Raw genomic sequence first — 114,387 nt, forward strand, 5'->3', positions numbered from 1 at the left:
GACTCATCCCTCGTCAGTACAGCCAAACCCGGACGGGTACCGGCCAGCGGCGCTACAGCGAACAGCATGTCGGCTGGTTGCAACTCATGGTTCGACTGCGTTGCACCGGCATGTCGATCAAACAGATGCGCGAGTACGCCGCGCTCGTCATCCAGGGACACGCCACGCTGAGGCGCCGGCAAGAACTCCTGGATGCCCACCGAGAGCGCGTGCGCCGGACCATCGCCGAGTGGACCGAGTCGCTCGAACTCCTCGACAGCAAGATCGACTTCGATGACCAGTGGCAGCGAACGGGCAAACGACCGTCACGCGACTTCGCGACGACGCCTGCCGCCAAGAGGAGACAGTCCTGATGAACAGCACGGAAAACAAACGCATGATGCAGGCGGCCTTCGTTGAGCTAGCCAAGGGCAACGGCCAACCCTTCGTCGAGACCCTGTCCGACGACATCGTCTGGACCATTGCCGGCCACTCTCCGTGGTCGCGCAGTTGGCGCGGCAAGCACGAAGTGATGAATGGATTGATTCGGCCCCTGTTCGCTCGCTTCGCGGAGACCTACACCAACGAGGCACTGCAGTTCATCGCCGAAGACGACCGCGTCGTCATCGAATGCCGCGGGAAGGTGCAGACGAAGAGCGGCCACCGCTACGACAACCACTACTGCTACGTGTGCCGGTTCGAGAACGGCAAGCTCTCCGAACTCACCGAGTACATGGACACGGAACTGGCGATGCAAGCGCTTGGCGCGCCTTGAGCCTCCGCGGTGCTCGCGTCCGCGATGGAGCCCCAACTTCAGTGCTCGGGGCAGCCTTCATTCGTCGCGAAACACGGGCTGACTCGACTCCTGGCGGCGCTCGAGTTCGTCATAGTCGACCTTGGCGCGACCGAACTCTGGATCTGGGTGGATGAGCCCCTCCATCAAGAGCGACTCCGGCGAGACCTTCGACGTCCCCGAAGGCTGCGTCCGCTCATAGATTGAACTTTCGGCAACGACACGCGAATGCACGGCCAGTTGCGGATTGTCGTAGACGCGGCAGGAAAGCTGGCGCGCGAAGATGAGGCCGCCATTGCCCTCGGCGCGCAGAAATTCAACCTCGATGTCGCCGAGCACGACCAGATTCCCGAGGCATCGAATCCCAGCTGCCTTGAGGTCTCCCGCCACGACGACCGTGCTCCCGTCGTTCACGCGAAGCCAACCCTCGACGGTCAGTGCGCCGCCGACAATCAAGAGCGGCGCCGCATCCAGTGGTTCATCGACAACAGCATTTCCCGACCAGAGGACCACTTCATAGGTCTCACACGCTTCCGCCGTCCGAGGCTCCGTCGAACCGTCGCGCAGCGCGAGCGCGATCCACTGAGGCCCACCCGGGGGACAGTCCTCTTCCAGGGCGGCGGCCAGGTCTTCCACGCCGTCCATCGCCTCGGCCACTTCGCCAGGCCAGGAGTGCGACCAGAGATGGGCAAACGGCGCGACGACCTCCCACGGGAACCCATCCACCGGCGAACCTGCTCGCGCGAGCGCGTCGAGTTCGTTCAAGCGGCGAAGGAGTTCCTCAGGGTCGATGGACATGCACTCCTGGCTACACGCCTTGGGGTCTTTCCCGCAAGCCGCTGGCTCGCCCCCTCCAGCGCACGAGGACGCCCCGCTTCTGAACTCACCTCGAATCGGCTCCCTCGGTTGCGAGCCTCTTGAGGTGGGACAGGACTGGGTGATCGTGAAGGGTCTCGATCAACCGTGGGCGCAGGAGATTCCTCACGCCCTTGTCCAGGTGCTTGATGGCCAGGAGTTCCTTCGTCGGCCCCGCGAACTTCATCCGCTGCTCATCGCCCTCGACCGAGATGACGGCGATCAGCCCTCTCGACAGTCGGGGGGGCGTGAATCCCCGAGTGGAGCCCGTCAGGTTGATCAGCGCGGACCTGAGCGCCCGGAACACACCGTCCACGTGCACGCCGTGACGCCGAGTCTTCACCGTGTTGGCGAACGACTCCACACGTCCACCGGATTCACCCCACTGGAGCGCACACCGCACGCGCAACCCATCCCAGGTGACATCGAAGACAAGCGGCTCGGGGTGCACCGGATGGAGCCCCGCGGACAGCTCGCTCGCCCATTGACCGAGCCCACCGGGATAACACAGCGACTCATCCCGGCCCGAGGGACGATGGATGAACCGAACGCGAGTCCCAGGAACGAGGACCGCCAGCTCATGGCATCGCCGGAACAATCGCTCCGCATCAAAGACAGTTGCCACGAGAATGGAAGCATCCGGAGTGAACGCCACGCGCAGGCCTCGCGGGTGCTCCACGGGCGCAGGAGTCCGCGCCTCCAGGATGACACCCGGCGGCGGCGCTTCCCCGTTCACGCTCCCGAGCCGCCATTGCGCCTCCTCCGTCCACAGGTCTACCAGGAACCTGGAAGAGAGCGCACAGACGATGGGCAACGCATGATTCCAGAAGCCCGCGGCGGACGATGGGGAGTGGCTGCCGGACGCGATGCGCGCGGACAGCCCGGCCGGCGACACACCTGCTTCGGTACAGAAGAAGGAGACGGACGAGCCATCCTCCCCCACCTCCAACACGACATCGCGATGCGCACCTCCGCGCGCCTCGTCGAAGAGCGCGTTCATCAGGAAGTACACGAGGTGATGCAGCCCGTATTCGCTGACGTCCCCCACGTACATCCCGGGACGATGGCGCACGGATTCGAGGAACGTGAGATTCGGCTTCAGGTTCATGAATGCCACTCCTCCAGTCCGCGTGACGGGCCCGCACCTCGCGAGCCCCCTGCCCTTCATCCACCTTGGGGAGAACTCGGAGCCGGGGCCACCGCAGCCCCACACTTCTCTTCGTAGGTGCGAAGCGTCTTCTGGAAGCGCTCGCGCTCTGGAAGCGGCCAGTCCACAGGCAGAGACTCGATGGCATGACGCTGCTCAATCAGCCCCTCACTGCAATTACCCAGTCCGAGCAGCGCCGCAGCGACGGTCTCATCCACATACGGATTGAATGCCATGCGAGCCTGGGCACGTCGCGCCAACGGCAGCGCTTCCGCGTAGCGGCCCTCTGACACATAGGACCAGGCCAACTCGTTCGCGGACCACCAATACTCAGGATAAAGCTCATTCATGTGTCGGACGACGTACAGATACTCGGGCACACTGGGATACTCCTTGGCGAGCGCCTCCGCCAGGTCCGACCACGCCACAGGACTTTGAGGGAACCGGACCGCCCGAGCCCGCCTCCACAGGAGCTCTTGCGCTGCCTGCAGCTTCCCATCGGTGGGATCCATGATGAAGCGAACCACGTGAGGCATTGAAATGGGATGCCCCGCCAACAACGACGGGGAATACTTCGACTCCGCGATGCCTCGGAGAATGACCTCGGTGGAGTCCAGGGGGCCCTTCTCCAGCACCTCGCACGGCCTCAATCGACCATCGACGCCCAGCTCACACTCGACGATGACCTGGGCCAGGGTGTCCGGCCGCCGCGAGTAGGCGCCGCGCTCCACTTGGATGGAGTCGACAGGCTTCGGCTTCTTGAAGTTGGCATGCAGGTAGTCACAGGCAGCCTTGAGGCGCGCGGAACAAGCTGCACGCAGGTCCATCCAAGCGATACGCACCTCCGCTTCACTCGGGGTTCCCTCCAGCGTGCGCCTCGCATCGGAGAACAGAGACGGAGCGCGGCCTGGCGCAGCTTCTGCTACCGGTGCGGCCCCAATATAGGCTCCCAGGCAACTGGTCCCCTCTTCCATATACTCATCCATGACGCTGGACAGGTGGCCATGGGTCGCCGGCAAGGTCGGCAACCTCGAATGCCCACACCCGACCAACCCACCCAAGAGCATCCCCACAGCGACCCATCGCCCCAACTTCATGTTTCTGTCCTCCGGTCCCGCCCTCATGGATGAAGCCCCATGCCCCTCTCTCATTGCTTCGGTGCAGCCGTTCCTGGCTGAGGAGATGCGGCGGGTGCACCACACTTTTCCTGGTAGCTCCGGAGAGTCGTCAGGAAGCGCTTGCGCTCTGGAAGCGGCCACTCGGAAGGCAATGCTCGCACTGCCCGCCGCTGCTCGTTCAGCGCCGCATCACACTGCCCCATTCCAGCCAGGGCCGCCGCCAGGGTCTCTCTGACATACGGGTTGCGGATTGCTCGGGGCATGGCGTGCCGAGCGAGCTGCAACGCAGCCTCGAAGCGCCCGTCCTGAATCAACTGCCAGGCTAGCTCATTGGACGCCCACCAATAGTCGGGCACCAAGTGATTCAGCTGGCGCAACGCATCCAGGTACTCAGGGGCTTCGGGATACTGTCCCGAAAGAAGTTCGGCCAAGTCAGCCCATGCCGCGAAGCTTCCGGGGAATCTGGCCGTGCGCTCCCGGAGCCACTGAAGCGTTTGAGCTGGCGTGAGGGGCTCGGAGCCAGGCATGAGCGTAAACTTAGTCACCAAGGACGTCTCGAACGGGTGCCCTGAGATCGTCGCGGGTAACGTTCGTACCTGCCCGGTAAAATCAAGTACTGCAGCCAAGGCAACTGTGCCGCCGTGCTCGATAACACTGCATTTCTTGAGGTGACCATCAAGGCCCACGCGACACACCACGACAGCCCAATACAGCATCCCCGCCTGAGCTGAGTCCAATTTGGGCGCCCACTTCTTCGCTCCATCGATAGAGCGTGGCCGCTGGAAATTGTCAGCAATGTATTCACATGCCGCATCGAGCTGAGCAAAGCATGCAGCCCGCAAGTCAGCCCAAGCCCCTTGAACCTGGTCGTCCGAGGGGCTTCCCTCCAGTGTACGTTTCGCCTCGATGAAGAGCGATTCGGCCTGTGCTGGCTCTACTTCGACGGGAGGATCACCTATCGCACTGCTGTGCGCGTCTTCGCGCCAGTGAACCGAATACTTCTCCATGGCCATGGACAACTGACCATGGGTCGCCGGCAGGCTCGGCAATCGCGAATGCCCACACCCGACCGCCCCACACACCAGTAGCAATCCAATCGCAGCACGTCCCATCGTCATGCGGCCGCTCCTACTTCGCCAGGACCAATGAACTCCAGAGACCCCGAGCACCACGCTCGCGCCCGCGCGCTATGCCTGCGACTCCATCGAGAGGAGCACCACCGGGTCCCCATCGTGGTTCACGGCACAGGCGTACTTCGCGAGCGCCAACGTCTCGTGAACTCTTTCGAGGGGCGAACCGAAGAACACGTCTGACTTCTGTTCGGGGTCGACGCGTCCCTTCGCGGCCAGAACGTAGCTCGCGAAGCTCCTCGCCATGCTCGGCGGCTCACGTAGCAGCACCACCGCGAACGCGTCTCTGCGCATGGCCCCACAGACCGCCGCAAAGCCCGATGCGTCCAACTCCGCACCGCGCAGCAGCTCTGTCTGGCGGAAGAGTCGCTCCTTCCGGACGAAGTCGAAGATCGCGATCGCCACGACCTGCTGTGCTGCCATGGCCTCGGACACCCACGTCCCGACCACGTTCCAACCGGACCTCCGGGATTCGGGGCCCACGGCCCACTCCTCGAAAGCGACCTCTCTCAGCGACATGGTTTCCCCCTCGGCGGCCGGCGAGGATTCCATGCCCTGACGCATAGTGCCAACTGGGCAACATCCGCAGGACTTGGGGACGGGGACGGGCAGGAGTGCCCTCGCCGCTCCGCCGGCAGGGGGCGGCGCCCTAGCTTGCCGCCCAACAGCGCGCAACGGATTTTCCCGACAGCGGCTTCCCAGTCGCGCTAGACCTCCGCGCGCAAGGGAGATGCATGGAGGCGGCAGGTGAAGGATGATGAGCGCATGAAGGACACACAGGGCACCGAGCCGGGCCCGTCGGAGGGCAGTAAGCCTCACGGACCGCCTCTGGGGGAAGTGCTCGAGTTCATGCGGTTGCTGTGGGCCGTCGATCACGGCCTCCAATCCACCTCCAAGCGAATGGAGTCCAAGCTGGGCCTCACCGGCCCGCAGCGACTCGTCATCCGCCTGGTCGGTCGGTTCCCGGGCATCACCGCGGGCTCGCTCGCACACATTCTTCACGTTCACCCGAGCACCCTCACCGGCGTCCTCAAGCGCCTGGAGCGCCGGGGACTGCTGGAGCGCAAGTCGGATCCGCTCGACGGCCGCAAGGCGCTCTTCTCCCTCACCGAAGAGGGTCGCCAGCACGACATCCCCTCCGAGGGCACCGTGGAGGCCGCCGCGCAGCGCGTGCTCGCTCGCATGCCGCGCAGCCACATCGTGTTCACCCAGGAGGTCCTCACCACGCTCGCGCAGGAGCTGGGCGGCGTTCCTCCTCCCGAGGAGAGCACCCCGCCCGCCGGCAGCCCCCAGCTCGCCGAGCCCTGACGTCTCGCGTCCTCCCCTCGCACCGACCCGCGAGGGGGGAGCCTGCTTCGCGAAGGCCCCGTTGCCTCTCGGACCCTCTCCCCCGCGTCTCCTTCCGACGCCCGACAGAGGGCCCACCCCGAGATGGCCCTCGCTCGGTCCCCACCCCACCTCGACAGCGGGACTGATAGACAGTCTGGAAATAGGCCGCCCGGGTAGGGGTTGCCTCGCGACGGAGCGGACGAGACCGCGTGAACCTCGACACCCCGCAGAGCCCAGGCCCCGAGCTGCCGCCCCCACCGCCGCCACCGGCCGCGCCGCCCGTGGCTCGCGCCGCGCGGCGCACGGAGGGGGTCTCGGCCCTGCTGGCCTCCGTGCGCGCCCGTCAGCACCGCGCCCTCTGGGCCCAAGGCGGGCTGCTCGGTGGCCTCGCCGCGCTCGCGCTCATCGTCGCGGGCGGCCTCCTCGGACAGGTCGCGCCGGGGCTCGCGCAGGGCGTCCTCTGGCTCGCGCTCCCCGTGGGCGCGGCCATCGCCTGCGCCCTGGGCATCTTCCACGCCCGACGTCAGGTGGGCGACGACGCGCGCACCGCCCGCCTGGTGGGGCAGCGCCGCCCCGAGCTGTCCCTGGACGTGCTGGCCGCCGTGGAGCTGGCGCACGGGCGCGGCACGACGGGCTCGTCAGACCTCACGGATGCCTTCCTGCGCCAGATGGACCTGCGCGCGCGCACCGTGGACGCGCGCGCCATCGTGGACATGCGGCCCGTGCGCCGCACGGCGATGGCCTCGGCGGCGGGCGTGCTCGTGCTGGCCCTGGTGCTGGGCTTCTTCGGAAGCGCGTGGGTCGCGGGGCTCGCGCGCATCCGCGCGGCCGCGCTCCAGCCCGCCACCGCCGCGCGCGCCGAGCCCATCACCGGTGACATCGAGCTGACGTACCGCTACCCCGCCTATACCGGCCTGTCGCCGCGCACCGTTCCCGGCACCAACGGCGAGGTGAGCACGCCGGCCGGCACCGAGGTCGTGCTGAAGACGCGCTCGGACCGCCCCGTGGAGCGCGCCGAGATCGTGGTCAACGACCAGACGCTCCCGCTTCGCGTCACCGGTGAGCGCGAGCTGGAAGGGTCGTTCGTCGCCCAGCAGTCCGGCCACTACCACTTCGTCTTCTACCGGAAGGGCGCGCGGCCCGAGGCCGTGGGCCCCGACATCCCGCTCAACGTGGAAGCGGACAAGGCGCCGCAGGTAACCCTGCTCACGCCCGCGTCCGAGGTGGAGGTCGACCCCGGCCAGAAGGTGACGCTCAAGTTCGAGGCCACGGATGACTATGGCCTGTCCTCGCTCGCGCTCGTGTTCCGCACGCCCGGCGCCGCGCAGGACACGCGCATCCCGCTGCCGCGCGAGGACGGGCGCCGCAGCCGAGGCACGTACGCGTGGGACCTGGGAACGCTGAAGGTCAACCCGGGCGACCGCGTCACCTACTACGTCGAGGCGCAGGACAACGACGCGGTGGAGGGCCCCAAGAAGGGCGTCAGCCGCACGCAGGCCCTGCGCATCTACAGCGCCGCCGAGCACCTGCGCGCCGCGCTGGAGAAGACCGAGGCCTTGTGGGGACGCCTGGTGGACCACCTCGCGGATCGCCTGGAGGGCCCGGACCGCGCGAAGCAGAAGGACGTGCAGGCCGTGGCCGCTGGGCAGGCGGTGGACACCCGGGGACAGCAGCTCGCCAACGACATGCGCATGCTCTCGCGAGACCTGTCCCGCGAGAAGGACGCGCCCAAGGAGCTGCTCACCGCGCTGTCCAACATCTCCGCCGAGCTGCAGCGCCACGTGGCCGGCACCATGGACTTCCGCCGCCTCTACCTGCGCACACAGCGCGCGCGCGGCGAGGACTGGGGCACCGGCGCCCGCCTCACCGGCATGGTGAACGAGGAGATCGACGCGCTGGAGCGCGACATCCTCTACCTGGAGTCCCTGCTGGACCGTCAGAAGATGGAGGCGTTGCAGGAGCTGGCCAAGCAGATGGCCAGCGAGCGGCGCGAGCTGTCGCGGCTCATCGAGCAGTTCAAGAGCAACCCGGACGAGGCCGCGCGCCAGCAGGTGATGCAGCAGATCCAACAGCTCAAGGGCCGCATCCAGGAGCTGATGCAGCGCATGGCCGAGCTGCGCAAGGGCATCCGCGACGAGCACCTCAACTCCGAGGCGCTCTCCGAGATGATGAAGGACGAGGACATGCAGGGGGCGCTCGACGACGTGGAGCGCCTCATGCGCGAGGGCAAGGCGGACGAGGCGCTCGCGAAGCTGCAGGAGTTGGGCATGAAGATGGACGAGATGCTCAACAACCTCGACGACGCGCAGAACGACTTCGGCGCGGAGCAGTACCCGGAGCTGGCCGAGAAGTTCAGCAAGTTCATGGAGGACCTGAAGGGCACCGCCGAGGAGCAGCAGAAGGTCGCCGAGCAGACCAAGGCCCTGCGCGACCAGGCCCGCTCGCAGAACCGCGACCGGCTCTCGGAGAAGGGCCAGGCGATGAAGGACGAGCTGCTGCACAAGGTGCAGCAGGCGCAGGAGAGCTACCAGAAGCTCCCGCCGGAGCGGCTCAACGGCCGCGCGGCGCGCCCGCTCGAAGAGGCCCAGTCCGAGCTGCGCAACGTGGAGAACGCGCTGAAGGTGAACGACTTCGACCTCGCGGCCGAGTCCGCCGCGCGCGCCGAGGACGCGGCCCGCCAGCTGTCCGCCATGGGTGAGCAGCAGCGCCAGTTGGACGAGATGTTCGGCAATCCCCCCGAGGTGCGGCAGCAGTCGTCGCAGCTCGCGGAGCGGTTGGACAAGGATGCGCGCAACGTGGAGGAGGTGAGCCGCAAGCTGCAGTCCCTCTTCCCGTCGCCGGGCTCGCAGCTCTCCCAGCAGGAGCGCCAGCAACTCCAGCAGCTCAGCCAGCGCCAACAGCAGTTGGAGCAGCGCGCGCAGGGCCTGCGCCAGCAGATGGAGGACATGGAGCAGACGGCGCCGCTGTTCGGCGAGGAGGCCGGCAAGCAGATGGAGGACGTGGGCCGGCGCATGGGTGAGGCCTCCGAGCGGATGGCGGGCAAGGACCCGGGCCGTGGCTACGGAGAGCAGCAGGCCGCCATGGAGGGCCTCAAGCGCTTCCAGCAGCAGATGCAGCAGAGCCAGCAGGGCAAGAAGGGCGGACGCGGGCTGCCGCTCCCCATGGGCATGGGCCGCCGCCAGGAGGGCAACGGCCGAGACCCGAAGGAGAAGGTCGAGCTGCCCGACGAGGATTCCTTCCAGGCGCCCAAGGAGTTCCGCAAGGACCTGCTGGACGCGATGAAGCAGGGCGCTCCGGAGAAGTATCGGGAGCAGGTGAAGCGCTACTACGAGGAGCTGGTGAAGTGAGCCGCCGCATGAACACCGGGGCGCTGCTGGGGCTGTTGGCCCTGGTGCTGGCTGGCACCTCCACCTTCGCCGCGCCGCCGGACGCCGCCTTGAAGGAAGAGGTGAAGACGCGGCTGGGCAAGGTGGAGAAGTCCCTGGAGGACTGGGACCTGGGCGGCGCCGAGCGCGAGCTGGCCGAGGTGGAGCAGATCGTCCCGCCCGAAATCGAGCCGCTCAAATACTTCCAGGGGCGCGTGGCATTCGAGGCCGGGCGCTACGACGACGCGGTGACGCAGTTGGAGGCCGCGAGCATCGAGGACAAGCCGGGCAGCTATCTGCGGCTGGCCAAGGACACGCGCGCCATCGTGAAGGACCACCAGCGCGCCGAGAGCGAGCACTTCATCTTCTTCTACCCGAAGGGGAAGGAAGAGGTGCTGGTGCCCTACGCGCTGGAGACGCTGGAGTCCATCCACCGCGCGCTGGCCGAGGACCTGGGCTGGACGCCGCCCGGCAAGGTGCGCGTGGAGGTGGTGAACAACGCGCGCGAGCTGTCGCGGGTCAGCACGCTGACCGAGAAGCAGATCAGCACCACGGGCACCATCGCCATCTGCAAGTTCAACAAGCTCATGGTGACGAGCCCCAAGGCCGTCGCGCGGGGCTACGACTGGCAGGACACGCTCGCGCACGAGTACGTGCACCTGGTGGTCAGCCAGCTCAGCCACAACACCGTGCCCATCTGGCTGCACGAAGGACTGGCCAAGTTCCTGGAGTCGCGCTGGCGCGGCAAGGGCGGGCTGGCGATGACGCCGTCCACGCAGGCGCTCCTGGGCAAGCGCGTGAAGGCGGACACGCTCATCCCCTTCGAGAAGATGCACCCGTCCATCGCCATGCTGCCCACCGCCGAGGACGCGGCCACGGCCTTCGCCGAGGTCTTCTATGCCATCGACTACATCCACGGCACCCGAGGCACCGCGGGGCTGCGCGCCATCATCCAGGAGCTGAAGGCCGGGCAGACGGACCGCAAGGCCGTGGAGGCTGCCATGGGGATGCCCTTCCCCGCCTTCGAGAAGGCCTGGCTCGCGCACATCAAGCAGCAGCCGTTCCCCTCGGAGCTGGTGCCGCGCGACGACCGCGTGGTGCTCAAGGACGACGCCAAGGGCAAGGGGAAGGACTCGGCCAAGAAGGGCCGCGAAATCTCCTTCGGAGACTTCCAGGAAGTGACGGAGGTGCTCGCGCGCCAGTCCGCGCACCTGGGCGAGCTCTTGCGCGAGCGCAACCACGTGAAGGCCGCCGCGGAGGAGTACGCCAAGGCGCACAAGGTCGTGGGCGACAAGTACGAGTCCGTCTCCAACAAGTACGCGCTGGCGCTGCTGGAGCTGAAGCAGCTCGACGAGGCGGAGGACGTGCTGCGCGGCTCGCTGCGCATGCACCCGGGCTCTCCGCTGACCAACGTGCACCTGGGCCGCATCCTGCTGTACCGCAAGGACTACCCCAAGGCGAAGACGGCGTACCTGGAGGCGCTCGCGTCGGATCCATTCGACCCGGAGATCCACCTGGCGCTCATGCGCATCCACGGCGCGCTGGGTGAGACGGCGCTGGCCACGCGCACGCGCACCGCGAGCGTGCTGCTCACCGGCCTCAAGCCAGAAGAAGTGGACCGCGCGGCCCAGCTCTTCCTGCGCGAAGAGGGCGAGCTGTCCGAGATGAACGTCCCCGGCGCACCCGCGCCCGCGGCGCCCGCACCGGCCCCCGCGCCGAAGCCGTAGTCCCCGCGCGGCTTCGTCCACTTCCGCACCTCGGGAGCGCGCCGTTCGTGTGCTGGTGCACGAATGCGCGAGTCCCGCGCTGCGTGCCCTCGACGCGCCGTCCAATGTGCGCCCCGTCCGTTTTTCCGAAAGGGGAAGCACGATGAAGCGCACCACGCAGGGAGTCGTCCTCGCCGTCACGCTGCTGGCGGGCGGTATCTCACTGGCGCAGGGCGGAGCCGCGTCCAAGGGCAAGAGCGCCGGAGGGATGACGGAGTACCGCGGGTTCTCGGCCCCCACCGATGAGAAGGCGCTCCTCGACCGGCTGCACGCCGTCAATCAGGGGGAAATCAAGGCAGGGAAGCTGGCCATGCAGAACAGCCAGAACCCGGACGTGAAGAGCTACGCGGAGCAGATGGTGCGGGACCACACCGCCATGGACCAGAAGGTCACCACCCTGGCGCAGGGCAAGGGCCTGAAGCTGGATGAATCTCCCAAGGCGCTGGACGACGCGGAGAAGCGCTCCATGGCCGCGGACAAGGCGACGACGGAGCAACTCCAGGCGCTCAAGGGCGCGCCGTTCGACTCCGTGTACATGTCCAATCAAGTGGGCGCCCATGACCTGGCCATTGGCCAGGTGCTCGCCGCGCGTCATGGCATGAGCGCCTCGGGCGAGCTGGCCACGATGCTCACCGACCTGTCCCAGAAGCTGCCGCAGCACCGCGACATGGCCTATCAGGTGCTCGGCAAGCTGAGCGGCGCCATGGGCGTGGGCGGCTCCGGCGAGTCCAAGGGCATGAAGCACGGGGACATGCAGCACGGCGACATGCAGCACGGCGACATGCAGCACGGCGACATGCCGTCCGGGGGGACGACGGGCAGCTCGCCCTCACCGCAGCCCTAGGCGCCCCTTTTCCTCGCCCGCGGTTCCGTGCGAGATGCACCCCATGTTCCGTCCCGTGACTGTCACCGTCCTCATCAGCCTCGCGAGCCTCCTCGGCGGATGCTCCAACAACGCCGACACCATCTGCGACCGCCGCAAGGAGTGCGTCAACGACAGGACGGACACGGGCGCGTGCTCGAACAACATCAGCGCGTGGCAGAAGGACAACAAGGACCGCGAGGAGCGCGCCGCCGAGTGTGCCGACTGCGTGAGCAGCCGCTCCTGCGCGGAGATCTTCTCGCACTGCATCGACGACTGCCTGGGCATCCCGTAAGCACCGAGGGCCGCGCGATACCCTGCGCGGCCCCCGGAGGAACTACCCGGCTACTTGCCGGTCCACTGGTCCAGCCAGCCCAGCACCTCGTCGTGCCACTGCACGCTGTTGGCGGGCTTCACCACCCAGTGGTTCTCGTCCGGGAAGTAGAGCAGCTTGGACGGGATGCCCTTGCGCTGGAGCACCGTGAAGGTGGACAGGCCCTGCGTGTCCACCACGCGGTAGTCCCGGCCGCCGTGCACCACCATCATCGGCGTCTTCCACTTCGCCACGTGGTCGATGGGGTTGTGCTTCGCGTAGGACTCCGGGTTCTCCCACGGCGTGCCCTGGTGCTCCCACTCGGGGAACCACAGCTCCTCGGTGTCGAAGTACGCCAGGCGCTCGTCCAGGTTGCCGTCGTGGTTCACCAGGCACTTGAACCCATCCGGCCAGTTGCCGGCGATCCAGTTGATCATGAACCCGCCGTAGCTCGCGCCCAGCGCGCACATGCGGTCCTTCGCGATGAACGGGTAGCGCTGCAGCGCCGCGGACAGGCCCTTCTGCAGGTCCTCGAGCGGCTTGCCGCCCCAGTCCCCGCGGATGGCGTCCGTGAAGCCCTGGCCGTAGCCCGTGGAGCCGTGGAAGTCGACCATCACCGCCACGTAGCCATGGCCCGCGTACACCTGCGGGTTCCATCGATAGTGGAAGTGGTTGCCGAAGCTGCCCTGCGGACCGCCGTGGATGAGGAAGGCCAGCGGGTACTGGCGCTTCGGGTCGAAGTTCGCCGGCTTCACGATGAAGGCGTGCACCTTCTCGCCGTTCCAGCCCGGGAAGTTGAACTGCTCGAAGGCGCCGAACTGGATGCGCGACATCGCGTCCGCGTTGACGTTCGTGAGCTGGCGCACGCCGGAGCCGTCCGCCTTCATGGCGAACAGGTCCGCGGGCGAGTCCAGGTCGTCATACGTGTAGACGACCTGCCCGCCCGCCGCGGGCTGAGCCTCGCCCGCGTTGCCGTCCTTCTGGAGCCCGCGCACCTTGCCGCTCGCCACGTCGATGGCGAACACGAGGTGCTGCCCCACGTCATCCGCGGTGGTGTAGAGCGTCGCGCCGTCGTTGCTCCACGCGAGGCCATTGGCGGAGCGGTCCCACGTCTCCGCGAGCACGCGCTCCTGCCCGCCCGGCCAGCTGCGCAGGACGATGTGCAGGCGGTCCGACTCGTAGCCCGGGCGCGACATGGCCAGGTACGCCATCGTCTTGCCATCCGGGCTGAAGACGGGGCTGGTGTCCGTGGCGCGGTTCTTCTCGGTGAGCTTGCGCGGCTTGGCCTTGCCGTCGATGGGGGCCTGGAACAGGTCCAGGTCGGTGGACCACGCTTCGGTGCGGCCCACGTCGCGCGCGGTGAACACCACGCTCTTGCCGTCCGGCGTGAAGGTGAACTCCTCCGGGCCACCGAAGGGCTTGGAGGGCGCGTCCGCGTCCATGCCCTTCATGATGTCCACGGGCGCGCCGCCGGTCACCGGCATCACGAACAGGTGCGAGCGCGTGCCGTCCTTCCACGTGTCCCAGTGCCGCGCGAAGAGCTTGTCGTAGCTGCGGCCCGTGGCCTTCTGCTTCGAGCGCTCGGTGGCCCGCTGCGCGTTGCAGTCGAGCGTGGCGCAGTCCGGGAACACGTCCATCGCCACGGCGAGCGACTGGCCATCGCGCGACAGGGCGAAGGCACCCACGTCCAACGGGAGCTTCGTCACCGGCAGGGGCTCGCCGCCGTCCACCGGCAGGCGCCACACCTGCGAGGAGCCGCCGCGCGAGGACAGGAAGAAGAGGCTCTTGCCGTCCGGCGACCAGACCGGCTGGTCATCGCTGTCCGGGTGCGAGGTGAGCTGGCGCAGGCCGCTCCCGTCGAGGTTGACGAGCCACAGGTCCGTGCGGCCGCGGTTGGCTTCCATGTCCGTGGTGCGGAGCACGAAGGCCACCTGCTTGCCGTCCGGCGACACGCGCGGGCCGCTCAGCCTGCGCATCATGACCTGGTCCTGGATGGTGAACGGCCGAGCACTCGCCGAAGGGGTGGCGTTGAGTGCCAGGGCCGCGAGAAGCGACAGGGGCAAGGGGTCCTCCCGAAAGTGCGCCCGGTCCCCTCCTCCGTGGAGGGAGACGGGGCGCTGCTGGGGGGTGGACGGTGCCCGCTCCTCCGGGCCCTGTCCACCCACGGACCGCACAACACCCGAGCGCGCCCGCCATGCCCGAGCATCAGTGGTGAGCGCCACGACGCGGTGTTACAGGACGCGCCATGAGCACGCCCGTGACGATTCGCGTCTGGTCCGACTTCGTGTGCCCCTGGTGCTACGTCGGCCTTTCCGAGGTGGAGAAGCTGCGCAAGGAGTACGACGTCCTGGTGGACTGGCGCCCCTTCTTCCTCCGCCCGGAGACCCCGCCCGAGGGCCTGCCCCTCCCCGAGTACGTGAAGGAGCGGATGAAGGACCCGAACAACCCGCTCAAGGTCCGCGCCGCCCAGGCCGGCCTGAAGATGGTGCACCGCGACATCATCCCCTCGACGCGCCGTGCCCATGAGGCCGCCGAGTTCGCGCGCGATGCGGGCAAGCTGGACCCGTTCCATGCCGCGGTGCTCCGTCGGTACTGGACGGAGGGACAGAACCTCTGGGAGTTCGAGACGCTCCGCGGCGCGGCCCAGGATGCCGGGCTGGACCCGGACGCACTGCAGCGCGCCCTGGAAGAAGGCCGCTACACGAAGCGCGTGGAGGAGTCCGTGCGCGAGGCCCAGGGGCTGGGCGTCAACGCGGTGCCCACCTTCGTCCTGGGAGAGCGCTTCGCGCTCCAGGGCGCTCAGGAGTACGACATCTTCCGTCAGGCGATGCAGCGACTGGGCGCCACCCCGCGCGCCCAGCAGCCCTGACTCACAGGCCCTTCAGCAGCACGAGCAGGCGCGCATACGTCTCGGCGCCGCCGTTCCCCGCGAGCCCTTGCGCGAAGTCGAGGAACTGCGGCGCCTGCTCCACGTGCTTGGCCACGAGTTGGAAGCACTCCACCGCGGCCGCGTCCAGCCACGCCACCTCGGACGCGGGCGCGTCACCCGACACCACAGCGGGGTGCCCCATGAGCGTCCAGCTCACCACCGAGGCTCGCAGCGCGAGGCGGAACACCGCGTCCAGAAGGCTCGGGGATTCGGTGAGCGGGTGGCGCAGCACGTGGTTGCGCGCGTGGTTCATGAAGTACTGGCGCAGGCGCTCGCCGTGCGTCGCCTCCAGGTGCTCGCGCCGCTCGCGATGCAGCCCCCAGGCCTCGTCCGGCGAGAACGCCTCGCCGCCATAGTGGGCCATCACCTGTTGCGCGAACGTGCGGAAGCGCGTGTTGGCGGTCGCGCTCGCGCGGGCCTTGAGCACCGCGGCGCAGATGCCCGCCCACGGGCCTCCTGGCAGCTCCAGTGCGCTCAACTCCGCGTGCAGCGCGGACAGCGTGTCGGGTGACTCGAACGCCTCCAGCACCGACTCCACGCGCGCGGGCTCGGGCTCTGGAGCGAGTTCATCCAACACGCTCGCCAGCCGACCGAGGACATGGAGCCGCGACGCCAACGGCAGCTCCCGCACCGCGAGGACGCGCAGCATCGCGGCGCGCACCGCGTCCGCATGACGGACCCACGCGCGGCTCGTGTCGTCGGGCAGGACCTGTCTCGCGGTCTCCGAGCGGGGAACGTGCGACTCGGGCACAGCCTCGTCCTCCAGCGCGTCCTCCGCGAGCAGGCACAGGCGCGCGGTCTCGGGACACGCGAGCGAACCCGCCATCTCCAACTGTTCTCCCCAGCGGGTGATGACGCGTGGGAAGACGGAGCAACCATCCGGCAGCACCGGCTCGCCGTGCCGACGCTGGAGCGAGCAGAGCTTGTCCGCATCGAGGAAGCCGCAGTGGCCGTCCTCGCGCTTGCCGAGCAGCCCCGCGTGCGGACCCGCGCTGCCCTCGGGGTTGGGCGTGATGAGCTCCTGGACGCGCGCGGCGTCCGGTGTGCCCGCGACGCGGTCGCGCAAGAGCTTCCAGCGGGACTCGCTGATGGGCACCGTCAGGCCCGAGCAGCAGGTGTCCTCGCACGCCTCCGCGATGCAGCGGAAGCGCGACATGTAACGCGGAGCCCTCGCGGCAGCCTCCATGGTCGACCTCTCCTCGGGACTGCGTGAGGGCTACTTGCCGCGCCCCAGCACCTTCTTGAGCTTGCCCCAGAAGTTGCCGGCGCGCTCCTTGAGGTCAGCGCCCCGGCGCGCCTCGGCGGCGGAGACCGCCTCCTTGCTGACCTGGAGCTGCTTCTGGAGTTCCTCGGGCGAGTAGCGCGTGGCGAGCGTCGCCTTCACTTCCTTGCGCGTGGAGTACTCGCGCGCCTCGACGTGGAGCACGCATTCCGAGTCGAGCTTGAGCGTCACCGCCACGCGCACGGAGCCCTTCGGCCCCCGAGGCAATCCCTCGATGCGCACGGTGCCCAGGTACTCGTTGGCGGAGATGTGATTGTCCTCGCCTTGGAACACGGACAGCTCGAGGAACTCCTCGTTGTCCTTGTTCGTGGTGATGGCGAAGGAGCGCTGCGAGGGCAGCGGGCTGTTGCGCTCGATGACGCGCTTGAACGCGCCGCCCGGCATCGCGAGGCCGATGGTCATGGGCAGCACGTCGATGAGCACCACGCTGCTCACCTTGTCCACCGAGCCCGAGTACAGCGCCGCGCCGAGGGCCACCGCCTCGTCCGCGTTGACGCTGGCCTGCGCGTTCTTGGAGAACAGCCCCTTGAGCTTGTCGCGGACGAGCGGCATGCGGCTCATGCCGCCCACCAGGATGATGTCGTCCACGTCCGCGGCCTTGAGCTTCGCGTCCAGCAGCACGTCCCGCACCACGTCCACGGTGCGGTTGAGCAGCGGATCGCAGATCTTCTCCAGCTCCTGCCGCGTGAGGATGACGCGCAGGTCCCGAGGCCGCCCCGCGTCGTCCATCATCAGCATGGGGATGTGGACCTCGAACGTGGTGCGCTCGGACAGCGCCATCTTCGCGCGCTCGGCCGCGTCGCTCACGCGCGACAGGGCGATGCCGTCGCCGCTGAAGGCGATGCCTTCCTTCTCCTGGAAGCGCTCCAGGAGGAAGTCGACGATGAGGTTGTCGAAGTCGATGCCCCCCAGGAAGATGTCGCCGCCGGTGCCGAGCACCTCGAAGACGTTCTTCTCGATGCGAAGAATCGTGGCGTCGAAGGTCCCGCCGCCCAGGTCGTAGACGAGGACCTTCTTGTTCAGCTCGCGGTTGAGGCCGTACGCGAGCGCCGCCGAGGTGGGCTCGTTGAGGATGCGCTCCACCTTGAGGCCGCACATCGCGCCGGACTTGCGCACCGCCTCGCGCTGCGGCTCCGAGTAGTACGCGGGGACCGTCACGACGGCGCGCTCGACCTTCTGGTTGAGGTGCGCCTCGGCCATCTCCTTGCACTCCTTCAGGATGATGGCCTGCACCTCTTCCAGGGACAGCACGTTGTCGCCCATGCGCACCGCGGCGCGGCCGGCGGCGTCGGGGACGATTTCGTAGTGGAAGCGCTCACGCACCTGCTTCACCACGGCGCTGTCGTAGGGACGGCCCACCAGGCGCTTCGCGCCGTAGATGGTCTGCGTGGGGCGCAGCACGAGCTGGTTCTTCGCGCGGTGGCTGACCAGCAGCTTGTTCTGCGCGTTGAGCGAGATGACCGAGGGGATGGTGTTGTAGCCCTCGCGCGAGCGCAGGACGATGGGGCGCCCGTTGGAGAGCAGCGCCACGCACGAGTTCGTCGTGCCCAGGTCGATGCCGATGACGGGCCCCGTCCCCGTGAGCGCGGGCGGCGGAGGCAGGAAGACGGTGCGCGGCTGGCCCTGCTCATTGAAGACCGCGGGCGGCGGAGCGGGCGCGGGAGGCGGCGCCGCGGGCCGCAGCACGGTGGGCGTCGCGGGAGCCGCGGGCGCGGGCGGGGCCTGACGCACGGTGGGCGGCAACACCGGCGTGGGCGGCGCGGGAGGAGGCACCGCGGGCGTGGGCCGGGCCGCCGGCGCACTGGGAGGCGCCGAGCGGAAGAGGTCCAGCGGCGTCTCCTCCGCCACGTCGAAGTCGAACTCGATGCCCCCCCCTGCCGCGGGCGCGGGAGGAGGACGCATCGCCGCGGCGGGAGGCGGAGGTGGAGCGCGCGGCGCCGCTACGGGCGGAGGGGGCGGCGCTTCTTCCACCGCATCGGAGAAGTCGAGGTCGAAGTCGAGGCTGCTCGCGGCGGGCTTCGGCGGAGCGACAGGGGCAACAGCCGCGGCGACTCGCGGAGGCGGCGGCGCCTCTTCCATCGCGTCGGAGAAGTCGAGGTCGAACTCGAGCGCACCGCCCGCGGGCTTCGGCGGAGCCGCAGGAGCACCAGCCGCAGCAACTCTCGGAGGAGGCGGCGCTTCTTCCACGACGTCCGAGAAGTCGAGGTCGAAGTCGAGCCCACCCCCCGCGGGCTTCGGCGGAGCCGCAGGAGCAGGAACAGCCGCGGCGACTCGCGGCGGAGGCGGCGCCGCTTCCACGACGTCCGAGAAGTCGAGATCGAAGTCGAGCCCACCGCCCGCGGGCTTCGGCGGAGCGGAGGAGACCTGGGACGCGGCGACTCTCGGAGGAGGCGGCGCTTCCTCCATCGCGTCCGACAGGTCCATGTCGAACTCGGCGGGCGCAGGCGAGGGACGCGTCCCCGCGGCAGGCGCGGAGGCATCGAGCGCCTCGGAGAGGTCCAGCTCGAACTCCATGCCACCCGAGCCGCGCGACGAAGCGGGGCCGTCGTCCGACGTCTCCACCTCCAGCGTGACGCCCACCTCGATGGGCGGCTCGTCGCCGGGGGCGCCGGCGGACTCCACCTCGAACTCCATCCCGGGCAGCGGCTCGTCCTCGGTGAGGACGCCCGTCACGGTGGGAGGCGGCGAGCCGGAGATCAGCTCGTCGAGCGGGATGTCCACGTCGTTGTCCGCGACGGGCGGAGGCAGCGAGAAGGAATCCTCCACCGGCGCGGCGGGGCCGTCCGCGGACTCCAGATCATCGAACAGCGAGGCGAGGCCCGCGCTCCCGGGCGTGACGGACACGGGCGTCGGCGGCACGGGGACGGGCGACACGCGGGCCACGGGAAGCACCACGGCACGGGCCGCCACAGGCGCGACCGCGGGGGCCACCGGCGCCACCACGGGCGCGATGGACGGCAGCGCGCTCGCGACCGGCGCGGACGTGGCCGGGCGAGTCTGGAGCATCAGGTCCACGAGCGCGCGGCTCGCGGTGTCCAGCTCCTCGAACTGGAGGCCCATGCCCGGCGGGCCCGCGGGATCATTCACCTCGCGCACCCACCGCACGGTGGCGGTGCCCTGGAGCACGCGCACGCCGCCGGCGATCTGCACCTCAAAGCGCACCGGAGTGTTCACCGGCTGAGGCGTTCGAGACCGGATGAACATGCCCCCCGGACTCAGATTGGTGGCGAACTCCTCGGCGAAGCTCCCCACGGACTCGTGCTTGAGCCTCACCAGCAGGCCGACCGCCTTGCGGTCCGTGGTGCGCCGACCTTGTTCCATGGGGCCCACTGTCGCGGCAGGCGGCGTCCGGCTCAAGTGGGATGTGAGCCCTGGGTCGGCTGACCGGTCACACCCGAGCAGCGGGTGCGCACCCACCCTACCTCCACCTTCCTGTACCATGCCCGGTCGCTCGCCCTTGGGCAGGAGGCCTCCATGGATGCGGTTGCGCTCGGCATGTCCGCCCGACGACGCGTGGGGTGGCTGGTGAGTCCCGGACATGACCTGGTCTGCACGCTGGGAGGCGTGGCCGCGAGCCTCGCGCTCGTCGCGTTGCATGTCGGGGCCGGCGTGAGCAGCGTGCTCTTGTGGTGGCTGTGGGTGCTGGCGCTCGATGGCCCGCATGTGTTCGCCACGCTGTCCCGCACCTACTTGGATGCGCGCGAGTGGCGCACGCGCGGGCGGCTGCTGTGGGGCAGCCTGGGGTGGTTTCTCGCGGGGCCGTTGGCGTTCGCGCTGTCGGGCGTGGTGGGCAATCGGGGGCCCTTCGTGGTGTTCCTCTCACTGGCCGCGCTGTGGGCGTACTGGCACGTGGTGCGGCAGCACTACGGCATCCTCGCGCTGTACCAGCGCAAGGGCGGCGAGACGGACGCGCGCGAGCGGCGGTGGGACAGCGTCACGCTCTATGTCGGACTGCTCGCGCCCTTCGTGGCGTTCCTGCTGACACACGCCGGGGCGCGGCGGAGACTGGGGTTGGCGGGAACCCCCACCTGGGAGGTCGGGGTGGCGTGGGGTTGTTACGCGGCGGTGCTCGCCGTGGTGCTCGCGCAGGCAGCCTGGCAGGTCTGGCGTTGGCGGACGGGGCGCGGCGTCCATGGCCCCAAGGTGTTGATGCTGGCGGCGGCGCTCGGGCTCACGGCGGTGGTGTTCTGGCCGTCCGTGTCTGCCCAGATGGATTTCGTGATGTTCGCGGTCGCTGTCACTGCATTCCACAACGTGCAGTATCACGGCATTGTCTGGTTCTATCACCGCAATCGCTATCACGCGCCCGGCGTGGCGCCCGCGACGTATGGGTTGGCGCCGCGCGTGAGCCAGCGATTCGTCCTCTACGCGGCCTGTGGCGTGGCGTTCACGCTGGTGTATCGCGGACTCGGCTGTGGGCTCGGCGTACACCCAGGCTGCGGGGGATTCGATGCACACCTTCCGTTGGTGGCAGGGCTGACCCTGCGTGACTTCATGGAGGGCGCCATCTGGGGCGTGGCGCTGCATCACTATTACCTGGACCAACGCATCTGGCGGGTGCGCCGGGATGAGGGGCTGAGCCGCGATTTGAAACTGGGCACTGAAACAGCGTGAGGCCACGCGCGAAGGCGGGGGCTCGGTATGCTCGGGCGTCGCGGGAGTCCGCTCGGGCGAAGTGCAAGGGGAGTCCATGGCTGTGGAAGACATGAAGGGCGTTCGGGGGGATACGGCGCGACCGGATGAAGTGGCCCAGGCCCTCGTCGATCGCGCCAACGAGCTGGGCGAGCAGGAGCGGTTCGAAGAGGCCCTGCCCTTCTATGACGAGGTGCTGCAGTGGTTCAGCGGAGCGGGCGGCCCCGTCGTGCGCTTCCACGTGGCGCGCGCGCACCTGAGCAAGTCCATGACGCTGGTGCAGCTCAACCGCTCACAAGAAGCGGTGGACGCGTGTGACGCCACCATCCAGTGGTTCGGCGGTGACGCGGGGCCGCTCCAGTCGTGGGTGGCGCAGACGCTGCTCTACAAGGCGGTGGCGCTGGTGCAGTTGGAGCGCCATGAGGAAGCGGCGGCGCTCTACGAGGACGTGTCGCGACGCCTGGACGGCACGGTGGAGCCGGAGCTGCGCGTGCTGGTGGCCGAGGCCCTGCTGCGGCGGGCCATCCTCCTCCGTCAGTTGGAGAAGGCCGAGGAGGCGCTGTCCGCGCACGACGAACTGGTGCACCGCTTCGGGGACGCGGAGGAGGAGGAGCTGCGCGAGCTGGTGGCCCGCGCGCTCGTGTTCAAGGCGTCCTTTCTGGGCAAGCTGAACCGGCGCGAGGAGGAGCTGGCCACGTTCGGCGAGGTGGGTCAGAGGTTCGGCTCCGCGCCGGAGCCCTCGCTGCGCATGGAGGCGGCGCGGGCGCTCATCTGCCGCGCTGAAATCCTGTTGCAGTTGCAGCGCGTGGACGAAGGGCTGGCGGGCTTCGACGAGGTCGTGGCGCGCTTCGGTGACGCCTCGGACATGCCCTTGCGCGAGCGGGTGACGAACGCCCTCAACACGGTGGGCTTCAAGCTGTTGTGCGAGGCCAAGCGCCTGTGGCCGGAGGACCGCGAGCGGGCCCTGGCGCTCTTGGAGAAGGCGCGCACGCGCATCGCCACCGCGCTCGAGCGGCGGCCGGGCTACCCCCTGGCGCTGGGGAACGCGGGCTACATCGCCTTCCTCCAGGGGCGGCGCGAGGAGGCCCGCACGCTCCTCCTGGAAGCGCTGCGCAGCGGCGGCGAGAAGACGCGCGAGACGGGGCTCAAGGACTCCACCATCCACTCCGTCCCCGAGGACGAGGAGTTCCGCGCGCTCGTGCGCGGCCTGTGACGGCCCGCCCGCGTGTCCGCCAACCCGCATTGGCTTCGCCCCCCGGTTCGCCCAGGAGCGGGTGACGCGCGCGGCTCGCCGAGGGGCCAGCCGACCAGCATGGTGCTCCCCCACCCACGGGTGTGCGCCACCGGAATAGGGGTGGGGCCCAACGGTTGCCAGCACACGCCCGGGCCCCCCCGGCGGTGGAAACCCTTGGTCCCCGTGGCGTACGCCGGATAAGAGAACCCCTCCATGGAAAGCGCCGCCTCCGCCCCCCACCCGCCGCCCGACGCATCCAGCGACGACCTGCGCGCCGTCGAGGAGCTCGCCCAGGCCCGGAACCAGATTGTCGCGCAGATTGAAAAGCGCGTCGTGGGCCAGCGGGACGTGGTGGAGCACCTGCTGATTTCGCTCTTCAGCCGCGGCCACTGCCTCTTCGTGGGCGTGCCGGGACTCGCCAAGACGCTGCTCATCTCCACGCTGGCGGACGTCCTCAACCTGTCCTTCAACCGCATCCAGTTCACGCCGGACCTGATGCCCTCGGACATCACCGGCACGGACATCCTGGAAGAGGACAAGGCCACCGGCCGCCGCGCCTTCCGCTTCATGCAGGGGCCGCTGTTCGCCAACATCATCCTGGCGGACGAGGTCAATCGCACCCCGCCCAAGACGCAGGCCGCCCTGCTCCAGGCCATGCAGGAGTACCGCGTCACCGCCGGTGGCCGCACGTACCCGCTGGACCTGCCCTTCCTCGTCTTCGCCACCCAGAACCCCATCGAGCAGGAGGGCACCTATCCGCTGCCCGAGGCCCAGCTCGACCGCTTCATGTTCCTGGTGGACGTGGGCTACCCCACGGCCGAGGAAGAGGTGCAGATCGTCAAGAGCACCACCGGCACCGCGCAGCCCAAGCTGGAGAAGATTCTCTCCCCCGAGCGCATCCTCGCCTTGCAGGAGCTGGTGCGGCGCGTGCCCGTGCCGGACCACGTGGTGCGCTACGCGGTGGAGCTGGTGCGCCACACGCGGCCCAAGGAGCCCGGCGTGCCGGACTTCGTGGCGAAGAACGTGTCATGGGGCGCGGGCCCTCGCGCCAGCCAGTACCTGGTGCTGGCGGCCAAGGCGCGCGCCATCCTGTCCGGGCGCTTCGTGGCCACGGTCGAGGACGTGCGGGCCCTGGCGCGTCCGGTGCTCCGGCACCGCGTGCTGCCCAACTTCACGGCCGAGAGCGAGGGCATCACCTCCGTGAAGCTCATCGACCAGCTCCTCACGGTGGTGAAGGGCTAGCGCGCCCGCCCCATGTCGCTGCTCGACGCCCAGACGCTGTCCCGGTTGCAGGGGGTGAAGCTGCGCGCCCGCGCGGTGATGGAGGGCGTGCTGTCCGGCCTCCACAAGAGCCCGCACCAGGGCCAGAGCGTGGAGTTCGCCGAGCACAAGGAATACGCGCCAGGCGACGAGCTGCGCCACCTCGACTGGAAGGCGTACGGCAAGTTCGACAAGTACTACGTCAAGCGCTTCGAGCACGAGACGAACCTGCGCGCGGTGATGGTGGTGGATGCGTCCGCGTCCATGGGCTACCGCAGCGGGGCGATGTCCAAGCTGGAGGTGGCCACCACGCTGGCTGGCGCGCTGAGCTATCTGCTCGTGCGGCAGCAGGACGCGGCCGGGCTCGCGCTGATGGTGGGCGGTGCCTTCCGAGACGTGCCGCCGCGCGCGTCCGCGGGACACCTCAACGTGCTGCTGGACGCGCTGGAGCACGCGAGCGCCGAGGGCCCCACGGACCTGGGCAGCGCGGCGGATCACCTGGCGGAAGTGCTCCCGCGCCGGTCCACCGTCATCGTGCTGTCGGACCTGCTGGATGAGCGGCAGGAGGCCCTGAAGCGCGTGCTCGCGCTGCGCCAGCGCAAGAACGACGTGGCGGTGTTCCACCTGGTGGATCCCGCGGAGCTGACGTTCCCCTTCGATGACCCCACCCTCTTCCTGGACATGGAAGGCGAGGGGCGCATCGAGGTGAACCCGCGCGAAATCAAGCAGAGCTACCTGGAGGAGTTCGGCGCGTTCCTCGCGGACGTGAAGGCCCGCTGCGCCGAGGCCGACGTGGACTACGAGCTGGTGCGCACCGACGAGCGGCTGGACGACGTGCTGCTGCGCTTCCTCTCGCGACGCGGGAGGCGCCGGTGACGTTCGGCAACCCGTGGTTCCTGCTCGGCGCGCTGGGCGCGTTCATCCCGCTGCTGGTCCACCTGTTCGACCGCCGCCGTCCCCGGCCGCATCCCTTCGGACCGATGGCCTTCGTGCTGCGCAGCCAGAAGCGCACCGCCAGCCGACTGAAGCTCAAGCGCCTGCTCCTGTACGCGCTGCGCACGCTCATCCTGTTGGCGATTCCCCTCGCGCTGGCGAAGCCGGAGTGGCGCAACGACGCGCAGGCCGCCACGGTGACGCATGGCCCGGCGGCCACCGCCATCATCCTGGACGCCTCGCTGTCCATGCGCTGGTCCGACGGCACCCCGCTCTTCGAGCAGGCCCGCGACGAGGCCCGCGACGCGCTGAAGGACCTGCTGCCCGAGGAGCCCGCCACGGTGCTCGTGTGCACGGACACGCCGGCGCCTCCGCCGACGCCGGGGTTCGACCGGGCTCGGCTGCGCGCGCTGGTGGACGAGGCTCGGCCCACCTACGCCGGAGCGGACCTGTCGCGGTGCTTGGAGCTGGCGGCTCGGACGCTGGAGGAGAGCCCGCTGGCGGGCAAGCGGCTCGTGGTCGTCTCGGACATGACGGCCACCGCCTTCCGTCTGGAGTCTCCGCCGCCCACGGTGAAGGGCCCCACGGGCACGCCCGTGAAGCCCGAGGTGGTGCTGCGCGACGTGGCCCGCTCACGCGAGTCGCTCGACAACCACGCGCTGGTGGACCTGAAGGTGGAGCCCGCGCTGCAAGCCGGCCCTCGCGCGTTCCAGTTCACCTTCACGGTGCGGAACTTCGGCGCGAAGCCAGTGAAGGACCTGGAGGCGCTCGTGCGCGTGGGCGAGACGACGCTCGCCAAGGGCTTCGTGGACGTGCCCGCGGGCGGCACCACGCAGAAGGCGCTGACGGTGCGCTTCCCCCAGGGCGGCACGGTGGCGGGCACGGTGACGCTGGCTCCGGACGCGCTCGGCGAGGATGACCGGCGCGCCTTCGTCCTGCCCGTGCCGCGCGCGCTCAAGGCCCTGGTCGTCAACGGCGCGCCCCACGCCACGCGCTACCGGGACGAGGCCTTCTTCGTGGACGCGGCCCTCACCTCGCCGGGCTCGCCCGTGGAGGCGGTGGTGCGCGACGCGGAGGTGGGGCTGCGCGAGGACTTCTCCGCCTATGACCTGGTGCTGCTGCTCAACGTGGCGGCGCCCACGGAGGACGAGGCGCAGAAGCTGACCGCGTTCGTCCAGGCGGGCGGCGGCCTCTTCATCAGCATGGGCGACCGGGTGGATCCGGAGGCCTACAATCAACGCTTGGGCACGCTGCTGCCCCGCGCGCTGCGGCTCGTGCGCACCAGCGCCGAGCGCGAGTCCCCCGACGCGGACACCAAGGCGACGCGGCTGGCGCAGGTGAAGCAGGAGCATCCCCTCTTCGCGCCCTTCACGGGCTCGGCGGAGGAGGGGCTCGTGGGCGCGCGCTTCTACCGGTACATGCTGCTGGAGGCGGACAACCCGGCGGCGGCGGGTGGCAGCCAGGTGCTGGCCACCTACGAGGACGGCGCCCCGGCCGTGGCGGTGGCGCGCAAGGGCAAGGGGCGCGTGGCGCTGTTCACCAGCACGGTGGATCGCGACTGGAGCGACTTCTCCATCCGCACCAGCTTCCTGCCGCTGATGCAGCGCTTCGCCGCGTACCTCACGGGCTCGCTGGATGAGCACGAGGCCGTGCACGCGCGCGTGGGAGAGAGCGTGACGCTGCGCCCCGACGGCGCGCAGAAGCTCACCGCGGTGCGCGCGCCGGACGGGAGCGAGCTGCCCTTGAAGGCGCAGCCGGACAGCTCGTTCGTCGCGGGGCCCGTGCGCGAGCCGGGCGTGTATCGGGTGCTCGGCGCGGAGGGCAAGCCGGTGCCCGCGCTGGACTTCGCGGCCACGCTGGACCCCGCCGAGAGCGACCTCACGCGCGTGCCCGCCGAGACGCTCACCGCGTACTTCGGAGAGGACACCGTGAAGGCCTCCACCGGGGACACCAACAAGCCCGCGGTGCCGCTGTGGACGTGGCTCATCCTCACCGCGTGCCTCGCCTTCTTCCTGGAGGGCACCCTGCTGCGCAAGTAGGCGCGCGCCCGGGGCCCTGACAAGCAGCCGACGTCCGCGGCCTCACCGCGCGCGTGGAGTCCCCCACCGAGGGCGCGGTCTGCCAGACTGCGGCGCCGTGAGCCCCTCCGCCCTCTACCGCGACTGCGCCCGCCTCTTCATGGTGGGCTTCCCTGGCACCCACGTCGACGCCGACCTGGCGGCGCTGATGGACGACGGCATCTCCGGCGCCATCCTCTTCAAGCGCAACGTGGGCTCCGCGAGCGAGACCGCCGCGCTGTGCCAGGCGCTCAAGACGCGCGCGGGCCGCCCCTTCATCCTCTCGGTGGACCAGGAGGGAGGCCGCGTGGCCCGGCTGCGCGGCGCGCCCTTCACCGCGCTGCCGCCCATGCGCGAGCTGGGACAGCGCGGCGACGAGGCCCTGGCGGAGCGCGTGGGCCGGCTGCTCGCGCACGAGCTGCGCGCGCTGGGCTTCGACTGGGACTTCGCGCCCGTGCTCGACGTGGACACCAACCCGGCCAACCCCGTCATCGGAGACCGCAGCTTCGGGCGCGAGCCGGAGGTGGTGGCGCGCCTGGGCGTGGCGCTCGCGCGCGGACTGGAAGCGGGCGGCGTCGCGTCGTGCGGCAAGCACTTCCCCGGACATGGCGACACCACCACGGACAGCCACCTCACCCTGCCCCGCCTGGCGCATGACCTGGAGCGGCTGCGGCGCGTGGAGCTGGTGCCCTTCCAGGCCTTCGCTCGGGCAGGGCTCGCCTCGCTGATGACGGCGCACGTGCTCTTCGACGCGCTGGAACCCGGCGTGCCCGCCACCATGAGCACGCGCGTGCTGGAGGGGTTGCTGCGGCGCGAGCTGGGCTTCGACGGCGTGCTCGTCAGCGATGACCTGGAGATGAAGGCCATCGCGGACCACTACTCCGTGGAGGAGGCCACGGTGCAGGGCACGCTCGCGGGCGTGGACCTGTTCCTCGTGTGCCACAAGGCCGACGTGCAGCGGCGGGCCATCGAGGCGCTCGTGAAGGCGGTGGAGTCTGGCCGCGTGCCGCGCTCGCGCATCGCCGAGGCGCATCGTCGGCTCGACGCGCTCGTCGCGCGCTTCGTGCGGCCCGCGGAGGACCGGCTCTCCCAGCTGGGCAGTGCGGAGCACCGCGCGCTCGCCGAGGGACTCGCCAGCGCCGTCACGGGACGCGACCCCACCGAGGTGATGCTGGCCACTCGGTGAGGCCGGAGCGCTCGCCCGCGGGAGCTTTCCGCGGGCGGGCGAGGGTTCAGCGGTTGCGCATGTAGATGGGCGTCACGGCCTCGTGCGCGGCGGTCTGCTCGTAGCCGCGCACCTGGGGCCGGAGGTCCGTCACGTACTGACCACCCGCGCCCATGGCGGTGGGCGAGTACTCGGCGCCGCCGAACTCCGCGTAGCGCGTGCGCATCATCCCGCCCGCGTCATCGAACTTGGAGTTGTTGGACTTGCCCTCGTTCTGCGGCGTGCGCGGATCGATGCTGGAGCCAATCTCCTTGATGGTCTGGTTGTAGCCGCGGTCCACGGTCAGCACGTGCGGCGGCAGCGTCGCGGCCGAGTGCCCCTGGTGCGCGGCCGCAGGGGACTCATGGCCCTGCTGCTCGGCGACGTTGTACAGGGCCTCGGGCTGCGTGCCGCGCTGCGCGAAGGCATTGCCCCGCGACTCGTCCGGCTGCCGTCCGCCGGTCTCCGGCAGGTCACCGCAGGCCGTGCCCAGCAGCATGCCCGCCACCAGGAACGCCGCACCACTCCAACGCCGAATGCCTCGCTCGTGCATCGTCATCTCTTCTCCACGTCTTGCGCAGTCCCCGAGGAAATGGTCACGCCCGACCGCTTCCGCCACCGAGCGAGCCATCGCTGGCTCGTCCGGGAAGGCCAACCCTCGTTCGGGGAGAGCGAGGGTTCGACCGCGCCCCAGGCATACACGGTCTTCGAAGTCCTGTCCCGCCAGGAGTGCGTCGCCATCAGGGCGGGACAAGGCCACCTATCAGCGGCCCGCGGGCTTCTTCTTCGCGGCCGGCTTCTTCGCGGCCGGGGCCTTCTTCGCCGCGGGCGCCTTCTTCGCGGCCGGGGCCTTCTTCGCCGCCGGAGCCTTCTCCGGAGTCTTCTTGGGGGCAGGCGCGGGCTTCGCCCCGGCGGACGCGCCGCCCTTGAGCGTGGCCAGCACCTCCGCCACGTGGCCGTTCACCTTCACCTTGGGCCACACGTGCTGGACCTTGCCGTCCGGGCCGATGAGGAAGGTGGCGCGGGTGATGCCCAGGAACTTGCGGCCGTAGAGGGACTTCTCGCCCCACACGCCGTACGCCTCGGACACCGCGTGGCCTGGGTCCACCAGCAGCGGGAAGGCGAGGTGGAACTTGGCGGCGAACTTCTGGTGGCTCTTCGCGTCGTCCGGCGACACGCCGAGCACCACCGCGCCCGCCTTCTGGAGCGCGGCGTGCTCGCTCTGGAAGTCACACGCCTCCGTCGTACAGCCGGGCGTGTTGTCCTTCGGATAGAAGTAGAGGACGACGTGCTTGCCTCGGAGCCGGGCCAGCGACACGGCATTGCCGCTCTGGTCGGACAGCTCGAAGCCGGGGGCCTGCTCACCTGCTTGGGGCATGGGCATGGGGCGGAGTTTCTACTCCAAACTCCGCCCGCCCACAGTTCTCGTCAGTGCGAGTCCTGGCCGTCCTCACCGGGCGGGTGGCTGTTCGCCTCCAGCTGCGTGAGGTCCGCGTGGCAGCGCTCCAGCGCGCGCCGGACGAGCTCGCGCGAAGCGTCCGTGCGCGACTCGCCCAGCTTCTTGGCCAAGGCCTCGCACGCGGCGCGCTTGGCATCCACGCCGCTGGAGCCGGGGCCAGTCGAGCCGGGCGTGGCCAGGGGCTGAGGAGGCAGCTCGCCACGGGCCGCGCGCAGCGCCGCGAGCCGCTTGTCCGCCTCGGCGCGGGCCTTGGAGTCCTGGGGCACGGCCTCGAAGGCGGCGACGACCTCGTCCCAGCGGGCGTCGCGCGCGGAGAGGCCGCGGGTGGTCAGTTCCTGGTACTTCGCTTCCGCCTTCTGCAACTGCTCGGGACCCTTGTCCGAGTCACAGCCCGGGAGGGCGAGCAGTCCCATCAGCAGCAGCGCGGTGGAGAGTCGGGTGCGGGAAATCATCATCGAGAAGAGGCTCCTCCTGCTGGCCCCCCGCGTTAAACCACGGCCGGAGTGCTCCGTCGTGGCTCCCGTCTCCTGCTCGCCTTCCTGCCTGGCCTGACGGACAACGGCTCGCACCGAGGGCGTTGGCCCCCGCGCTCAGCCGCGCTTGTCCAGGATGCCCAGCGACATCATCGCCACGAGGAAGCCGTAGACGACGTGGTCCGGCCGGTTCGCGTACGCGAGCAGCTCCGCCACGGTGCGGTTGCCGTCAATCTTCGGCAGCAGCTCCGCCTCCCACCGCTCCAGCTCCACCTCGTTGAACTGGTACGAGGGGGCGACGGCGGGGATGAGCCGGTCCTCGGGCTGGAGCAGACGGCGCAGGCGCTCGGGCTTGTAGAGCTTCTTGATGCCGCGAACGATGAGGTTGCCCGGGTGCACGTCCAGCTTGATGGACTCCGAGGAGGCCTTCTCCTTGAAGCTCATCACGTAGGTGCCGTCCTCCCAGGAGAACAGCGAGTAGATGATGGCCTTCACCTGCTGGCCCACGTAGTAGAGCCGCTCGGTGTCCTTCAGCAGGCCGCGCTCCACGAGCACGTCGCCGGTGCGCCGGTTGCTCTGCGCCGCCACGGCGGAGGCGTCCTGGAGCTGCTCGGGCTTTATCTTCCCCACGCGCACCAGGAACTGGCCGAAGCGGTCCGCGAGCAGGTTGGAGAGGGCGAACACTGGCGTGCCCTTCTCGAAATAGACGACCTTCTTCACCTTGCCGCGCTGGATGCCCAGCTCGCCCGTCTCGCGGGACAGGTAGAAGGCGGTGAGCAGCGAGGGAAGGTTGTCGCGCAGCTCGCCACGGCGGCTGCCCGGAGACCCGGAGCCCACGGGCAGCGGATCCGGCGGCCGGCCCGGCGTGGGCGGACGCACCTGGGTGGCCGAGACCTTCTGCATGGGGCTGGCGGTGAGGTTGGCGCCGCGAATCTCCGCGGTGATGTTGCCGCCGCCCGTCACCTTGATGCGGCCCGTCAGCTCCATGACGTCCTGCGGGCCCTCCTCCTCCACGTCGATGTCCAGCTCGACCTCGAAGGCGTCCTGGAGCGAGTTGCCCGCGGGGGCCTTCTTCTCCGCGGGGAGCACCCGCGCCACGGCCTCCAGGAGCTTCTGCGCCTCGAAGGGCTTCTCGAAGTAGCCGGCCGCCGCGTACTTCTGCCGCGCCTCCAGGGCGTGCTTGCCGCCCTTGAAGACGCCGGTGATGAAGAGCAGCGGGAGCTGGGGGTTGTCCTTCCGGAGCGCGTCCGCGAGGTGGTACCCCATCATGTCGGGCAAGAGGATATCCAGCACCGCGCAGCCTGGAGGCTGGGCGCGGGCGGCCTCGATGCCCTGCTTGCCTCGGCTGGCCCCCACCACCTCGTACCCCGCATCCTCGAACAACTGCGTGAGGAGGGAGAGGAGCTCCTGGTTGTCGTCCACGACAAGGATTCGGGGGGCCATCGCGGGCAATACCGTACCAGATGCGGGCAACCTGTCAGACAAGTGTTTCGGGACGGATGCGGGGAAGGATGCATCCGCCCCGCCAGGGGGGTAGGGTGCCCCCCTCGTGATGTCCAGCCCCCGCTCGCGTTCGTTCATTTTCGGCCTGCTCACCTGCATTGCCCTGCTGTCCACCTCGCTCGCGCATGCACAACCGGGTTCTCCTCCGGATGGAGGCGCGCCGGATGCCTCCACGGGTGGACCGGGCAAGGATGACCCGGGCGAGGAAGACGATGGCACCGGGCGGGTGAACACCAAGTGCCGCAGCAGCAGCGACTGCAACATGCGGTTCACCTGCCAGGCCGGAACGTGCAAGTACACGGGCGTCCGGCAAGCGGAGACGTCCGGGTGCCTCCTGGGGCCCGAGGCGGCGCTGGTGCTGGTGGGGCTGGCCGCGGTGGCCGTGCCTCGACGACGTCGGCACTGAGCGGGGGCGGACATGCGGCTGGGCATCAAGGCGGACAACCTGCTGGAGCGCGTGGCGGACTTCCTCAACCTCGCCCCCCAGCCCCTGGCCCATGCCTTCTTCGGGATGATGGCCTCGCGCACGCTGATGGCGGGCGCGCGGCTGGGCATCTACGCGGCGCTGGCGGACGGCCCGGCCACGCCGGATGCGCTGGCCACCCGACTGAAGCTCTCCACCGAGGGCACCCGCGCCCTGCTCGATGCGCTGGTCGCGTGCGAGGTGGTGGAGCGCGTGCGCGGTCGCTACAAGCTGGCGCCGCGCGCGAGCCGCTGGTTGGATCCGCGCTCGCCGCAGTCCATCACCGCCTTCCTCGAGTTCAACTACGCCCAGTGGGACTGGTGGGGTCAGCTCGAGGACGTGGTGCGGCGCGGCCAGTCGGTCAACATCCACGACTTCGCGCCAGATGACCCGCGCTGGCGCGACTACATCCACGCGATGTACCAGCTCGCGCGGCTGGCGGCCCCGGAGGTCGTCTCGGCCATTCCGCTGCCGCGCGGCGCGCGCCACGTGCTGGACCTGGGCGGCGCGCATGGCTGGTTCGCCGCCGAGCTGTGCCGCAAGCACAAAGGCCTGAAGGCCACCGTGGTGGACCTGGAGGGCAGCGCGCGCGTGGGGCGGGACATCATCGCCAACGCGGGGCTGGCCCACCTCGTCTCTCACCGCGAGGGCAACCTGCTCACCCACGACCTGGGCGGTCCGCATGACGGCGTGCTGCTGTTCCAGGTGGTGCACCACCTGACGCCCGAGCAGAACGTGGCCCTGCTGCGGCGGATCCGCACCGCGCTCTCACCCAAGGGGACGCTGGCGGTGCTGGAGTACCTGCGCGAGGACGCGGAGACGCCGCAGGGCTCCGCGCCCCTCATCGGCCTGCACTACTGCCTGACCTCGGGCGCGGCGGCCTACACCCCCGCCGAGGTGGAAGGCTTCTTGGACGACGCGGGTTTCGACATCCACCAGAGTCGGCCCATCCGCCACCTGCCCCTCCAGACGCTCCTCATCGCCCGTCCGGCCTGAGCGGCCCCTCCCCCTGCGGGCGATCCCCGCCGAGTGGGTAGGCCGTGCTCCGGCCCCACCTCTCGCGCTACCCTGCCCCTCCGCCCATGCTGCCCGAGGCCCCCCTTCCCCCATCCGAGGCCGTGCCGCTCGCCGTCGACCTGGACGGCACGCTGGTGCTCACGGACACGCTCCACGAGAACCTGCTGGTGCTGTTCAAGCGGGCGCCCTGGCTGCTGCTGCTCGCGCCGCTCTGGATGCTCCGGGGCAAGGCCTTCTTCAAGGCCGAGGTCGCTCGCCGGGCCGCGCTGGACGCCGCCGTGCTGCCGTACCACGAGCCCCTGCTGGCCTTCCTCCAGGAGGAGCGGGCGCACGGCCGGCGGCTCGTGCTGGCCACGGCGGCGGACCGTCGCATCGCCGACGCGGTGGCCGCGCACCTGGGCCTCTTCGACGAGGTGCACGCCAGCGACGGGCAAGTGAACCTGTCCGGTGAGCGCAAGCTGGCCCGGCTGAAGGAAGCGGTGGGCACGTTCGACTACGCGGGCAACGACGCGGTGGACCTGCCGCTGTGGCGCGAGTCCCGGCAGGTGGTGGTGGCGAACGCCTCCACGAATGTGCTGCGGCGCGCGCGGGAGTTGGGCCGCCCCGTGCACCGCGTCTTCGAGCGCCCCGCCACCCGCGCGCGCACCTGGGTGAAGGCGCTGCGCGTGCACCAGTGGGCGAAGAACGCGCTCGTGTTCGTCCCGCTCCTGGCCGCGCACAAGGCCCAGCACCCGCGCATGGTCCTGGAGTCGGTGCTGGCGTTCTTCGCCTTCAGCCTGTGCGCCTCCAGCGTGTACGTGCTCAATGACTTGCTGGACCTGGAGTCGGACCGACGACATCCGACCAAGAAGGCGCGGCCATTCGCGGCCGGCACGCTGTCCGTTCGCGCCGGGGCGATGATGGCGCCGGTGCTGCTCGCGGCGGGCGCGGCCCTGGCATTGGCGCTGCTGCCTCCCGCGTTCGCGGCGCTCCTGGGCGTGTACTACGGCCTGACGCTCGCGTACTCGGTGCGGCTCAAGCAGGTGGTGATGCTGGACGTGCTGGTGCTCGCGGGGCTCTACACGGTGCGCATCTTCGGCGGCTCGCTGGCGGTGGGCGTGCCCACGTCGAGCTGGCTGCTCATGTTCAGCACCTTCCTCTTCCTGTCGCTCGCGCTGGTGAAGCGGCTGAGCGAGGTGCGGCGGCTGCGGCTGGCCAACGAGTCCGCGGCGCACGGGCGCGGCTATCTGGCGCAGGACTACGAGCAGCTCGCGAGCCTGGGCGCGGCGGCGGGACAGGTGTCCGTGCTGGTGCTCGCGCTCTACATCACCAGCAAGGAAGTCACCGCGCTGTACACCCACCCCGAGCGCCTGTGGCTGCTCTGCCCGGTGATGCTGTACTGGGTGGGCCGGGTGTGGGTGCTCGCGCATCGCGGACAGGTGAACGAGGACCCGCTCCTCTTCGCCCTGCGCGACAAGGTGAGCTACGCCGTCGGAGTCGTCGCCGCGCTGGTGCTGTGGGCCGCCACATGAGGATGCAGGAGCGATGAAGTCACCGCAGTCCTGGGGGAGATTCCCCCGAGTCGCGCAAGAGACCCGTGCCCTCACGTGGGGCTCGGGCGCGCTGCCGTCCGCGCCGGGGCCGCTGCTGCCGCACGGGCTGGGCCGCAGCTACGGGGACTCGTGCCTCAACGCGGACGGCACGCTGCTGCTCACCTCCGCGCTGGACCGCCTCATCGACTTCGACCCGGCCACGGGCGTGCTGCGCTGCGAGGCGGGCGTCACGTTGGACACGGTGCTGCGGCTGGTGGCGCCGCGCGGCTGGTTCCTCCCGGTGACGCCGGGCACCAAGTACGTGACGGTGGGCGGGGCCATCGCCAACGACGTACATGGCAAGAACCACCATCGCGGCGGCACCTTCGGGCGGTACGTGCGGAGCTTCGAGCTCCTGCGTTCGGATGGCACCCGCCGCGTCTGCGCACCGGACGCGCATCCAGATTGGTACGGCGCCACCATCGGCGGGCTGGGGCTCACGGGCCTCATCACCTGGGCCGAGGTGCAGCTCGTGCCCATCCGGAACCCGTACATCCTCCAGGAGACGGTGCCCTGCGAGAACCTGGACGCGTTCCTCGACGTGGCCCGGGCCTCGGAAGCGGACTACGAGTTCACCATGGCGTGGGTGGACTGCCTGGCCCGAGGCCGCAAGCTGGGCCGGGGCCTCTTGTTCCGAGGCAACTTCGCGCCGCCGCAGTTCGACGGGCTGCCGCTCGCCAAGAGCCACCTGTCGCACGGCTCGGGGCTCGCGGTACCGGTGGACATGCCGGCGTTCTGCCTCAACCGGTTGTCCGTGTCCGCGTTCAACTGGCTCTACTACCGCCGCCAGCGCGGCCGTCCTCGGCAGCGGCTCACGCACTACGACCCGTTCTTCTATCCGCTGGATGCCATCTACGGCTGGAACCGCATCTACGGCGCGCGGGGCTTCCTCCAGTTCCAGTGCGTGGTGCCCTACTCCACCGCGCGCGACGCCTTGAGAGAGATTCTCGAGCGCAGCTCGCGCGGCGGCGTGCCCAGCTTCCTGTCCGTGCTCAAGACGTTCGGAGACATTCCGTCCCCGGGCTGGCTGTCCTTCCCTCGCCAGGGCGTGACGCTGGCCATGGACTTCGCCAACCGCGGCGAGAAGACGTGGCGGCTGGTGGAGGACCTGGACCGACTGACGCGCGAGGCGGGCGGCGCGGTGTATCCCGCGAAGGACGCGCGCATGAGCCCGGAGAGCTTCGCGGCGTACTTCCCTCGGCGCGAGCAGTTCCTGCCGTACATCGACCCTGCGTTCTCATCCTCCTTCTGGCGGCGGGTGAATCCTCCCGCCACGCCCTCCCTGCCCATGCTGGAAGGCAGGGCCGACGGCGCCACGCCGCCCGTGTCGCTGCTGGCCATCCGCTGATTCCCCGGGCACAACGTCACCTATGAAGAAAGTCCTCATCCTCGGCGCCACGAGCGCCATCGCCCAGGCCACGGTGCGGCTGCTCGCCGCGCGCGGAGCCTCGCTGTACCTGGTGGGCCGCAACGCCCAGAACCTGGAGGCCGTGGCGAAGGATGCGGCCACGCGCGGCGCGGCGAAGGTCGAGTCGCGGGCCTTGGACCTCGACGACTGTGGCGCGCACGAGGCGCTGGTGGAGCAGGCCATGCAGGCGTTGGGTGGACTCGACGGCGCGGTGATTGCGCACGGCGTGCTGGGGGACCAGGACGCGAGCCAGCGTTCGTGGGCGGCGGCCGAGGCCGTCCTGCGCACGAACTTCCTGAGCGCCGCGTCGCTGCTGACGTCACTGGCCAACCGCTTCGAGGCGCAGAAGGCCGGCACGCTGGTGGTGATTTCGTCGGTGGCGGGAGACCGCGGGCGGCAGAGCAACTACGTGTACGGCGCGTCGAAGGGCGCCCTGAGCGTGTTCCTCCAGGGCCTGCGCAATCGACTGGCGAAGTCCAACGTGGCGGTGGTGACGGTGAAGCCTGGCTTCGTGGACACGCCGATGACGGCGCACGTCCCGAAGAACAAGCTGTTCGCCTCGCCGGAGAAGGTGGCGCGCGGGCTGCTCGCCGCGGCGGATGGGCGCAAGAACGAGGTCTACGTCCCCGGCTTCTGGGCGCTCATCATGCTCATCATCCGCTCCATCCCCGAGCCCATCTTCAAGCGGCTGAAACTGTAGTCCGTCAGCGCGACGCAGTCTCCAGTGGGGGCACGTCGCGGCCTTCACCGAAGCCGAGCGTCCAGAACTCGGGGCGCTCGGGGTCGCGGGCCGCGAGTCGCCAGAGCAGGTGCTTGGCCTCATCCTGGCCGTCGAGCGCGAGCGCGAACGTGCCGTAGTGCATCGCGACGGACACCTGGGCGTGCAGCACATGGTGGGCCCGGAGCGCGTCCTCGGGCCCCATGTGCACCGCGTGCAGGACGCGCGGCCGGAACGCGCCGATGGGCAGCACCGCCAGCCGCATGGGGCCGAAGCGCGCGGAGATGTCCTCGAAGTGGGGACCGAAGCCGGTGTCGCCCGCGAAGAGCACGGGGCCTCCCGAGGTGCTCAGCACGTAGCCCGCCCACAGCGTGCCGCGCCCATCCGTGAGCCCGCGATTCGAGCGGTGCTGCGCGGGCACGGACGTCACCGTGAAGCCGGGGCCCACCGTGCTCGCTTGCCACCAGTCGAGTTCCTCCACGTGCGCGAAGCCCTCGGCGTCCAGCAGCGCCTTGTTGCCCAGGCCCACGATGAAGCGCGGGTGGTGCGCGGCCTCCAGTCTCCGCAGCGTGGGGAGGTCCAGGTGGTCATAGTGGTTGTGGCTCACCACGACCACGTCGATGGGCGGCAGGTCCTCGAAGCGGATGCCGGGCGGGCGGCGGCGCTTGGGGCCGAGCCACGACACGGGGCTCGGGCGCTCCGAGTAGATGGGGTCCGTCAGCACGTTGAGGCCGTCCGCCTGGAGCAGCATCGTCGCGTGGTTGATGAACGTCACGCGCAGCGCGCCCGAGCCCACGCGCGTCGGAGGCTTGGGGCCCGGAGGGAACTCCGTGGAGGGCTGCCACAGGCCACGCTTCTCCTTCAGCGCCGCCAGCACCAGGGCCACGGGATTCGGGCTCGAGGCATCACCGGGGTTGTGGAAGTGCGAGCCATCGAAGTGGTCCGTCACGGGCCCCTGGTGCACGGTCCCAGCGAAGCATCCCGACAGCAGCGCGAGGCCCAGCGTGAGAGTCCAGCGCATCACTTGATGATGATGGTCCAGGTGCATTCGAAGGGAACTCCATCCACGGTGGGCAGCTCGTAGCGAGAGGACTCGACGCTCGCGAGCGCCTGGGCCAGCAGGTCCGGGGGCAGCGTCGCCTCTTCCACCACGCATTGCCGAGGGGCGCCGCCGCGCACGAGCCGACAGGCCACGCGAACGTGGTGCTTGCGGCCCTCGCGCCAGCGGCGGAACGCGTCCTGGAAGACGGGGTCATCGGGAGGACCGCCGCGGACGCGCTGGGGCTCGCGCACGTGCTGCGAGAGGAAGGCACAGGCGTCCTTCACCTGTCCGTCACACGCCTTGGACATGAGCGACAGCGCGCGCAGCCGAGCGTCTTCGGAAGTTTCGGCCACCCACAGCGTGAGCGCGCGGTCGAAGCAGACGCGGGCCTTGGCGACGGTGCACTCCTCGGTCTGCACGGGCTCGAGGTTCGAGGCGAAGGCGCCGAGCGGGGCTGGCCGCATCGCGTCCACCGTGACTCGCGCCGGGTTGCTCCGCCGGGCCGCGCAGCCCAGTCCCAGACACAGACACACCACGAACAGCCACGACCGCGAAGACAGGCCCCAGTGCATGGCGCGCATCGTAGCCGGTCGGAGCCTCACGAACGCGCTCCGTCGCGCTCAGCCCACCACGGTGGCGAGGATGCGCTCGAACAACCAGGGGGCTCGGCCCAGGGCGCGCACCACGGGACGTCGGAGCCACGGCCGCCGCGCCAGGAGCAGCAACGCGCGCGTCGTCCAGGCGTACTTGCGAAACACCTGCTGGAAGCAGCGCGCATAGGGCTGCAGCGCGCCGCGCGTCGCACCATGCACCAGCGCATCCGGCAACACGTTGCCCAGCGACTCCGCACACGCGAACGCGATGGACAGCCCTTCGCCCGTCAACGCATCCACGTAGCCCGCCGCATCCCCCACCAGCGCGAAGCGGTCCGCCACCGGCGTGCGCGCCACCCGTGCCAATGGCCCTGCCCCACGCACCTTCGAGTCCGGCTCCACGCCCGACAAGCGCTCACTCAAGGTCGGGAAGCGCGCGAGCAACGCGTCGAAGCCCACCTTCCCATCCACTGCGCCGTCCTCCCAGAGGAACGCCAGCCCCACGCGCTCCGTACCCGCCGGCGTCACGTAGGCCTCCACACCCGAGGCGAAGTGCACCTCCACGTAGGCCGTCCACGGTCGGATGCGGAAGTGCCGCCTCAACCCGAAACGCCGCGAGCCCTCCGCGCTCAGCTCCAACCCCTCGGCCTTGCGCAGCGGCGAGCCCAGCCCATCCGCCGCCACCAGCACCCGCGCGTCCACCGGCCCCGCCGCCGTCTCCAACGACACGCCCTGCACCGTGCGCTGATACCCGAGCACCTGCGCGCGCTCGCGCAGCTCCACGCCCACCTCGCGCGCCCGCGTCACCAACGCCGACGCCAGCGCCACCCGCCGCACGCCCAGCCCTCCCGGCGCGGGCAGCAGCCCCTCCGCCGAGCTGCCATCCTCCTGCACGTAGCGGATGCCCATGAACGGCGCGCTCTCGCGCAGGTCCAGGTGCGTCAGCGCCCCCAATCGCTCCAGCGCCCCCAACCCCGAGGGCATGAGCCCCTCGCCACAGGCCTTGTCCGCGGGCACCGTCCCCCGCTCCAACACCACCGTGTTCAGCCCGCGCCGCGTGGCGGTGATGGCCACGGCGAGCCCCGCGGGCCCACCGCCCACCACGGCCACGTCGTAGGGCTTCACGGATCCTGCTCCGCCCGCACCATCGCCAGCGCGCTCTTCGCCATCTCCACCATCATCCCCACCGTCCCCATCCGCTTGGGCGCGGACAGCTCACCCGCGAGGAAGCGCCGCAGCGACTCGGCGCGCCGCAGCTTCCCGCTCGACGTGCGCGGCAGGGTCCCGGGCTCCAACATCCGCACCGTGTGCGGTCGCACGCCGGTGGCGGCCACCACGGCCGCGCGAATCTGCTCCTCCACGGCCTCGCTCGGCTCCGACCCCGCGCGCTCGGCCAGGATGAGCAGCGCCTCGTCCTCGCTGCCCTCGGGCGTGAAGCCCAGCGCCACCGCGCAGCCCGTGCGCACGCCGTCCACCGCGCTCAGCGGCTCCTCGAAGGCCTGGGGCGCGTGGTTCGCGCCTCGGATGATGACCACGTCCTTGGCTCGGCCCGTCAGGTACAGCTCGCCGTCCTCGAGGAAGCCCAGGTCTCCTGTGTCCAGCCAGCCGTCCGCCGTGAGCGTGCGCGCCGTCGCCGCCGCGTCCTCGAAGTAGCCCGCCATCACCGACGGCCCCCGCGCGAAGACCCGTCCCGCGCGCCCATCCGGCAGCACGCCGCCGTCACCGTCGCGGATCTCCACCTCGAAGCCCGCCACGGGACTCCCCACGCTGACGAGTCCTCGTGCGCCCGCCTCCACCCGCCCCTCTCGCGCCAGCACACCGGGGTCCACGTTCAGCACGCGCGGGCCCCGGCCCTCGGGCGGGAACGTGACGGCGAGCGACGCCTCGGACAGCCCATACACCGGCCGCATGGAGCGGGCCGAGAAGCCCCAGCGCTCGAAGCGCTCGGCGAAGCGGCGCAGCGTGTCCGCCGACACGGGCTCCGCGCCGTTGAGCGCGTGGCGCCAGCCCGAGAGGTCCATGCCCTCCATCTCCGCGTCCTTCACGCGCTTGAGACACAACCCATAGGCGAAGTTGGGCGCGGGAGAGATGAAGCCCCGGTGACGCGACAACGCGCGCAGCCACAGCGCGGGCCGCGCGAGGAACACCTCGGGCGGCAACAACACCAGGTTGCCCGGGTAGTACAGCGCCGACAGCAGACAGCCGATGAGCCCCATGTCGTGGTACAGCGGCAGCCAGCTCACCCCCACCGGAGGCGTCCCCGGCGGCAGGGGCATGGCCAACTCCAGCGCGGCCACCTGGGCCATGAGCGCGTGCTGCGTCAGCGCCACCGGCTTGGGGTCCACCGTCGAGCCCGACGAGAACTGGACGAGGCCCAGGGACTCGGGACGCACGGCCACCTCGCGCTCGTCCTCGCCCCGCAGCACCTCGTCCACCGTGAGGCACCCGCTCCGAGGCCGCGCCTTCTCCACGCTCGGCCCCAAGAGCAAACGCACCCGCGAGTCCGTCAGCACCAGGCACGCGCCCGTCACCTGGAGCATGCGCGAGGTGGCCCGGTGGTACTCCTCCAGCCGCCCCAGCCGCACCGGCGGATAGAGCGGCACCGGCACCGCGCCCGCGAGCAGGGAGCCGAAGTACGCATCCATGAAGGCCAGCGACGTCGGCAGCAGGAGCGCCACGCGCTCGCCCTCCTTCACCCCCAGCCGCCCCAACCCCGCGGCGACCCGGCGCGCGCGGCGGTACACCTCCGCCCAGGACACCCGGCTCTCGCGCTCGGCCGAGTCCACGAAGGTCAACCCCAGCGACGTCCTGGCCGCCGCGGCCAGCGCCGCGTTCACCGTGGGGAACCTCGGCTCGGGCAGCGCGGGGCCTTTCATGGACGGACCTCCGTCGTGCTTTGCGCGGCGCGCTCCGCCACCAACCGCATCAGGTCCTCCACCGTCTTCACGCCCTCCGCGTCCTCCTCCGACAGCCGCACGCGGAAGCGATTCTCCAAGCCCACCGCCAGCACCGTCAGGCCCAGGCTGTCCAACTGAAGGTCCATCAAGAGGTCATGCCGCGGCTCCACCTCGCCCTTCCACTCCAGCTCCTCGAGGGCGATGCGGCGTATCTCCGCCAGCACCTGCTGCGACACGGGCTCAACCACGACGAACCTCCGGAATGAAGCGGGGGCGCCGGGAGAATTCTCGCGCATACGCGGCGCCCAGCGCCTGCTCCTCCGCGCGGATGCGCACGAGGAGCAGCAACAGGTTGCCCAGGGAAAACACCAGGGCCGTGACCCAGGCCCCGTGAATCAACGGCACACACAACAACTCCAGCACCACCGCCACGTAGTTGGGATGGCGCAAGTAGCGGTACGGCCCACCCGTCACCGGCGGCAGGTCCGGCACCACGATGATGCGCGAGTTCCACCGCTCGCCCAGCGTGGCGATGGCCCAGTAGCGCAGCGCCTGCGCCGCCACCGCGCCCGCGAGCGCCACCACGCTCGCCCAGCCGAGGAAGGGCCGCTCCCCGAGCACCACCTCCACCGCGCACGCCACCAGGAAGCAGGTGTGGAAGGCCACCATCACCCGGTAGTGACCCTGGCCGGTCTCCACCCCGCCGCGCGCGAACGCCCGCGCCGCGTTGCGCTTCGAGAGCACCAGCTCCACGACGCGCTCCGCCACGAGCAGCGTCAGGAACCCCAGATAGAGCCAGGTCGTCGATATCACCATCGCAGCAGCACCATTTCCGAACAGAAGCCGGGCCCCATCGCCATCACCACGCCCCAGTCCCCGGGCCGCGCCCCAGCCGTGCGCAGCGTTTCATCCAGCACGAAGAGCACGGACGCACTGGACAGGTTGCCCACCTCTCGCAGCGACGCCCAGGAACGCTCCAGCGTCCCAGGCGCCAGCTCCAGCGACGTCTCGAACGCCTCCAACACCTTGGGCCCGCCCGTGTGCGCCACCCAGTGCCGCACGTCAGAGCGCTTCAGGCCGTGCGCCGCGAGGAAGTCATCCACGTTGCCCCGGATGCGGTCCTTCACGAGCTGCGGCACCTTGGCGGACAGCACCACCTTGAAGCCCGAGTCCACCACGTCCCAACCCATGACGCGCTCGGTGTCTGGGTAGAAGACGGAGCGCGAGGCCACCACGCGCGGCCCTGTCCTCCCCGCGCGCGCGCCCCGCAGCACCGCGCACGCGGCGCCGTCGCCAAACAATCCGGACGCGATGATGTTGGGGATGGACAGGTCCTCGCGCTGCAACGTCAGCGAGCACAACTCCGTGGCGACGACGAGCGCGGTGTGCTCTGGGAACGCGCGAAGGTAATCCGCCGCGCGCGCCAGGCCCGCCGCGCCCGCCACGCAGCCCAGGCCGAAGATGGGGGTGCGCTTGACGTCGCTGCGCAGCGGCAGCCGGTTGACCAGCCGCGCATCGATGCTCGGCGTGGCAATGCCCGTCACCGTGACGAAGAAGACGTGGTCCACCTCGGTGGGCTTCAAGCCGACGGCGTCCAGCGCGCGCCGCACCACCTCCTCGCTCAGGTCCGTGGCGACTCGAATCCACGCGTCGTTGCGCTGCTGAAAGGTGACGAGTGGCCGGTATTCCTCCAACGGCAGCGCCAGATGGCGGCCCCCCACCTGCACCGCGCGGTGCAGCTCCTCCAGCCGCTCGAGGTTGTAGTGGCGCGTGGCCCACACCTCGCGGAACGTGGCGATGAGCTGCTCCTGCGTGGCGTAGTGCGGAGGAAGTGCCCGCCCCACGGCATGGACGAAGGGCGCGGTGTCCTGGCCGGATGCACTGTGCATGAAGTTCCTGAATCCCCTTCGGCGGTCGTACCCTGACGCTTACCTGGCGAGAGCATCCGCGCGCGGGGCGTCTGGTGTCGATTGCTCGGACCCTGACGCCCGAGGGGGCCCAGTGTTGCACGGATGACGTACGAGTCCGCGCCCAAGTGCACCGCGCTCGGATGCGAGCCCCGGGTCCCCGTCTACCGGGCGGGACCGATGGGGCAGGGCCCCGGCGAGCGGAAGGACAGCGCCCACAGCTCGCGCCCCGACACGCCGTCATCCGCCGAGAAGTACAGCGCCCAGCCCGAGCGCACGAAGCCGCTCGGCGACGACGACGCGGGCCCCGGCGCCACGTCATCCAACGCCGTGGCCTGCGCCGTGCTCGCCTCGAACATCCACGCTTCGCGCCCGCGCCCCGTCGTGTCCGCGCTGAAGAACAGTCGCCCCGCATGGCCAGACAGGCTGTCCGGCGCGGAGCCCACGGGGCCGGGTTGGATGTCCTGCACGAGCACCGTGCCGTTGGGCGTGCCATCGGTGCGCCACAGCTCGCGGCCGTGCGCGCCGTCATCCGCGCTGAAGTAGAGCTTGCCGTCCAACGTGGCCAGCCCGCGCGGCGAGGCATCCTCCTTGCCCGGCAGGATGTCCTTCACGAGCACCGTGCCGCGCGAGGTGCCATCGCTCCGCCACAGCTCGTCGCCCGCGTAGCCCGCCTCGTAGGGGCCCACGCCCGAGGCGAAGTAGAGCTTCCCCGCGAAGGCGATGAGGTCATGCGGCTTGTCGGGGAACATCCGCAGGCCCCGCGTCCCCGCGGGTGAGCCGTTCGTGACGAAGAGGCTCCACTCCGACTCGTCGTTGTTATGCAGGAAGTAGAGCAGCTCCCCCACCGGCGTCATCGCTTCGATGGAGTTGTCCCCGACGACCTCCATCACCACGACGAGTCCGCCCGGCGTCCCGTCCAGCCGCGCCAGCCGCAGGGTGTCCCCGTTGTGGCCCGAGTAGCCATACTGCACGTAGAGGAAGCTGCCCGTCGCCGCGAGCTGAAGGCCATAGCACTCGCCGCCGTCGGGGATGAGGCCCGTCACGCGGGCGGTCCCCTCGCTGGAGCCATCGGTGCGCCACAGCTCGCGGCCAGCTCCCGCGGAGTCGGCGGTGAAGTACAGCCGGCCCTGGAACACCGTCAGCGCATCGGGGTCCGAGCCCAGCACGCCCGGGCGCAGGTCCACCACCGACTGGGTGCCCGCCGAGGAGCCATCGGTCTTCCACAGCTCGCGGCCATGCACGCCGTCATCCGCCACGAAGAAGACGGTGTCCCCCAGGCGCGTGAAGGACGTGGGGTCCGAGCCCGACTGGCCGCCTCGGATGTCGCGCAAGAGGCGCGTGTCTCGGCCCGTGCTGGACCAGGGCTCGCGGCCGTGCCGCCCGTCGTCCGAGGAGAACACGAGCCCCGCGGAGCCGTGCAGGAACCCCCGTGGATCCGAGCTGCCGCGGCCCGGGCGGATGTCCTTCGTCCGCTTCGCGACGATGCCGCAGGATGGCGGCACCTCGGTCGCCTCCTCCTCGCGCAGGGACGGCATCGGCCCCGCGAGCAGGCGGTCGTCGTCGGTCGCGCCCCCACAGGCTCCGAGCCACAGCATCGACACCAGGAGGCACGCCGCCCTTCGGCTCCTTGCACCCATGCCCTTCGCTCCTCCCGCGCGGGCCGGCACGCCGGGACCGCACCTGGACAGGGCAAGGTGCTCAGCACTCCGGGAGACTCCAAGCCGCGCGCGGGTCGGACACGAGCGTCCAGCCGCAACCGTCACCCGCGGCGGAGGGAGCGAGCGTCAGTCGAAGCGATAGTTCTTGGGCACCACGACGATGCCGTTGTCCGTGACGGTGAAGCCGCGCGCCCGGTCCTGCACGACGTCGAAGCCCACCTTCGTGTCGGGCGGCACACGCACGCCCTTGTCGATGATGGCGTTCTTCACCTGCGCGTGCCGGCCGATGTCCACCTCGTCGAAGATGACCGAGCGCTCCACGCTCGCGTAGCTGTTCACCCGCGCGCGGCGGAACAGGATGCTGTTGCGCACCACGCCGCCGGAGATGATGCAGCCACCGGCCACCATGGAGTTGAGCGCGCGGCCCACCCGGTCCCCGGACTCGTGCACGAACTTGGCGGGCGGGCTGTACTCGCTCGCGCTGCGCAGCGGCCAGTCCGGGTTGAAGATGTCGAACTCGGGGTTGACCGACACCAGGTCCATGGAGGCCTCGTGGTAGGCCTCCAGCGTCCCCACGTCGCGCCAGTAGGTGTTGGGCGCGGTCTGGCCGGGGATGGGGTTGCGGTGAAAGTCGTAGGTCTGGATGTGGTAGCCGTCGCGCAGCGCGCGCGGCAGCACGTCCTTGCCGAAGTCGTGCGCCGAGCCCTCCGAGCGCGCGTCCAGCTCCAGCAGCTCCGCGAGCACCTTCGCGCGGAAGATGTAGTTGCCCATGCTGGCCAGCGCCATGTCCGGGCGGCCGGGCATGGGGCGCGGGTCCTTGGGCTTCTCGTGGAACTCGGTGACGCGGCCGCGCTCGTCCACCTGCATGACGCCGAAGCGGTGCGCGTCCGCCAGCGGCGTGGGGTACGCCGCGATGGTGATGTCCGCGCGCTGGGACTCATGCAGCTCCAGCATGTGGGCCACATTCATCTTGTAGATGTGGTCCCCGGAGAAGATGGCCACGTGATCCGGCCGGTGATTCTCCAGCAAGTGCATGTTCTGGTAGATGGCGTCGGCCGTGCCTCGGTACCAGACGGGCCCCAGCTCCTCGAAGCGGTACATCTGCGCCGGCACCAGCGTGATGAAGTAGTCCGACAGCAGCACCGAGCCGAACCGCCATCCGCGCTGGATGTGCTCCGTGAGCGACTGCGCACGGAACTGCGTCAGCACGTAGATGGAGAAGATGCCCGAGTTGATGAAGTTGTTGAGGGCGAAGTCGATGATGCGGAACTTCGACCCGAAGGGAACCGCCGGCTTCGAGCGCTTGAGCGTCAGTGGCGCCAGCCGTGTTCCCTGCCCGCCCGCAAGAACCATCCCAAGGATGCGCATCCCCATACCGATGTCTCCCTCACCTGGAGCCAGTATAGGGCCCTCGCGCAGGGGCGCTCGTTTCCCGTCACGGCCCGGCGCCCCTGGCCGCGTGCGTCAGGCGCCCGGCCGCCACGGCTCGCCGGTGATGGCGAGGATGAAGGGCAGCTTCAAGAGCAGGCCCACCTGCGCGCTCGGTTGGAAGTTGCGCGTGTTCGCGTTGTAGGTGGAGATGTAGCTGACGTAGGCGGCCACGTAGCCCACCGTCAGCATGCCTCGGACCTGGAAGCCGCCGCCCACCCGCCCGTCGCGCAGCTCTCCGGTGAGCCCCAGGTCCACTCCCACCGGCCCCCACCCAATCTCCGGCCCGATGCTCATCCGCGTGGCCTGGTTCGGGAACGTGTGCGTCAGGTCCACGTAGCCGCCCACCCAGAAGAGGTTGCGCGACTCGAGCTGCACCACGCTCGCCTCCAGGCCGACCATCGGGTACAGGTCGCCCCGCAGGAAGCCCTCCTCCCCGTCGCCGGTGGGCAATCCCTCGTAGGCCAGGTTCAGTCCCAGGGACAGGTAGCGGCCGTCATACGGCGCCGTCGCGAGCTGCGGCCCGATGCCCCCGCCGCGGCTTCTTCCGGACGCATCGGCCTCCCGAGGCGCGAGGCCCAGGAGAAGTCCTACGACGAGCCATGCCCACGCGGCGCGCGGGGACCGAGTACACACCCAAGTCAAGGGAGAACCCATCCCGACATGATTGCGCTCGAAGCCCGCCGCGCGCCAGCGCGACGCATGGCGACCTGCCCTCAGCGCAGCCGGCGGCACGCGGCGGTCTTCACCGCCAGGTGCACCCGCATCCCCTTCGTCAGCCCGAGCTCGTCAACGGAGACCTGGGTAAGCCGCACCACCCAGCGGTGTCCCGCCACCTCCACCGAGGCCGCGCACCCGCCCGGCCCCGCGGGCTCCAGCGCCGCCACCACGCCCGCCATCACGTTGCGCGCGGAGACACCCACCAGGGGCCCCGTGGACAGGAGGATGTCCTCGGCGGGGACCGCATAGGCCGCGCGCGCGCCTGTCACCACCCCAGGCCCGTCCGGCACCCACAGCGCCAGCTCCGGCGTCACCCGCAGCCGGGGGCCGTGGCCGTCGGGGCGCTCGAGCACGCCCTCCAGGATGTTCTCCTCCGCGTCGCCCTCCGCCGCGAGCACGCCGCGCGCGGCCGAGCCCAGCACCGCGTCCGCCGGGCCCAGCGCGAGCGCCCGGCCGCCGTCCAGCAGCAGCGCCTCCCGCGCCAGCGCGCGCGCCTCGCCGAGCTGATGCGTGACGTAGAGCATGGGAACGCGCGCCTCATCGCGCACGCGCAGCAGGTACGGCAGCACGCGCTCCTTCAGCGCCACGTCCAGCGCGGCCAGGGGCTCATCCAGGAGCAAGAGGTCGGGCGCGCTCGCGAGCGCCCGCGCCAGGGCCACGCGCTGCTTCTCTCCTCCGGACAACGTGGCGGGATAGCGGCGCAGCAGCGGCTCCAGCTCCAGCAGGGCCAGCGCCTCGTCCACGCGCGCGCCCCGGCCACCGCGCGCGCCGAAGCGCACGTTCTGCTCCACGGAGAGGTGAGGGAAGAGCAGCGCGTCCTGCGGCACGTAGCCCATGCGCCGCGCCTCGGGGGGCAGGTCCACCCGCGCCGCGCTGTCCAGCAGCACCCGCCCACCCACCACCACCCGCCCCCGCGCGCCGCGACGCAGCCCGGCCAGCACCTCCAGCAGCGACGTCTTCCCCGAGCCCGAGCGCCCCATCACCGCCACCGACGCCGAGGCGAAGCGCGCATCGACCTCCAGCGGGAAGCGCGCCAGCGGCAGGCGGAACGACAGCGCCATCATGCGCGCACCCGCGCGCCGCGACGCCGCGACACGGCCTCGGCCACGTACATCGCGCCGAACGCGAGCAGCGCCGCCACGCCCGCCAACGTCAGCGCCTCGCCATCGCGCCCCATCTGCGTCCGCTGGAAGATGGCCAGCGACAACGTCTGCGTGCGCCCGGGGATGTTGCCCGCCACCAGCACCGTGGCGCCGAACTCACCGAGCGCGCGAGAGAACGCGAACAGCGTTCCGGTCAGCACGCCGCGCCAGGCGAGCGGCAGCGTGACGCGGAAGAACGCCCGCGCGCGCGTGTCCCCCAGCGTGCGCGCCACCGCCACCAACCGAGGGTCCACCTCCTCGAAGCCCGCGCGCGCCGAGCGCACCAGCAACGGGAACGCCATCACCGCGCCCGCCAGCACCACCGCCTTGGGCGTGAAGACGACGTCCACCCCCAGGCCATCCAGCAGTCTGCCCAACGGCGCATCGCGCGCGAGCACCTCCAAGAGCACCAGCCCCACGGCCGTGGGCGGCAACACGAGCGGCAAGGCCAGCACCGTCTCCACCACGCCCTTGCCTGGGCCCCGCCACCGCGCCAGCGCGTACGCCGCCGCCACGCCGGGCGGCAGGATGAGCACGGTCGCGAGCGCGGCCACCGTCAGCGTGAACAGCACGAGCCCGGGCAGGCCCTCCGTCACGGCGACGACTTCCTCGCGCCACCCAGCACGACGAAGCCCAGGCGCGCGAACACCCGACGCGCGGGCTCCGTCTGCAGGAAGCGCACGAACGCGAGCCCCGCCTCCGGGCCCTTGCCCCCCGTCAGCGCCGCCACCGGGTACACGATGGCAGGCGTGTCCGCTTCCGGGACCGCGAAGGCCACGCGCACCTTCTTGGAGAGCGACGCGTCCGTCGCGTACACCACGCCCGCGTCCACCCGGCCCGCCTCCACCGCGGCCAGCGCGGCGCGCACATCGAGCGCGGGGATGACGCGAGGCTCCACCGCCCGCCACGCCCCCACCTTCTCCAGCCACGCTTTCGCGTACACTCCGGCGGGCACGCTGGTGGGGTCCGCCAGCACCACCCGAGACAAGCCCGCCAGGTCGGCCGCCGAGCGAGGCGCCGCGGCCTTCGCGTCCGCCGGCACCACCACCACCAACCGATTGGAGAGCAGGTCCACGCGAGCCCCCGCCCGCACGAGCCCCGCCTTCTGCACGGACTCCAGCTTCGCCACGTCCGCGGAGAGGAAGGCATCCGCCGGAGCACCCGCCACAATCTGACGCGACAGGTCGCCCGACCCACCGAATGAGAAGGCGACCTCGTGCCCCGTCGCCCGAGTGAAGGCAGGGGCCAGCTCCTGGAGCGCGTCCTGCGTGCTGGCCGCGGCGAACACGAGCGCCCGCTCCGCTCGGGCGGGCAGCGTCACCAAGACCATCAGCGACACGAGCAGCAGGGCGCGCATGAGAAGCTCCTCATTCTTAGGATTCGAGCAGGCGTTCGGAGGAAATCCGGGCGCATTCTGCCCCCACTCACCAACTGGCGGACAACGGCGGGTTGACCCGCCCGGTGCCGGCCGCTAAGGCATACTCCGTGTCACGGAATACATACAAAGAGGAAGACGAGCCCGGCGGCGACATCCTGCGACTGCAGCAGCTGATGTTCTCGCTCGGCAGACGCCGCTCACTCCGTGACCCCATCGCCGCCACGTGCGAACAACTCCAGTTCACCGCGCCGCAGGTCCACGCGCTGCTGTGGCTGGGACTGGACGGCGCGCTGACCATGGGTGAGCTGGCTCGGCGGCTCGGCGTCACGGAGAAGACGGTGACGGGCGTGGTCGACCGGCTGGAGCGCGAGGGCCAGATGCAGCGCGAGCGCAGCGCCTCCGACCGCCGCATCGTGCTCTGCCGGCTGACGCAGCAGGGGCAGCAGACCTATCAGCGGCTCGACCGCTTCATCCACCAGGCCATGGGCATGTTCCTGGGCATGCTCGACATGAGCGACCGCAAGGCGCTCTTCCGCATCCTGGAGAAGGTGCTGCGCCGGCTGGACGCGCAGGCGCTCGGTCCGGTGGCCAGCTCGCGCTCGGCCAGCTAGTCGCGGGGTGACTCGGGCGCGCGCGCCAGCAACACACGCGGATGCAAGAGCAGCGCGATGGCCTCGCGCACGGTCCAGTACACGCGGTCCACCAGCGCCACGTTGCGCTCGGTGAGCAGCGCCGGGCTCGTGGCCACCTCCAGCCCCGCCAGCCGGAAGTACTGCCGCGCGCGCAGCAGGTGATACGGATCCGACACCACCACCACGCGCTTCGCGCCGAATGCCCGCAGCAACTCAGCGCTGTGGCGCGCGTTCTGCTCGGTGGAGTGGCTCTCCTCCTCCAGCGTGATGGCCTCGGAGGGCACGCCCATCCGCATGGCGAGCGCCGCCATCACCCGCGCCTCCGACGGCGGGTTCACCCCCACGCCCCCTGAGAAGACGAAGCGCGGCGCCACGCCTTGCCGGTACAGCTCCACGGCCTTCTCCACGCGGGCCTGGAGCGGCCCCGAGGCGACGCCGCCAGGCAGCACCCGCGCGCCCAGCACCACCAGCGCGTCCGCGGGCTCGGCGCGCTCGCGCTGGCCGAAGCGATCCACCCACCACGCCAGCCCGAAGACGCCGCACGTCAGCACGCCCACGAGGGCGAGCAACCAGCGCGGGACAGGGCCTGTCTTGGGACGCAGGGCAAGAGGACGCACCCGCCGCACGCTAGCGTCGCGCACGGCGGGCGGCGAGCCTCATCCCCGCATCACGGCGACAGCCCGACGATGAACAGGTCCCGCCAGCCGCCCAGCGGCGCCGGCAGCGAGCGCGACCCGAAGTTCACCGCGTTGAGCGTGGCGCCCATCGCGGTGACCTCGCCCGTGAGCGAGGTGGTCACGAAGAAGCGATCCATGTGGGTGTCCACGGTGGGCATCGCGTCCTGCGAGAAGCCCCGCACCCACTCCAGCCCGCCCTCCTCGCGGTCGTAGCGCGCGATGAAGATGTTGCGCTGGCTGCCAACCGCGCCCGGCATCGGGCCGGTGCCCAGGTCATCCCCGTTCTCGTAGCGCCCGATGATGACCGCGCCCTCGCCGGACGTCAGGTTGACGTCGAGCGCGGAGTAGCCCATCTGCCGCGACCAGCGCTCCTCGCCGTCGCGGTTGTAGGCCAGCAGGAAGCCGTCGCTGTGTCCCGAGCCCGGCACGTAGTGCTTGCCCGCGAACGTGTAGTCCTGCATCGCGTAGCCCGTCACCAGCACGCGGTTGCCACGCAAGGCCATGCCCGTGGTGACGGCATAGCGCGTGGGCAATTCGCGCTCCCACTCCAGGGTGCCATCCGGAGCGAGGCGCTGGAGGAAGGGCACGAAGTGCGTCTCCCCCGGCGCCGGCACCCGCAGGAAGCCGGAGAAATAGACCGTGCCATTGGCATCCACCGCAGCGCCCGTGCCGTCGCTCGGGCGAGACTCCACCCGGCTCCAGCGCGGCGCTCCATCCGAGGTGTAGCTCATCACCACCGCGACGCGCCCCTCGGAGGCCAGCGCGGGAGGCTGCCCCACCGCGGTCTCCAGCGTGCCGGCGATGGCCACGTTGCCCTGCCGGTCCGTGGAGATCCGCAGGCCCGTGAAGGCCCCGGGCGCCAGGGACTGGATGCTGCGCGCCCAGCGCGACTCGCCGTCCGCATCGAGCTTCATCAAGAAGTACCCGGACAGCTCCAGCCCCGGGGAGGCCGCGCCAGTGCCCGTGCCCCACGCCACCGCGTTGCCCTCCCAGTCCACGGAGAGCGCGGTGACCTTGCCCTCGAAGCGGCGCGACCACTGCCGCTCACCAGACTTCGAGTACTTCGTGATGAAGAAGCCACTGACCACCGGCTCGGAGATGACGCCCGAGGCATCCTCCAGCCCGCCATACGAGACGTTGGTGGCCACCAGCAGGTTGCCGCTCTTGTCATACGCCACGCCCGCGGCCTGCTCCTTCCCCGCGCCGCGCTGGACCTGAAGCCACAGCGGCTCCCCCGCGGGCATCGCCGGCGCGACCGCACCGCTCGCGCTTCCATCCTCGCCCACCCGCAGCGGCGCCACCTCCGACGCGGGCTCACCTCCCGGGGCGCCCTCTCCCGCCGCCACCGCCCCGCCACACCCCATCCCCACCAAAGCCAGACACGCACCCCAACCCCAACCCCTGCGAAACATCACCGCGAATCCCCCCATCTCGAGTCTGACTCGCATTTCATGCGAGCGACTCTGGCAACGCACGATGGAGACGGTCGCTCCCCTGGACGACGCGCCCGTGCGTCGCACCCAGCGGTTCACCGTCACACACGGCGTGGACAGCGAGCGGGCGACCAACCCACGCCGCCACGAGATTCGACCCGCCGACAGGTTCAGCGCAGAATGGCACCCCCGAAGCACCCGCACCCCGGAGTGGAGGCCCCCGGATGGAAGTCAAAGGCGTCGCGTTCCTGGCCCGGCAGATGATGGCCGTGCAGTCTTTCGGCGAGGAGTCCTGGCGCGCCTTCCTCGCGGACTGCGCGAAGCGAGACCCCGTCTTCACCCAGCCCGTCATGCCCGTGACGCGCCTGCCGGTGGACGCCTTCCTGCGCCTCAACGAGGCCCTCCTCCAGCGCTTCTACGGCGGCGACCCCAAGGCCTACTGGCAGTTCGGCGTGAAGTCCGCCGACTACGCGCTCAGCCAGGGCCAGCTCAAGACGATGTTCGGCCCGGGCGACTACCGCCGCTTCCTCCTCTTCACCCCTGGAATCTGGAAGGGCTACTTCACCGCAGGCGAGTTGCAGGTGCAACTGGGTGACGGCTACGCGGAGATCCAGATCACCCGCGTTCCCAAGCCCCACGTCTACTTCGAGCTGTCGGTGATGGGGTTCGCGGCCGGAGGGCTCTCGTTCCTCGGCGCGAAGACGACGCAGCACCAGGTCATCAAGGGCTTCACCCAGGGCGACTCGGACGTCGTCTATCGCTTCAGCGTGACCTGAGGCCGCGCGACAGAGGGCGGAACGCGGCCGTGCGCCACGGTCCGCCCCCTGGACCTGCTCAGCTCACTTCGCGGCGCGACGGCGACGCAGCCCCGCCAGCGCCAGCACGGCGCCCATCAGCGGCGCCGCGCCCGTGGCCGAGCAGCCACCGTCCTTCTCCTCGACCGGATCCGTGCCGCCCGTCACCTGCACGTCCAGCGTCGTGAGGGCGGAGGAGTCTCCGGTGGACGCGTTGTTGTCATTCGTCGAGTTGCCCGCGCCGAAGAGCCGCACGGTGCCGTTGGTGGACGGCGCCACCATCGTGAACTCGAAGCGCGCCACGCCATCCTTGAAGGCCAGCGGGGCCGTGTGGGTCACCTCGTCGCCCGCCTTCTTCACGCCCGCGCCCGCGGTGAGCGCCGCGCCCGCTACGTTGGTCGCCACGTTCATGCCCGCCTTCACCCCGGGCCCGCCGCGGACGATGAGCGCGTAGTTCCCCGTCTGCCCCGCCACGAGCGCCGAGGGGCCCTCCAACGTCACCGTGGGCACCTGTCCGCCCGTGTGGCACTCGACGCAGCTGGCGCCCTGCTTGCCACTGCGACCGGTGATGCCCGCCTTGTTCGCGTGCGCGACACCAGCCACCAGACTCAGCCCCAGCGCGCCCACCACTCCGAGTGACGGAAGAAACGACCGCATGCAGCCTCCTGAAGGATTCCCGGGAAATAGCGAAGAACAGCGCTCGCTTCATAGCCGGCGTCCCGGGCGCGCGCATGCTCGAACCCTCGGCGTGAGGGTTCACGCCCGAAGAAGGCGCCCGCGTCGCGGGGACGTGACGGGGTCTGCCACGTCCCGCCACCGGCCCGTGCCACCCGCGCGACGAACGCCCGCGGCCTCCCCGCCCCCGCCCCAGGTCCAGGCCGGGTCCGGGCGGAACCTGAGCGCCTGGGGCGGGGAATTCTCGTCGCCCCGGATTCCTTGTTCGTAGGTGCCCGGAATCTCAAGCCTGGGCCCCGCCGGGCGGGGTTCTCGGGGGCGACAGGCCGGGCGCCGTGGGCGTTGATTTCCGGGAGGGCCCGGCGTAGCAACGCCCCCTCTCAATTCCTTTCCAGAAGGTGCCGTCACATGGCCGAGAAGCTCACGCCCCGCGAGAAGGGCTTTTCCGAGTGGTACGTCGACCTGGTCCAGAAGGCGAAGCTGGCTGACTACTCGGACGTGAAGGGCTGCATGGTCATCCGGCCCAACGGCTACGCGCTGTGGGAGAACATGCAGCGGGTCCTGGACAAGATGTTCAAGGACCTGGGCCACCGCAACGCCTACTTCCCGCTGCTCATCCCCGAGAGCTACCTGAAGAAGGAAGCGGAGCACGTCGAGGGCTTCAACCCGCAGCTCGCCGTCGTCACGCACGCGGGCGGCCAGAAGCTGGAGGAGCCCTACGTCATCCGGCCCACGTCGGAGACCATCATCAACCGCAGCTTCTCCAAGTGGATCCAGAGCTACCGGGACCTGCCCCTGCTGATCAACCAGTGGGCCAACGTGATGCGCTGGGAGATGCGCACGCGCCTGTTCCTGCGCACCACCGAGTTCCTCTGGCAGGAAGGCCACACCTGTCACGAGACCGAAGCGGACGCGGAGAAGGAGACGCTCCAGATGCTGGAGGTCTACCGGACGTTCGCCGAGGACTACATGGCCATGCCGGTGATGCCGGGCCGCAAGTCGGAGTCGGAGAAGTTCGCCGGCGCGCTGCGCACCTACAGCATCGAGGCGATGATGCAGGACAAGAAGGCGCTCCAGGCCGGCACCAGCCACAACCTGGGCCAGAACTTCGCCAAGGCCTTCGACACGATGTTCCAGGGCCGCGACGGACAGCAGCACTACGTGTGGCAGACCTCGTGGGGTTCCTCCACGCGCCTCATCGGTGGCCTCATCCTCACGCACTCGGATGACGCGGGCCTCGTCGTGCCGCCCAAGCTGGCCGCCACGCACGCGGTCATCATCCCCATCGCCGGCAAGGCCAGCGACGCGGAGAAGGCCCAGGTCATGGAGAAGAGCCACGCGCTCGCCGCGGACCTGCGCAAGGCGGGCCTGGGCGTGCTGGTGGACGACGACGACACCAAGAGCCCGGGCTTCAAGTACAACGAGCACGAGCTGACGGGCGTGTGCCTGCGCATCGAGCTGGGCCCCAAGGACCTCGCCAAGAACTCGTGCGTGATGGTCCGCCGCGACCTGCGCCAGAAGGAGTTCGTCTCGCTGGACGAGGCGGTGGCCAAGGCGCAGGCCATGCTGGACCAGATGCAGAAGGACCTGTTCACCAAGGCGAAGGCCTTCCGCGACTCGCACACCTTCGAGGTCAACTCCTACGAGGAGATGAAGGAGAAGGCGGACGCGGGCTTCCTCCTGGCGCACTGGAACGGCGACCCGAAGGTGGAGGCGCGCATCAAGGAGGAGACGGGCCTGACCACGCGCTGCCGTCCCTTCAGCGTCAAGCAGGAGCCGGGCAAGTGCGTGTTCACCGGCGAGGACTCGCCGGGCCGCATCGTGTTCTCCAAGGCGTACTGAGCCGCGCGCGGCGGGAGAGGGGCGCGCTGAGTCCCCTCTCCGCCGTCAGTGGACGTGGAACGGCGTCTGCCGCTCGAACTCGCGGTTGGCCATGCCGATGACGGAATAGGCGGGGGACTGAAGCGGTGGCATGCGCCGGAGGATGCGGCGCTGGAACGTGTGGTAGCCACCGACGAACTTCCCCCCATTCCACACGCGCAGCAGGTTCGCGGTGAAGAGGCCGTTGAAGGTGCCGTCGCTGGAGAGCTGGTTGTCCTGGCATCCGGAGATGAGCAGCACGGTGGCCTTGAGGTTCGCGCGCGGATCCTCGCGAGGCAGCCGCTTCATGATGTCGTCGTACATCTGCTTGTTGTCGCGGTACGTGCGGTTCTCGATGCCCGACGGCATGTCCTTGAAGCGCCGCTGTGCGGCCTCCGTCGTCTGCACCGCGTCCGCGAGCAACTCCAGGCTCCCGCTGGTGCGCAGCGCCGCGTAGGCCACCCGGTTCACCGAGCCGCTGTGACAGCTGTCCGACAGCATGAACACGCGCACGCCCGTCTTCATCTTCCCCAGCGCGACGTAGAGCTCATCATCGATGACCTCGCCGTCGTAGAGACACCACGTCTCGTCCAGGCCATCCGGCTCGTCGCCGTTGGTGTCGGGCAGCTGGCCGCCGTGCCCCGAGTACGTCAGCAACAGCAGGTCCCCCGACTCCAGCACCTTCGAGGCCTCGTCCAGCTCACCGAGCACGCTCGCCCGCGTGGCGTCTTGCGAGAGGAACGTGCGCACGCGGTCGAACTGCTGCGTCTTCGCGATGCTCGCCATGTCCTGCGCGTCCGCCTCGCAGGCGGCGAGCTGCCCGTCCCAGCCGGCATAGTGCCGAGGGTCCACGCCGTTCAGCCCGATGTTCACCGAGTAGCCTTGAGCCATGATGGGCACTCCTCCCGCCCTCACGGTGGACACGCGCGCGCGGCGTCATCACGCGGGGCCAATGGAGCCCCTCCTGGCCCCCGCGCTCAGCTCGCCGCGCGAAGGGTGCGCTTGCGCGGCAGGAAGGTGGCCACGGGCTCGGGCTTGCCCGCCACGGGCAGCGGCTCGGCGGCCTCGAAGTCGAAGGCGGCGGCGCAGCGCTCCCGCGTGGCTCCGGAGACGAGCACCGCGGCGCCCACCTTCTTGGTCAGCCCCTCGATGCGGCTGGCCAGGTTCACCGCGTCTCCGATGACGGTGTACTCGCGGCGCTGCTCGCTGCCCACCGCGCCCACCACCACGCGGCCGGTGTGCACGCCCACGCCGATGCGCAGCGGCACCTCGCCGCGCGCCTGTCGCTCGGCGTTGAGCGTCTCCAGCGCGTCCAGCATGGCCAGCGCGCACGCCACCGCCGCCTCGGGGTGGCCGGGCAAATCCAGCGGCGCGCCGAAGTACGCGAGGATGCCGTCGCCGATGAACTTGTCGAGCGTGCCGCCGTGGCGGAACACCACCTCCACCATGCGCGACAGGTACTCGTTGAGCAGCGCCACCACCTCGGGGCTCTCCATCCGGTCCGCCAGCGCGGTGAAGCCTCGGATGTCGGAGAAGAGCAACGTCACCTCGCGGTGCTCACCGGCCTCGGCCTCGGGCCCGCGCTCGGAGATGCGCCGCGCGACCTCGGGCGAGAAGAAGCGCCCCAGTCGCTCGCGCTGAAGCTCCTCGTTGGCCACGTCCGTCACCAGCCCGAGCACCTGACGGCTGATGAACGACGCCACCGCCGCGGCCAGGCACAGCACCAACACCATGCCCGCGAGGAACAAGTGCGGCGGCAGTCCAGCGTGCAGCGCGAGCACGACCTCCAGACAGATGGCCAGGAACGTGGCGCCGACGACGCCCACGCGCGACAGCGTCACCATGGCCACCAGCACGACGAGCACCGCGTACACGCCCAGCGTCAACAGCGCGGTGGGGACGGTGTTGGCCGAGCCCTCCATGGACAAGAACTGGAGGATGAAGACAGCGGGCATGTCGACCAGCGCCGTGCCCAGCGCGGGTTGACGGCCGAGCGCCGGATAGCGCCGCGCGCCAGCCCACAGCACGACGGCCACGCCCAGATAGACGAGCAGGACCGGCGTGGACACCCGCCAGTGGTCGAGCGTGCCCACGATGAGCCAGGCCGCCGCGCCCGCGATGCGGATGCGATGGAGCCACTCGCCCACGTCCGCGCGCCACGCATCCAGGCGTCGCTGAAGGGTGCCCTCGACCTGCGCGCGGGTCGCCATGGAAGCCAGACGCTAGCGCAGCGACCGGCCCGCCTCCAGGAACGCGCCGGAGTCTCGCCGCGCGGTCTGGACTATCTTCCGCGCGCATATGGCAAGCATCGGTCACGTGGCGGTGGGGTTGGCCCTGGGGAGACATGAAGCAGGGTCGGCGGGTTGGCGGCGGCGAGTGACCTTGATGGGGTTCCTCTCCCTGCTCGCCCTGCTGCCGGACGCGGACGTCATCGCCTTCGCGCTGCGCATCCCCTACGCGGCGACGTGGGGACATCGCGGCGCGTCCCACTCGTTCGCCTTCGCCGCGCTGCTGTCACTCGCGGTGGCGATTGCAGCGCGAGGACTGGGCGAGTCCGCCACGCGCTGGGGCTTCGTGTCCTTCCTCGCCCTCGCCAGTCATGGGGTGTTGGACTCGCTCACGGATGGAGGACTGGGGCCCGCGCTGCTGTGGCCCTTCACGAATGCGCGCATGTTCGCGCCCGTGCGGCCCCTGCCCGTGGCGCCCATCGGCGTGGGGATGCTGTCGCCTCGGGGCCTGTATGTGGCGACGGTGGAGTTCCTCGTCTTCCTCCCGTGCTGGGCCTACGCGCTGTGGCCTCGCACCCGTCCATCGCGAGCGTGAGCCATGCGCCTGTTCACCGCCGTCACCCTGGGAGCGGACGTCGAGGCACGCGCCACCGAGGGCATGCGTGCGCTGCGCGACCGCGCTCCTCGCGCGCGCTTCGTCCAGCCCGAGGGCCTGCACCTGACGCTGCTGTTCCTGGGTGACGTGCCGGAGTCGCGCCTGGACTCGCTGCGCGAGGCGCTGGAGCCCGTGGGCGTGATGCACGCGCCCTTCACGCTGTCCGTGGGCGGCGGTGGCTTCTTCGGGCCGCCCGCGCACCCGCGCGTGCTCTGGGCGGACGTGCGCGGAGACGTGACGGCGCTGAAGGCGCTCCAGGCCGAGGTGGCCCAGGCGCTCGAGCCGCTCGGCTTCACCTCGGACCACGCGGAGTACACCGCGCACCTCACGCTCGCGCGCACCCGCGAGCCTCGGGGAGATCCTGCCCTGGCGGACTGCGCGAGGGCCCTGGTGGGCAGCGACTGGGGCCATGCTCGCGTGGACGGGTTCGTCCTGTTCGAGAGCCGCAATGGCCAGTACGTGCCGCGCCTGGAGGTTCCGCTCATCGCGTGAGCCGCTGGCATCGAGGCTGCAGTTCCCCCACCCGGCGCGACGGAACGCGCGAAAGGACGAGTGCATGCGTTGGGGAGGAGTCTGGGGAATGTGGCTGGTGGCCCACGTCGCGGTCGCGGCGCCACAGCCCTCGCTGGAGTCGAAGCTGGAGACCGGAGACCTCGTCTTCCAGACCTCTCGGTCGAGCCAGTCCGAGTCCATCCAGCGGGCCACGCACAGCCCGCTGTCCCACGTCGGGCTGGTGGAGGTCACCTCCTCGGGCGTCTTCGTGGTGGAGGCGGTCCAACCCGTGAAGCGCACCCCGTTCGCGGCGTGGCGAGCACGGGGGGCAGAGGGACACATCCTCGTGCTGCGGCCCCAGGCGCTGGACGCGGCCCACCGTCAACGCGCTGTGACAGAAGCGAAGCGGCACCTGGGCAAGCCCTATGACGCGCGCTTCGGCTGGGGCGATGACGCGATGTATTGCTCGGAGCTGGTGCGCAAGGCGTACGCACGGGGCGCGGGCGTCGAGTACGGCCAGATGGAGCGGCTGGACTCACTCGACCTCGCGGATGTGAAGGCCGCCCTGTCGCGTCGCTACCGGGGACGCGTTCCAGCGAATCTGGAACTGGTGACACCCGTGAGTCTCTCGAAAGATGAGCGGATGGCTCGGGTGTTCTCGGATTTCCCAAGCCTTCCCTGAGTCATGAATCACCGAGGTGCGTGAGCGCGCGAACGACACACGAGCGCGGCTAGGATGGCTGCATGCAACGCATCTGGTGGATGGTCCCCCTGCTCGCGCTCGCCGCGTGCAAGGACGCGGGCTCGACCCGCGCGGTGAGAGCCACGGTCACGTACACGGGCTTCCTGCCCGGCTGCATCCGCGTGCTCGCGCGAGACACGGCCACGGGCGAGGAGCGCTCGACCACCGTGGCGGGCAAGGGGACGCGCGAGGAAGGCGGCTCGGTGGTGGTGGCCATCTTCCCGCCCGAGAAGTGGGGCAACGCGCTGGAGGTGGAGGCGCGCGCCTTCGAGGTGTCCTGCGACGCGAAGGCCGTGGTGCAGCGCACGAACTCCGTGACGCTGACGAAGGAGAGCGTCCCGGAGAAGGTCACCCTGGCGCTGGCCGCGACCGACTCGGACCATGACGGCTTCGTCAGCGAGCTGACGGGCGGCTCGGATTGCTCGGACGTCGATGATGCCATCCACCCTGGCGCCGCCGAGCGGTGCAATGGCGTGGACGATGATTGCAATCAATTGAAGGACGACGACCTGCGGCTCGGTGAAACCTGCACGGGCGTGGGTGGCTGCGGCGGCGTGCGCGCTTGCGGCACCCATGGCGAGGTCTTCTGCAACAGCCCCGCGCCGCGCCTGGCGTATCCCGACAAGGACCACGACTCGCACGGCGAGAAGGGCGCGGCGGCGCAGCCGTTCTGTGACGCCATCCCGTCGGACTTCGTGTCCGCGGTGGGCCATGAGAACGACGACTGCGATGACACGCTCGCCAGCAGGTATCCCGGCGCGACCGAGCTGTGTGACGGCGTGGACAACGACTGCAGCGGAAAAGCCGATGAGGCCTTCGAACTCGACACGGCCTGCACGCCCCAGCGCGACTGCGATGGTTTGTGGAAATGCGACGCCAACAAGGTGGGGCGCACCTGTGTGGCCCAGCGGCCCATCCCCACGTGGTACCTGGACGACGACGACGACACCTACGGCGACGACGCCATCAAGCAGCAAGCCTGCTCACAGCCTCCGCACTACGTGGCGCGCGGCAACGACTGCAACGACGGCAACCCCTTCACGAACCCCGGCGCGACCGAGCTGTGCGACGGCGAGGACAACGACTGCAGCGGGCAGAATGAGCCGAGCAGCGCCACCTGCTCCGGAACCAACTGGGTCTCCACCGTCGTGGGCTCCAATTCGCGCACCTGGTATCAGATTTCGCTCTGGGGCGACCACGGTGTCTGGGTCGCGGGGACGAGCAGCGGGCGCGCGGTGAAGACACCGGGCTCGACCACGTTCACCGTCCTGCCGGGGTCATGCAGCTCGGACCTGTACGCCGTCTGGGCAGACGACTCTGGGACGGCGTACCTCGGCGGAACGAATGGCACGCTCGTCACCCAGACCGCCACCAGCACGAGCTGCACGCCCCAGCAACCCACCGGCGTCGGTAGTTATGTGTATGGCCTGACGGGTGTCCCCTCGGCGTCGGGGCTCATGCTCTATGGCGTGGGCGGCGAGCAGGAGACCATCGACAACGGGCACCTGTTCACCTGGTCTCCCGCTTCGGGCGCCGCGGTCGGCGAGGGCATCGAGGACCAGGTCATGTATGACATTCACGCGTCCTCGCCGGACACCATCACCGCGGTGGGCGGTGGCCTGACCACGCCCGTCATCCGCCGGTATGACCGCGCGGCGAACGTATGGCGCCCCCAGACCATCACCGGCAGCAATACGGGCAACCGGCTGTACGCCATCTCTGTCGTCAACGAGCGGCTCGCCTACGCAGGCGGAAACAACGGCATGCTCCTCCAGTCGAATGGCGCCGCGTGGACGCGGGTCTCCGGCACCCCCTTCGGCTCGGAGCGCATCTATGGCATCCAGGCCTTCGGCGCGGGCTCCATCTACGTGGCGACGGACGCGGGGAGGATCTACCGCTACAACGGCAGCACCTGGACGCGCCTGCTCGATACCTCGGGAGCGCTGAAGTACATCCGAGGCACCAGCCCCGAGGACCTCTGGGCCACGGGCGACGGCGGGCGCATCTTCCACTGGCCCAAGTGAGGTTCAGCTCACGCGCCGAGCCACCACGAAGCGGCGCGTGAAGCGGAACGGCGTCCCTCGCGGATAGGCGGGGTACGCCTCGCGCAGTCGGGGGCGCAGTGCATCCAGGAACGCGGGGGACTCCTCGGGCCCCAGCGCCGCGAGCACCGGCCGCAGCGTCGTCCCGAGCAACCACGCCAGCACTGCGTCCTCCCCCGGCAGCACGTGCAGGTACGTCGTCTCCCACGCCTCCACCGACAGGCCCAGGCCCGCGAGGAGCGTCTCGTACGTCTCCAGCGTCTCCACCGGCCGGCGGCGCACGGGCGCGACCTTGGACGCGAAGCGCGGCAGCGCGCGCACCTCGTCGACGAGCCGATGCGAGGGCGCCTCGAAGTTGGCGGGCACCTGAAACGCCAGCACGCCCTCGGGCGCCAGCGTGCCAGCGAGCCGCGTCAGCAAGGCCGCATGGTCCGGAACCCAGTGCAGCGCCGCGTTGGACACCAGCACGTCCAGGGGCCGAGGAGGGGCCCAGGTGGCGAGGTCCGCGACCTCGAAGCGCAGGTTCGCGGGCACCTCGCGCACCCGCGCCTCCGCGACCATGGCCTCGGAGGAGTCCACGCCCGTCACCCGTGCACCGGGCCAACGCTCGGCCAGCACGCGCGTGAGGTCACCCGTGCCACAACCCAGGTCCGCCACCTCCGCGGGCGTGGCCACCTCCACCCGGGAGAGCAATTCGAAGAAGGGGCGGCTCCGCTCGCCGCGAAAGTGCGAGTACTGCCTCGGGTCCCACATGGTGCCCTCCCGGCTCGCGAGCGAGCCCGCCCCGTTGTAACGCGCCGCCCGCGTCAGCGCCGCACGCGCAGCACCTGGAAGCCCTTCCCTCCCGAGCCGAAGCCCTGGACGTTCTGCGCGCGCACCAACAACTCACCTGAGGGCAGCTCGCCCCACACGTCCATCAGCGCGGGCTCCGCGTCACTCGCGCGCTCGAAGCTCAGCGCCTCGTGCCACGTCGTTCCGTCGCGACTGGTGAAGACGTGGACCCTTCCGTCCTCGGGTGGCTGGACATCGCCGCTGTCATCGCGGCTCGTGCTCAGCACCCAGCCGCCTCCTGGCAGCGGCTCCAGCGAGGACGCCGGGCCGGGCAGCGTGAGGAGCGCATCCACGCGCCCGTTGGCGAACAGGCGCAGCAGCTTGGGGTGCTCCGGCTCGAAGAGCGTGGCCTGTCCAAACAGGAGCGCGCCATTGTCCATCACCGCGCCCGCCGCGCCCGTGGCCGCATAGCCACTCAGCACGAGCGACCAGGTGCGCCCCCCATCCGTCGAGCGCATCACCGCCGAGTGCGCGCGGCTGTTTCCGAAGCTCGCCCACAGCACGTTGCGCGTGGGGTCCGCGAAGAGGGCCACGCCCATGCGCCGGTCCTCGAACGTCGCGCGCACGGTCCACGTGGCGCCCTGGTCCAGGCTGGCCCACAGCCGCACGGGGACGCTGGTGGGCGAGAACGTCTGGTACTCCAGGAAGAAGAGCGTGCTCCCCAGCACCGCGAAGGAATGCGGCGACGCGGCGTGGTACCGCCCCAAGGGCAGCACATCCGTCCACGTGCGCCCTCGGTCCGTGGAGCGCTGGAGCAGGTACGTGTCCGCCCGGCTCACCTGCGCCAGGAGCGTCCCGTCCTCCAGCGCCGTCATCACCCAGAACGCGGCCCCACCTCGGCCCTGGCCTCGCGCGGTGAACGTGCGCCCGCCATCCGTGCTGGCGAACAAGTGCGAGCGATTCTCGGAGAGGGACACCGCGTACACCGTGCCCTCGCCATCCACCCCGAGCGGCTCGTGCGCGACATCGGAGAAGACCGTCTCCAGATAGGGAATCGACGTGCCCCCATCCGTCCCGCCATCCGAGGACGTGCCCCCATCCGTGGACGTACCGCCATCCGAGCCCGTGCCGCCGTCCTCGCTCCCTGTCGAGGACACGGTGGGCATGGCCACCCGCCTCACGTTGCCAGCGACATCCGCGTCGGAGGCGTCGCCGAAGAAGCACGGCACCTCGGAGGACCCCGCGGGCAGCGACTCCACCGCGTTGAGATAGCCTTTGTAGCTGGTGCGGCCGTCGAGCACGATGGGCCCTGAGAACACGCCGTCGCGCAGCACCCGCGCGCGCAGCTGGTAGTTCGCATTGGGCACGAGCATGTGCGTGTAGAAGACATACAACACATCACCGATGCGAGTGATTGCCGGCTGGATGGCCCAGTTCGGCGTGTCTCCCAAGAGCGTGCGCGGACCGAAGGTGTTCCCATCGAAGTGCCGATAGAAGAGGCGCTCCGTCTCGTCTTTGTAGACCAGGTGCAGCCCCCCGTGGCCGTCCTCCACCGCGCTCAGCGCGGCGCCGTGGTAGATGCCCTCGGAGAACGCGTCCCGCTGGGGGCTCCATGCGTTCAGCGGCGCGTCGTCATCGCGAATGCGCAGGCGCGTGGGCTCGAAGCCGTCGTGCATGGCGAAGAAGAAGACGAGCTTCGTCCCCACGCTGAGCAGCCGTCCTCCGCCTCGCCGCCGCACGCGCCCCAGGTCCGACTGCCGCTGAAACGTGGCGCCATTGTCCGTGGAGACGGAGATGACCGCCGTGGAAGCACCGTCCGGCTCCAGCCGGAAGGCCTGCACCCACAGGCGGCCACGGGAGTCTCGCGCGAGCAGGGCGCGGAAGAAGCCTGTCGCGTCCGTCGTCGCATCAAAGACGCGCACCGCGGGCTCGGGCACCCACGTGTGGCCCGAGGACTGATAGCGCCACCATTGAAACCAGACATCATGGCGTGACGAGGGCACCAGCCGAGGCCCCTCATAGGAATAGATGAGGGCCACGTCGCGCCCCACCGCGACCATGTCTGTCCGGTCCGTGTGCGAGCCATCCGGTTGGATGGGCGCGAACCAGCGGAAGGTGCGTCCGCCGTCATCCGAACGGAACAACCCCAGGCCCTGGTTGCCGGAGTGGCCCTGCTGGACCGCCATCAACCAGGTGGGAGGACGCCCCTCGCCCGTGTCGATTCGCACCACGTGCCGCTGCGCCGGCAAGGTGAGCGCGTTGCCCTCGCTCACCGGCATCACGGGAGTACTGCCCACCAAGAGAACCACCGCCAACAGGGCGCTCGCCAATCCCGTCATCCCACCCTCCCCTGGCCTGCGAGGATGGGTTCACGACAGGGGGATGCAACCCACGTCGGTCCCGCGACGGACCACCAGCGGACAGGTGCGCAGGCGCCCTGTCCGCACGTGCACGCATCCCCCAAGGGAGCGTGCACGGCCAGCGTGGACTACTTGCCGCGACGACGGCGCGGGGTGCCCGCGTCGGGGACAGCGGCCGGCTGCTCGGCGGGAGCCGGGGTCGCCTCGACGGCGGCGCCCGCATCCACGCCCGCGTCCGCCGCGACCGAGCCCGCGCGAGGAATGGCGGGCGGCGGGTTGACGAGCTTCAGCGAGGTGAGGAACGCATCCGCGGCCGGCGCGCCGATGCTCGGGTTGAACAACACGAGCATCGTGTACAGGCGGGGGCCCACGAGGAAGTTGCGAGCCTTCACCTCGCCCACCGCGGAGGACACCGTGTAGGACTTGCCCGGGTAGCCCTCCAGCTCGATGGCCTGCTCATCCTTCAGCGTGCCCTTGAGCTGGTTGACCAGGCCGTCGCGCCCCTCGTTGAGGAAGGCCTCGGCCGGACGCGCCGCGATGACCTTCTCCGGGTAGTCCGCGATGCTGGCCGAGTAGGTGATGCCATCCTGCGTGGTGGTGGTGAACGAGGCCGTGGCCACGTTGCCCGCGGGAATCTTCACGGTCTGCCGCTGGATCTGCGGCTCACCCGGCAGGCTGACGGTGAAGCCTTCCGGCGCGGTGAACGGCGTCAGCGCCGGTCCGGCCGGAGCCTGCTCCGCGGCCTGCTCGCCGCCGCCCTCGTTGGGGACTTCCTCCACCGACGAGGAGGCCTCACGTCCATTGGTCTTCTGCTGGCTGACACACGCACCGGCAATGAGCGCGAGGGTGGTAATCGAAGCGAGAAGAAGGCGAGACAACGGGCGCATAGGCACGCTTCCTGGTCGGAAAGAGTGGGTGGAACAGAGAGTCTTCACGGACCCTAGACGAACTGCTCTGTAACTGACTAGCCGAGATTCGAAATGCAGCCAGTTTCCTGGCTGCGAACGCAATCACCGAACGTCAGGGGCAAGACACCGGCGTGGCCGGGTTGCCGGTGTTGCGTGCGTCGTGTTGCGGCCGAGGCCAGGGCGCGGTGCTGTCCAATCCCCGGCTGTCGACAATGAATGCGTACAGGGTGCCATTGGCGCCCGGCACATACAGGGTGCCCAGGGACTCCGGACGAGCGGCGCCCGTCGAAGTCCGCGCGCAGTCCAACGCGGGCGAGCCCGAGGGCGCGTCCGCGATGACTCGCCCCACCGAATCCGAGAGGCGCCACAGACGCGTCAGGCCGGCCGTGGACCACGCGGTCACCTCGCCCACGCCCGACTGCGCTCCCGTCGCCGAGGCGGTGTAGAGCACGCCGCCCTCGCCCAGCACCGGCGCGTTGGGGAACCTGCCGGCGTTCGGCGCCGAGCGCAGCTCGCGCAGGTCCGGCACGCTCACGGCGCTCAGCGCGCCAGTGTCGCTGTGGCTCCGCCCGAAGTACGCGACCCCCGCGTCCGCCTCGGAGCCCACCACCAGGCTTTGAATCTGGCTGGCCTCGGGCGTGGACGGATACGGCTGCACGCCACCGCCATCCGCCACCTGGAAGCGCGCGAGGGTGGCCTCCGTGGCCGGCGTGACGCGCGAGCCCGCGCTCACGAGTTGCGTGGCGTCCTTCCCCAGCGCGAGGCCCGTCATGGTGAAGCCGATGCTCGGGGACGCGAAGGACGGGGTGTTCGCCCAGCCCGTGCCCCCCAACCGGTAGGCCGCCACCGACACGGCCGTGCCAAGGTACAGGTCCGTGTCCAACGCCACGCTCGCCGTGCCCAGAGGGCTGGTGGCAACGGAGAGGGTCTTGATGCATTGGGCCGAGCCCGCCCCACTGGGCCGCACGGCAATCAGGGCGTCACCGTCCGCCAACCCCGCCACCGTCTCCAGAGGGCTGCTCTCCGCGCCGAGCTTCACTTGCATCCAGGCCAGGGCGCCACCGATGCGCCCGGTGGAATCCGCGCACTTCACGGCAGGCCCCGTCGCGCCACTGGCGGCGCTGTACGCGAAGAGCCCCCACTTGGCGTTCGTCAAAGTCTGGCTGGTATCGGCGCCCACGTACACCATCTCTCTGGCCCCGGTGCCCACGCCCACCAGCGGTCCACTCGTGATGTTGCCCAGCTCATGGGACCAGAGCACCGAACCCTCGGGCCGGACCGCGAAGAGGTTGCCCTTGTCGCGCGACGTGCCGAAGAAGACGACGCCGCCCGAGCCAATGGCGGGGCTGTTGCGGATCTCCGTCGTGCCCGCGGCGAAGGACCACCGCCAGCGCGTCACCGGGATGCTCGCCTCCGCGCCGCCCACGTTGCCCACGGTGTCCGCCACCGTCGCCGTGGCGGTGAACACGCCCCGGAAGTCCGCGAGCGGCGGCGCCCACAGCGGCACCGTCACGTCGCGGCAGAAGGCCGCCGCCGCGCACGGAGTGACCTGCGCCGCGTTGGGCGAGAACTCGGCGCCCGCGCCCACGCCGCGCACGGAGATGCGCAACGAGTCCGCCGCCACGTCCGTCGCCTCCGAGCGGATCCGCACCACGGCCGTCTCGTCGCGGCGGCGCGCGGTCGGCGCGCCCGGGTCCGCGTAGGTGAAGGCCGTGCCACCGTCCCCGAGGCTGGCGGCGCCAGGCAATAGCTCCACCGTCACGGTGGGCGCCACGGCGTTCACGCGCACCGTCACCGGAGTGGAACGCGGGCCGCCATCCGCGGGATAGGCCGCGGACAGGCGGTACTCCGCATCCTCGGCAGGCGGAGACCAGCGCGTGGTGTACGTGCCGGCGTCATCGCCCAGCACGGCCTCCACGGTGCCCACCGCGCCCGCGCCCACGCGCTCGACCAGGAACGCGAGCTGCTCGGGATATTGCTTGTATTGGTCCGCCACCAGCCGCGCGGCCAGCTCGGTCGTGCCGGCATCGAGCGTCGCGCCGCCCGCGGGCCGCAGCCACGCCAGCTCGCTGTAGCGGTCCTTGCAACCCGTGACGGTGCAGGCCTGATACGGCGCGCACGCGGGCGTGCAGGTGTCGGGCTTCTCCTCGGGAGGAGTCACGCCGTAGCAGAGGCCCACGTCGGTGTCGCACTTGAGCGCCGCCGAGGCACAGTCACTGTCCTGGGAGCAGGCATTCTGGGGCTTGCAGCCAGCCAGCGCCCCGAGCGCGAGCAGCACGCCAGCCCCGAGGAGATTGCGCAACATTCGTACCTCCCGACCACGGTCACGGCCCGGCCGTCGTGGATAGCACGGGCCCTGGGGAGGCGGAAGGCAACGCGCGAGGGAGCTACTCTCCCAGGTAGGCGCGCCGCACCTCGGCGCTGTCCAGCAATGCCTTGCCAGGACCGGCCATCACCACCTCGCCCGTCTCCAGCACGTAGCCGTAGTGCGCGGCGTTGAGCGCCAGATGCGCGTTCTGCTCCACCAGCAGCACGCTCACCCCCGCGGCGTTGACGTCGCGCAGGGTGCGGAAGATGGTCTCCGTCACCTGCGGCGCCAGCCCCAGCGAGGGCTCGTCGAGCAGCAGCAGCTTCGGGCGGCTGAGGAGCGCGCGCGCGATGGCCAGCATCTGCTGCTCGCCGCCGGACAGCGTCCCCGCCATCTGCCGCCGCCGCTCCTTGAGCACGGGGAAGAGCGTGAAGCCCTTCTCCATGTCCACCTGCACCTCGGCCGTGTCGGTGCGCAGGTAGGCGCCCAGCTCCAGGTTCTCCTGCACGGTGAGGTTGGGGAAGATGCCGCGGCCTTCCGGCGCGTGCGCCATGCCGAGCGGCACCATCTGGTGCGCCTTCAGGCCGGTGATGTCGCGGCTGCCCAGGGTGATGCGCCCCGCCGTGGGCTTGAGCATCCCGCTCACCGCGCGCAGCGTGCTCGTCTTGCCCGCGCCGTTCGCGCCAATGAGGGCGACGACCTCGCCCTGCCCCACCTGGAGCGACACGCCCCGCAGCGCCTGGATGGCGCCGTACTGCACCTTCAGCCCTTCCACCGTCAGCAGCCCGGGGAAGCTCCGGCGTTCGCCCAGCGTCTTCACCTGCTCGCTCACGCCGCCCCTCCGTGGGACTCCAGATAACTGTCGCCCAGGTACGCCTCGATGACCTTGCGGTCGTTGCGCACCTCGTCCGGCGCACCGCGAGCAATCATCTCGCCGTGGTCCAACACGGTGATGCGCTCGCAGATGCCCATCACCAGCTTCATGTCGTGCTCGATGACCAGCACGCCCAGGGAGAACTGGTCGCGCAGCTTGCGGATGAGCACCATGAGGTCCGCCTTCTCGCGCGTGTTCATGCCGGCGGCGGGCTCATCCAACAGCAACACCTTGGGCTGCGTGCCCAGCGCGCGCGCAATCTCCAGCCGGCGCTGCTCGCCATAGGGCAGGTTGCGCGCCTCCTCGTTGCGGCGGTGCGACAGCCCCATCACCTCCAAGAGCGCGTCCGCGCGCTCGGTGATGCGCTGCTCCTCGGCCTGGAACTTCGGGGTGAGGAACAGCGAGCGCCACCAGCCCTGCAGCACGAGCGCGCCCGCCTGCTCGATGAGCTGCTCGCCCAGGCGCTGTCCTCCGCGCACGCCCTTCTCTCCGCCGATGCGGCCCACGCCGCGCAGCGCCGCGAGGAACAGCGACGCGGGCAGCCAGTGCTCCTGGTGCGACAGCGTCTCCGCGCGGCACGCCACCTTGACGTTGTCCAACACGGACAGCGCGCGGAACAGGCGGATGTTCTGGAACGTGCGCGCCATCCCCAGATGGTTGATGCGATGGGGCATCCACCCATTCACCCGCTGGCCCGCCACGCGCACATCGCCACGCGTGGGACGGTACACGCCGGTGAGGGCGTTGAACGCGGTGGACTTGCCCGCGCCGTTGGGACCGATGAGTCCCTGGAGGTCACCCTGCCGGATGGTGAGGTTGAAGTCCGTGAGGGCCTTGAGCCCTCCGAACTGGATGCTCACGCCCGCGGCCTCCAGCATCGGGGCCTCCGAGGCCACTTGGACGGGCGCGCTCATGACGTCCCCTTCTTTCGCCGCGCCCACCACTTCGGCAGCACGTCCCAGATCTCCTTCGTCCCGAACAGGCCCTGCGGGCGAGACAGCATCAGCGCCACCAGCAGCAGGCCGTACACCGGCATGCGGATCTGATCGACCTTCTGCGCCAGGCTGCCCTCGGCGCCCAGCGTGGTGAACAGCGAGCGCAGGCCCTCGGGCAGCAGCGTGAGGAAGATGGCCGCGAGGATGGCGCCCGTCGTCGAGCCCAGGCCGCCCAGCACCACCATGACGACGATCTCCATCGACTTCACGAAGGTGAACGAGCCCGGATTGATGATGGGCACGAAGTGCGCGAACAGGCCGCCCGCGAGGCCCGCGAAGAACGACGAGATGACGAACGAGCGGACCTTGTAGCCCGTGGTGTCCACGCCCATCGCCTCGGCGGCCACCTCGTCCTCGCGGATGGCCCAGAGGCTGCGGCCATGGCTGGAGCCGGCGATGCGCCGCGCCACCAGCACCACCAGGAAGACCCCGAAGTACACCGCGCCCACGCCGGAGCTCTGCGGGATGCCAGACAGGCCCAGCGCGCGTCCGAAGGCATCCGTGTTCTGCACCACCACGCGGATGATTTCTCCGAAGCCCAGCGTCACGATGGCCAGGTAGTCACCGCGCAGCCGCAGCGAGGGCAGGCCCACGAGGAAGCCGCAGAGCGCGGCGCTCAACCCACCCACCAGCAGCGCCAGCAGGAAGAAGACCTGGTCGCTCAAGGCCTCGGGCAGGAACGAGATGGCCATGCCCTTGAGCATCAGCGACACGAAGCCGGCCAGGTACGCCCCCACGGCCATGAAGCCCGCGTGGCCGATGGAGAACTGGCCCGTCATCCCGTTCACGATGTTGAGGCTGACCGCGAGGATGATGTTCACCCCCATCACGGACAGCAGATACGTGGCGAACGGCGAGGCGCGCAGCAGCCACTCGAGCAGCCCGAGCACGGGCAGCGCGAGGAGCACGGGGAGGATGCCCTTGAGCCCGGCGGGAACGACGGTGCCGGCCTCGGGGACGGTCGTGGCGGAGCGTGCCGTCGTCATACCTTCTCCGCGGCCACGCGCCCGAAGAGCCCACCCGGCTTCACCAGCAGCACCAGGATGAGGAAGCCGAACGCGACCGCGTCACGCCACGTGCTCGCCGCGTAGCCCACCACGAACTCCTCCACCAACCCCAGCACCAGACCGCCCACCACGGCGCCCGGCACATTGCCGATGCCGCCGATGACGGCCGCCACGAAGGCCTTGAGGCCCACGTACAGGCCCATCAGCGGACTCACCGACGTGTCCTTGATGGCGTAGAGCAGGCCCGCGCCCGCGGCCAGGGCACTGCTGAGCATGAAGGTCAGGGCAATCACGCGGTCGGTGGGGATGCCCATCAGCGCGGCGACCCGGTGGTCCCAGGACACGGCCCGCATCGCCCGGCCAAAGCGCGTCTGGTACACGAGGTACTGGAGCACCAGCATCAGCCCCAGCGCGATGAGCAGGCTGATGACCTGCCAGTTCCAGATGACCACGTCCCGGTCCCCGATGATGAGCCACTCGGTCGGGCGGATGATCTCCGGGAAGGCGCGAGGCGAGGCCCCGGGCAGCGCGAGCGACAGCTCGTGGCCCCCGGGCAGCGGCAGCTTGAAGCCCAGGTCGAGCTGGAAGCCATACGACAGCGCGAACGAGATGCCGATGGCGGTGATGAGCGCGGTGAGGCGCGGCTTCTCGCGCAGCGGCCGGTATGCGAACCGCTCGATGAAGAAGCCGAGCAGCGCGCAGCCCAGCATGGCCGCGGCGAAGATGAGCGCCACGCCCCACAGGCTGCTCTGCGCCTGCCGCCCGAGCCCGAGCGCGGTGGCGTAGCCCATGTAGACGCCGACCATCATGACGTCGCCATGGGCGAAGTTGATGAGCTTGAGGACGCCGTACACCATCGTGTAGCCGAGCGCGACGAGCGCGTAGATGGTGCCAGCGGCGAGACCGTTGATGAGATGCTGGAGAAGCTGCGCCATGCCGGGGTGGCTCGTCCTACGGGGAGATGGTGGTGACGTACGTCGCCTTGCCGTCCACGACCTTCAGGACGACGGCGGACTTCACGGCGTTGCGCTTCTCGTCGAGCGACACGGTGCCCGCCACGCCCGGGAAGTCCTTGGTCTGCGCGATGGCCTCGCGCAGCGACGCGCTGCTCGTGTCCGGCGCCCGCTTCAGCGCCTCCACCGCCACGCGCGCGGCGTCATAGCCCAGCGCCGCCAGCGCGTCCGGCACGCCGCCATACGCGGCCTTGTAGTCCGCGATGAACTTCTGCACGCGGGGATCCGGGTTGTCCGGCGAGTAGTGGTTGGAGAAGTAGCTGCCCTCGATGGCGCTGCCGCCCAGCTCGAAGAGCTTCTCGGAGTCCCAGCCGTCGCCGCCCATCAGCGGCACCTTCAGCCCCAGCTCGCGCGCCTGGCGGGCAATGACACCCACCTCGCTGTAGTAGCCCGGCACGTAGATACCGTCCGGCTGCGTCTTCTTGATGGCCGTGAGCTGCGCGCGGTAGTCCGTGTCGCCCTGGCTGTAGCTCTCCGTGCCGGTCACCTTTCCGCCCATCTCCGTGAACTTGCGCGTGAAGACATCCGCGAGGCCGATGGAGTAGGCGCTCTTGTTGTCCTGCAGCACCGCCACCTTGTTCAACTTCAGGTTGTCGTGCGCGAACTTCGCCATCACGAACCCCTGGAACGGGTCGATGAAGCAGACGCGGAAGATGTTCTCGCCCTTCTCCGTCACGGCGGGGTTGGTGGAGGAGGGGGTAATCATGGGCACGTTGGCCGCCTGTGCCTTCTCCGCCATGGCCAGCGAGTTGGACGACGCCACGTCGCCCAGGATGAGCACCACCTTGTCCTGGGTGATGAGCCGCGTGACGGCGAGCGCCGCCTCTTCCGGCTTGCTCTGGTCGTCGTAGACGCGCACCGCGACCTTCTTGCCCTTCACGCCGCCCGCGGCGTTGGCCTCCTTGAGGGCCAGATCCACGCCGTTGCGGGTGGAGATGCCGAACGTGGCCTGTCCGCCCGTCAGCGCGCCCACTTCACCCAGCAGGATGGTGTCCGCACCCTCCGGCGCCGCGCTCCCCGCGGCCTGGCCCGCGGTCGCGGTTGGGGCGCCTGATTCCCCCGATGGAGCGGGCTGCGTCTTCTTCTCACAGCCAGCCGCGAGGGCGGCGAGTGCTGCGAGCAGCATCGGGACGAGTCGGCGCATGCGGGGCTTCCCTCCAAGGAAGATCACGGCAAAGCCCCGGTTTTCTAGGGGAGCCCTCCGCATGGGTCAAGCATGCTGCCGACCCCGGGCCCCGCCGCACGCGCTCGGCGTGCGCCCCTTCACCCCTCCAAGGGTGGGGCTTGCGCAGGGGCCCACGCGCCCGGACGTGGCGCCATCTCCCAGGGGTGCTCCCGTCCCGACGGCCCACGTCGGGGCCTGGGCAGCGCCGAGTCCTCGTCCTCCCGCGCCGAGACGACGGGGGACGTCTGGACCAGGTCTTCGACCTCCGGCCTCTCCATGGGTCCAAGCTGCGCCCAGGCGAAGGGGGCCTCCGCCTCCGCGCGGCGCTGGCGACCCAGGCGAACGGCCGCGAGCGCGCCCAGGACTCCCGCCACCCAGGCGAGGCCGCGGGGTGAGCGAGGCATCCTTCGTCCCGCCCGCCCTTGGAGCACGCCCCCCCAGACCGCGGGCGCCCCCACGCCCGCCAGCGCGCCTCCCAGCACGGCCGCTCGCCACCACGCTCGCGTGTCGCTCGCCGTCCTGCTCGCCATGACGTGCTCCCCTCGCCCGCGCCGGGTGGGCGCGGTGCCCGAATCAGGATGGTGAGCACCGACGGGAAGGCAAAGGCCGCGAGGGAGCGCGCGGGTGGGGCTCGCAAGCCCCCTGCCCCGAGGGCCGCCGGCAGAGCATCCGCGCCCCCCGACGGTCCGACGGGTGGCCAAGCCGCCTGACGATGCCGCCCCCAGGGCTTATCTCCGAGCCGCCTGCGCCCACCTTCTGGCTGATGACGGCGGCAGGCATCGGGAACCACCTCCTCGCGGGGCGCGAGGAGTCGCTGCTCGTGCAACACGGACCCCGGTCTCCGGTCCCGCGCGCCACACCCTGGGACACAAGGAGCCAGTCATGATTCAGCGCAGCGACATCAACGAAGGGATGACCGTCCGCAGCATCGACGGCGAGAAGCTCGGCAAGGTGTTCGCCATCGGCGAGCTCGAGTTCCACGTCGAGCGGGGCATGTTCTTCCCCAAGGACTACCTCGTTCAGTACAGCGAGGTGAGCGACATCCGGGACGGCGAGGTCTTCCTCAACCACGGCAAGGAGATGCTCAGCCGTCTGGCCGGCAACGACGCGGATGGCGCCGTGGGCCGCACCACGACGTCCAGCACCACCCGCACGGACCTCCGGGAAGGCGCGACGACCTCCGCCGCCGTCGCTGAGACGCAGACCGCGTCCATCCCAGTCGCGCGAGACCTCGAGCGAGGCACGGAGCGGGAAGCGCGCGAGGGCCGCGCGGTCGAGGACATCTCCATCCCGCTGCACAAGGAGCGCCTGGACGTCACCAAGCGCGAGCGACAGACGGGCGAGGTGCGCGTGCACAAGGAGGTCATCGAGGAGGAGAAGGTGATGGACATCCCGCTGCGCCGCGAGCGCGTGAGGGTGGAGCGCCGCGAGGTGACCTCGGATCGACCCGCCGTGGGCGCGGCCTTCCAGGAGGAGACCATCGTCGTCCCGATGCGCGCCGAGGAGGTGGACGTGTCCAAGCGCGCCTACGTGGACGAGGAGGTCGTCATCCACAAGGACGCCGTGGAGGAGGAGCGCCACATCGCCGAGCGCCTCCGCCACGAGGAAGTGCAGATCCGCACCGAGGACGACACCGAGGGCAAGCGCGCGTTCAGGGCGCCCTCGGAGGATCCGCTCAAGCGCAGCTAGCCTCCTTCAGCGAGACGCCCGCCGGCCGCCCGGGCGCGTGGACATTCCCTCTGCGCGAGTCCCGGGCCTCGCGGGCACGGCCCGCTCCAGGCGCCCCAGCTCGCGCACCCGCTCCGGGAAGAGCTGTCCCGCCAGCCGCGCCAGCTCCGCGTCGCGCGCGGGCGGACAGGCCTCGCCCAGCCGCTCGGCCATCTCCTGCGCGGTGCCGAATCGCTCCGCGGGCTGCTTGGCGAGCGCGCGCGACAACTGCCGCCACAAGGGCTGCGCGATGCCAGCCGGGCGCGTCAGCGTCTCGTCGCAGATGGCGCGCATGGAGGCCACCTCGTCCGGGCGCTCGAAGGCCCGCATCCCGGTGAGCGCCTGATAGAGGATGAGGCCCATGGCGAACAGGTCGCTGCGCGCGTCCAGCGGCTTGCCCTGCGTCTGCTCCGGCGACATGTAGAGCGGCTTGCCCTTCACGATGCCCGGCAGCGTCACGGTGCGCTGCGCGCGCGCCTTCGCCACGCCGAAGTCCAACACCTTCACGCGCCCGTCGAAGCCCACCATCAGGTTGTGCGGCGACAGGTCCCGGTGCACCAGGTTCAGCGGCACGCCGTCCTCGCCCATGAGCGAGTGCGCCGCGTGCATCCCCTGAAGCGCCTGGACCACCACCGCGACCGCGAGCGGCGCGTCCAGCGGTCCCTTCAGCACGCGCAGGAGCCGGTCCAGGTCCACCCCGCGCACCAGCTCCATGGCGATGTAGTAGGCCCCCTGCGCCTCGCCAAAGTCATAGACGTGCACCAAGTTCGGGTGCGCCAGCCTCAGCCCGATGCGCGCCTCGTCCAGGAACTGCTGCACGATGGCCGGCTCCGAGGTCAGGTGCGGCAGGATGCGCTTGAGCGCCACCAACCGGCCCAGCCCCTCAGGCCCGCGCGCGCGCGCCACCAGCACCTGGGCCATGCCGCCCGTGCCCAGCGGCGTCACCACCTCGTACCGCCCGATGCGCCCTCGCATGAGCGGCGTGTCGTCCACGTCCAGCTCATCCAGCCGCTCCAGCGCGGAGCGCCCGTCCATCAACGCCAGGAAGCCCAGCACCGCCGAGTCGAGCTGCTCGGCGATGGCTTCCACCAGCCGCATGACGAGCGCGCCCCCGTCCTCGAACGCGCCCCGCAGCGTCAGGCCCATGCCGCCCAGGTTCAGTCGCCCCAGCGTGAGCTGCGCGCAGAAGAGCATCCGCCCATCCGCCAGCCGCTGCGGGCCGTGCTGGTGCGCCACCTGGAAGACGTCCACGCCCAGCTCGCCCAACACCCGCGTCAGCACCGGGCCACGCGTGCCCCGCAGCGACACGAACCCCGCATCCCCGTGCACCAGCCGCGCGCACTGCGTGAGGAACACATCCAGCCCGGTGTCGAGGTCCAACCCTCGCTCCAGGCAGTCCTCCAGGATGTCATCCGCCATCTTGTGGACCGCGGTGAGTCCACGAAGAAAAGCGACCTCCTCTTCCACGGAGTTGAATTCCACGGAGGGCATTCAACACTCGAAAAGCAGGAGAGCAAAGCTGGCGGGGTGGGACACCGGCGCGCGGCTGTGCGCCGGTGGACGACTACACGCGCTCGCGCGGCGCCGAGACGTGAGACGGCAGCTCGGACGTGGGGCGGGACACCTGGGACGGGCGCTCCAAGAGACCGTGGAGGTCCAGCACGTGCTCCAGGTGGATGATGCGGGCCCGGAGCGACTCCAGCTCACCGGCCGGGGTGTGCGACTGACTCTCGCGCAGCCGCAGCCAGGCCTCCACGAAGGGCTTGATGGAGAAGCGCAGCGTCAAGCCCAGCAGCGGAATGCCGAGGACCGTTGCGACAACGAACATCGAGAGGATGGCTTCTTGCGTCGACATGGTGCGACCCCCGGAGTGGAACGGCGCGCCCTTCCCCTACGGGCCGGCGGGAATGCGATTGCATCCCGCCCGCCGAAGCCCGGCTCAGCTCGACTTCGCCTGGTCCGAGTAGATGGCGTCCGCGATGCGGTACGCGCTGCCCTCCAGGCGCTGGAAGGCCTCGCGGAGCGCGGCGGCGTCGGAGGTGTTGAGCATTGAACGAAGCCGCTCGAGGTCGGACTTGATCTCCTCGCGGTCCTTCTCCGTGAGGAGGCTGGCGTACTCCTCCAGGCTCTTCTCGGTGGTGTAGATGAGCCCGTCGGCGTTGTTGCGCAGCTCCGCCAGCTCCTTCTTCTTCTTGTCGTCGACGGCGTGCGACTGCGCGTCGGAGATCATCGCCTGGATCTCCACCTCGGAGAGGCCGGAGTTGCTCACCACGCGCACCTGCTGAACCTTGCCGGTGCCCAGGTCCTTGGCGCCCACGTGCACGATGCCGTTGGCGTCGATGTCGAACGACACCTCAATCTGCGGCACGCCGCGCGGCGCGGGAGGAATGCCCACCAGTTCGAAGCGCGCGAGCGTCTTGTTGTCCGCCGCCATCTCGCGCTCGCCCTGGAGCACGTGCACGGACACGAGCGGCTGGTTGTCCACCGCGGTGGAGAACACCTGGCTCTTCTTGCAGGGGATGGTGGTGTTCTTCTCGATGATCTTCGTGAAGACGCCGCCGGCCGTCTCCACGCCCAGCGACAGGGGCGTCACGTCCAGCAGGAGGACGTCCTTCACCTCGCCCTTGAGCACACCGCCCTGGATGGCGGCGCCCACGGCGACCACCTCGTCCGGGTTGATGCCCTTGTGCGGCTCCTTGCCGAAGAACTCCTTCACCTTCTGCTGCACGCGCGGCATGCGCGTCATGCCGCCCACCAGGAGCACCTGGTTGATCTGCTGCGCCGTCACGCCCGCGTCCTTCAGGGCCGTGCGGCACGGGTCGATGGTGCGGTCGATGAGGTCCGCGACCAGCGCCTCGAACGTGGACCGGTCCACCGTCTCCGTGAGGTGCTTGGGGCCCGTGGCGTCCGCCGTGATGAACGGCAGGTTCACCTCGGTCTCGGGCGCGCTGGACAGCTCGTGCTTGGCGCGCTCGGCGGCCTCCTTGAGGCGCTGGAGCGCCATGCGGTCGCGGCGCAGGTCCAGCCCGCCATTGGCCTCGGCGAAGCGCTTGGCCAGATAATCGATGAGCCGCTGGTCGAAGTCCTCACCGCCCAGGAACGTGTCGCCGTTGGTGCTCTTCACCTCGAAGACACCGGCGTTGAGCTCCAGGATGGAGATATCGAACGTGCCGCCGCCCAGGTCGTAGACGGCGATGCGCTCAGTGCCGCCTTCCTTCACCTTGTCCAGACCGTAGGCCAGCGCGGCCGCGGTGGGCTCGTTGATGATGCGCAGGACGTTGAGCCCCGCGATGCGGCCGGCGTCCTTGGTGGCCTGACGCTGGCTGTCGTTGAAGTAGGCGGGGACGGTGATGACCGCCTCGGACACGGGCTCGCCGAGGTAGTCCTCCGCCGTCTGCTTCATCTTCATCAGCACGATGGCGCTGACTTCCGGCGGGCTGTGGCCCTTGCCGCGGATCTCCACCCAGGCATCGCCGTTGGGGCTGGACGCCACCTTGAAGGCGCTGATGCCAATGGCCTTCTTGGCCTCGGGCGAATCGAACTTGCGGCCGATGAGCCGCTTCACCGCGAAGACGGTGTTCTCTGGGTTGGTGATGGCCTGCCGCTTGGCGATCTGGCCCACCAGCCGCTCACCCGAGTCGGTGAAGCCCACCATGGAGGGGGTGGTCCGGCTGCCTTCGCTGTTCGGGATGACCACCGGCTCGCCGCCTTCCATGACGGCGACGCACGAGTTGGTCGTGCCCAGGTCGATTCCAATCACCTTGCCCATGGCTGTTACTGACTCCCCCCTGAAGATTGCTCGGATGCCGCGGGCTCCGCGGGCGGCGCGGGCGCCTCCGCGGGCGGGCGCGCCACCACGACGAGCGCCGGCCGAGCCAGCCGCTCATTGAGAAAGAAACCGCGCACCAGCTCCATCACCACGTGCCCCGCCGGAACCTCGGCGGTCTCCACTTGCTGCACGGCCTCATGGAGGCGCGGGTCGAACGGCTGGCCCTTCGCGGTGAACGCCTTCACGCCATGCTTGCCGAGCGCGTCCTCGAAGGACTTGCGCGTCATGGCCACGCCCTTCTGGAAGCTGTCGATGTCTGGCGACCTGGCCGCCGCCTCGAGGGCGCGGTCCATGTTGTCCATCACCGGGAGCAGGTCCTTCAGCAGCTTCTCCACGCCGAACTTCTGGACCTCTTCCTTTTCCTTCAGGGCGCGCTTGCGGAAGTTCTCCAGGTCCGCCGCGGCGCGCAGGGCGCGATCCTGGAAGTCCTTGGCGCGCTCGTGGGCCTCGCGCAGGCGCTCCATCGTCTCGCGGCCCTTGGCCATGCTCAGCTCGAGCTGCGCGCGCACGGACTCCAATTCCTGACGGAGCGCCGCTGCATCCTCGACCTGCGGCTGCGACTCGGGCGGGGCGGACACCGGTTCGGAGGAAGCCTCCGCGGCCTCCACCTCCACCTGGGTCACCACCTCTTCGCCTTCGTCCATCCGACGCTCGACGCTGCGCACTGCCTCGTCGATGACGTCCTGCCCGATGTCCGCTTGAACACTGCCCTTTTCGTTCGAACCCGCCACGGCGCGCACTATGTCACGCGCCGACAGGCGATCCAACAGTTCACCCGGGCTGAACGACCCCGGTCCGAGCAATCAAGCAAGTCGATACACGGGCAGCGGAACTTCACGCTCAGGACGTGGGCTTCTTGCGTCCGATCGACTTCTTGCTCGCCGCTTTCTTCGCGGGTCCGGCACTGCCCTTCGTGCCCTTCTTCCGCCCGATGGACTTGGACGTGCTCGCCGCTGAGCTCGCCTTTCGCGCGGGGCGCGGAGCCTTGGGCGCGGCGGGCGCTGGCGCGGGGGTCGCGCGCGGTGAGGCCGGGGCGGCGGCATCCACGCCGGGCTCGCGATTGAAGGCGCCTTCCACGGCGCCCTCCACGCGGCGAACCGCCGTCTCGATCTTCTCCGAGGCCGACTTGGTGGCGGTGGAGGCCCAGACGCGCAGCTGCTCCAGTCCCTCCTTCACCTTGGCCTGGTTCTGAGGGTCGCGCACTTCCTTGAGGAGGCGCTCCGCTTCGCCGCGGAGATCATCCGTGGAGCGCTTGAGCTCGTCACCGGTGCGCTTGAGGAAGTCCATCAGCTGCTTGTCCCACTTCTCGTTCATGGCTCGAGTCCTCGTCCTGGTGGCAAGCCCTGGTGGCCGTGCCCCCGACTGGGGGGTCCATCCAACTGCACGCCTCGGGAGAGCGCAAAGCCTCTCCATCCTTTCTGGAGACACGTCCGAGCGATGTCGTGATTGCCACACAGGCCGGAACGGAGCAGGCAGCGACACCGCCAGACGGAACAGGTTAGATTGGCCGACCAGCCAGAGTCCTTCGTCGGAGCCCTGCACATCATGATGCCTGCCCGAGTCCTCGGGGCGCTCGCCCTTCTCGTCGCGCTGTCGGCCTGTTCTGGGGACGGCAAGGACCAGGAGGGGCCCATCCTCCCCTCTACTGACCTCGCCGCCACCACGGTGGGCAGCCCCTTCGAGTACGTCATCGTCGCCCGGGGGGGCACCGCGCCGCTGCAGTACACAGTGGCCAATCCTCCGCCGGGGTGCTCGTTCTACTCGGGCACCGGGAAGCTGACTGGTCCCGCGAGCCAGGCCGGCGACTGGCCCTTCGAGGTCACGGTCCGCGACGGCGCGGGCCTGACGAGTTCGCATACCTACTCGCTGCGCGTCTGGGCCGCGCCGCAGGTGACGAGCCGCGACCTGCCGGACGCCACGATGGGGGCGTCGTACACCGCGGAGCTCAACGCCAGCGGAGGCGCGCCCCCGTTGCGCTGGTCCCTGACGGGAGGCTCACTCCCGGGGGGCCTGACGCTCTCGCCCGAGGGAATCATCAGCGGCGTGCCCCAAGACACGGTGGGCACCCGCGTCCTCACCGTGAGCGTCACGGACGCGAGCGGCGCGGTCGCCACGGCGACACTGAACCTGAAGCTCGTCGGCCCCACGGGAGGCACCGCCGACGGGGGAGATGGCGGCACGACGGATGGCGGCACGCAGACCGCCTTCCCGCTGATGATTGCCAACTGGAACATCGAGTGGTTCGGCGACCCGACCCCGGACCATGGCCCCTCCAACGAGCCGCTCCAGCTCGCCAACGCGGTGACGGTCATCTCCTCCCTGAACCCGGACATCATGGGCGTGGCGGAGATCGTCGACACCGCGCAGTTCAACTCGCTGATTGCCCAGCTCCCCGGCTACGACGGCTTCCTCGCGGACGACTCCACGCGCGTCCCAGGCGGCTCGAACTCCTACACGGCGGACGAGCAGAAGGTGGGCGTGCTCTTCAAGAAGAGCGTGGCGCAGGTCCTCAGCGCGCGCGTCGTCCTCACCGGCAGCGACTATCAATTCGCGGGGCGCCCGCCGCTGCGCGTGGACTTCCGGGTGACGCGCAATGGGACCCCGGTGGACCTGTCGCTCCTCGTGCTCCACATGAAGGCGATGGCCACTCAGGATGACTATGACCGGCGGAAGGACGCCGCGGGGGCCCTGAAGGGATACCTGGACACGGAGCTCCCTGACGCGAACGCGCTCGTGGTGGGGGACTGGAACGACGACGTGGATGTCTCGACGACCAAGGACACCGCCACGGGGCAGTACCTGCCCTCGCCCTTCGGTGCGTTCCTGAACGACTCGACGCACTACACCTTCCTCACGCAGGCGCTGTCGGCGACCCAGGGCTCCACCGTGAGCTTCAGCTCGTTCATCGACCATCAGCTCGCGTCCAACGAGCTGGCCGCCCACTACGAGGCGAAGTCCGCCACGGTGGCCCACCCGGCCATCACCAGCTACAAGAGCAGCACGTCGGATCACTACCCGGTGTTCACCCGCTTCGACTTCTCCACCACCTCGACGGCCCGACAGCTCCGGCTCACTGCTCCCAATGGTGGCGAGACCCTGGCCGCGGACGCGACGTTCCCCATCACCTGGACGTCGTCGGGCGTGAGCAACGTCCGCCTGCGCTACACCCTGGACAACGGCGCCACCTGGAAGGACATCGTCACCAGCGTCCCCGCGACTCCCGCCACGTACACGTGGACCGTGCCGCGCGAGGCCACCACGAGCGCTCGCGTGCAGGTGATGGACGTGGACCAGACCACCGTGCTCGACCAGAGCGATGCCGCGTTCACGATGACCCGGCCGCCGCCCACTGTGTTCATCAACGAGTACCTGCCCCAGCCGTTCAACGTGGCGGGGACGAGCACGCCGGACTACGACCAGCAGTTCGTGGAGCTGGTCAACTCCACGAACGCCTCGGTGGACATCTCGGGCTGGCGGATCGACGACCTCAAGTCCCACCGGGGCCTGGAGCCCACGCGGCACGTCTTCGCCCAGGGCACCGTGATTCCGGCGCATCAAGTGTACGTCGTCTACTCGGGGGCCTCGGCGGTGCCGGCCAACGCGACCAACGCCACGTCCTCCAACGGCGGCATGGGGCTGCGCTTCGACCGAGGCGTCAACCAGGGGAGCGCCGGCGACAGCCTCTATCTCAAACACTCGGACGGCACCGTGGAGGACTCGACCAGCTACGTCGACGCCTACACGGGCACGTCCTACAACCGCTCTCCCGACGCGAGCAACACGGGGTCGTGGGTGCTGCACACCAGCCTGTCGAGCAGCCAGTCCTCGCCCGGGAAGCACTCGAACGGCACCGCGTTCTGACCCCGGTGGTTCAGGCCCGTCGAGCACTCCGCTCGGCGGGCACCTGAGGTCGCGCGGCGGGGCTCACGGCTGGTGGTGCGTGAGGCTGAACTGGTCGTAGCCCCGCTCGATGTAGACCTCGTTGAGGTGGCCGATGATGAGCTTGTTCAGGTCCTCGTGGTTGGCCACCTTCCACTCGCCCGTGTTGGCATCCATCAAGCGGCACTCGCCCCCGGTCTTGTGCAGCCCGATGACGTGGCCTTCGCCGCTGCCCTCGGACCGCCGGATGCCCAGCCGGTAGAAACCATCCTGCTGCGTGCTCTGGGAGAGCGTGGTCCGGAAGGTGTCCGGATTGATGTCCTGCTCCGGGTGGAGCACGGTGCCTGGGATTCCACCCCCGCGCTGCGTGCGGAACGCCTCGGTCTGCGCCTGGATGTGGTCCTGCCCCTGCTGGATGTGCGCGACGTCGTGGGTGAGCTGCGCGTTGATGGCCGCGCGGCCCTGCTTCAGAGACTGGCTCTGCGTGCGCAGGCTGGCGCTCTGGTTGTGGGTCAGGGGAGTCCCCCCCTCGGAAATCTTCACGGGCCCATCGACGTGCGCGTCGACGTTCGCCGCGGCGTGCTGCTTGTGCAGGGTGTTGTCCTGGCGCAGCCGCTTGTCCATGTCCCTGGCCAGAAGGCCCATCGTCTTGGCGTCGTCGACCTTCCCCTCGAAGCCGTGAATGGCCTGCAAGTTGGCGTCGTTGAGCTGCTTGATTTCAGCGCCCTTCGCCATCTCCGCGACCTGCTTCGTGGCGAGCGTCCCGAAGTCGTGCTCCAGCGTGTGGGTGAAGGCCTGGGAGGCCTCGTTCATGTTCGCGTGGGAGGCGCCCAGGCGGATCCACTCAGAGGTCATCGCGCTGCAGATGCCGTCGCGCGCGTCCTGGTTGTCCTCCAGCCGCGGGTCTCCGCCCTGATCGATGTAGTGGAGGATCTCCGCGCTCGGGATGTCCGCCTTGATGAGGTTGCACTGCTCCTGGATGAACTGCCGGGGCGTGCCTTCCACGTTCTCCAAGTGGACGCCCTGGCGGAGCTTCGCCAAGGCCGCCGCGTGCGCATCCGGCGAGGCCGGACGGCTGGAGGTAGGCGACGACGGCGACTTCCACAGGCTGCCGCGCCGCGAGTTCAGCGCCGCGACCGTCTCCTTCGACTGGAACATCTTCTGCGTGCTGGTGTCCTGGGGGGCGGCCTTCTTCGAGTCCACCGTGTCCGAGTGCCACTCCGCCGCCGCCTTCGTCGGAGACGGGGGGGACTTCGTGGCTTGGAGCGGCTTCTTCTGCGTGGCCGCGTTCGCAGCGTGCGTCTTGTCCGCGGTGTACGTCGGGCCCGTCTTGATGCGGGAGATAGGCATGTGGCCCTCCAGGGAAAGAAGACGAGCCTCGGAGGGATGTGTCGGCGCTGTCAATCCCGCATAAACTGCCATAACGACTAGCCAAGACAGCCCTGCCCCAAAGAAACGTCGTCCCGGGAACACAAGGAATCGCTTCGCCCGCGTTGGTGCAGCGACCCAATTCGCGGGCCCGTTCCGTATTCTTCCGGGAAGGGCGACGGACGGCCGGGCATCGGGCCCGGTCCGGCCCGCGTGGGACGGAGCGACCGTGCTGACAGGAAGCGATCGATCTGTCTTGGAGGCGTTTCGCCGGGGGGACACGTCTGTCCTGACCCAGGTGTACCGCACCTACTCGCCCGAGGTGCTGCGGTACTTGTCCCGGCGCTTCAACGTGCAGTCGGAGTCCGGGACGCGCTCGGTGGCGCTGTCGCCGCTGGACCTGGACGCGGCCCACCAGGAGACGTTCGTGCGGGCCTTCCGTCCCCACATGCGCCAGGCCTACGACGGGGTGAGGCCCTACCTGGGCTTCCTGCTCACCGTGGCGCGCTCGACAGCCATCGACCTGATGCGCGCGTCGGGGCGGGTGGCGCGCGAGGCGGTGTCCCTGGACGCGGCGCCGGAGCTGGCGCAGGTGCCCACCGAGGGACTCAGCCCGGAAGAGGAGGCGCTGGGGGCGGAGGTGCGCACCCTGGTGAGGGACTTCCTGGAGGCGCTGCCGGAGGCCACGCAGAAGCTGGCCCAGCTGCGCTTCGTGGAGGGCCTGTCGCAGGAGACCGCCGCCGCGCAGCTCGCGCTCACGCGCGGTGAGTTGCGGGTGCGCGAGCGCAAGCTGCGCCTCCAGTTCGCCGAGCACCTCAAGACCTCGGGCTGGCTGGAGACGGATTTCGCCCCGGGGCGACTGGAGCTGGGCGTCCTCGTGGCGACGCTCGCCCTGTGCGCACTCGGGCTCGGGAGCACACCATGAGGTGGTACGAGAGACACGTGGACGCCGGGTTGACCCGGTGGTCCCTGGGGGAGCTGGACCCCCGCGAGGGCGCGCGGCTGATGCGCCACGCCCACGCCTGCCCACGCTGCGGTCCGCGCTATGAGCGCTGGATGCGCGCCCATCGCATGTTGGAGACGGGCACCCCGGAGGCGCCCAGCCCGCGCGAGCAGGAGCTGCTCACGTCCGCGGGCCTGCAGGCGGCGCTGGCCGCGGCGGCGCCCGAGGAGTCGCGCACCCGCTGGCCATCGCTGACGGTCCTGGGCGCGGCGCTGGCGGCCACGCTCCTGGTGGTGACGCTGACGCCCCAGCTCGCCACGCACGAGTGGCGCTCGCGGGGGCAGCAGAGCCACCCCACCACGGAGGTCGCGCTGCGCATCTTCTGCGCGGTGTCCGGCCATCCAATGCGCGAGCTGCGCGCGGGTGAGTCCTGCCCGCGGGGCTCCACCCTCGCCTTCGCGGCGGGGGCGCGGCAGCCGCTCAGCCACGTGGCGGTGCGGGTGTCCGTGGGCGGCGCCGCCGAGGAGGTGAGCGGTCCCTTCTCGCTCGAAGGCACGCCCGGCGGCGAGCACCCCTTGGAGCTGACCGTCCCTCTCACAGAGAATGCACAGCGGGTGGAGGTCACCGCCGCGTTCTCCGCCCAGCCCGCCACCACGGTGGCGGCACTGCACGGCGAGAAGACGGATGGGGTCGTGGTGTTGAAGCAGGAGGTCCGAGTCGAGGGGTCGCCATGAGACGGCTCGGAATGCTGCTGGGAGCGGCCTCGCTCTGCGTGGCCTTGGATGCGAACGCCGCCGCGACGCGACGCGCGCTCGTCATCGCGCACAACGGAAGTGATGATCCCGCCCTGCCTGCGCTGCGCTTCGCGGACGATGACGGCGTGCTGTGGGCGGAGACGCTCCAGCGACTGGGCGTGGAGACCACGCTCCTGGTGGATCCCGACGAGGCCACGCGCGAGGGAGGCAGCGCCGTGCTGCGAGCCGCGCGCGTGCCCACGCCGCAGGCGGTGTCCCAGGAAGTGGCGCGGCTGCACGCGGCCATCCAGGTGGACCGTTCCCTGGGACGGCAGACGGACGTGCTCGTCATCTACGTGGGCCACGGCAACACGGATGAGGCGGGCCGCGCGTATTTCACGCTCGCGGGCGGACGGCTCGACCGCACCAGCCTGTACTCGGAGGTGGTGGATCCGCTCGGCGCCGACTACGTGCACGTCATCGTGGACGCCTGTCGCGCCTCGGGCGTGGTGGGTCGGCGCGGTGGCACTCCGGACGCGGCGGTCCTGGCGGAGCTGCGCGGCGTGCTGGCGCGGGAGCAGCTCGCCTCGCGTCCCAACGTGGGCGCCCTCTTCGCGGAGAGCGATGACGGCGAGACCCACGAGTGGTCGCGCATCCGCGCGGGCGTCTTCAGCCACGTGGCGCGCTCGGGCCTGATGGGCGGCGCGGACATCAACGGCGACGGGCTGGTGGAGTACAGCGAGCTGGCCGCCTTCGTGGCCGCGTCGCTGCATGGCGTGCGGAGCATGCCGGCGCGGCTGACGGTGAACGCCTTCGCGCCCACGCGCGAGCCCCGGCGGCCCCTGGTGGGCCCCGCGCCCGAGGGCCCCACCCTCACCCTGCCCGCGGGCCTGGAGTACGCGCGCATCTCCGTGGAGGACTCGGACGGACGGCGGCTGGCGGACGTGCGGCGCACCCAGCAGCAGTGGGTGCAGCTGCTGCTCCCCGAGCGCGACGTGTACTGGGTGCGCTCGCCCACGGGCGAGGCGCGGGTGACGCTGGCGCAGCTCGCGGCGGGCATGCCGCACATGGAGCCCCGCGAACTCCAGGAGCGAGGCCCCGCCGAGGAGGCCCTGCGCCAGGGACTCTTCGCCGTGCCGCTGGACCGGAGCTTCTACGAGCAGTTCGTGGCCACCGCGGGACTGGTGGCGGTGGACTTCTCCGGCATCCGTCGCCTCGCGTCGTCGGGCGGTGGGCTGTTGGACGCGCGGCCGCTGGCTCCGGCGTCCACCTGGGAGATGGGATTGGCGGGCACCACGGCGCCGCTGGGACTGGGCGGCTTCTCCGTGGGGCCGAGCCTCGCGTGGCGCAGCGCGCCCGAGCCCAACTTCTACTACGGCGTGCGCGCCGCCTACGGGCTGACGCCGCAAGCGCGCGACGGGCTGCGCATCCACCGCCTCACGGTGCAGGGCGTGGTGGGAACGCAGGACGCGGCGCGCACTCCAGTCTTCGTGGAGGCCGCGGTGGGCTGGGGGATGATGGGCCTCACGGCGCCGGCGCAGCAGCCGGGAGGTCCCTCGGTGCGACAGGGTGACCCATCGATGCTCGTGGCCAACCTGGCGGCGGGCGTCACCGCGCGGCTGCTGGGTGTCCGGCTGCGCCTGTCCGCCACGCTGGGCACGGACCGCGTCACCGTGAACGGCGAGAACACGTGGGATCGGCAGTACGGCTTGGAACTCGTGCTGCGTCGCTGACGCGACCTGGCGGATTCGGAGACTGGCGATGCGTGGGGGGACGCTGCTCGCGCTGCTCGTGTTCACGAGCGGCTGCGGCGGCATTGATTGGCGAGAGTTGGGGCTGCGCGGCGCGGTGATGACCCGCATCGAGCTGGAGCCTTCTGGCGAGCACTGCGCCCAAGGCGGACACGCGGTGGCCGCGGGCGTTGACCTGGATGGCGACGGCGCGCTGAGCGACACCGAGGTCACCTCCCTCGAGTACCTCTGCAACGCCACCACGCCGGGCGTGCTCGTGCGCGTCGCCCTGGAGGCTCCAGGCGCGCGGTGTCCGCATGGAGGTCACGTCGCCCGCGCGGGCGCGGATGCCAACGCGGACGGGCTGCTCGACGACGCGGAGGTGACGCGAGAGGCGGTCGTCTGCACCGAGCTTCGCCCCCTGCTCACGCGCACGCACGACGGGGCCGCGGACTCGCACTGCCCCGATGGCGGCACGGTGGTGGAGGCCGGAGAGGATCGCGACGGCGACGGGCTGCTGGCCAACGCGGAGGTGGAGGCATCCAGCGTCGTCTGCGCCACGAGCAGCGCGGTGGTGACCCGCCTGGATGACGAGCCCGAGCCCACCAGCCGATGCGCGACCGGCGGCACGCGCGTCCTGGCTGGCGTGGACGCGGATGGCGATGGCGAACTCGACGACACGGAGGTGGGCGCCACCGTCTCCATCTGCAAGCCCCGCACGCCCGTGACCACGTTCGACGGAGAGGCCCTCGTGCGCAACGCGGCGGATGTCGCGGCGCTCCGAGGCGTGCAGCGCATCCGGGGAAGCCTGACGGTGGAGTACACGGAGCTGGCGTCGCTTGGCCTCCCAGACCTGGAGGTGGTGGAGGGCAGCGTCCTCATCCACGGCAATCCCCAACTGCGCACCGTGGAGCTGGGCCACCTGCTGTCCGTGCGCGACTCCCTCCAAGTGAGCCGCAATGACGTCCTGCTCCGGCTCGTCCTGGGCAACCCGGGTTCGGACGCGGTGCTGCGCGTGGGCACGACCTTCGAGGTGAGGGAGAACCCCGCGCTGCGCGCCCTGGCCGAGCTGGGCTGCCTGCGGCCTCAGAGCCTCATCGTCGCGGACAACCTCTCGCTGGGGAGCCTGAGCGGGCTGTCCTGCATCCAGGGGCTGACGTCGCTGTCCGTCACGGGCAACGCGCGCCTGCCCAGCGTGGATCTACCGGGCCTGTCCGGCGTGCTGGGAGACGTGCTCATCGCGGACAACCCCGCGCTCTTCAAGCTCACGAGCGCGCCCCTCGTCACCTTGGGCGGCGCCCTCACCGTGCGCAACAACCCGCTCCTCACGAGCCTCGCGGGCCTGGAGTCGTTGCAGTTCGCGGGGAGCATCGACGTGAGCGAGAACGCGGGCCTCACGTCCACCCAGGGCCTCGACTCGCTCATGCACGTCACGGACAGCATCGCGTTCTCGCTCAACCCGAGGCTGGAGTCGGTGGGCCACATGCCCGCGCTGCTGTGGGTGGGCGAGCGCCTCGCGGTGCTCGGCAACGTGGCGGTGCGGCGCGTGGAGGACCTGCCGGCGCTGCGCTCGCTCGGGTCGCTCCAGGTCATCGGCAATCCGCTGCTGGAAGCGATGCCCGCGCTGCGCGACGTGCTGCGCCTGGACGAGATGCTCGTGTTGGAGAACGCGAGGCTGGGCAGCCTGGAGGACCTGGGCGCCCTGCACGACGTGCGGATCCTCGTGGTGGCCAACAACCCGGCGCTGACCCGGCTGCGCCTCGACGCTCTCGCGCGCGTGTCCTTGGGCTTCCACGTGCGCGCCAACCCGAGCCTGCCCACCTGCCTCGCCACCACGCTCGCTCAAGCCACGTTCATCGGCGAGGCGGACATGCTGGGCATCGACGGCAACGACGACAGCGCCACCTGTCCACCAGCGCCCTGAGCGCAACTCGCGCGCGGTCGCTCCGCCGCGTCGCGAACCTCCGAGGGCGGGCTGGACTGCTCGCTCGCGCACAGGGCGGGGGCCTCGCGCGTTGTGACAGCGGAGGCCGAGCGCATGGCCAAGCCCGTCATCCTGGCAGTGGACGATGACCCCGAAGTGCTGCGCGCGGTGGAGCGCGACCTGCGTCGCCACTACGGGCGCGACTACCGCATCCTCGGCGCGGATCGCGGCGAGGCGGGACTGGAGGCCCTGCATCAGCTCCAGCTTCGCGGCGACGCGGTGGCCTTGTTCCTGGTGGACCAGCGCATGCCGGGGCTCACGGGCGTGGAGTTCCTCGAACGCGCCCGCGCCCTCTATGACGACGCCAAGCGCGTGCTGCTCACCGCCTACGCGGATACGCAAGCGGCCATCCACGCCATCAACGAAGTGCGGCTGGACCACTACCTGCTGAAGCCGTGGGAACCGCCCGAGGAGCGCCTCTACCCGGTGGTGACGGACCTGCTCGAGGACTGGCAGGCCAACCACCGCCCCGCCTTCGAGGGCATCCGCGTGCTGGGCAATCGCTGGTCGCCGCGCTCGCACGTGCTGAAGGATTTCCTGGGCAGCAACCAGATTCCCTATCAGTGGCTGGACGTGGAGGTCAGCGCGGAGGGACGGGCCCTGCTCGCGCGCGCCTCCGAGGGCGTGGAGAAGCTGCCGCTGGTGCTCTTCCCGGACGGCACGCGGCTGATGGCGCCGAGCACCTCGGAGGTGGCGGCGCGCATCGGGTTGAAGACGCGACCCACCAAGCCCTTCTATGACCTGGTCATCGTCGGCGGTGGGCCCGCGGGCCTCGCTGGCGCGGTGTATGGCGCGTCCGAGGGCCTGAGCACGGTGATGGTGGAGCGCACCGCACCGGGGGGACAGGCGGGCACCAGCTCGCGCATCGAGAACTACCTGGGCTTCCCCACGGGCCTGAGCGGCGCGGACCTGGCGCGGCGCGCGGTGACGCAGGCGGCGCGCTTCGGCGTGGAGATTCTCTCGCCGCAGGAGGTGACGGGCCTGCGCGTCCAGGACCCGTACCGCGTGGTGACGCTGGCGGATGGCGCGGAGCTGAGCTGCCACGCGCTGCTCGTCGCGACGGGGGTGCAGTGGCGCAGGCTGGACGTGCCGGGCATCGACGAACTCACGGGCGCGGGCGTGTATTACGGCGCCGCCCGCACCGAGGCCCTGCTCTGCAAGGACGAGGACGTCTACATCGTCGGCGGCGCCAACTCCGCGGGCCAGTCCGCGCTGTACTTCGCGCAGTTCGCCCGAAAGGTGACGCTGCTGGTGCGCGGCGACTCGCTGGAGCACGGCATGTCCAGCTATCTGGTGGAGCAGGTGCGCACCACGCCGAATGTGGAGGTGCTCTTGCGCACGCGCGTCACCCGCGTGGAAGGCGCGGGCCACCTGGAGCGCCTGCGCTTGCAGACCGAAGGAGCCCCCGGCGAGCGCGAGGTGCCCGCCGCCTCGCTGTTCATCATGATTGGCGCGGTGCCTCGGACCGAGTGGCTGGAAGGCGTGGTGGAGCGCGATGCACGCGGCTACCTCCTCACCGGACCGGACCTGATGCCGGAGGGCGCGCGGCCCCGAGGCTGGCGGCTGGAGCGAGCGCCCTACCTGCTGGAGACGAACGTGCCGGGCGTCTTCGCCGCGGGCGACGTGCGGCATGCATCGGTGAAGCGGGTGGCCTCGGGCGTGGGCGAGGGCTCCATCGCCATCTCGTTCATCCACCAATACCTGAGCGAGGTGTGACGTGGGCACGAACCTGGAAGGACCCGAGCGACAGGAGTGCCTGGAGACCGCGCTCCAACGCCAGGAGCGACTGGCCGCGCTGGGGCGCCATGCCGCGGGGCTCGCGCATGAGATGAACAACCCCGCCACCGCCGGGCGACGCGCGGCCGAGCAGCTCGCCCAGGCCTTGGACGCAGCGGAGGACTTGTCGCTCGGGTTGGACCGGTGGCGGCTCACGCCCGAGCAGCGGCTGGGCCTCTTGCGCGTGTGTCGCGAGAGCCAGGGTCGCGGCGCGACGCGAGACATGGAGCCGCTCGCGCGAGGCGACGCGGAAGATGCGCTGGCGGACTGGCTGGATGGCCAAGGGGTGCGTGATGCCTGGGGTCTCGCGCCCACGCTGCTGGACGCGGGCATCGGTCGGACGCAGCTCGAACCGCTCGCGACCTCGCTTCCGAACGAGTCGCTGCCCGACGCGCTCGCATGGCTCGAAGCGCTGGTGCGCTCCCGCGCGCTGCTCGTGGAGGTGCGGCAGAGCACCGCGCGCTTGTCCGAGCTGGCCCTGGCCGTGAAGTCCTACGCGCGCACGGGCGGCGACGCGCACGCGGAGGTGGACGTGCATGAGGGCCTGGACACCACGCTGGTGCTGCTCAACTACAAGCTGAAGCACGGCGTGACGGTGAAGCGCGACTACGACCGAGCCCTGCCCCACCTCCAGGCAAACCCCACCGAGCTGAACCAGGTGTGGACCAACCTCATCGACAACGCCATCGACGCCATGAATGGCCATGGCCACCTGGAGGTGCGCACCTCGCGCGAGGACGAGCACCTGTGCGTGGACATCATCGACGATGGCCCAGGCGTTCCCCCCGAAGTGGGCGCTCGCGTCTTCGAGCCGTTCTTCACCACCAAGCCCCGAGGCCAGGGAACCGGCCTGGGCCTCGACATCAGTCGACGCATCATCGAGCAAGGTCATCACGGCGCGCTGCGCCTGGAGTCACGACCGGGGCGCACGCGCTTCCGTGTGGAGCTGCCGCTGCGTCCCTCATGAGTCAGGCGCCGCGCAACTCCTCCGGCACCGCGCTGGGGTGCGCAACGCGCGGGGGAGTCCGTGGCGACGCGAGGACCGTGTCCAGGTCCATGGGCAGCCGCACCTCGAAGCGCGTGTCACCCGGCACCGAGCTGACGCGCAGCTCGCCGCGATGGAGCATGGACACCACGCGATGGGTGATGCTCAGCCCCAGGCCCGTTCCTTCGCCCACGCCCTTCGTGGTGAAGAACGGGTCAAAGATGCGCGGCTGCACCTCCGAGGGGATGCCCGGTCCGTCATCCGCCACATCGACCACCACGTGGTCTCCATCTCGGCGCGTGCTCAGCCGCAGCCGCCCCGTGCCCGTCTCGCTTCCCGCCATCGCGTCCGCCGCGTTCTCGATGAGGCTGGTCCACACCTGGTTCAGCTCGGTGCCGTAGGCGGTGATGCGCGGCAGCGTGGCGTCGTAGTCGCGCACCACGCGCACGCCGCGCAGCCGATGCGCCAGCATGGTCAGCGTGCTCTCCAAACCCTCGTGCACGTCCACGCGCTGGAGCGGCGCCTGGTCCAGGTACGTGTAGGAGCGGGCCGCGTTCACCAATGAGCTGATGCGTCCGCCCGCCTGCCGCACTTGCTCCAGCACCACGGAGATGCCGCGCGTGGCAGCCACCCAGCGCAGCGTTCCGGTCAGCACGTCGCCGGACAGGCCCTCGGTGTCCTGGGCGAGTCGCTCCGCATCCAGTCCCGCCTCCACCAGCTCGGGCGCGAGGGCCCAAGGCTCGGGCACCCCGCGCGCCTCCAGCCACTCCGACAGCCGCTCCTCCGCGTCACTGCGGTCGAGCGAGCCGAGCGTCACCACCGCCAGCGCTCCGGGCACGAGCAGCGCGCGCACTTGAGCGCCCGCCAACGCGCGACAGTCCAGCGCGAGCGCCAACGTGGGCAGGGACTGGAGCGCATCCTCCAGGTCATGCACGCCGCGCATGACCGCCGACACGGGATTGTTCAGCTCGTGCGCGAGCCCCGCGGCCAGCGTGCCCAGCGACGCCAGCTTCTCCTGCTGGAAGGCGATGGTCTGAAGCGCGCGGCTGCGCTCGGCCATCTTCCGGAGGATCTGCTCGTTCGCGGTGGGGCAGTTGGCCAGCATCTGCCAGAAGGCCCGGTCCGTCAGGCGCAGCAAGCGCGAGGGGAGCAGCGCGCGGGCACTGGCGAGAAAGCCCTGACCGAGCAGCAGCGGCACCTCGCCGAAGAAGTCGCCCGCTTGGAAGTGGCTGACGAGCATCTCCACTCCGGCCACGTTCTTGGTGATGCGCAGCTCTCCCTCCAGGACGATGAAGAAGGACGCGGGCTCGCCCTCGCGCCCCACCCACTCACCGGACTCCAGCCGCACCTCCACCGATTCGGCGCGCAGCCAGGCGGCCTCCTCATCGCCCGCGCCGGAGAGCAAAGGCACGCGGCGCACCTCCTCCAGCGTGAGGAAGCGAGCGGCATCGGGAGGGGGCGCCGTGGGCGCAGACGTGGGCTCCGGCTTCATGTGTTCAACGATGCGCGCCACGCGCGCGCTCCGCTGTCTCCCGTTCGGCCTCGTCCGCACGGCGCTCGACCTGCCGTGCCCTCGGTGACGCTGGCGCCCATCGTGAGCCGGGAGCGCTTGTGAGGAACGACGCGCGGGGTACAGTCGGCCCCCTTTCAAGGCCGCCCATGTCGACCCCGAGCATGCCCGCGCGGGACGAAGCTGCTCCGTCCGCGCCCTCCCCGTCCCTCGTCGCTCCGCCCGAGCCTCGGCCCGAGCGCCGCCTGCCGCGCCTGCTCGCCGCGCTCGGGGGCCTGGGCTGGTTCCTGTGCCTGGGAGGTGGCGCCGTCATCCCGCCCACGCGCATCGCATGGATGATGCACGAGGACTGGGCCGCGCACGTGATGGGCTGGCTCTTCTTCCGCAACGCGCCCTGGGGCCTGCCGCTCGGCGCCGCGCCCAATCACTTCCATCCGTATGGCTCATCGGTGGCGCTCACCGATGGCAACCCGTGGCTGGCGGTGCTGTTCAAGCCCTTCTCCCGCCTGCTGCCTCTGGACTTCCAGTACACCGGCGCGTGGCTGGCGCTGTGCTTCGTGCTGATGGGGTACTTCGGCGCGAGGCTGGTGGCCACCGTGTCCACGCGCGCGGTGCATCAGGTGCTCGGCGGCGTGCTGCTGACCTTGGCGCCGGTGATGGCGGCGCGCTTCAGTCACCCGACGCTGTGCGCGCACTGGCTGCTCGTCGCGATGCTATGGCTGGACCTGCGCAGTAATGCTCACCCGAGCGATGCGCGACGCGCCCTCTGGCTCGCCGCCCTCTTCAACGCGGTGGCCGCGGGCACGCATCCGTACTGGGTCGCGATGCTGTTCCCCCTCACGTTGGCGCTCGCGGCGCGGCTCCTGTGGGACGGCGCGCTGGACCTGAAGCGCGCGGCCGTGGCGGTGGTGGGAATCGCGGTGCTCGACGGGGCGCTGTTCTCCCTCTTCGGCTACTTCGGCGGCAGCGCGCTGGGCGCGGAGGGCTTCGGCGAGTTCTCCGCGGACCTCGCCACGTGGGTGAATCCGCTCGGCTGGTCGCGCTGGCTGCCCAGCCTTCCCTCGGGGCCGCGCCAGGGCGAGGGCTATGGATACCTGGGCGCGGGGGCCTTGCTGCTGCTGACGCAGGCGATGTTCAGTCTCGCAGTGCGCTGGAGAGAAGTGCGCGCGCTGCCGTGGCGCCGTGCACTGCCCGCGACCCTCGTCGCCGCGTTGATGGTCGTCTATGCGCTGTCCTCGCACGTGACGCTGCTGGGCGCGCCCGTGGCCGACCTGAGCGCGCCGTATGCGCGGCTCGCCACGCTGACGAATGCGTTCCGCGCCTCGGGCCGCTTCGTGTGGCCCATGCACTACCTGCTGGTCTGCGGGGCCGTGCTGCTGGTGGCGCGCCTGTGGCGACAGCGCCCGTGGGTGGTCACCGTCGTGCTCGCAATGGCCGTCGCGGTGCAGGCCAGCGACGTGCGCACGGAGCGCAGTCCCTTGCATCGACTCGGAGACTTCCGACGCCTGGAGTCTCCCGCGTGGGCGGAGCTGAAGGGCGCCTATCCGCACCTCGCCCTCTTCCCGCCCCACGTCCAGTGGGTGTGCCGCTACAACGAGCCGCTGGTGAACGCGCTCGCCTACGTGGCCTACCGCGAGGGCCTCACGTTCAACAGCGGCTATGCCTCGCGCACGCCCCCCGAGCTTGCTGAGGAGTGCCAGGCGCGACTCCCTCGCGGCGGCGTGGCCGAGGACACCGCCTACGTCGTGGCGCCGGAGAACCTGCCCGACTTCCTCGGCGCCGGCGCGAGCTGCGGCGTGGTGGAGGGGTTGCCGGTGTGCGTCGCGGGCACACGCACGGACACCTTCGCGCAGCGCCTGGCGAAGCAGCCCCTGCGCGCGAGCCCCTGAACGTCCAACGCCTGACGCTGCAGGGCCTCGGTCTCGCCCCGCCGTGCGCACGAGCGTCCGCCCGTGCACGGCGGTCCCGCGGGACCATGGTCGGAGTTCCCCTCCGGACGTGAAGTGGAGCCGCCTCGCTTTCGGGCGAGGTCCGTCCACGTCAAACCGTGAGGAACCCATGGCCGGTCAGATTCAAGGCGCGTACTTCAAGGCAATCATCGGCTCGATGACTGCCGCGTCGCATCGCTTTCCGCAGCAGCAGCAGTTCGTCAACAGCATGCGAGACGAAGCCTGGTACGACTGGGAGGACTACGTGCGGATGACGAGCGAGCTTCAGACGGCGCTCGGAGACAAGGGCATGGAAGCGCTCGCGCAGAAGTCGGTGATGCGCTCGCTGCCGCTGTTTCGCGCGCGCGGCATCGACTCGGTGGAGAAGGTGTTCGGCGGCTACGACGCCCTGTCGCGCGACGCGGTGCGCGACCTGCCCGCCGGCGAGTCCATGCGCACCGTGGCCTTCACCACCACGTCCGCTGAACTCGAGACCGAGTCGCGCCTCCCCTCCGCGCTGCTGCTCGGCACGTTCCGAGGCTTCTTGATGGGACTGGGCAAGCTCGTCACCGAGACGAAGGTCACGACGCGCGGCACCACCCGGCGCTTCTCGCTCAAGTGGGTGTGACTGAAAATGCGTGCAGTATCCAGCCCGCTTGGTTAGCTTCCGCCGCGCCCGAGTTCCCTCGGGCCTTCGAGTGAGGGGAAAGCCATGCCAGCGGTCGAGACGTATCCGGCGGGAACGGTGTCCTGGGTGGACCTGATGACGCCGAACGTGGAGAAGTCTCGCGCCTTCTACAGCGCGCTCTTCGGGTGGACGTTCACGTCGAGCGACAAGGAGAAGGGCGAGTACTCGACGTTCCAGCGCAACGGGCGAAGCGTGGCGGGCATGATGCCCACGCCTCCCAACATGGGCGCCGCCGCGTGCTGGTCCCTCTACTTCAACGTGGCGGACATCCAGGCCAGCGCGGAGCGCGTGCGCGCGAACGGCGGCCGGGTGGAGGTCCCTCCCAAGGACACCGGGGGCGAGGGGCGCTTTGCCGTCTGTGTGGACCCCACGGGCGCGTACTTCTGCCTGTGGCAGGCCCTGAAGCACGTGGGCTCGGGGTTGGTGAACGAGCCGGGCGCGATGACCTGGCATGAGCTGCACACGCGCGAGGCGGCGCGGGCGCGCGACTTCTACACCGCCGTCTTCGGCCACGAGGCGCGCAAGCTGGACGGGATGGAGTTCTGGACGCTGCGCGTGGGCGAGGCCACCGCCGCGGGCATCTTCCAGTCGAACGCCCCCACGCCGTCGAACTGGCAGACCTACTTCGCGGTGGCTGACGTGGACGAGGCGACGAAGACCGTCACGCGCATGGGCGGGCGCGTGCTGGCGTCCGGAATCAACAGCCCGTTCGGCCGCGTCGCCGTGGTGAGCGACGACGCGGGCGCGACGTTCTCCATCATCCAGCTCTCACCGCGCTAGGTCGCCGAGCGCCACCAGGGCCGCGGCCATCACCTGCTTGACGGGGATGCCCGCGGCCTCGGCCACGCGCCGACAGTCCTCGAACTCGGGATGGGCGTTGAGCACCGCGCCCTCGCGCAGGCCCCGCTTCACGCGCACGCGGCCCCACGGCGTCTCCACCTCCACCCAGTCGCGCGCGAGCGCCTGCCGCTCCACGCGGTGGTAGCGCACGCCCAGCGAGGTGGACTCGCGCAGGAGCAGCTCCACCATCGCGTCGCGCAGGCCGCCCTCCACCAGCACGCCGAGGAGGTGGCCCGGCCGGCTCTTCTTCATCACCACCGGCGTCACCCACGCGTCGAGCGCGCCCGTGCCCAGGAGCCGCTCCAACAGGTGGCCCAGGAGCTGCGGCGTGGCGTCATCCAGGTTCGCTTCCACCACCCACAGGCCCTCGGTGCGCGGCGCCTCCATGCGCCCCAGCGAGGCGCGCAGCACGTTGGGCCGGTCGCGGAAGTCCTTGGTGCCCACGCCGTAGCCGACCTTCTCCACGATGAAGTCGGGGGGGTGGCCAATGCGCGTGAGCACCTTCAGCAGCGCCGCGCCCGTGGGCGTGGTGAGCTCGCCCACACCCTCGAAGCGCACGGGAACGTCGCGCAGCAACTCCAGCGTGGCGGGCACCGGGATGGGCATGTTGCCGTGCGCCACGCGGATGGTGCCGCTGCCCAGCGGCGGCGGCGCCGCATGCACCTCTGGGTCGCCGAGCAGCTCCAGCACGACGGCCGCGCCGCAGACGTCCACGATGGAGTCCACCGCGCCCACCTCGTGGAAGTGGATGTCCTCCAGGGACACGCCATGCACCTTCGCCTCGGCCTCGCCGATGGCGCGGAAGACCGCCAGCGCGCGCTCCTTCACGCGCGGGGACAGCGTGGTCGCCGACTCGATGAGCTGTCGGATGTCCGAGTAGGCGCGATGCGGGTGCACCTCGCGCTCGTCCAGGACGACGTCCAGGTGCGTGCCGCTGATGGCGTGGCGCACCGCGCGCTTCACCGCCAGCTTCCAGCCCGGCACCTGCAAGCCGCTCAACGCCTGGGTGAGCGCCTCGGGCGAGACGCCCAGGTCGATGCCCGCCGCCAGGAACATGTCCCCCGCGATGCCGCCCACGGGCTCCAGGTACAGAATCCGCCGCACGTCGTGCTCCTTCTCCAAGCGCCGCTAGCGCTTGCCCCGGGTGCGCGAGATGAGCGCCGCGTAGAACCCACCGCCGAAGCCGTTGTCGATGTTCACCGTCGCCACGTTCGAGGCGCAGGAGTTGACCATCGCCAGGAGCGCGGACACGCCGCCGAAGTTGGCGCCGTAGCCCACCGACGTCGGAACCGCCACCACGGGGATGCCCACCAGGCCGCCGAGCGCGCTCGCCAGCGCACCCTCCATGCCGGCCACCACCACGGCCGCGTGGCACTCCTGAATCTCCTCCCGGCGCCGCAGCAGGCGGTGGATGCCCGCCACGCCCACGTCGTAGACGCGCCGCACCTCGGCGCCCAGGGCCTCGGCGGTCAGCGCGGCTTCCTCTGCCACGGGGATGTCGCTGGTGCCCGCCGTCACCACCGCCACGCGGCCCGCGCGGGCCTTGCGCTGGCGCCAGTGGAAGATGCGCGCCACGGGGTGGTACTCGGCCTTGGGGAAGCGGGCGAGCAGGGCCTCGGCCTTCTCCGGCTGCAGCCGCGTCACCAGCACCGTCTGCTTGCGCTCCACCAGCGCGCCCACGATGCCCAGTAGCTGCTCCGCCGTCTTCGGCTCGCCCAGCACCACCTCGGGAAATCCGAAGCGCAGGTTGCGGTGCGTGTCGAGCGTCGCGTAGCCCAGCTCCGCGAACGGCAGGTCCTTCAGCCGGCCCACCGCATCATCCAGCGACACCTTCCCCGACTTCACCTGCCCGAGGAGTTGCTTCAGCGCCTTCTCGTCCATGGGCGCCCCATACCTCAGGCGACGCCTCGGGTGAATGCATCCCGCGCGCGGGCCGCCCCAAAAGCCGGCCGGGCGCTACAGGCCCAGGCGAGCCAGGAGCACTCCGGCGCTCTCTCGCTCCAGAATCAGGAGCATCTGCCCGGACACGGGCGGCGAGGCGCACGCCACGGTGAAGTGTGTCTCGGTCACCACCACCCGCCGGGCGCCACCGTGCACCGCGTCGCCCATCGCGTCGCGCAGCACGTCCTGCCCCGGGCCTCGCCGCAGGGTGGGCACGGTGGGGAGCAGCCGCCACCGGGTGAGTCGGCCAATGGCGGACAGGCACGCGCTGGCGGCGATGTTCGCGGCCTCCTCGAGCGCGCTGTCCCGTTCGAGCGGGCTGGCGGGCTGACCGCCCAGGAGCACCGACTCCAGCACCGCGCCGTCGCGAGGCGTCAGCACCATCATCTGCGCGCCCTGCAGCTCGCCCGTCATGCCCAGGTGGACGGCCGCCACGGGTGCGTGCCCGCCCAGCCGCAGCGCGACCTCCGTGGCGCTCGACACCAGGACGCGCGGCACGGAGAGGTCCACCTGCCCGCGGACGAGGCGAGCCAGCGCATTGGCCGCATGGCCGCAGCCGATGTTCGCCACCTCCCGCAGCGCGTCGAGCTGCGTGTCACTGGGCAGAAGCACGTTCACGCGGACAGTAACCTCGGAACGTCCAGGATGAAGACCGGACGGCCACTGCCCAGGATGGTCACCCCAGAGAGGCCCGGCAGCAAGTCCAAGGGTCGCGACAGCGGCTTGAGCACCACTTCCTCCTGGCCCAACAGCCGGTCCACCGCCAGCGCCACCTTCCCCGAGTCCCCCTCCATCACCACGAAGGGTCGCAGCCCCTTGCGCTCCGGGGCCGGCACTCCGAGCAGCGCCCCCAGCGCGTGCACCGGCAGCAGCCCGTTGCCGTGAGGCAGCAACGCCGTCTCGCGGCTGCGGCTGAGCGTGTCGCCGTCCGCCTCCGTGGCGCCCACCACCTTGGCGATGGGCAGGCCGAACACCTCGTCTCCCACCTCCACCAGCAGCAGGTGCACCACCGCCACGGTGAGGGGCAGGCGCAGCGTGAAGCGCGTGCCGCGGCCTCGCTCGCTGTCGATCTCCAGCGTGCCGCCCACGCTCTCCACCACGCGCTTGACGGCGTCCATGCCCACGCCGCGGCCGGAGATGTCCGTCACGTCCTTGGCCGTGGACACCCCGGGCAGGCACGACAGCAGGAAGGCCTCGCGGTCCGTCATGCGGGCGGCGGCCTCCGGAGTCAGGAGGCCGCGCGTCACCGCCGCCGCCTTCAGCTTCGCCGGGTCCATGCCTCGGCCGTCGTCCTCGATTTCGACGATGACGCGGTCGCGCGCGCGGCGCACCGCCACCAGCACGCGTCCCCGCGAGCCCTTCTTCGCGGCCAGCCGCTCCTCGGGCGCCTCCAGCCCGTGGTCGATGCAGTTGCGCAGCAGGTGCAGCAGCGGATCCGCCAGCTCGTCGAGGATGGCCCGGTCCAGCTCGATCTCGGCGCCGGTGATGACCAGGTCCACCTCGCGCTCCTTGCGGCGGGCGATGTCGCGCGCGGCGCGGGGCAGGCGGTCCGTGATGAGCGACAGCGGCGTCATGCGCGCGCTCATCACCTTGTCGTGCAGGTCCTTCACCAGCGTGTGCAGCCGGTAGACGCCCTCCTCCAGCTCGGGGCGCGCGTTCTCCGGCAGCACCTTGCCCACCTCGCGCAGGCGGGCCGTGGCGAGCATCAGCTCGCCCACCGTGTCGAGGAAGTAGTCCAGCAGCTCCGTGCGCACCCGCACCGTGCGCGAGCCGCCCGTCTCTCCACTGGAGCGCGCGCTGTCCGGCGCCGCCACGGTGGGCGGGGCAGGCGCGGGCGCGGCCACCGCCGCCTTGACGGAGACGACCTCCACCTCGGCCACGTTCCGGAGCGCGCTGTGGATGCCCGTGTCGCCCACGGACGTCTCCAGCTCCACCTGGATGTAGCCATCCGGGATGCGTCCGGCCTTCAGCTCCTCCAGCGAGGGGCGCAGGTCCAGGAGCGTGCCCAGCGTGGTGAGCCGCTTGTGCACCAGGAAGGCGCGCACTCCGGGCACCTGGCAGGTGGGAGCAATGCGCAGCTGCACCGCCCAGCGCTGCATCGGTGCGCGGGCCTCGCCCTCGGGCCGAGGCGTCAGCGCGCCCCCCGCGGCGGCCTGGAGCCCACCGCTCAAGTCGACGCCCGGCGCGGGCCGCACGGCGACCTCTTGTGCGACGAGCGCCGGAGCCTCCGCGGGCCTCGGCTCGCGCGCGGTGGAGCCGCTCTCGGCCCCTGCCCCTGACGAGAGTCCACCGGCGGACGACCCGGGGCGCGGGTCCGCCGGCACGCTCTTCGAGCCCGGGGGCCGAGGCGTCTCGTCAGGCGCGGGCGCGGAGGACTCGGGCGCCTTCGTGGGAGCGGGCTCGGGGCTTGAGGGAGGCTCGGCCGCCGCGTCCGTGGCGGGCTTGAGCACCGTGACGCGCGCCACGCGGGTGGTGGCGGGCGCGTGGCCGGTGATGGTGGTGACGCGGGCGCTGAGCTGCTGAAGCAGCGCGGTGGCCTCGGCGGGCTCCTTGTTCTCGGCGACGGCGCGCACCTGGGCGAGCAGCGCGTCCGCGGCGCCGAGCAACAGGTCCACCAGGTCCCGGTCCAGCCGGCTGCGGTCCTGCCGCACGGCGTCCACCAGGTCTTCCACGCGGTGGGCCAGGATGGCGATGGGCTCGAAGCCCATGGACGAGGCCATCCCCTTGACGGAGTGGGCGTGCCGGAACATCGAGTCCACCGCGCTCGACGAGCCTTCGCGCTCCAGCTGCACGAGGTCTCGGCTCAGGGCCTCCAGATGCTCGCTGGCCTCGGAGATGAAGAGTCCGAGGTAGCGGGACATGTCCATCGTCATGACCCGACCTCTTCGGGAACGGCGGAGCGGGCGCGCGTGGCCGGCGCGCCAGCGTTCACACCTCGCCCAGCACCTTCTTGACGACCGCCAGCACATCCTCGGCGCGGAACGGCTTGACGATGAAGTCCGACGCGCCCGCCTCGATGGCCTCCATCACCAGGCTCTCCTGCCCAAGGGCGGAGCACATGATGACGACGGCGCTGCTGTCCTGCTTGATGATTTCCCGCGTGGCCTCGATGCCGCTCTTGAAGGGCATCACGATGTCCATCGTCGTGAGGTCGGGCTTGAACTCCTTGAACTTCTCCACGGCCTCGAGGCCGTTGGCCGCCTCACCGACGACCTCGAACCCTCCAGACGCAAAGATGTCCTTGATCATGTTGCGCATGAAGATGGCGTCGTCGACGACCAGGACCCGCTTAGCCATGTGAAGAACTCGCCTCCGATTCCGGCCTACCGGCGCGGACACTACCATCCGCGCTTTCCGGGGGGCTACTCACTTGGAGGGGGTGAACAAGGCAACCACCGCGGCATCCAAGCCCTCCGGCTCCAGGACGGTCACCCCGAGGCCGCCCAACCGGGCAACCCCACGCACGGCCGGAGTGACCCGGCCCGGCGCGGTGCTGATGCGCTCCACCGCCTCGATGCCGTCCACGTCCGTCACCAACAGTCCCAGGTCCCGGCGCCCCCGGTCCAGCAGCACGACCCGGGCGGGTGGCGTGGGCCCCTCGGGCAGATTCAACAACTGGCGCAACTCCACCACTGTCACCACCCGGCCGCGCAGGTTCATCACGCCGGTGATGGCTGGCGGCGCGCGGGGAACGAGGGTGAAGCGCGCGGGGGGCACCACCACCTCGCGGACGGCCGACAGCGGCAGCCCGTAGCGCTCCTTCTCCACCCGGAAGATGACGTGGCGCACGGTGGGGACTTTCTAGCAGGAGGGCCGAGTGGTCCGCCGCGACACCGGACCGCTGCGTCAGGCGCCCAGGCGGAAGCTGCGCACCACGCTCTGCAGCTCCACGGAGAGGTTGGTGAGTTCGCTCGCCAGCGATGTCATGCGGGAGACGGCGGCGGTCTGCTCCTGGATGACGGCCTGGATGGCCTCGGTGGAGCTGGCGTTGTTGCGCGCCACCAGCTTGATTTCCTCGATGGCCTTCACCATCTCCTCGCTGCCCTTGAGCTGCTCGCGAGCGCTGTCGGAGATGAGGTGCACCTTCTCCGCGCCCTTGCGCATGGTGTCGGTGATGGACCCCATGGAGCGCACGATGTTGGTCAGGTCCTCGCGGCCCTCGGCCAGCTCCGCGATGCCTTCCTTCATGGCACTGACGACGGAGGTGGACTGACCGGAGATGTCGCGCGCGAGCTTGGAGATCTGCTCGGCGGAGCGGCCCGCGCTCTCGGCGAGCTTGCGGACCTCGTCGGCGACCACCGCGAAGCCGCGGCCGTACTCACCCGCGCGCGCCGCCTCGATGGTGGCGTTGAGGGCCAGGAGGTTCGTCTGCTGCGCCACCTGGGTGATGGCGTCGACGATCTTGGAGATCTCCTGCGTCTTCTCGCCGAAGGCGAACACCTGTTGGCTGGCGGACTCGATGCGGTTGAAGACCTTCTTCACCTTGTCGCCCGCGAGCCGCGCGGCCTTGGAGCCGTCCTCGGCCGCGCCGCTCGTCTCGGCGGTCGTCTTGGCGGCGTCCTCGGCGCTGACGGCGGTGCGCTGGATGCTGCCCGCCATCTCGGTGATGACCTTGGACGTCCGGGAGACGAGCTGCGACTGCGTCTCCGCGCCGCTGGCGATGCGCTCCATGGACGAGCCCACTTCTTCCGTGGACCCGTTGACGTTCTCCGCCGAACGCTGCAGGTCGATGGCCGTGTCGGCCACGCTCTTGGCGGTGTCCTGAATCTTGCCCACCAGCTCGCGCAGGTTCTCCTGCATGCGCGAGATGGCGCCCGTCAGCTCGTCAATCTCGTCGCGGGTGCTGTGCGCCTCGGCGGCCACGGGCTTGGACAGGTCGCCCTGGGAGATTTCGAAGGCGGAGCGGCTGAGCACCTTCACGCGGATGACGCGCGCGAGCAGCGAGGGCAGGAGCGCGGCGCCACCAAAGGTGATGAGCACGCCGCCGCCGACGCGGATGAGGTAGCGCAGGTTGCCCCAGTCCGAGCCGAACAGAGACTCACTGCCCATCAACCACGCGCCAAGGATGGCGCCGAGGAGGATGTAGCCCGTGAAGATCTTCCGGTGCAGCGAGACCTCTCGGGTGGTCTTGGGCCCCTCCACCGAGCGCAGCAGTCGCTGCACGGGCTCGCGCCGTGGGGTGAGGCCAGAGGAAGGGTCGTCGCGAAGGGGGCGGCGCACGAGGGGTGCTTTCGGCGGGAGGTGCGGAAGCGGTCACCGGATTTAGCCTTGCCGTCCGGCAGGGTCAATCCACCTGCCCCTACCTGCTCGCCCGTCCCCTGAAGTGATCGAACCCTGGCGCGGGTGGCACGCACCGACCGGCTGCGTTGAGGACGACCCACCCCCGTTCCCGAGTCAGCTCGCCAATGCGCGTCACGCGCTCGCCAGCGCGAGCACACGCGCGCTCGAACGCCCGTTCGCGGGAGGGGGGAACGGCCAGCAGGAGCTCATAGTCCTCGCCACCCGCGAGCGCGCCCTCGGGCCCGAGCGCGGCGCGCACCGCGGGAGACAGCGGCAGCCGCTCCAGCTCCATCCGCACGCCCACGCGCGATGCCTCACACAAGTGCCCCAGGTCCTGCGCCAGCCCGTCCGACACATCCATCCCCGCCGAGGCGAAGCGCGAGGCGATGCGCCCCAACGCGACGCGAGGCTCGGGCCGCCGCTGGCGCCGCACCGCCGAGCCCCGGGTGACACCGCGCTGCAGCTGCTGGAAGCCCAGCCGCGCATCGCCCAGCGTGCCGGAGACGTAGAGCGCGTCTCCGGGCCGAGCCCCCGAGCGCAGCAGCGGCGCGCGAGCCAACGCGCCCGTGACGGTGAGGGTGACGGACACCTCGCGCGCGGAGGTGAAGTTGCCGCCCACGAGCGCGATGCGATGCGCCCGAGCCAGCGCCGCCATGCCGCGCGCCAGAGCGGACAGCTCGCGCGGTGGATAGTCGCGGGGCAGCGCGAGCGCGCAGACGAACCAGCGCGGCGTGGCCCCCATGGCCGCCAGGTCGGAGAGGTTCACCGCGAGGGCCTTGTGCCCGATGTCCGCGGCCGAGAACGTGGCCCGCGTGAAGTGCACGTCCTCGACGATGGCATCGGTGGTGACGCACGTCGCCTCGCGCGAGGGCGCAATCACCGCGCAATCGTCTCCGGGGCCCACGGGCACGCGCGCGCGAGGGAAGTGGGAGAGGAAGCGCTGGATGAGGTCGAACTCACCGGGCACGGCGCCCTCCGTGTCCCGCGATGGCGCTGGCGCCCCGCCTCGTCCCGCCCCCCTCGTGCTCAACCCGCATGACGTCCCATCCTCGGTGCCCGCGCCGCGTCCGACCGCGCGACCATAGCCCGCGCCGCCGACGGGGAGGGCAGCGAGCACGTCACGTGGCGTTGACGCCCCCGCGCTCGCGAGGCATAGGAGTGTGGGCCCCCACGGCGCTCCTTGCCGCGCCGCCGGCCGAAGGAGGACCCCCGCAGCGTGAGCACCGCCCCCATCCACACCCTGGCTCGCCCGTCCGAAGCAACCGGTGGGGATACGTCCAGCCGAGCGGGGAGGTCGGGGCGATGACGGTGGCGATGCCGGGAGGACCGCTCACGCCGCAGCCCGCGCTCGACCTGCGGCGTCGGCTGGCCACGGAGGCGCTCGGGTGTGGCCTGCTCGTCGTGGCGCTGGATGGCGCGCACCACCTCGCCGAGCACCTGGGCGCGGGGCCCGCGGAGGGCCGCCTCTTCATGTCGCTGGCGGCGGGCGCCGTCCTCGCCTGCCTCATGGGCGTGCTGCGCCCGTTCTCTGGTGCACACTTCAACCCGGCGCTCACCTTCGCGGACGCGCTGGGAGACGGGACACCGTGGCGCGAGCTGCCGCGCTACGCGCTCGCGCAGCTCCTCGGGAGCCTGGTGGGTCGGCTCGTCGCGCACCTCATGTGCGGCGAGCCCCTGCTGCTCGCCACGCGCATGCCCGCGGCCAGCGGCGCCCAGTTCCTCACCGAGATGGTGGCGACCTTCGGCCTGCTCGTGGTGGTGCGTGGCTGCGTGCGAACGCGGCCCGCCGCCACGCCCCTGGCCATCGCGGCCTACGTGGCCGCCACCGTCTGGTTCACCGACTCGCGCTCGCTGGCCAACCCGGCGCTGGTGCTGGCCCGCGCCGCCAGCGCGCGCCTGGGCGTCATCCGTCCCATGGAGGTCGAGTCCTTCGTGGCGGCACAGCTGCTCGGCGCCGCGCTCGCGGTGGGCCTCTTCCGCTGGCTGCTCGCGCCTCGGGAGCGAGTGGGTCCGCGCCTTCCCGAGACGGTCGTCTTCGAGAGCGCCGTCGCCGGTCCGGCCCAGCTGGCCGCCGCCCTCTTCAACACGCTCGCGCACCCCGAACGGGCCCGCGCCGAGGTGGCGCCCTCCCCCCCGTCGGGTGAGGAGCTGCCCGCCACCGTGAGCGCGCTGATGAAGGAGGCAGGGCTGCGTCCCGCGCCGCTCCACGCGCGCGGCGAGCTGCCTGGGCGGATCATCCTCCTGGAACTCTCTGGCGCCGCGCCGGGCCTGGACACGCGCCTGCGCGAGTGCTGGCAGCTCCCCGCCGTCTCCCCGTCGAATGAAGCCGGTGCGCGCGCCCTGCACACCGCGCTGCGCGCCCACCTTCAACGGCTGCTCGCCAAGCAGGGCTGGGAGCGGCTGCACGTCGTCGGAGGCACCTCGTCCGAGGGGCCTCGTCCCACGTCCTGAACCCATCGCCTCGCAAGGACTCGCTCCACATGGAAGGACTTCCTCCCGTCGTCACCTGGCCGCCGCTGCAGACGCTGATGCGCCTGACGCTCGCGCTCGCGGTGGGTCTGTTCGTCGGCCTGGAGCGGGAGTGGCGTGGCAAGGAGGCGGGCCTGCGCACGTTCGGCTTCGCCGCGCTCTTGGGCGGCATGGGGGGACTGCTCGGCCCGAACTTCGCGCTGCTCAGCGTCGCGCTGTTGGGCGTGCTGCTCTGCTTCCTCAACTGGCAGTCGCTGCGCGCGAATGGCACCGCGGAGCTGACCACGTCGGCGGCGCTGCTGGTGACGGGACTGACGGGCGTGCTGTGCGGCCTGGGCCACACCGTCACACCGGCGGCGGTGGGCGTGACGACGGCGGGCCTGCTCGCGTGGAAGGAGCGGCTCGCCACCTTCAGCCACAAGATCACCGCCGAGGAGCTGCGCTCGGCCATCCTGCTGGCCATCCTCGCGTTCGCCGTCTACCCGATGCTGCCCGCGCAGCCGGTGGACCCGTGGGGCCTCATCGCGCCCCGAGGCGCGTGGGTGACGGTGGTGCTCATCGCGGCCATCGGCTTCGTCAACTACCTCTTGTGGAAGGTGTTCGGCGCGCACGGCGTGGAGGTGACGGGCTTCCTGGGCGGCCTCGTCAACAGCACCGTCACGGTGGCGGAGCTGGCCAACCGCGTGCGCGAGACGGCCGGGCGCCTGCTCGACGCGGCGTATCGCGGCGTCATGCTGGCCACGTCCGCCATGGCGCTGCGCAACGCGGTGCTGCTGGGGCTGTTGTCCTTCCACGCGCTGGTGGACTCGGCGCTGCCGCTGGCGCTCATCTTGCTGTCGAGCACGGGGCTCGCGCTGGTGCGCACCCGCGCCATTCCGCTTCCCGAGAGCGAGGCCCCGGCCCTGCCCCTCAAGTCTCCGTTCTCGCTGCCGTCGGCCCTCAAATTCGGGCTCATCTTCCTGGTGCTCCAGGTGGTGGGCACGGTGGGGCAGCACCTGTTGGGACGCGCGGGCTTCTACGCCGTCAGCGCGGTGGGCGGGCTCGTCTCCAGCGCCTCGGCGGTGGCCTCGGCCGCGTCGCTCTGCGCGAACGGCACCATCTCCGCCACCACCGCGGGCGTGGGCGCCATCATCGCGTCGCTGGCGAGCGCGCTCATCAACTTCATCCTCGTGGCGCGCGTGTCCAACGAGCGCATGCTGACGCTCCGCCTGGGCCGCGCGCTGGGTGTCGTCTTCGTGCTGGGGCTCGCCGGCGCGCTCGTGCAGTCGCACCTGCCGTCGCTGATGCCGTGACGCAGGTGAGGCCGGGCCCTCGCGCGGGCCCGGTCAGAAGCGATCCGGCTCCGGAATGGGAGCCGAGGCGACCCGGTCCGCGATGGGCGGTTGCAGCGGCAGCACCACGATGAAGCGCGAGCCGCTGCCGTAATCGCTCTCCACCCACACGCGACCGCCGTGCGCCTGCACCAGGCTCTTGACGATGGCGAGCCCCAGCCCCGCGCCGCCGTACTCGCGCGTCGAGCTGCCATCGACCTGGTAGAAGCTCTGGAAGATGCGCTCGAACTCCTCGGTGCGGATGCCGACCCCGTTGTCCTCGACGGTGATGCGGTAGCCCGCGGCGCCCAGCTCCGCCTGCGCGCCCGCCTCGGACAGCCGCACGCGCACGCGCCCGCCCGGAGGCGTGAACTTCACCGCGTTGGCCAGCAGGTTCACCACCACCTGCCGCAGCTTCTCCATGTCTCCGGCCAACCGAGGCTGCGGCAAGCCGGGCACCTGCACGTCCAGCGCCAGGCTCTTGCGCTGCGCCTGGGGCGACACGCTCGACACCGCGGTCTGGATGACCTGCCCCAGGTCCACCGGCGCCATGGCCAACCGCAGCCGGCCCGCCTCAATCTGGCTCAGGTCCAGCAGCGAGGAGATGAGGTTGAGCAGCGTCTCGCCCTTCTCCACGATGGTGCGCACATACTGGAGCTGCTCGACGTTGAGCGCGCCCGCCAGCCCCTCCGCGAGCATCTCCGAGTAGCCCAGGATGGACGCGAGCGGCGTGCGCAGCTCATGGCTCACGGTGCCGAGGAAGCTCGACTTCAGCCGGTCCAGCTCCTTGAGCCGCGCGTTGGCCTGCACGAGCCGCGTGTTCTGCGACTCCAGCTCGCGGTGCGTCTCCAGCATCGCCTCGATGTGGACCTGCGTCGTCAGGTACGTCTTCTGCCCGCTCGCCACGAGCGCGCCCAGCACCTGTCCGAAGTGGGCCAGCACCTGCGCCGCCGTGCGCTCGGGGGCGCGGCGCACCTTGGCCACCAGCTCGCGGGCGCGCGCCAGGTCCAGCCCTTCGATGTCCGTCAGCGTGTGGGGGAAGTCGTCCAGCTCCTCGGGGGTGAAGGGCCCCAGGATGACGCGCCCGAGCAGGTCCCCTTCCCAACGGATGGGCATCACCACGTAGCGCAGGCCGGTGAAGCAGGGCATCGCCACGAGCCCGGCGGACTCGGCCTCCTCGGCGTCCGCCACGCGCGCGCCCAGGTTGGGCACCACCGGTCCGTCCTTCACCCGCGCCACGGTGGCGACACAGCGCGCGCGGCCCTCGGGGAAGGAGAAGACATACGCGCAGAAGTCGCCGTGCCCCACCTTCACGTCCGCGAGCTTCGAGCCGCGAGCGTCCAGCACCTTGATGCCCACGCGGTACAGGTCGCTGAAGCTCTTCACCACGTCCGCGAAGGAAGGGAGGTCCAGCAAGTCCCCGAGCGACAGGCGCCGCTGCAACACCGACTCCCTGCGCCCCGCGCTCCCCGCGTCCGGTGGCCCGCCCCCCGCTGCCCCGCTCATGGCCTGCCTCCACTCGCGGAGGGCTGATAGCGGCTCTCCAGCGTGGTGCCACTGAGGTCCATCTGCCGGAAAATCTGTCCGAGGAACTCGTCCTCGGAGAGCCCCACGTTGCGCGTCAGGTGCGCCCGGGACTCCAGGCGGCGGTACGCGGCCTGCGCGACCTCGTGGAAGGTCTCCAGCACGCCCTCGCCCCGGAGCGCCACCGCGCCCACCACGGGCTGGGAGCCGCGCCGCCGCGCTTCGTCGATCTCCGCGTCGGAGCGAGTGTCGGGCAGATCCCTTTTGTTGAACTGGATGATGACCGGCACCTCCCCCGGATCCAGGCCGTTCTCGCGCATGTTCTCCTGGAGGTTTCGCCAGTAGGCGTTGTTCTCCTCCGTGGCCGCGCGCCGACTGTCCGCGATGAACACCACCGCGTCCGCGTTCTGCAGAACGATTCTTCGCGTCGCGTTGTGGATGACCTGGCCAGGGACCGTGAACAGCTTCACCTTCACCTTGAAGCCGGCCGAGGTACGGAAGAACACCGGCAGGAGGTCGAAGAAGAGTGTCCGGTCGTCATGGGTCTCCACCGCCAGCAGACGACCTCTCACGTCAGGCCGAGCCCGCGTGTGCAGATGACGCAGATTCGTCGTCTTCCCGCTCAGGCCGGGGCCGTAGTAGACGATCTTGAGCGTCAGCTCGCGCTGGGCATGGTTGAGTTGCACGGGTGGAACTCAGGCTGGCGTGTCGAGTCTGGAGGCCCTACCCCCCGCGCGACGACGCTTTTTTATAATGGGAAGGCGCGCGGCGCGGAAGGCCGGCTGGATGGCGGGCGGGAAGGCGAGGCTCCTCCGCGTGGAATGGGACCGCCCTCGCACGAGGTTCGCACAAGTCCGCCCCCCGACGAGAAGCACGGAAGTCGCCTCTTACTTGAGAGGACAATGTGCGCCGAATCAGCGCGTGCATGGGTGTGGGGGCTGCGGTTAGGATCGCGGACGCGACGGAGGAGCAAGGCGATGACGATGAAGCAGGTGGATCCAGGCATGGAGGTAGGCCCCGCGCCGGTGATGGACGTGGCGAGCCTGCCCAATGATCTGGTGAACGCGGTGAAGTTTGGTCCGCCCACGGACGAGGACCTGACCGCGGTGGCCGCCCTGCGCTCCAGCTCCGAGCCGTGGAAGAGCCGGGGTGAGACGCAGGAAGACAGCCTCAAGGCCCTGACGCTGCTGAAGTCGTCCATCCACGTCGCCCGCCTCCAGAGCCAGATTGTCGGCTACGTCACCGTGGAGCGCGACGGCCCGGTCCCCGGCGCCGCCTACCTGCGCAACATCGTGGTGAAGCCGGAGCTGCGCCGCCATGGCCTGGGCGCCATGCTGCTGGACAAGGCCCTCTCGGTGGCGCGCGACATGTACCGCAAGACCATCGCCCTGCGCGTGGACCCGTCCAACGCGCCGGCCGTGGGCTTCTACCGCAAGGCGGGCTTCACCACCGTCGCCACGGTGGTGTCCAAGAAGTCCGGCAAGCTCCGCCTGCTGATGTCCCGCGAGCTGTAGTCCCCGTTGAACTCCGGACGGGAGGCCCTCCTCCCGTCCCCCCCTCCGCGCGGGCCTCTTCGTGAGGCCCCGGAGCCCCTCCCCCCAGTCCGAGTCGCTCCCTCACACCCGAGCGGTCGACCGCGCCCCACGTCCTCGGCCCGAGCCCGCGCGGCCCGACAGAGCGGCCGGTTCATTCTCGCGACGTGTCGACTATCCTGCGCTCCTCCGCGCCGCGCCTCCCGCGCCGGCCGGTGCGCCATCGCATGAAATCGCTCGCCGAGCTGCTTCGCCACCTGTCGCGTCCTGGCGTCACCGAGCTGGCCCTGGCCAGCGGCCGTCCCCCGATGATCCGGAGCGGCCAGGGATATGAGCCGGTGGATCCCGCCGCGCTCTCCACGGAAGACCTCGTCCGGGCCCTCCAGTCCATGGTGGGACTGGCCCGCGCCTCCAGCGTCTCGGAGACCCCCGCGCAGTGGTCCGTGAACGCCACGGGCCTGGGGACCATCTCCATCGCGGCGGTGCGCCGGGGCGACCTGATGAACGTGCGGCTCAGCCGCGCCGCCGAGGCCGCCACCACGGCCCCCGCCCCCGCCGCGGCTCCCGCACCCGCCTCGGCGCCGACTCCCGCCGCGTCCCCCACCCGGCCCGCCGCGGCGGGCCCAACGCCTGCCGTTGGAGCCCGGCCCGCGGTCCCTTCCGCGCGCCCCACGAACCCCGCCATGCCCGCCGCATCGGTGCCCGGCGCGGAAGTCCGAGCCGGCGCTCCCGCTTCGGCGCCCGCCCCGGAGGCCCGGCCCACCGCGCGCGCCATCCCCGTCTCGCGCGCGGGTCCCTCCGCGGGCCGTGAGCTGGCCCTGTTGCTGGACGAGGCGAGGCGCTCGGGAGCGAGCGACCTGCATGTCGTGGCGGGCCGCCCCCCGCTGTTCCGCCTCGTGGGCGAGCTGCGGCCACAGGGCGCGGTGCTGGATGCGTCCACCGTGGAGCGCATGCTGCTCCCCGTGGTGCCCGAGCGGCTGCGCGCGGTGCTGGAGAAAGACGGGAGCTGCGACTTCGCGCTCGACTCGGCCGAGACGGGGCGCTTCCGCGTCAACGTGGGCCGCCAGCGCACGGGCCTCAAGGGCGTCTTCCGCGTCATCGGCCGCGAGGTGCCCACGCTGGAGTCGCTGGGCCTGCCGGTGGACATCGCGAAGGCCACGCACCATCACCAGGGCCTCATCGTCATCACCGGCCCCTCCGGCCACGGCAAGACGAGCACGCTGGCCGCCATCGTCGACATCATCAACCGCGAGACGACGCACCACGTGCTCACCGTGGAAGACCCGGTCGAGTACCTGCACCCGCGCAAGCGCGCGCTCATCAGCCAGCGCGAGGTGGGCAGCACGACGCGCACCTTCGCCAGCGCGCTGAAGGGCTCGCTGCGTGAGGACCCGGACGTCATCGTGGTGGGCGAGCTGCGCGACACCGAGACGGTGCGCATGGCGCTCGCGGCCAGTGAGACCGGCCACCTGCTCATCAGCACCATGAACACGCCGAGCGCGGCGAAGACCATCGACCGGCTCATCGACTTGTTTCCTCCCGCGGATCAGCAGCAGGTGCGACTGTCACTCGCCAGCGGCCTGCGCCTCATCGTGAGCCAGCGCCTCATGGCGAGCGCGGACGGCAAGTCCCTGGTCGCCGCGTCCGAGGTGCTCCCCGGCTCGGTCGCGTTGGGCAACCTCATCCGCGACAACAAGACGTACCAAATCCCGTCGCTCCAGCAGCGCGGCAAGTCGCTGGGCATCATCCGCTTCGAGGACTCGCTGGCGGACATCGTGCGCGCGGGCAAGGTCTCGCTGGAGACGGCGAAGGGCTTCGCCGAGAACCCCGAGGAGCTGGAGGCCGTGGTGACGGGCAAGCGGGCCGGCGTCAGCGTGGCGCCGCCCCAGACACCGCAGGAAGGTGCGCGGATGCTGTCGAAGATGGGCTCGCTGCTCGGAAAGAAGGGGGCGTGACATGAGCGCCACGCCGCGAATCGCCTCCTGGTTCGACCAGCTCCTGGAGAAGAAGGGCAGCGACCTGCACCTGAGCATCGGCTATCCGCCCATGGGCCGCATCCGAGGCGAGCTGACGCCCCTGCGCGAGGAGCCCCTCACCGAGGCCGAGCTGGAGGGCCTGCTCTTCGAGATCGTCACGCCCGAGCAGAAGCGCCAGATCGTCGAGGAGTTGGACCTCGACTTCGCCTATGGCTACGAGACCAAGGCCCGCTTCCGCGCCAACTACTTCTACAAGATGACGGGCCTGGCCGCGGTCTTCCGCACCATCCCGAGCAAGGTGCTCACGCTCGAGGACCTCAAGACGCCCGAGGTGGTGCGCAAGCTGGCCGACCGCCGCAGTGGACTCGTGCTGGTGACGGGCCCGACGGGCAGCGGCAAGTCCACCACCCTGGCCGGGATGATCAACCACATCAACCAGACGCGGCCCGCCCACGTGCTCACCATCGAGGATCCGGTGGAGTTCGTGCACGAGCCGCTGAAGGCCCAGGTCACCCACCGCGAGGTCGGGCCTCACGCGTCGAGCTTCGCCACCGCCATCCGCTCCGCGGGCCGCGAGGATCCGAACGTCATCCTCATCGGCGAGCTGCGCACCAACGAGACGATGAAGCTGGCGCTCCAGCTCGCGAGCTTCGGCGTGCTCGTGTTCGCCACGGTGCACACCAACAGCGCGCCAGCCACCATCGACCGCATCATCAACGCCTTCCCCGCCGACGAGCAGGGGCAGGTGCGCGGAATGCTCGCCGAGAGCCTCGCGGGCATCGTCGCGCAGCAGCTCATCAAGACGGCGGACGGCAAGGGCCGCGTCGCGGCGCTGGAGATCCTCATCGGCAGCAGCGCCATCGCCGCGATGATTCGCGAGGGCAAGGTCTTCCAGATCGCCTCCAAGATGCAGGCGGGGCAGGGCCAGGGCATGCAGACGCTCGACATGCACCTGGAGCGACTGGTGAAGGACAACGTCATCACGCCCGAGTCCGCGCTGGAGAAGGCCGCGGACAAAGAAAACTTCGTGAAGGTCATCCAGCGCCTCAAGCCCGACTGGGAAATCCCCGAGTCCGCGAAGGCCTGACCTCACCCTTCCGCTCAAACTCCGCGAATTCGGCACGCCCCCGCAAACCCAAGCGGGGGTGCTCATGCCGTGCGGGGCCAACGCATTGCATCCCCTCCAGGAATCGTCTTTTGTTCGGTTTCACACCAACGCGCCCGTGGTTCGCGGGCACCACCTTTGGAGGGGGAA

Annotated in this window: 99 protein-coding genes; 42 read left to right on the forward strand and 57 right to left on the reverse strand. The window is 70.4% G+C overall.

The genetic code is table 11. The features are described 5' to 3' along the window. Positions 1-86: 86 nt before the first annotated feature. Both JGU66_21440 and JGU66_21445 read left to right on the forward strand, forming a co-directional pair. Positions 87-353, forward strand: coding sequence for a MerR family DNA-binding protein (locus tag JGU66_21440; GenBank protein ID MBJ6763337.1), 267 nt, complete (start codon positions 87-89; stop codon positions 351-353). Further along, entirely contained in the window at positions 353-754 is a 402-nt protein-coding gene (locus JGU66_21445) for a nuclear transport factor 2 family protein (GenBank protein MBJ6763338.1), read from the forward strand. The genes JGU66_21440 and JGU66_21445 overlap by 1 nt, the downstream gene beginning before the upstream one ends. Positions 755-811: 57 nt before the next feature. On the opposite strand, the gene JGU66_21450 is transcribed toward JGU66_21445, so the two are convergent. From JGU66_21450 to JGU66_21470, 5 genes are all read right to left on the reverse strand, one after another. Next, positions 812-1,570: a hypothetical protein gene (locus JGU66_21450; GenBank protein ID MBJ6763339.1), complete on the reverse strand. Its 759-nt coding sequence runs from the start codon at positions 1,568-1,570 to the stop codon at positions 812-814. A gap of 85 nt (positions 1,571-1,655) precedes the next feature. Beyond that, on the reverse strand, positions 1,656-2,735 hold the full coding sequence (locus JGU66_21455) for a DNA gyrase subunit B (GenBank protein MBJ6763340.1): 1,080 nt from the start codon (positions 2,733-2,735) through the stop codon (positions 1,656-1,658). A 56-nt stretch (positions 2,736-2,791) separates the two neighbouring features. Next, positions 2,792-3,601 carry a hypothetical protein gene (locus tag JGU66_21460; protein MBJ6763341.1) on the reverse strand — a complete coding sequence of 270 codons (810 nt, stop codon included), beginning with the start codon at positions 3,599-3,601 and terminating at the stop codon, positions 2,792-2,794. Positions 3,602-3,921: 320 nt separating this feature from the next. Continuing rightward, entirely contained in the window at positions 3,922-5,010 is a 1,089-nt protein-coding gene (locus tag JGU66_21465; protein ID MBJ6763342.1) for a hypothetical protein, read from the reverse strand. A gap of 69 nt (positions 5,011-5,079) precedes the next feature. After that, on the reverse strand, positions 5,080-5,574 hold the full coding sequence (locus tag JGU66_21470) for a hypothetical protein (protein MBJ6763343.1): 495 nt from the start codon (positions 5,572-5,574) through the stop codon (positions 5,080-5,082). 213 nt (positions 5,575-5,787) lie between these two features. Between JGU66_21470 and JGU66_21475 the strand changes: the two genes are divergently transcribed. The 5 genes from JGU66_21475 to JGU66_21495 all read left to right on the forward strand — a co-directional run bounded on the left by JGU66_21475 (position 5,788) and on the right by JGU66_21495 (position 12,639). Continuing rightward, positions 5,788-6,330 (forward strand): MarR family transcriptional regulator, encoded by a 543-nt coding sequence (locus tag JGU66_21475; protein ID MBJ6763344.1) that lies wholly within the window; start codon positions 5,788-5,790, stop codon positions 6,328-6,330. Positions 6,331-6,560: 230 nt separating this feature from the next. Next, positions 6,561-9,698, forward strand: coding sequence for a DUF4175 family protein (locus JGU66_21480; protein MBJ6763345.1), 3,138 nt, complete (start codon positions 6,561-6,563; stop codon positions 9,696-9,698). 8 nt (positions 9,699-9,706) lie between these two features. Further along, complete coding sequence (locus JGU66_21485; protein MBJ6763346.1) at positions 9,707-11,443, forward strand: tetratricopeptide repeat protein; 1,737 nt, start codon at positions 9,707-9,709, stop codon at positions 11,441-11,443. A gap of 142 nt (positions 11,444-11,585) precedes the next feature. Continuing rightward, positions 11,586-12,326, forward strand: coding sequence for a DUF4142 domain-containing protein (locus tag JGU66_21490; GenBank protein ID MBJ6763347.1), 741 nt, complete (start codon positions 11,586-11,588; stop codon positions 12,324-12,326). A 43-nt stretch (positions 12,327-12,369) separates the two neighbouring features. Further along, entirely contained in the window at positions 12,370-12,639 is a 270-nt protein-coding gene (locus tag JGU66_21495; protein MBJ6763348.1) for a hypothetical protein, read from the forward strand. A gap of 50 nt (positions 12,640-12,689) precedes the next feature. Here JGU66_21495 and JGU66_21500 read toward each other — a convergent pair whose 3' ends face one another. Further along, positions 12,690-14,720: a S9 family peptidase gene (locus JGU66_21500; protein ID MBJ6763349.1), complete on the reverse strand. Its 2,031-nt coding sequence runs from the start codon at positions 14,718-14,720 to the stop codon at positions 12,690-12,692. A 182-nt stretch (positions 14,721-14,902) separates the two neighbouring features. Between JGU66_21500 and JGU66_21505 the strand changes: the two genes are divergently transcribed. Beyond that, on the forward strand, positions 14,903-15,526 hold the full coding sequence (locus tag JGU66_21505; protein ID MBJ6763350.1) for a DsbA family oxidoreductase: 624 nt from the start codon (positions 14,903-14,905) through the stop codon (positions 15,524-15,526). Position 15,527: 1 nt separating this feature from the next. On the opposite strand, the gene fliB is transcribed toward JGU66_21505, so the two are convergent. Both fliB and JGU66_21515 read right to left on the reverse strand, forming a co-directional pair. Then, entirely contained in the window at positions 15,528-16,772 is a 1,245-nt protein-coding gene (fliB, locus tag JGU66_21510) for a flagellin lysine-N-methylase (GenBank protein ID MBJ6763351.1), read from the reverse strand. 30 nt (positions 16,773-16,802) lie between these two features. After that, positions 16,803-20,189 carry a TIGR02266 family protein gene (locus JGU66_21515; protein ID MBJ6763352.1) on the reverse strand — a complete coding sequence of 1,129 codons (3,387 nt, stop codon included), beginning with the start codon at positions 20,187-20,189 and terminating at the stop codon, positions 16,803-16,805. Between the two features lie 153 nt (positions 20,190-20,342). On the opposite strand from JGU66_21515, the gene JGU66_21520 reads away from it, so the two are divergent. The 6 genes from JGU66_21520 to nagZ all read left to right on the forward strand — a co-directional run bounded on the left by JGU66_21520 (position 20,343) and on the right by nagZ (position 28,170). Continuing rightward, positions 20,343-21,482, forward strand: coding sequence for a hypothetical protein (locus JGU66_21520; GenBank protein ID MBJ6763353.1), 1,140 nt, complete (start codon positions 20,343-20,345; stop codon positions 21,480-21,482). Positions 21,483-21,558: 76 nt separating this feature from the next. After that, a complete protein-coding gene (locus JGU66_21525) occupies positions 21,559-22,713 on the forward strand; it encodes a hypothetical protein (GenBank protein MBJ6763354.1) in 1,155 nt (384 codons plus the stop codon). A gap of 234 nt (positions 22,714-22,947) precedes the next feature. Continuing rightward, on the forward strand, positions 22,948-23,976 hold the full coding sequence (locus JGU66_21530) for a MoxR family ATPase (GenBank protein MBJ6763355.1): 1,029 nt from the start codon (positions 22,948-22,950) through the stop codon (positions 23,974-23,976). A 12-nt stretch (positions 23,977-23,988) separates the two neighbouring features. Next, positions 23,989-24,870, forward strand: a complete 882-nt coding sequence (locus JGU66_21535; protein MBJ6763356.1) for a DUF58 domain-containing protein — start codon at positions 23,989-23,991, stop codon at positions 24,868-24,870. Further along, positions 24,867-26,966: a BatA domain-containing protein gene (locus JGU66_21540; protein MBJ6763357.1), complete on the forward strand. Its 2,100-nt coding sequence runs from the start codon at positions 24,867-24,869 to the stop codon at positions 26,964-26,966. Before JGU66_21535 ends, JGU66_21540 begins: the two co-directional genes overlap by 4 nt. Positions 26,967-27,105: 139 nt before the next feature. Further along, a complete protein-coding gene (nagZ, locus tag JGU66_21545; GenBank protein ID MBJ6763358.1) occupies positions 27,106-28,170 on the forward strand; it encodes a beta-N-acetylhexosaminidase in 1,065 nt (354 codons plus the stop codon). A gap of 46 nt (positions 28,171-28,216) precedes the next feature. Here the strand turns inward: nagZ and JGU66_21550 are convergent, their stop codons facing one another. The 4 genes from JGU66_21550 to JGU66_21565 form a co-directional block, all read right to left on the reverse strand. Beyond that, positions 28,217-28,747: a hypothetical protein gene (locus tag JGU66_21550; GenBank protein ID MBJ6763359.1), complete on the reverse strand. Its 531-nt coding sequence runs from the start codon at positions 28,745-28,747 to the stop codon at positions 28,217-28,219. 204 nt (positions 28,748-28,951) lie between these two features. Further along, positions 28,952-29,572, reverse strand: a complete 621-nt coding sequence (gene bcp / locus JGU66_21555) for a thioredoxin-dependent thiol peroxidase (GenBank protein ID MBJ6763360.1) — start codon at positions 29,570-29,572, stop codon at positions 28,952-28,954. A gap of 44 nt (positions 29,573-29,616) precedes the next feature. Continuing rightward, positions 29,617-30,102 (reverse strand): hypothetical protein, encoded by a 486-nt coding sequence (locus JGU66_21560; GenBank protein MBJ6763361.1) that lies wholly within the window; start codon positions 30,100-30,102, stop codon positions 29,617-29,619. 135 nt (positions 30,103-30,237) lie between these two features. Then, positions 30,238-31,563, reverse strand: coding sequence for a response regulator (locus tag JGU66_21565; GenBank protein ID MBJ6763362.1), 1,326 nt, complete (start codon positions 31,561-31,563; stop codon positions 30,238-30,240). Between the two features lie 109 nt (positions 31,564-31,672). On the opposite strand from JGU66_21565, the gene JGU66_21570 reads away from it, so the two are divergent. The 5 genes from JGU66_21570 to JGU66_21590 all read left to right on the forward strand — a co-directional run bounded on the left by JGU66_21570 (position 31,673) and on the right by JGU66_21590 (position 36,782). Next, positions 31,673-32,029 carry a hypothetical protein gene (locus tag JGU66_21570; protein MBJ6763363.1) on the forward strand — a complete coding sequence of 119 codons (357 nt, stop codon included), beginning with the start codon at positions 31,673-31,675 and terminating at the stop codon, positions 32,027-32,029. 12 nt (positions 32,030-32,041) lie between these two features. After that, complete coding sequence (locus tag JGU66_21575) at positions 32,042-33,082, forward strand: methyltransferase domain-containing protein (GenBank protein ID MBJ6763364.1); 1,041 nt, start codon at positions 32,042-32,044, stop codon at positions 33,080-33,082. An 86-nt stretch (positions 33,083-33,168) separates the two neighbouring features. After that, positions 33,169-34,614 carry a UbiA family prenyltransferase gene (locus JGU66_21580; protein MBJ6763365.1) on the forward strand — a complete coding sequence of 482 codons (1,446 nt, stop codon included), beginning with the start codon at positions 33,169-33,171 and terminating at the stop codon, positions 34,612-34,614. A 13-nt stretch (positions 34,615-34,627) separates the two neighbouring features. After that, positions 34,628-36,022 (forward strand): FAD-binding oxidoreductase, encoded by a 1,395-nt coding sequence (locus JGU66_21585; protein ID MBJ6763366.1) that lies wholly within the window; start codon positions 34,628-34,630, stop codon positions 36,020-36,022. A 22-nt stretch (positions 36,023-36,044) separates the two neighbouring features. Continuing rightward, positions 36,045-36,782, forward strand: coding sequence for an SDR family oxidoreductase (locus JGU66_21590; protein MBJ6763367.1), 738 nt, complete (start codon positions 36,045-36,047; stop codon positions 36,780-36,782). A 4-nt stretch (positions 36,783-36,786) separates the two neighbouring features. Here the strand turns inward: JGU66_21590 and JGU66_21595 are convergent, their stop codons facing one another. The 13 genes from JGU66_21595 to modA form a co-directional block, all read right to left on the reverse strand. Next, the gene (locus JGU66_21595) at positions 36,787-37,848 is read right to left on the reverse strand and encodes an MBL fold metallo-hydrolase (GenBank protein ID MBJ6763368.1); all 1,062 of its coding nucleotides are present in this window, start codon (positions 37,846-37,848) and stop codon (positions 36,787-36,789) included. Beyond that, positions 37,821-38,444: a hypothetical protein gene (locus tag JGU66_21600; GenBank protein MBJ6763369.1), complete on the reverse strand. Its 624-nt coding sequence runs from the start codon at positions 38,442-38,444 to the stop codon at positions 37,821-37,823. Before JGU66_21600 ends, JGU66_21595 begins: the two co-directional genes overlap by 28 nt. An 18-nt stretch (positions 38,445-38,462) precedes the next feature. Beyond that, positions 38,463-39,560: an NAD(P)/FAD-dependent oxidoreductase gene (locus tag JGU66_21605; GenBank protein ID MBJ6763370.1), complete on the reverse strand. Its 1,098-nt coding sequence runs from the start codon at positions 39,558-39,560 to the stop codon at positions 38,463-38,465. Continuing rightward, on the reverse strand, positions 39,557-41,311 hold the full coding sequence (locus tag JGU66_21610) for a fatty acyl-AMP ligase (protein ID MBJ6763371.1): 1,755 nt from the start codon (positions 41,309-41,311) through the stop codon (positions 39,557-39,559). The genes JGU66_21605 and JGU66_21610 overlap by 4 nt, the downstream gene beginning before the upstream one ends. Beyond that, complete coding sequence (locus JGU66_21615) at positions 41,308-41,628, reverse strand: acyl carrier protein (GenBank protein MBJ6763372.1); 321 nt, start codon at positions 41,626-41,628, stop codon at positions 41,308-41,310. Before JGU66_21615 ends, JGU66_21610 begins: the two co-directional genes overlap by 4 nt. Next, complete coding sequence (locus tag JGU66_21620; protein MBJ6763373.1) at positions 41,573-42,148, reverse strand: hypothetical protein; 576 nt, start codon at positions 42,146-42,148, stop codon at positions 41,573-41,575. Before JGU66_21620 ends, JGU66_21615 begins: the two co-directional genes overlap by 56 nt. After that, positions 42,142-43,221, reverse strand: a complete 1,080-nt coding sequence (locus JGU66_21625) for a type III polyketide synthase (protein MBJ6763374.1) — start codon at positions 43,219-43,221, stop codon at positions 42,142-42,144. Before JGU66_21625 ends, JGU66_21620 begins: the two co-directional genes overlap by 7 nt. A 182-nt stretch (positions 43,222-43,403) precedes the next feature. After that, a complete protein-coding gene (locus tag JGU66_21630) occupies positions 43,404-44,879 on the reverse strand; it encodes a hypothetical protein (GenBank protein ID MBJ6763375.1) in 1,476 nt (491 codons plus the stop codon). Positions 44,880-45,026: 147 nt separating this feature from the next. Beyond that, a complete protein-coding gene (gene glgC, locus JGU66_21635; GenBank protein MBJ6763376.1) occupies positions 45,027-46,274 on the reverse strand; it encodes a glucose-1-phosphate adenylyltransferase in 1,248 nt (415 codons plus the stop codon). 90 nt (positions 46,275-46,364) lie between these two features. Further along, positions 46,365-46,973: a hypothetical protein gene (locus JGU66_21640; GenBank protein ID MBJ6763377.1), complete on the reverse strand. Its 609-nt coding sequence runs from the start codon at positions 46,971-46,973 to the stop codon at positions 46,365-46,367. Positions 46,974-47,044: 71 nt separating this feature from the next. Continuing rightward, positions 47,045-48,112: a molybdenum ABC transporter ATP-binding protein gene (gene modC, locus JGU66_21645; GenBank protein MBJ6763378.1), complete on the reverse strand. Its 1,068-nt coding sequence runs from the start codon at positions 48,110-48,112 to the stop codon at positions 47,045-47,047. Beyond that, a complete protein-coding gene (gene modB / locus JGU66_21650) occupies positions 48,109-48,786 on the reverse strand; it encodes a molybdate ABC transporter permease subunit (GenBank protein ID MBJ6763379.1) in 678 nt (225 codons plus the stop codon). Before modB ends, modC begins: the two co-directional genes overlap by 4 nt. After that, entirely contained in the window at positions 48,783-49,547 is a 765-nt protein-coding gene (gene modA, locus JGU66_21655; GenBank protein MBJ6763380.1) for a molybdate ABC transporter substrate-binding protein, read from the reverse strand. Before modA ends, modB begins: the two co-directional genes overlap by 4 nt. A 194-nt stretch (positions 49,548-49,741) precedes the next feature. Between modA and JGU66_21660 the strand changes: the two genes are divergently transcribed. Continuing rightward, positions 49,742-50,179 carry a MarR family transcriptional regulator gene (locus JGU66_21660; GenBank protein MBJ6763381.1) on the forward strand — a complete coding sequence of 146 codons (438 nt, stop codon included), beginning with the start codon at positions 49,742-49,744 and terminating at the stop codon, positions 50,177-50,179. Here JGU66_21660 and JGU66_21665 read toward each other — a convergent pair. Continuing rightward, positions 50,176-50,817, reverse strand: a complete 642-nt coding sequence (locus tag JGU66_21665; GenBank protein ID MBJ6763382.1) for a YdcF family protein — start codon at positions 50,815-50,817, stop codon at positions 50,176-50,178. The genes JGU66_21660 and JGU66_21665 overlap by 4 nt on opposite strands. A 50-nt stretch (positions 50,818-50,867) precedes the next feature. Further along, positions 50,868-52,289 (reverse strand): hypothetical protein, encoded by a 1,422-nt coding sequence (locus JGU66_21670; GenBank protein MBJ6763383.1) that lies wholly within the window; start codon positions 52,287-52,289, stop codon positions 50,868-50,870. Between the two features lie 245 nt (positions 52,290-52,534). On the opposite strand from JGU66_21670, the gene JGU66_21675 reads away from it, so the two are divergent. After that, positions 52,535-53,086, forward strand: a complete 552-nt coding sequence (locus JGU66_21675) for a hypothetical protein (GenBank protein ID MBJ6763384.1) — start codon at positions 52,535-52,537, stop codon at positions 53,084-53,086. 63 nt (positions 53,087-53,149) lie between these two features. Here the strand turns inward: JGU66_21675 and JGU66_21680 are convergent, their stop codons facing one another. Then, complete coding sequence (locus tag JGU66_21680; protein ID MBJ6763385.1) at positions 53,150-53,761, reverse strand: hypothetical protein; 612 nt, start codon at positions 53,759-53,761, stop codon at positions 53,150-53,152. A 426-nt stretch (positions 53,762-54,187) separates the two neighbouring features. Between JGU66_21680 and JGU66_21685 the strand changes: the two genes are divergently transcribed. Then, positions 54,188-55,621: a proline--tRNA ligase gene (locus JGU66_21685; GenBank protein ID MBJ6763386.1), complete on the forward strand. Its 1,434-nt coding sequence runs from the start codon at positions 54,188-54,190 to the stop codon at positions 55,619-55,621. Positions 55,622-55,666: 45 nt separating this feature from the next. Here the strand turns inward: JGU66_21685 and JGU66_21690 are convergent, their stop codons facing one another. After that, positions 55,667-56,530 carry a caspase family protein gene (locus JGU66_21690; GenBank protein ID MBJ6763387.1) on the reverse strand — a complete coding sequence of 288 codons (864 nt, stop codon included), beginning with the start codon at positions 56,528-56,530 and terminating at the stop codon, positions 55,667-55,669. An 86-nt stretch (positions 56,531-56,616) separates the two neighbouring features. Next, the gene (locus tag JGU66_21695) at positions 56,617-57,849 is read right to left on the reverse strand and encodes an adenylate/guanylate cyclase domain-containing protein (protein MBJ6763388.1); all 1,233 of its coding nucleotides are present in this window, start codon (positions 57,847-57,849) and stop codon (positions 56,617-56,619) included. Between the two features lie 88 nt (positions 57,850-57,937). Between JGU66_21695 and JGU66_21700 the strand changes: the two genes are divergently transcribed. From JGU66_21700 to JGU66_21715, 4 genes are all read left to right on the forward strand, one after another. Further along, positions 57,938-58,462: a metal-dependent hydrolase gene (locus tag JGU66_21700; GenBank protein ID MBJ6763389.1), complete on the forward strand. Its 525-nt coding sequence runs from the start codon at positions 57,938-57,940 to the stop codon at positions 58,460-58,462. 3 nt (positions 58,463-58,465) lie between these two features. After that, complete coding sequence (gene thpR / locus JGU66_21705; GenBank protein ID MBJ6763390.1) at positions 58,466-59,014, forward strand: RNA 2',3'-cyclic phosphodiesterase; 549 nt, start codon at positions 58,466-58,468, stop codon at positions 59,012-59,014. A 64-nt stretch (positions 59,015-59,078) separates the two neighbouring features. Beyond that, positions 59,079-59,696 carry a peptidase gene (locus JGU66_21710; GenBank protein MBJ6763391.1) on the forward strand — a complete coding sequence of 206 codons (618 nt, stop codon included), beginning with the start codon at positions 59,079-59,081 and terminating at the stop codon, positions 59,694-59,696. Between the two features lie 62 nt (positions 59,697-59,758). Further along, entirely contained in the window at positions 59,759-61,780 is a 2,022-nt protein-coding gene (locus tag JGU66_21715) for a hypothetical protein (GenBank protein MBJ6763392.1), read from the forward strand. Positions 61,781-61,783: 3 nt separating this feature from the next. Here JGU66_21715 and JGU66_21720 read toward each other — a convergent pair whose 3' ends face one another. From JGU66_21720 to JGU66_21765, 10 genes are all read right to left on the reverse strand, one after another. Beyond that, positions 61,784-62,551: a methyltransferase domain-containing protein gene (locus JGU66_21720; GenBank protein MBJ6763393.1), complete on the reverse strand. Its 768-nt coding sequence runs from the start codon at positions 62,549-62,551 to the stop codon at positions 61,784-61,786. Between the two features lie 53 nt (positions 62,552-62,604). Next, positions 62,605-64,908, reverse strand: coding sequence for an exo-alpha-sialidase (locus tag JGU66_21725; protein MBJ6763394.1), 2,304 nt, complete (start codon positions 64,906-64,908; stop codon positions 62,605-62,607). A 149-nt stretch (positions 64,909-65,057) separates the two neighbouring features. After that, the gene (locus tag JGU66_21730; protein MBJ6763395.1) at positions 65,058-65,822 is read right to left on the reverse strand and encodes a hypothetical protein; all 765 of its coding nucleotides are present in this window, start codon (positions 65,820-65,822) and stop codon (positions 65,058-65,060) included. A gap of 127 nt (positions 65,823-65,949) precedes the next feature. Continuing rightward, positions 65,950-68,142 (reverse strand): PQQ-like beta-propeller repeat protein, encoded by a 2,193-nt coding sequence (locus JGU66_21735; GenBank protein MBJ6763396.1) that lies wholly within the window; start codon positions 68,140-68,142, stop codon positions 65,950-65,952. 82 nt (positions 68,143-68,224) lie between these two features. Next, positions 68,225-68,977, reverse strand: coding sequence for an ABC transporter ATP-binding protein (locus JGU66_21740; GenBank protein ID MBJ6763397.1), 753 nt, complete (start codon positions 68,975-68,977; stop codon positions 68,225-68,227). After that, positions 68,974-69,933, reverse strand: a complete 960-nt coding sequence (locus tag JGU66_21745) for an ABC transporter ATP-binding protein (protein MBJ6763398.1) — start codon at positions 69,931-69,933, stop codon at positions 68,974-68,976. The genes JGU66_21740 and JGU66_21745 overlap by 4 nt, the downstream gene beginning before the upstream one ends. Continuing rightward, positions 69,930-71,000, reverse strand: coding sequence for a branched-chain amino acid ABC transporter permease (locus JGU66_21750; protein MBJ6763399.1), 1,071 nt, complete (start codon positions 70,998-71,000; stop codon positions 69,930-69,932). Before JGU66_21750 ends, JGU66_21745 begins: the two co-directional genes overlap by 4 nt. Next, positions 70,997-71,956: a branched-chain amino acid ABC transporter permease gene (locus JGU66_21755; GenBank protein ID MBJ6763400.1), complete on the reverse strand. Its 960-nt coding sequence runs from the start codon at positions 71,954-71,956 to the stop codon at positions 70,997-70,999. The genes JGU66_21750 and JGU66_21755 overlap by 4 nt, the downstream gene beginning before the upstream one ends. 16 nt (positions 71,957-71,972) lie before the next feature. Next, entirely contained in the window at positions 71,973-73,178 is a 1,206-nt protein-coding gene (locus JGU66_21760) for an ABC transporter substrate-binding protein (GenBank protein ID MBJ6763401.1), read from the reverse strand. 119 nt (positions 73,179-73,297) lie between these two features. Continuing rightward, complete coding sequence (locus tag JGU66_21765; GenBank protein MBJ6763402.1) at positions 73,298-73,729, reverse strand: hypothetical protein; 432 nt, start codon at positions 73,727-73,729, stop codon at positions 73,298-73,300. A 352-nt stretch (positions 73,730-74,081) separates the two neighbouring features. On the opposite strand from JGU66_21765, the gene JGU66_21770 reads away from it, so the two are divergent. Beyond that, entirely contained in the window at positions 74,082-74,888 is an 807-nt protein-coding gene (locus JGU66_21770) for a DUF2382 domain-containing protein (GenBank protein ID MBJ6763403.1), read from the forward strand. A gap of 6 nt (positions 74,889-74,894) precedes the next feature. On the opposite strand, the gene JGU66_21775 is transcribed toward JGU66_21770, so the two are convergent. The 5 genes from JGU66_21775 to JGU66_21795 form a co-directional block, all read right to left on the reverse strand. Beyond that, on the reverse strand, positions 74,895-76,397 hold the full coding sequence (locus JGU66_21775; GenBank protein ID MBJ6763404.1) for a serine/threonine protein kinase: 1,503 nt from the start codon (positions 76,395-76,397) through the stop codon (positions 74,895-74,897). 73 nt (positions 76,398-76,470) lie between these two features. Continuing rightward, on the reverse strand, positions 76,471-76,761 hold the full coding sequence (locus tag JGU66_21780; GenBank protein MBJ6763405.1) for a hypothetical protein: 291 nt from the start codon (positions 76,759-76,761) through the stop codon (positions 76,471-76,473). A gap of 84 nt (positions 76,762-76,845) precedes the next feature. After that, entirely contained in the window at positions 76,846-78,675 is a 1,830-nt protein-coding gene (gene dnaK / locus JGU66_21785) for a molecular chaperone DnaK (GenBank protein MBJ6763406.1), read from the reverse strand. A gap of 5 nt (positions 78,676-78,680) precedes the next feature. Further along, positions 78,681-79,466: a nucleotide exchange factor GrpE gene (grpE, locus tag JGU66_21790; protein ID MBJ6763407.1), complete on the reverse strand. Its 786-nt coding sequence runs from the start codon at positions 79,464-79,466 to the stop codon at positions 78,681-78,683. A 109-nt stretch (positions 79,467-79,575) separates the two neighbouring features. After that, positions 79,576-80,049, reverse strand: coding sequence for a transcriptional regulator (locus JGU66_21795; GenBank protein MBJ6763408.1), 474 nt, complete (start codon positions 80,047-80,049; stop codon positions 79,576-79,578). 231 nt (positions 80,050-80,280) lie between these two features. Here JGU66_21795 and JGU66_21800 point away from each other — a divergent pair, with 231 nt between their 5' ends. Next, on the forward strand, positions 80,281-82,596 hold the full coding sequence (locus JGU66_21800; protein ID MBJ6763409.1) for a lamin tail domain-containing protein: 2,316 nt from the start codon (positions 80,281-80,283) through the stop codon (positions 82,594-82,596). A gap of 63 nt (positions 82,597-82,659) precedes the next feature. Here the strand turns inward: JGU66_21800 and JGU66_21805 are convergent, their stop codons facing one another. Further along, on the reverse strand, positions 82,660-83,964 hold the full coding sequence (locus JGU66_21805) for a hypothetical protein (protein MBJ6763410.1): 1,305 nt from the start codon (positions 83,962-83,964) through the stop codon (positions 82,660-82,662). Positions 83,965-84,211: 247 nt separating this feature from the next. Between JGU66_21805 and JGU66_21810 the strand changes: the two genes are divergently transcribed. The 6 genes from JGU66_21810 to JGU66_21835 all read left to right on the forward strand — a co-directional run bounded on the left by JGU66_21810 (position 84,212) and on the right by JGU66_21835 (position 92,116). Then, entirely contained in the window at positions 84,212-84,907 is a 696-nt protein-coding gene (locus JGU66_21810; GenBank protein ID MBJ6763411.1) for a sigma-70 family RNA polymerase sigma factor, read from the forward strand. Continuing rightward, positions 84,904-85,659, forward strand: a complete 756-nt coding sequence (locus JGU66_21815) for a hypothetical protein (GenBank protein MBJ6763412.1) — start codon at positions 84,904-84,906, stop codon at positions 85,657-85,659. The genes JGU66_21810 and JGU66_21815 overlap by 4 nt, the downstream gene beginning before the upstream one ends. Continuing rightward, positions 85,656-87,392 (forward strand): caspase family protein, encoded by a 1,737-nt coding sequence (locus JGU66_21820; GenBank protein MBJ6763413.1) that lies wholly within the window; start codon positions 85,656-85,658, stop codon positions 87,390-87,392. The genes JGU66_21815 and JGU66_21820 overlap by 4 nt, the downstream gene beginning before the upstream one ends. Positions 87,393-87,420: 28 nt before the next feature. After that, entirely contained in the window at positions 87,421-89,313 is a 1,893-nt protein-coding gene (locus tag JGU66_21825; protein ID MBJ6763414.1) for a hypothetical protein, read from the forward strand. Positions 89,314-89,427: 114 nt separating this feature from the next. Next, on the forward strand, positions 89,428-91,089 hold the full coding sequence (locus tag JGU66_21830) for an FAD-dependent oxidoreductase (protein ID MBJ6763415.1): 1,662 nt from the start codon (positions 89,428-89,430) through the stop codon (positions 91,087-91,089). A 1-nt stretch (position 91,090) separates the two neighbouring features. Further along, positions 91,091-92,116 carry a histidine kinase gene (locus tag JGU66_21835; GenBank protein ID MBJ6763416.1) on the forward strand — a complete coding sequence of 342 codons (1,026 nt, stop codon included), beginning with the start codon at positions 91,091-91,093 and terminating at the stop codon, positions 92,114-92,116. A gap of 1 nt (position 92,117) precedes the next feature. On the opposite strand, the gene JGU66_21840 is transcribed toward JGU66_21835, so the two are convergent. Next, positions 92,118-93,647 carry a cyclic nucleotide-binding domain-containing protein gene (locus tag JGU66_21840; GenBank protein MBJ6763417.1) on the reverse strand — a complete coding sequence of 510 codons (1,530 nt, stop codon included), beginning with the start codon at positions 93,645-93,647 and terminating at the stop codon, positions 92,118-92,120. Positions 93,648-93,793: 146 nt separating this feature from the next. On the opposite strand from JGU66_21840, the gene JGU66_21845 reads away from it, so the two are divergent. From JGU66_21845 to JGU66_21855, 3 genes are all read left to right on the forward strand, one after another. Beyond that, the gene (locus JGU66_21845; GenBank protein ID MBJ6763418.1) at positions 93,794-95,533 is read left to right on the forward strand and encodes a hypothetical protein; all 1,740 of its coding nucleotides are present in this window, start codon (positions 93,794-93,796) and stop codon (positions 95,531-95,533) included. Between the two features lie 169 nt (positions 95,534-95,702). Continuing rightward, positions 95,703-96,200: a hypothetical protein gene (locus JGU66_21850; GenBank protein MBJ6763419.1), complete on the forward strand. Its 498-nt coding sequence runs from the start codon at positions 95,703-95,705 to the stop codon at positions 96,198-96,200. A gap of 84 nt (positions 96,201-96,284) precedes the next feature. Beyond that, on the forward strand, positions 96,285-97,040 hold the full coding sequence (locus JGU66_21855) for a VOC family protein (GenBank protein MBJ6763420.1): 756 nt from the start codon (positions 96,285-96,287) through the stop codon (positions 97,038-97,040). Here the strand turns inward: JGU66_21855 and larC are convergent. The 8 genes from larC to thiL form a co-directional block, all read right to left on the reverse strand. Beyond that, positions 97,029-98,204 carry a nickel pincer cofactor biosynthesis protein LarC gene (gene larC, locus JGU66_21860; GenBank protein ID MBJ6763421.1) on the reverse strand — a complete coding sequence of 392 codons (1,176 nt, stop codon included), beginning with the start codon at positions 98,202-98,204 and terminating at the stop codon, positions 97,029-97,031. The two genes, JGU66_21855 and larC, sit on opposite strands and share 12 nt — an antisense overlap. A 24-nt stretch (positions 98,205-98,228) precedes the next feature. After that, positions 98,229-98,981, reverse strand: coding sequence for a nickel pincer cofactor biosynthesis protein LarB (gene larB / locus JGU66_21865; GenBank protein MBJ6763422.1), 753 nt, complete (start codon positions 98,979-98,981; stop codon positions 98,229-98,231). Positions 98,982-99,056: 75 nt separating this feature from the next. Then, complete coding sequence (locus tag JGU66_21870) at positions 99,057-99,659, reverse strand: chemotaxis protein CheC (protein MBJ6763423.1); 603 nt, start codon at positions 99,657-99,659, stop codon at positions 99,057-99,059. Then, positions 99,656-101,914, reverse strand: a complete 2,259-nt coding sequence (locus JGU66_21875) for a chemotaxis protein CheA (protein MBJ6763424.1) — start codon at positions 101,912-101,914, stop codon at positions 99,656-99,658. The genes JGU66_21870 and JGU66_21875 overlap by 4 nt, the downstream gene beginning before the upstream one ends. Before the next feature lie 55 nt (positions 101,915-101,969). Then, a complete protein-coding gene (locus JGU66_21880) occupies positions 101,970-102,338 on the reverse strand; it encodes a response regulator (GenBank protein ID MBJ6763425.1) in 369 nt (122 codons plus the stop codon). Positions 102,339-102,407: 69 nt separating this feature from the next. Beyond that, positions 102,408-102,830, reverse strand: coding sequence for a purine-binding chemotaxis protein CheW (locus JGU66_21885; protein MBJ6763426.1), 423 nt, complete (start codon positions 102,828-102,830; stop codon positions 102,408-102,410). A 57-nt stretch (positions 102,831-102,887) separates the two neighbouring features. Continuing rightward, entirely contained in the window at positions 102,888-104,261 is a 1,374-nt protein-coding gene (locus tag JGU66_21890) for a methyl-accepting chemotaxis protein (protein MBJ6763427.1), read from the reverse strand. A 79-nt stretch (positions 104,262-104,340) separates the two neighbouring features. Next, entirely contained in the window at positions 104,341-105,288 is a 948-nt protein-coding gene (gene thiL, locus JGU66_21895) for a thiamine-phosphate kinase (protein MBJ6763428.1), read from the reverse strand. Between the two features lie 347 nt (positions 105,289-105,635). Here thiL and JGU66_21900 point away from each other — a divergent pair, with 347 nt between their 5' ends. Both JGU66_21900 and JGU66_21905 read left to right on the forward strand, forming a co-directional pair. Continuing rightward, the gene (locus JGU66_21900; GenBank protein MBJ6763429.1) at positions 105,636-106,772 is read left to right on the forward strand and encodes an aquaporin; all 1,137 of its coding nucleotides are present in this window, start codon (positions 105,636-105,638) and stop codon (positions 106,770-106,772) included. A gap of 29 nt (positions 106,773-106,801) precedes the next feature. After that, positions 106,802-108,082, forward strand: coding sequence for an MgtC/SapB family protein (locus JGU66_21905; protein MBJ6763430.1), 1,281 nt, complete (start codon positions 106,802-106,804; stop codon positions 108,080-108,082). Positions 108,083-108,115: 33 nt separating this feature from the next. On the opposite strand, the gene JGU66_21910 is transcribed toward JGU66_21905, so the two are convergent. Further along, positions 108,116-109,606 carry a PocR ligand-binding domain-containing protein gene (locus tag JGU66_21910; GenBank protein MBJ6763431.1) on the reverse strand — a complete coding sequence of 497 codons (1,491 nt, stop codon included), beginning with the start codon at positions 109,604-109,606 and terminating at the stop codon, positions 108,116-108,118. After that, a complete protein-coding gene (locus JGU66_21915) occupies positions 109,603-110,310 on the reverse strand; it encodes a GTPase domain-containing protein (protein ID MBJ6763432.1) in 708 nt (235 codons plus the stop codon). The genes JGU66_21910 and JGU66_21915 overlap by 4 nt, the downstream gene beginning before the upstream one ends. A 291-nt stretch (positions 110,311-110,601) precedes the next feature. On the opposite strand from JGU66_21915, the gene JGU66_21920 reads away from it, so the two are divergent. The 3 genes from JGU66_21920 (at position 110,602) to JGU66_21930 (ending at position 114,219) form a co-directional block, all read left to right on the forward strand. Further along, positions 110,602-111,138, forward strand: a complete 537-nt coding sequence (locus JGU66_21920) for a GNAT family N-acetyltransferase (GenBank protein MBJ6763433.1) — start codon at positions 110,602-110,604, stop codon at positions 111,136-111,138. A gap of 245 nt (positions 111,139-111,383) precedes the next feature. Then, positions 111,384-113,111, forward strand: a complete 1,728-nt coding sequence (locus JGU66_21925) for a PilT/PilU family type 4a pilus ATPase (protein MBJ6763434.1) — start codon at positions 111,384-111,386, stop codon at positions 113,109-113,111. 1 nt (position 113,112) lies between these two features. Then, the gene (locus JGU66_21930; GenBank protein ID MBJ6763435.1) at positions 113,113-114,219 is read left to right on the forward strand and encodes a type IV pilus twitching motility protein PilT; all 1,107 of its coding nucleotides are present in this window, start codon (positions 113,113-113,115) and stop codon (positions 114,217-114,219) included. Positions 114,220-114,387 lie beyond the last annotated feature (168 nt).

This window comes from Myxococcaceae bacterium JPH2 (assembly GCA_016458225.1).
GTDB lineage: Bacteria > Myxococcota > Myxococcia > Myxococcales > Myxococcaceae > Citreicoccus.

Bases quoted from the DNA above. Each gene is read 5' to 3' on its own strand.
- JGU66_21440 (MBJ6763337.1), top strand. From the start codon at position 87: ATGGTTCGACTGCGTTGCACCGGCATGTCGATCAAACAGATGCGCGAG.
- JGU66_21445 (MBJ6763338.1), top strand. From the start codon at position 353: ATGAACAGCACGGAAAACAAACGCATGATGCAGGCGGCCTTCGTTGAG.
- JGU66_21450 (MBJ6763339.1), bottom strand. From the start codon at position 1,570: ATGTCCATCGACCCTGAGGAACTCCTTCGCCGCTTGAACGAACTCGAC.
- JGU66_21455 (MBJ6763340.1), bottom strand. From the start codon at position 2,735: ATGAACCTGAAGCCGAATCTCACGTTCCTCGAATCCGTGCGCCATCGT.
- JGU66_21460 (MBJ6763341.1), bottom strand. From the start codon at position 3,601: ATGGACCTGCGTGCAGCTTGTTCCGCGCGCCTCAAGGCTGCCTGTGAC.
- JGU66_21465 (MBJ6763342.1), bottom strand. From the start codon at position 5,010: ATGACGATGGGACGTGCTGCGATTGGATTGCTACTGGTGTGTGGGGCG.
- JGU66_21470 (MBJ6763343.1), bottom strand. From the start codon at position 5,574: ATGGAATCCTCGCCGGCCGCCGAGGGGGAAACCATGTCGCTGAGAGAG.
- JGU66_21475 (MBJ6763344.1), top strand. From the start codon at position 5,788: ATGAAGGACACACAGGGCACCGAGCCGGGCCCGTCGGAGGGCAGTAAG.
- JGU66_21485 (MBJ6763346.1), top strand. From the start codon at position 9,707: ATGAACACCGGGGCGCTGCTGGGGCTGTTGGCCCTGGTGCTGGCTGGC.
- JGU66_21490 (MBJ6763347.1), top strand. From the start codon at position 11,586: ATGAAGCGCACCACGCAGGGAGTCGTCCTCGCCGTCACGCTGCTGGCG.
- JGU66_21495 (MBJ6763348.1), top strand. From the start codon at position 12,370: ATGTTCCGTCCCGTGACTGTCACCGTCCTCATCAGCCTCGCGAGCCTC.
- JGU66_21505 (MBJ6763350.1), top strand. From the start codon at position 14,903: ATGAGCACGCCCGTGACGATTCGCGTCTGGTCCGACTTCGTGTGCCCC.
- fliB (MBJ6763351.1), bottom strand. From the start codon at position 16,772: ATGGAGGCTGCCGCGAGGGCTCCGCGTTACATGTCGCGCTTCCGCTGC.
- JGU66_21515 (MBJ6763352.1), bottom strand. From the start codon at position 20,189: ATGGAACAAGGTCGGCGCACCACGGACCGCAAGGCGGTCGGCCTGCTG.
- JGU66_21520 (MBJ6763353.1), top strand. From the start codon at position 20,343: ATGGATGCGGTTGCGCTCGGCATGTCCGCCCGACGACGCGTGGGGTGG.
- JGU66_21525 (MBJ6763354.1), top strand. From the start codon at position 21,559: ATGGCTGTGGAAGACATGAAGGGCGTTCGGGGGGATACGGCGCGACCG.
- JGU66_21530 (MBJ6763355.1), top strand. From the start codon at position 22,948: ATGGAAAGCGCCGCCTCCGCCCCCCACCCGCCGCCCGACGCATCCAGC.
- JGU66_21535 (MBJ6763356.1), top strand. From the start codon at position 23,989: ATGTCGCTGCTCGACGCCCAGACGCTGTCCCGGTTGCAGGGGGTGAAG.
- nagZ (MBJ6763358.1), top strand. From the start codon at position 27,106: ATGGTGGGCTTCCCTGGCACCCACGTCGACGCCGACCTGGCGGCGCTG.
- JGU66_21550 (MBJ6763359.1), bottom strand. From the start codon at position 28,747: ATGACGATGCACGAGCGAGGCATTCGGCGTTGGAGTGGTGCGGCGTTC.
- bcp (MBJ6763360.1), bottom strand. From the start codon at position 29,572: ATGCCCATGCCCCAAGCAGGTGAGCAGGCCCCCGGCTTCGAGCTGTCC.
- JGU66_21560 (MBJ6763361.1), bottom strand. From the start codon at position 30,102: ATGATGATTTCCCGCACCCGACTCTCCACCGCGCTGCTGCTGATGGGA.
- JGU66_21565 (MBJ6763362.1), bottom strand. From the start codon at position 31,563: ATGGCCCCCCGAATCCTTGTCGTGGACGACAACCAGGAGCTCCTCTCC.
- JGU66_21570 (MBJ6763363.1), top strand. From the start codon at position 31,673: ATGTCCAGCCCCCGCTCGCGTTCGTTCATTTTCGGCCTGCTCACCTGC.
- JGU66_21575 (MBJ6763364.1), top strand. From the start codon at position 32,042: ATGCGGCTGGGCATCAAGGCGGACAACCTGCTGGAGCGCGTGGCGGAC.
- JGU66_21580 (MBJ6763365.1), top strand. From the start codon at position 33,169: ATGCTGCCCGAGGCCCCCCTTCCCCCATCCGAGGCCGTGCCGCTCGCC.
- JGU66_21585 (MBJ6763366.1), top strand. From the start codon at position 34,628: ATGAAGTCACCGCAGTCCTGGGGGAGATTCCCCCGAGTCGCGCAAGAG.
- JGU66_21590 (MBJ6763367.1), top strand. From the start codon at position 36,045: ATGAAGAAAGTCCTCATCCTCGGCGCCACGAGCGCCATCGCCCAGGCC.
- JGU66_21595 (MBJ6763368.1), bottom strand. From the start codon at position 37,848: ATGCACCTGGACCATCATCATCAAGTGATGCGCTGGACTCTCACGCTG.
- JGU66_21610 (MBJ6763371.1), bottom strand. From the start codon at position 41,311: ATGAAAGGCCCCGCGCTGCCCGAGCCGAGGTTCCCCACGGTGAACGCG.
- JGU66_21615 (MBJ6763372.1), bottom strand. From the start codon at position 41,628: ATGCGCGAGAATTCTCCCGGCGCCCCCGCTTCATTCCGGAGGTTCGTC.
- JGU66_21620 (MBJ6763373.1), bottom strand. From the start codon at position 42,148: ATGGTGATATCGACGACCTGGCTCTATCTGGGGTTCCTGACGCTGCTC.
- JGU66_21625 (MBJ6763374.1), bottom strand. From the start codon at position 43,221: ATGCACAGTGCATCCGGCCAGGACACCGCGCCCTTCGTCCATGCCGTG.
- JGU66_21630 (MBJ6763375.1), bottom strand. From the start codon at position 44,879: ATGGGTGCAAGGAGCCGAAGGGCGGCGTGCCTCCTGGTGTCGATGCTG.
- glgC (MBJ6763376.1), bottom strand. From the start codon at position 46,274: ATGGGGATGCGCATCCTTGGGATGGTTCTTGCGGGCGGGCAGGGAACA.
- modC (MBJ6763378.1), bottom strand. From the start codon at position 48,112: ATGATGGCGCTGTCGTTCCGCCTGCCGCTGGCGCGCTTCCCGCTGGAG.
- modA (MBJ6763380.1), bottom strand. From the start codon at position 49,547: ATGCGCGCCCTGCTGCTCGTGTCGCTGATGGTCTTGGTGACGCTGCCC.
- JGU66_21660 (MBJ6763381.1), top strand. From the start codon at position 49,742: ATGTTCTCGCTCGGCAGACGCCGCTCACTCCGTGACCCCATCGCCGCC.
- JGU66_21670 (MBJ6763383.1), bottom strand. From the start codon at position 52,289: ATGTTTCGCAGGGGTTGGGGTTGGGGTGCGTGTCTGGCTTTGGTGGGG.
- JGU66_21675 (MBJ6763384.1), top strand. From the start codon at position 52,535: ATGGAAGTCAAAGGCGTCGCGTTCCTGGCCCGGCAGATGATGGCCGTG.
- JGU66_21680 (MBJ6763385.1), bottom strand. From the start codon at position 53,761: ATGCGGTCGTTTCTTCCGTCACTCGGAGTGGTGGGCGCGCTGGGGCTG.
- JGU66_21685 (MBJ6763386.1), top strand. From the start codon at position 54,188: ATGGCCGAGAAGCTCACGCCCCGCGAGAAGGGCTTTTCCGAGTGGTAC.
- JGU66_21690 (MBJ6763387.1), bottom strand. From the start codon at position 56,530: ATGGCTCAAGGCTACTCGGTGAACATCGGGCTGAACGGCGTGGACCCT.
- JGU66_21695 (MBJ6763388.1), bottom strand. From the start codon at position 57,849: ATGGCGACCCGCGCGCAGGTCGAGGGCACCCTTCAGCGACGCCTGGAT.
- JGU66_21700 (MBJ6763389.1), top strand. From the start codon at position 57,938: ATGGCAAGCATCGGTCACGTGGCGGTGGGGTTGGCCCTGGGGAGACAT.
- thpR (MBJ6763390.1), top strand. From the start codon at position 58,466: ATGCGCCTGTTCACCGCCGTCACCCTGGGAGCGGACGTCGAGGCACGC.
- JGU66_21710 (MBJ6763391.1), top strand. From the start codon at position 59,079: ATGCGTTGGGGAGGAGTCTGGGGAATGTGGCTGGTGGCCCACGTCGCG.
- JGU66_21715 (MBJ6763392.1), top strand. From the start codon at position 59,759: ATGCAACGCATCTGGTGGATGGTCCCCCTGCTCGCGCTCGCCGCGTGC.
- JGU66_21720 (MBJ6763393.1), bottom strand. From the start codon at position 62,551: ATGTGGGACCCGAGGCAGTACTCGCACTTTCGCGGCGAGCGGAGCCGC.
- JGU66_21725 (MBJ6763394.1), bottom strand. From the start codon at position 64,908: ATGACGGGATTGGCGAGCGCCCTGTTGGCGGTGGTTCTCTTGGTGGGC.
- JGU66_21735 (MBJ6763396.1), bottom strand. From the start codon at position 68,142: ATGTTGCGCAATCTCCTCGGGGCTGGCGTGCTGCTCGCGCTCGGGGCG.
- JGU66_21745 (MBJ6763398.1), bottom strand. From the start codon at position 69,933: ATGAGCGCGCCCGTCCAAGTGGCCTCGGAGGCCCCGATGCTGGAGGCC.
- JGU66_21750 (MBJ6763399.1), bottom strand. From the start codon at position 71,000: ATGACGACGGCACGCTCCGCCACGACCGTCCCCGAGGCCGGCACCGTC.
- JGU66_21755 (MBJ6763400.1), bottom strand. From the start codon at position 71,956: ATGGCGCAGCTTCTCCAGCATCTCATCAACGGTCTCGCCGCTGGCACC.
- JGU66_21760 (MBJ6763401.1), bottom strand. From the start codon at position 73,178: ATGCGCCGACTCGTCCCGATGCTGCTCGCAGCACTCGCCGCCCTCGCG.
- JGU66_21765 (MBJ6763402.1), bottom strand. From the start codon at position 73,729: ATGGCGAGCAGGACGGCGAGCGACACGCGAGCGTGGTGGCGAGCGGCC.
- JGU66_21770 (MBJ6763403.1), top strand. From the start codon at position 74,082: ATGATTCAGCGCAGCGACATCAACGAAGGGATGACCGTCCGCAGCATC.
- JGU66_21775 (MBJ6763404.1), bottom strand. From the start codon at position 76,397: ATGCCCTCCGTGGAATTCAACTCCGTGGAAGAGGAGGTCGCTTTTCTT.
- JGU66_21780 (MBJ6763405.1), bottom strand. From the start codon at position 76,761: ATGTCGACGCAAGAAGCCATCCTCTCGATGTTCGTTGTCGCAACGGTC.
- dnaK (MBJ6763406.1), bottom strand. From the start codon at position 78,675: ATGGGCAAGGTGATTGGAATCGACCTGGGCACGACCAACTCGTGCGTC.
- JGU66_21795 (MBJ6763408.1), bottom strand. From the start codon at position 80,049: ATGAACGAGAAGTGGGACAAGCAGCTGATGGACTTCCTCAAGCGCACC.
- JGU66_21800 (MBJ6763409.1), top strand. From the start codon at position 80,281: ATGATGCCTGCCCGAGTCCTCGGGGCGCTCGCCCTTCTCGTCGCGCTG.
- JGU66_21805 (MBJ6763410.1), bottom strand. From the start codon at position 83,964: ATGCCTATCTCCCGCATCAAGACGGGCCCGACGTACACCGCGGACAAG.
- JGU66_21815 (MBJ6763412.1), top strand. From the start codon at position 84,904: ATGAGGTGGTACGAGAGACACGTGGACGCCGGGTTGACCCGGTGGTCC.
- JGU66_21820 (MBJ6763413.1), top strand. From the start codon at position 85,656: ATGAGACGGCTCGGAATGCTGCTGGGAGCGGCCTCGCTCTGCGTGGCC.
- JGU66_21825 (MBJ6763414.1), top strand. From the start codon at position 87,421: ATGCGTGGGGGGACGCTGCTCGCGCTGCTCGTGTTCACGAGCGGCTGC.
- JGU66_21830 (MBJ6763415.1), top strand. From the start codon at position 89,428: ATGGCCAAGCCCGTCATCCTGGCAGTGGACGATGACCCCGAAGTGCTG.
- JGU66_21845 (MBJ6763418.1), top strand. From the start codon at position 93,794: ATGTCGACCCCGAGCATGCCCGCGCGGGACGAAGCTGCTCCGTCCGCG.
- JGU66_21850 (MBJ6763419.1), top strand. From the start codon at position 95,703: ATGGCCGGTCAGATTCAAGGCGCGTACTTCAAGGCAATCATCGGCTCG.
- JGU66_21855 (MBJ6763420.1), top strand. From the start codon at position 96,285: ATGCCAGCGGTCGAGACGTATCCGGCGGGAACGGTGTCCTGGGTGGAC.
- larB (MBJ6763422.1), bottom strand. From the start codon at position 98,981: ATGGACGAGAAGGCGCTGAAGCAACTCCTCGGGCAGGTGAAGTCGGGG.
- JGU66_21875 (MBJ6763424.1), bottom strand. From the start codon at position 101,914: ATGACGATGGACATGTCCCGCTACCTCGGACTCTTCATCTCCGAGGCC.
- JGU66_21880 (MBJ6763425.1), bottom strand. From the start codon at position 102,338: ATGGCTAAGCGGGTCCTGGTCGTCGACGACGCCATCTTCATGCGCAAC.
- JGU66_21900 (MBJ6763429.1), top strand. From the start codon at position 105,636: ATGCCGGGAGGACCGCTCACGCCGCAGCCCGCGCTCGACCTGCGGCGT.
- JGU66_21905 (MBJ6763430.1), top strand. From the start codon at position 106,802: ATGGAAGGACTTCCTCCCGTCGTCACCTGGCCGCCGCTGCAGACGCTG.
- JGU66_21910 (MBJ6763431.1), bottom strand. From the start codon at position 109,606: ATGAGCGGGGCAGCGGGGGGCGGGCCACCGGACGCGGGGAGCGCGGGG.
- JGU66_21920 (MBJ6763433.1), top strand. From the start codon at position 110,602: ATGACGATGAAGCAGGTGGATCCAGGCATGGAGGTAGGCCCCGCGCCG.
- JGU66_21925 (MBJ6763434.1), top strand. From the start codon at position 111,384: ATGAAATCGCTCGCCGAGCTGCTTCGCCACCTGTCGCGTCCTGGCGTC.
- JGU66_21930 (MBJ6763435.1), top strand. From the start codon at position 113,113: ATGAGCGCCACGCCGCGAATCGCCTCCTGGTTCGACCAGCTCCTGGAG.